The sequence below is a fragment of the Psychrobacter sp. LV10R520-6 genome (assembly GCF_900182925.1).
Taxonomy (GTDB): Bacteria; Pseudomonadota; Gammaproteobacteria; order Pseudomonadales; family Moraxellaceae; genus Psychrobacter.
The window spans coordinates 1,209,932-1,325,274 of the sequence record NZ_LT900024.1; the positions used below are offsets into that span (position 1 = coordinate 1,209,932).

101 protein-coding genes and 2 pseudogenes (2 of these 103 running past the window's edge) are annotated in these 115,343 nt (G+C 42.7%); 58 read left to right on the forward strand and 45 right to left on the reverse strand.

The window, feature by feature from the left end:
• The 5 genes in view from U1P77_RS05035 to U1P77_RS05055 are tightly spaced (at most 38 nt apart) and all read left to right on the forward strand, a layout consistent with a single transcriptional unit that may run on beyond the window.
• A protein-coding gene (locus U1P77_RS05035; protein WP_321156282.1) for an ABC transporter substrate-binding protein crosses the window boundary here: on the forward strand, positions 1-773 show its 3' portion. Its footprint begins 532 nt before the window's first position; the window shows 773 of its 1,305 coding nt (coding positions 533-1,305); its start codon lies beyond the left edge, outside the window; its stop codon occupies positions 771-773.
• On the forward strand, positions 770-2,524 hold the full coding sequence (locus U1P77_RS05040; RefSeq protein ID WP_321156283.1) for an ABC transporter permease: 1,755 nt from the start codon (positions 770-772) through the stop codon (positions 2,522-2,524). The genes U1P77_RS05035 and U1P77_RS05040 overlap by 4 nt, the downstream gene beginning before the upstream one ends.
• Before the next feature lie 26 nt (positions 2,525-2,550).
• A complete protein-coding gene (locus tag U1P77_RS05045; protein WP_321156284.1) occupies positions 2,551-3,213 on the forward strand; it encodes an ABC transporter ATP-binding protein in 663 nt (220 codons plus the stop codon).
• Between the two features lie 38 nt (positions 3,214-3,251).
• Entirely contained in the window at positions 3,252-3,896 is a 645-nt protein-coding gene (locus U1P77_RS05050) for a CDP-alcohol phosphatidyltransferase family protein (protein ID WP_321156285.1), read from the forward strand.
• Entirely contained in the window at positions 3,889-4,680 is a 792-nt protein-coding gene (locus U1P77_RS05055) for a sterol desaturase family protein (protein WP_321156286.1), read from the forward strand. Before U1P77_RS05050 ends, U1P77_RS05055 begins: the two co-directional genes overlap by 8 nt.
• A 68-nt stretch (positions 4,681-4,748) precedes the next feature.
• Here U1P77_RS05055 and U1P77_RS05060 read toward each other — a convergent pair whose 3' ends face one another.
• Entirely contained in the window at positions 4,749-5,363 is a 615-nt protein-coding gene (locus tag U1P77_RS05060) for a TetR/AcrR family transcriptional regulator (RefSeq protein WP_321156287.1), read from the reverse strand.
• 183 nt (positions 5,364-5,546) lie between these two features.
• Here U1P77_RS05060 and U1P77_RS05065 point away from each other — a divergent pair, with 183 nt between their 5' ends.
• Positions 5,547-6,242: a haloacid dehalogenase type II gene (locus U1P77_RS05065; protein ID WP_321156288.1), complete on the forward strand. Its 696-nt coding sequence runs from the start codon at positions 5,547-5,549 to the stop codon at positions 6,240-6,242.
• Between the two features lie 136 nt (positions 6,243-6,378).
• Here the strand turns inward: U1P77_RS05065 and U1P77_RS05070 are convergent, their stop codons facing one another.
• The gene (locus tag U1P77_RS05070; RefSeq protein WP_321156289.1) at positions 6,379-7,686 is read right to left on the reverse strand and encodes an RNA-guided endonuclease InsQ/TnpB family protein; all 1,308 of its coding nucleotides are present in this window, start codon (positions 7,684-7,686) and stop codon (positions 6,379-6,381) included.
• A 74-nt stretch (positions 7,687-7,760) separates the two neighbouring features.
• On the opposite strand from U1P77_RS05070, the gene tnpA reads away from it, so the two are divergent.
• From tnpA to cysE, 10 genes are all read left to right on the forward strand, one after another.
• Positions 7,761-8,159, forward strand: a complete 399-nt coding sequence (tnpA, locus tag U1P77_RS05075) for an IS200/IS605 family transposase (RefSeq protein WP_321154541.1) — start codon at positions 7,761-7,763, stop codon at positions 8,157-8,159.
• Between the two features lie 277 nt (positions 8,160-8,436).
• Positions 8,437-10,392, forward strand: a complete 1,956-nt coding sequence (gene ggt / locus U1P77_RS05080; protein WP_321156290.1) for a gamma-glutamyltransferase — start codon at positions 8,437-8,439, stop codon at positions 10,390-10,392.
• A gap of 102 nt (positions 10,393-10,494) precedes the next feature.
• Positions 10,495-11,979 carry an FAD-linked oxidase C-terminal domain-containing protein gene (locus U1P77_RS05085; RefSeq protein ID WP_321156291.1) on the forward strand — a complete coding sequence of 495 codons (1,485 nt, stop codon included), beginning with the start codon at positions 10,495-10,497 and terminating at the stop codon, positions 11,977-11,979.
• Positions 11,976-13,037, forward strand: coding sequence for a glycolate oxidase subunit GlcE (glcE, locus tag U1P77_RS05090; RefSeq protein WP_321156292.1), 1,062 nt, complete (start codon positions 11,976-11,978; stop codon positions 13,035-13,037). The genes U1P77_RS05085 and glcE overlap by 4 nt, the downstream gene beginning before the upstream one ends.
• Positions 13,038-13,104: 67 nt before the next feature.
• Positions 13,105-14,316, forward strand: a complete 1,212-nt coding sequence (gene glcF / locus U1P77_RS05095) for a glycolate oxidase subunit GlcF (protein ID WP_321156293.1) — start codon at positions 13,105-13,107, stop codon at positions 14,314-14,316.
• 727 nt (positions 14,317-15,043) lie between these two features.
• Positions 15,044-15,763, forward strand: coding sequence for a cysteine hydrolase family protein (locus U1P77_RS05100; protein ID WP_321156294.1), 720 nt, complete (start codon positions 15,044-15,046; stop codon positions 15,761-15,763).
• 750 nt (positions 15,764-16,513) lie between these two features.
• Positions 16,514-20,218: a DNA polymerase III subunit alpha gene (gene dnaE / locus U1P77_RS05105; RefSeq protein ID WP_321156295.1), complete on the forward strand. Its 3,705-nt coding sequence runs from the start codon at positions 16,514-16,516 to the stop codon at positions 20,216-20,218.
• 77 nt (positions 20,219-20,295) lie between these two features.
• Positions 20,296-20,700, forward strand: a complete 405-nt coding sequence (locus U1P77_RS05110; RefSeq protein WP_321156296.1) for an Hpt domain-containing protein — start codon at positions 20,296-20,298, stop codon at positions 20,698-20,700.
• Positions 20,700-21,626: an RNA methyltransferase gene (locus tag U1P77_RS05115; RefSeq protein ID WP_321156297.1), complete on the forward strand. Its 927-nt coding sequence runs from the start codon at positions 20,700-20,702 to the stop codon at positions 21,624-21,626. Before U1P77_RS05110 ends, U1P77_RS05115 begins: the two co-directional genes overlap by 1 nt.
• Positions 21,627-21,995: 369 nt before the next feature.
• Positions 21,996-22,880: a serine O-acetyltransferase gene (gene cysE, locus U1P77_RS05120; RefSeq protein WP_414479067.1), complete on the forward strand. Its 885-nt coding sequence runs from the start codon at positions 21,996-21,998 to the stop codon at positions 22,878-22,880.
• Positions 22,881-22,947: 67 nt separating this feature from the next.
• On the opposite strand, the gene U1P77_RS05125 is transcribed toward cysE, so the two are convergent.
• The 6 genes from U1P77_RS05125 to pheA all read right to left on the reverse strand — a co-directional run bounded on the left by U1P77_RS05125 (position 22,948) and on the right by pheA (position 30,008).
• Positions 22,948-23,427, reverse strand: a complete 480-nt coding sequence (locus U1P77_RS05125) for a 2-amino-4-hydroxy-6-hydroxymethyldihydropteridine diphosphokinase (protein ID WP_321156299.1) — start codon at positions 23,425-23,427, stop codon at positions 22,948-22,950.
• A 24-nt stretch (positions 23,428-23,451) separates the two neighbouring features.
• Positions 23,452-23,877, reverse strand: coding sequence for a dihydroneopterin aldolase (folB, locus tag U1P77_RS05130; protein WP_321156300.1), 426 nt, complete (start codon positions 23,875-23,877; stop codon positions 23,452-23,454).
• Between the two features lie 53 nt (positions 23,878-23,930).
• Positions 23,931-24,887, reverse strand: coding sequence for an EamA family transporter RarD (gene rarD, locus U1P77_RS05135; RefSeq protein WP_321156301.1), 957 nt, complete (start codon positions 24,885-24,887; stop codon positions 23,931-23,933).
• A 242-nt stretch (positions 24,888-25,129) separates the two neighbouring features.
• Positions 25,130-27,499, reverse strand: coding sequence for a bifunctional prephenate dehydrogenase/3-phosphoshikimate 1-carboxyvinyltransferase (locus tag U1P77_RS05140; protein WP_321156302.1), 2,370 nt, complete (start codon positions 27,497-27,499; stop codon positions 25,130-25,132).
• Positions 27,500-27,587: 88 nt separating this feature from the next.
• On the reverse strand, positions 27,588-28,733 hold the full coding sequence (hisC, locus tag U1P77_RS05145) for a histidinol-phosphate transaminase (RefSeq protein WP_321156303.1): 1,146 nt from the start codon (positions 28,731-28,733) through the stop codon (positions 27,588-27,590).
• Between the two features lie 84 nt (positions 28,734-28,817).
• Positions 28,818-30,008, reverse strand: a complete 1,191-nt coding sequence (gene pheA / locus U1P77_RS05150; RefSeq protein WP_321156304.1) for a prephenate dehydratase — start codon at positions 30,006-30,008, stop codon at positions 28,818-28,820.
• Positions 30,009-30,416: 408 nt separating this feature from the next.
• On the opposite strand from pheA, the gene U1P77_RS05155 reads away from it, so the two are divergent.
• Together U1P77_RS05155 and U1P77_RS05160 are read left to right on the forward strand one after the other, a co-directional pair.
• Entirely contained in the window at positions 30,417-31,358 is a 942-nt protein-coding gene (locus tag U1P77_RS05155; RefSeq protein WP_321156305.1) for a transaldolase, read from the forward strand.
• Positions 31,359-31,497: 139 nt separating this feature from the next.
• Complete coding sequence (locus U1P77_RS05160; protein WP_321156306.1) at positions 31,498-31,941, forward strand: hypothetical protein; 444 nt, start codon at positions 31,498-31,500, stop codon at positions 31,939-31,941.
• Positions 31,942-32,020: 79 nt separating this feature from the next.
• Here U1P77_RS05160 and U1P77_RS05165 read toward each other — a convergent pair whose 3' ends face one another.
• Positions 32,021-32,605, reverse strand: coding sequence for an adenine phosphoribosyltransferase (locus U1P77_RS05165; protein ID WP_321156307.1), 585 nt, complete (start codon positions 32,603-32,605; stop codon positions 32,021-32,023).
• 327 nt (positions 32,606-32,932) lie between these two features.
• Between U1P77_RS05165 and U1P77_RS05170 the strand changes: the two genes are divergently transcribed.
• Entirely contained in the window at positions 32,933-33,097 is a 165-nt protein-coding gene (locus U1P77_RS05170) for a rubredoxin (RefSeq protein WP_321156308.1), read from the forward strand.
• Positions 33,098-33,173: 76 nt separating this feature from the next.
• The gene (locus U1P77_RS05175) at positions 33,174-34,151 is read left to right on the forward strand and encodes an alpha/beta fold hydrolase (protein WP_414479068.1); all 978 of its coding nucleotides are present in this window, start codon (positions 33,174-33,176) and stop codon (positions 34,149-34,151) included.
• Between the two features lie 119 nt (positions 34,152-34,270).
• Here U1P77_RS05175 and U1P77_RS05180 read toward each other — a convergent pair whose 3' ends face one another.
• A complete protein-coding gene (locus U1P77_RS05180; protein ID WP_321156310.1) occupies positions 34,271-35,332 on the reverse strand; it encodes a WG repeat-containing protein in 1,062 nt (353 codons plus the stop codon).
• Positions 35,333-35,747: 415 nt separating this feature from the next.
• On the opposite strand from U1P77_RS05180, the gene U1P77_RS05185 reads away from it, so the two are divergent.
• Positions 35,748-36,680 carry a DMT family transporter gene (locus U1P77_RS05185; RefSeq protein WP_321156311.1) on the forward strand — a complete coding sequence of 311 codons (933 nt, stop codon included), beginning with the start codon at positions 35,748-35,750 and terminating at the stop codon, positions 36,678-36,680.
• A gap of 105 nt (positions 36,681-36,785) precedes the next feature.
• On the opposite strand, the gene U1P77_RS05190 is transcribed toward U1P77_RS05185, so the two are convergent.
• Positions 36,786-38,207 carry a solute carrier family 23 protein gene (locus U1P77_RS05190; RefSeq protein WP_321156312.1) on the reverse strand — a complete coding sequence of 474 codons (1,422 nt, stop codon included), beginning with the start codon at positions 38,205-38,207 and terminating at the stop codon, positions 36,786-36,788.
• 565 nt (positions 38,208-38,772) lie between these two features.
• Here U1P77_RS05190 and U1P77_RS05195 point away from each other — a divergent pair.
• Positions 38,773-40,206 carry an L-serine ammonia-lyase gene (locus U1P77_RS05195; protein ID WP_321156313.1) on the forward strand — a complete coding sequence of 478 codons (1,434 nt, stop codon included), beginning with the start codon at positions 38,773-38,775 and terminating at the stop codon, positions 40,204-40,206.
• Positions 40,207-40,357: 151 nt separating this feature from the next.
• On the opposite strand, the gene U1P77_RS05200 is transcribed toward U1P77_RS05195, so the two are convergent.
• From U1P77_RS05200 to xthA, 3 genes are all read right to left on the reverse strand, one after another.
• Complete coding sequence (locus tag U1P77_RS05200; RefSeq protein ID WP_321156314.1) at positions 40,358-40,756, reverse strand: DUF4377 domain-containing protein; 399 nt, start codon at positions 40,754-40,756, stop codon at positions 40,358-40,360.
• Positions 40,757-41,073: 317 nt separating this feature from the next.
• Positions 41,074-42,297 (reverse strand): bifunctional glutamate N-acetyltransferase/amino-acid acetyltransferase ArgJ, encoded by a 1,224-nt coding sequence (gene argJ / locus U1P77_RS05205; protein ID WP_321156315.1) that lies wholly within the window; start codon positions 42,295-42,297, stop codon positions 41,074-41,076.
• A 63-nt stretch (positions 42,298-42,360) separates the two neighbouring features.
• Entirely contained in the window at positions 42,361-43,179 is an 819-nt protein-coding gene (gene xthA, locus U1P77_RS05210) for an exodeoxyribonuclease III (protein ID WP_321156316.1), read from the reverse strand.
• A gap of 230 nt (positions 43,180-43,409) precedes the next feature.
• Here xthA and U1P77_RS05215 point away from each other — a divergent pair, with 230 nt between their 5' ends.
• Both U1P77_RS05215 and U1P77_RS05220 read left to right on the forward strand, forming a co-directional pair.
• Positions 43,410-44,033, forward strand: coding sequence for a thioesterase family protein (locus tag U1P77_RS05215; RefSeq protein WP_321156317.1), 624 nt, complete (start codon positions 43,410-43,412; stop codon positions 44,031-44,033).
• Between the two features lie 200 nt (positions 44,034-44,233).
• Positions 44,234-45,048, forward strand: a protein-coding gene (locus U1P77_RS05220) for an IS5 family transposase (RefSeq protein ID WP_321156318.1) whose coding sequence is annotated in 2 segments (ribosomal slippage) — positions 44,234-44,618 and positions 44,618-45,048 — 816 coding nt in all. Because the reading frame shifts where the segments join, the coding sequence is not laid out codon by codon here.
• A 13-nt stretch (positions 45,049-45,061) separates the two neighbouring features.
• On the opposite strand, the gene U1P77_RS05225 is transcribed toward U1P77_RS05220, so the two are convergent.
• Positions 45,062-45,757 carry an SEL1-like repeat protein gene (locus U1P77_RS05225; protein WP_321156319.1) on the reverse strand — a complete coding sequence of 232 codons (696 nt, stop codon included), beginning with the start codon at positions 45,755-45,757 and terminating at the stop codon, positions 45,062-45,064.
• A 715-nt stretch (positions 45,758-46,472) separates the two neighbouring features.
• On the opposite strand from U1P77_RS05225, the pseudogene U1P77_RS05230 reads away from it, so the two are divergent.
• A pseudogene (locus tag U1P77_RS05230) lies at positions 46,473-46,610 on the forward strand (type I restriction-modification system subunit M); the annotation flags it as partial.
• Between the two features lie 227 nt (positions 46,611-46,837).
• On the opposite strand, the gene U1P77_RS05235 reads toward U1P77_RS05230, so the two are convergent.
• Together U1P77_RS05235 and U1P77_RS05240 are read right to left on the reverse strand one after the other, a co-directional pair.
• Complete coding sequence (locus U1P77_RS05235; RefSeq protein ID WP_321156320.1) at positions 46,838-47,140, reverse strand: type II toxin-antitoxin system RelB family anti-toxin; 303 nt, start codon at positions 47,138-47,140, stop codon at positions 46,838-46,840.
• Positions 47,133-47,489 (reverse strand): type II toxin-antitoxin system RelE/ParE family toxin, encoded by a 357-nt coding sequence (locus tag U1P77_RS05240; protein WP_321156321.1) that lies wholly within the window; start codon positions 47,487-47,489, stop codon positions 47,133-47,135. Before U1P77_RS05240 ends, U1P77_RS05235 begins: the two co-directional genes overlap by 8 nt.
• A gap of 425 nt (positions 47,490-47,914) precedes the next feature.
• Here U1P77_RS05240 and U1P77_RS05245 point away from each other — a divergent pair, with 425 nt between their 5' ends.
• From U1P77_RS05245 to U1P77_RS05265, 5 genes are all read left to right on the forward strand, one after another.
• Entirely contained in the window at positions 47,915-48,328 is a 414-nt protein-coding gene (locus U1P77_RS05245) for a hypothetical protein (protein WP_321156322.1), read from the forward strand.
• A gap of 230 nt (positions 48,329-48,558) precedes the next feature.
• On the forward strand, positions 48,559-48,891 hold the full coding sequence (locus U1P77_RS05250) for a hypothetical protein (protein WP_321156323.1): 333 nt from the start codon (positions 48,559-48,561) through the stop codon (positions 48,889-48,891).
• Between the two features lie 138 nt (positions 48,892-49,029).
• Positions 49,030-49,818, forward strand: a complete 789-nt coding sequence (locus U1P77_RS05255) for an ABC transporter ATP-binding protein (RefSeq protein WP_321156324.1) — start codon at positions 49,030-49,032, stop codon at positions 49,816-49,818.
• Between the two features lie 100 nt (positions 49,819-49,918).
• Positions 49,919-50,710, forward strand: coding sequence for an ABC transporter permease (locus U1P77_RS05260; RefSeq protein WP_321156325.1), 792 nt, complete (start codon positions 49,919-49,921; stop codon positions 50,708-50,710).
• A 456-nt stretch (positions 50,711-51,166) separates the two neighbouring features.
• Positions 51,167-52,858, forward strand: a complete 1,692-nt coding sequence (locus U1P77_RS05265; RefSeq protein WP_321156326.1) for an AMP-binding protein — start codon at positions 51,167-51,169, stop codon at positions 52,856-52,858.
• A gap of 140 nt (positions 52,859-52,998) precedes the next feature.
• Here the strand turns inward: U1P77_RS05265 and U1P77_RS05270 are convergent, their stop codons facing one another.
• The 6 genes from U1P77_RS05270 to sohB form a co-directional block, all read right to left on the reverse strand.
• Positions 52,999-53,868: an SDR family oxidoreductase gene (locus U1P77_RS05270; protein WP_321156327.1), complete on the reverse strand. Its 870-nt coding sequence runs from the start codon at positions 53,866-53,868 to the stop codon at positions 52,999-53,001.
• 195 nt (positions 53,869-54,063) lie between these two features.
• A complete protein-coding gene (locus U1P77_RS05275; protein ID WP_321156328.1) occupies positions 54,064-54,816 on the reverse strand; it encodes a histidine phosphatase family protein in 753 nt (250 codons plus the stop codon).
• A gap of 153 nt (positions 54,817-54,969) precedes the next feature.
• Entirely contained in the window at positions 54,970-56,283 is a 1,314-nt protein-coding gene (locus tag U1P77_RS05280; protein ID WP_321156329.1) for a phosphotransferase family protein, read from the reverse strand.
• 184 nt (positions 56,284-56,467) lie between these two features.
• Complete coding sequence (locus U1P77_RS05285; protein ID WP_321156620.1) at positions 56,468-57,709, reverse strand: acyl-CoA dehydrogenase family protein; 1,242 nt, start codon at positions 57,707-57,709, stop codon at positions 56,468-56,470.
• A gap of 49 nt (positions 57,710-57,758) precedes the next feature.
• Positions 57,759-58,178 (reverse strand): DUF1543 domain-containing protein, encoded by a 420-nt coding sequence (locus tag U1P77_RS05290; RefSeq protein WP_321156330.1) that lies wholly within the window; start codon positions 58,176-58,178, stop codon positions 57,759-57,761.
• A 201-nt stretch (positions 58,179-58,379) separates the two neighbouring features.
• Positions 58,380-59,366 (reverse strand): protease SohB, encoded by a 987-nt coding sequence (gene sohB, locus U1P77_RS05295; protein ID WP_321156621.1) that lies wholly within the window; start codon positions 59,364-59,366, stop codon positions 58,380-58,382.
• Between the two features lie 407 nt (positions 59,367-59,773).
• Between sohB and aspS the strand changes: the two genes are divergently transcribed.
• From aspS to U1P77_RS05315, 4 genes are all read left to right on the forward strand, one after another.
• Positions 59,774-61,612, forward strand: coding sequence for an aspartate--tRNA ligase (gene aspS, locus U1P77_RS05300; protein WP_321156622.1), 1,839 nt, complete (start codon positions 59,774-59,776; stop codon positions 61,610-61,612).
• Between the two features lie 103 nt (positions 61,613-61,715).
• The gene (locus U1P77_RS05305; RefSeq protein ID WP_321156331.1) at positions 61,716-62,705 is read left to right on the forward strand and encodes a lysophospholipid acyltransferase family protein; all 990 of its coding nucleotides are present in this window, start codon (positions 61,716-61,718) and stop codon (positions 62,703-62,705) included.
• Positions 62,706-62,822: 117 nt separating this feature from the next.
• The gene (locus tag U1P77_RS05310) at positions 62,823-63,617 is read left to right on the forward strand and encodes a glycosyltransferase (RefSeq protein ID WP_321156332.1); all 795 of its coding nucleotides are present in this window, start codon (positions 62,823-62,825) and stop codon (positions 63,615-63,617) included.
• 96 nt (positions 63,618-63,713) lie between these two features.
• A complete protein-coding gene (locus tag U1P77_RS05315) occupies positions 63,714-64,652 on the forward strand; it encodes a WaaZ-like lipopolysaccharide core biosynthesis protein (protein WP_321156333.1) in 939 nt (312 codons plus the stop codon).
• On the opposite strand, the gene U1P77_RS05320 is transcribed toward U1P77_RS05315, so the two are convergent.
• Positions 64,636-65,799 (reverse strand): glycosyltransferase, encoded by a 1,164-nt coding sequence (locus U1P77_RS05320; protein WP_321156334.1) that lies wholly within the window; start codon positions 65,797-65,799, stop codon positions 64,636-64,638. The two genes, U1P77_RS05315 and U1P77_RS05320, sit on opposite strands and share 17 nt — an antisense overlap.
• 342 nt (positions 65,800-66,141) lie before the next feature.
• On the opposite strand from U1P77_RS05320, the gene U1P77_RS05325 reads away from it, so the two are divergent.
• The 4 genes and pseudogenes from U1P77_RS05325 to U1P77_RS05340 all read left to right on the forward strand — a co-directional run bounded on the left by U1P77_RS05325 (position 66,142) and on the right by U1P77_RS05340 (position 70,268).
• Positions 66,142-67,716: a glycosyltransferase family 2 protein gene (locus U1P77_RS05325; RefSeq protein WP_321156623.1), complete on the forward strand. Its 1,575-nt coding sequence runs from the start codon at positions 66,142-66,144 to the stop codon at positions 67,714-67,716.
• A gap of 77 nt (positions 67,717-67,793) precedes the next feature.
• The gene (locus U1P77_RS05330; protein WP_321156335.1) at positions 67,794-68,573 is read left to right on the forward strand and encodes a glycosyltransferase family 25 protein; all 780 of its coding nucleotides are present in this window, start codon (positions 67,794-67,796) and stop codon (positions 68,571-68,573) included.
• A gap of 48 nt (positions 68,574-68,621) precedes the next feature.
• Positions 68,622-69,254, forward strand: a pseudogene (locus U1P77_RS05335) (YrbL family protein).
• 63 nt (positions 69,255-69,317) lie between these two features.
• The gene (locus U1P77_RS05340; RefSeq protein ID WP_321156336.1) at positions 69,318-70,268 is read left to right on the forward strand and encodes a glycosyltransferase family 2 protein; all 951 of its coding nucleotides are present in this window, start codon (positions 69,318-69,320) and stop codon (positions 70,266-70,268) included.
• 80 nt (positions 70,269-70,348) lie between these two features.
• Here the strand turns inward: U1P77_RS05340 and rffA are convergent, their stop codons facing one another.
• The 7 genes from rffA to glnE form a co-directional block, all read right to left on the reverse strand.
• Positions 70,349-71,485 carry a dTDP-4-amino-4,6-dideoxygalactose transaminase gene (rffA, locus tag U1P77_RS05345; protein ID WP_321156337.1) on the reverse strand — a complete coding sequence of 379 codons (1,137 nt, stop codon included), beginning with the start codon at positions 71,483-71,485 and terminating at the stop codon, positions 70,349-70,351.
• Positions 71,482-72,369 (reverse strand): formyltransferase family protein, encoded by an 888-nt coding sequence (locus tag U1P77_RS05350; protein ID WP_321156338.1) that lies wholly within the window; start codon positions 72,367-72,369, stop codon positions 71,482-71,484. Before U1P77_RS05350 ends, rffA begins: the two co-directional genes overlap by 4 nt.
• A 20-nt stretch (positions 72,370-72,389) precedes the next feature.
• Entirely contained in the window at positions 72,390-73,427 is a 1,038-nt protein-coding gene (locus tag U1P77_RS05355) for a TDP-N-acetylfucosamine:lipid II N-acetylfucosaminyltransferase (protein ID WP_321156339.1), read from the reverse strand.
• 103 nt (positions 73,428-73,530) lie between these two features.
• On the reverse strand, positions 73,531-74,400 hold the full coding sequence (gene rfbA / locus U1P77_RS05360; protein WP_321156340.1) for a glucose-1-phosphate thymidylyltransferase RfbA: 870 nt from the start codon (positions 74,398-74,400) through the stop codon (positions 73,531-73,533).
• On the reverse strand, positions 74,400-75,458 hold the full coding sequence (rfbB, locus tag U1P77_RS05365; RefSeq protein WP_321156341.1) for a dTDP-glucose 4,6-dehydratase: 1,059 nt from the start codon (positions 75,456-75,458) through the stop codon (positions 74,400-74,402). Before rfbB ends, rfbA begins: the two co-directional genes overlap by 1 nt.
• A gap of 331 nt (positions 75,459-75,789) precedes the next feature.
• Positions 75,790-76,719, reverse strand: coding sequence for a branched-chain amino acid transaminase (locus U1P77_RS05370; RefSeq protein WP_321156342.1), 930 nt, complete (start codon positions 76,717-76,719; stop codon positions 75,790-75,792).
• A 162-nt stretch (positions 76,720-76,881) separates the two neighbouring features.
• Positions 76,882-79,737, reverse strand: coding sequence for a bifunctional [glutamate--ammonia ligase]-adenylyl-L-tyrosine phosphorylase/[glutamate--ammonia-ligase] adenylyltransferase (glnE, locus tag U1P77_RS05375; protein WP_321156343.1), 2,856 nt, complete (start codon positions 79,735-79,737; stop codon positions 76,882-76,884).
• A gap of 480 nt (positions 79,738-80,217) precedes the next feature.
• On the opposite strand from glnE, the gene tusD reads away from it, so the two are divergent.
• The 4 genes from tusD (at position 80,218) to U1P77_RS05395 (ending at position 81,805) form a co-directional block, all read left to right on the forward strand.
• Positions 80,218-80,685 carry a sulfurtransferase complex subunit TusD gene (gene tusD, locus U1P77_RS05380; protein ID WP_321156344.1) on the forward strand — a complete coding sequence of 156 codons (468 nt, stop codon included), beginning with the start codon at positions 80,218-80,220 and terminating at the stop codon, positions 80,683-80,685.
• Between the two features lie 23 nt (positions 80,686-80,708).
• Entirely contained in the window at positions 80,709-81,032 is a 324-nt protein-coding gene (locus U1P77_RS05385) for a hypothetical protein (protein ID WP_321156345.1), read from the forward strand.
• Positions 81,033-81,071: 39 nt separating this feature from the next.
• On the forward strand, positions 81,072-81,431 hold the full coding sequence (locus U1P77_RS05390; protein ID WP_321156346.1) for a hypothetical protein: 360 nt from the start codon (positions 81,072-81,074) through the stop codon (positions 81,429-81,431).
• A 65-nt stretch (positions 81,432-81,496) separates the two neighbouring features.
• Positions 81,497-81,805 carry a TusE/DsrC/DsvC family sulfur relay protein gene (locus U1P77_RS05395; protein ID WP_321156624.1) on the forward strand — a complete coding sequence of 103 codons (309 nt, stop codon included), beginning with the start codon at positions 81,497-81,499 and terminating at the stop codon, positions 81,803-81,805.
• A 60-nt stretch (positions 81,806-81,865) separates the two neighbouring features.
• On the opposite strand, the gene U1P77_RS05400 is transcribed toward U1P77_RS05395, so the two are convergent.
• Positions 81,866-82,429: a tRNA (cytidine(34)-2'-O)-methyltransferase gene (locus U1P77_RS05400; RefSeq protein ID WP_321156347.1), complete on the reverse strand. Its 564-nt coding sequence runs from the start codon at positions 82,427-82,429 to the stop codon at positions 81,866-81,868.
• Positions 82,430-82,813: 384 nt separating this feature from the next.
• Between U1P77_RS05400 and U1P77_RS05405 the strand changes: the two genes are divergently transcribed.
• Entirely contained in the window at positions 82,814-82,954 is a 141-nt protein-coding gene (locus U1P77_RS05405) for an entericidin A/B family lipoprotein (RefSeq protein ID WP_321156348.1), read from the forward strand.
• A gap of 96 nt (positions 82,955-83,050) precedes the next feature.
• A complete protein-coding gene (locus tag U1P77_RS05410; protein WP_321156349.1) occupies positions 83,051-83,191 on the forward strand; it encodes an entericidin A/B family lipoprotein in 141 nt (46 codons plus the stop codon).
• Between the two features lie 127 nt (positions 83,192-83,318).
• Here the strand turns inward: U1P77_RS05410 and hemW are convergent, their stop codons facing one another.
• Positions 83,319-84,632, reverse strand: a complete 1,314-nt coding sequence (hemW, locus tag U1P77_RS05415; RefSeq protein WP_321156350.1) for a radical SAM family heme chaperone HemW — start codon at positions 84,630-84,632, stop codon at positions 83,319-83,321.
• Positions 84,633-84,939: 307 nt separating this feature from the next.
• Here hemW and U1P77_RS05420 point away from each other — a divergent pair, with 307 nt between their 5' ends.
• On the forward strand, positions 84,940-85,197 hold the full coding sequence (locus tag U1P77_RS05420) for an EVE domain-containing protein (RefSeq protein ID WP_321156351.1): 258 nt from the start codon (positions 84,940-84,942) through the stop codon (positions 85,195-85,197).
• A gap of 122 nt (positions 85,198-85,319) precedes the next feature.
• On the opposite strand, the gene U1P77_RS05425 is transcribed toward U1P77_RS05420, so the two are convergent.
• Entirely contained in the window at positions 85,320-86,474 is a 1,155-nt protein-coding gene (locus U1P77_RS05425) for an RNA-guided endonuclease InsQ/TnpB family protein (RefSeq protein WP_321156352.1), read from the reverse strand.
• On the reverse strand, positions 86,471-87,082 hold the full coding sequence (locus U1P77_RS05430) for an IS607 family transposase (protein WP_321154409.1): 612 nt from the start codon (positions 87,080-87,082) through the stop codon (positions 86,471-86,473). Before U1P77_RS05430 ends, U1P77_RS05425 begins: the two co-directional genes overlap by 4 nt.
• A gap of 92 nt (positions 87,083-87,174) precedes the next feature.
• Between U1P77_RS05430 and U1P77_RS05435 the strand changes: the two genes are divergently transcribed.
• The 4 genes from U1P77_RS05435 to accC all read left to right on the forward strand — a co-directional run bounded on the left by U1P77_RS05435 (position 87,175) and on the right by accC (position 91,558).
• Positions 87,175-87,462, forward strand: a complete 288-nt coding sequence (locus tag U1P77_RS05435) for an EVE domain-containing protein (protein WP_321156625.1) — start codon at positions 87,175-87,177, stop codon at positions 87,460-87,462.
• 492 nt (positions 87,463-87,954) lie between these two features.
• Positions 87,955-89,322: an MATE family efflux transporter gene (locus U1P77_RS05440; RefSeq protein WP_321156353.1), complete on the forward strand. Its 1,368-nt coding sequence runs from the start codon at positions 87,955-87,957 to the stop codon at positions 89,320-89,322.
• 365 nt (positions 89,323-89,687) lie between these two features.
• Positions 89,688-90,116: an acetyl-CoA carboxylase biotin carboxyl carrier protein gene (accB, locus tag U1P77_RS05445; RefSeq protein WP_321156354.1), complete on the forward strand. Its 429-nt coding sequence runs from the start codon at positions 89,688-89,690 to the stop codon at positions 90,114-90,116.
• An 80-nt stretch (positions 90,117-90,196) separates the two neighbouring features.
• Positions 90,197-91,558, forward strand: coding sequence for an acetyl-CoA carboxylase biotin carboxylase subunit (accC, locus tag U1P77_RS05450; protein WP_321156355.1), 1,362 nt, complete (start codon positions 90,197-90,199; stop codon positions 91,556-91,558).
• 110 nt (positions 91,559-91,668) lie between these two features.
• Here accC and U1P77_RS05455 read toward each other — a convergent pair whose 3' ends face one another.
• Positions 91,669-92,313, reverse strand: coding sequence for a hypothetical protein (locus U1P77_RS05455; protein WP_321156356.1), 645 nt, complete (start codon positions 92,311-92,313; stop codon positions 91,669-91,671).
• A 388-nt stretch (positions 92,314-92,701) separates the two neighbouring features.
• Positions 92,702-94,498: a 2-isopropylmalate synthase gene (gene leuA / locus U1P77_RS05460; RefSeq protein ID WP_321156357.1), complete on the reverse strand. Its 1,797-nt coding sequence runs from the start codon at positions 94,496-94,498 to the stop codon at positions 92,702-92,704.
• Between the two features lie 230 nt (positions 94,499-94,728).
• Between leuA and U1P77_RS05465 the strand changes: the two genes are divergently transcribed.
• Positions 94,729-95,217 (forward strand): Lrp/AsnC family transcriptional regulator, encoded by a 489-nt coding sequence (locus U1P77_RS05465; protein WP_321156358.1) that lies wholly within the window; start codon positions 94,729-94,731, stop codon positions 95,215-95,217.
• 96 nt (positions 95,218-95,313) lie between these two features.
• Here U1P77_RS05465 and U1P77_RS05470 read toward each other — a convergent pair whose 3' ends face one another.
• From U1P77_RS05470 to U1P77_RS05490, 5 genes are all read right to left on the reverse strand, one after another.
• Complete coding sequence (locus U1P77_RS05470; protein ID WP_321156359.1) at positions 95,314-96,588, reverse strand: YbfB/YjiJ family MFS transporter; 1,275 nt, start codon at positions 96,586-96,588, stop codon at positions 95,314-95,316.
• Positions 96,589-96,703: 115 nt separating this feature from the next.
• Entirely contained in the window at positions 96,704-98,035 is a 1,332-nt protein-coding gene (locus U1P77_RS05475; protein ID WP_321156360.1) for an ABC1 kinase family protein, read from the reverse strand.
• Positions 98,036-98,086: 51 nt separating this feature from the next.
• Positions 98,087-98,878 (reverse strand): HesA/MoeB/ThiF family protein, encoded by a 792-nt coding sequence (locus tag U1P77_RS05480; RefSeq protein ID WP_321156361.1) that lies wholly within the window; start codon positions 98,876-98,878, stop codon positions 98,087-98,089.
• A 76-nt stretch (positions 98,879-98,954) separates the two neighbouring features.
• Positions 98,955-99,896, reverse strand: coding sequence for a peptide chain release factor N(5)-glutamine methyltransferase (prmC, locus tag U1P77_RS05485; protein WP_321156362.1), 942 nt, complete (start codon positions 99,894-99,896; stop codon positions 98,955-98,957).
• Between the two features lie 48 nt (positions 99,897-99,944).
• The gene (locus U1P77_RS05490) at positions 99,945-101,627 is read right to left on the reverse strand and encodes an AmpG family muropeptide MFS transporter (RefSeq protein ID WP_321156363.1); all 1,683 of its coding nucleotides are present in this window, start codon (positions 101,625-101,627) and stop codon (positions 99,945-99,947) included.
• Positions 101,628-102,499: 872 nt separating this feature from the next.
• Here U1P77_RS05490 and katG point away from each other — a divergent pair.
• The 4 genes from katG (at position 102,500) to U1P77_RS05510 (ending at position 107,561) form a co-directional block, all read left to right on the forward strand.
• Positions 102,500-104,731, forward strand: a complete 2,232-nt coding sequence (katG, locus tag U1P77_RS05495) for a catalase/peroxidase HPI (RefSeq protein WP_414479069.1) — start codon at positions 102,500-102,502, stop codon at positions 104,729-104,731.
• A 281-nt stretch (positions 104,732-105,012) separates the two neighbouring features.
• Entirely contained in the window at positions 105,013-105,942 is a 930-nt protein-coding gene (locus U1P77_RS05500) for a LysR substrate-binding domain-containing protein (protein WP_321156364.1), read from the forward strand.
• A gap of 425 nt (positions 105,943-106,367) precedes the next feature.
• Positions 106,368-107,387, forward strand: a complete 1,020-nt coding sequence (locus U1P77_RS05505) for an LLM class flavin-dependent oxidoreductase (protein WP_321156365.1) — start codon at positions 106,368-106,370, stop codon at positions 107,385-107,387.
• 30 nt (positions 107,388-107,417) lie between these two features.
• Positions 107,418-107,561, forward strand: a complete 144-nt coding sequence (locus U1P77_RS05510) for a hypothetical protein (protein WP_201556201.1) — start codon at positions 107,418-107,420, stop codon at positions 107,559-107,561.
• A gap of 145 nt (positions 107,562-107,706) precedes the next feature.
• Here the strand turns inward: U1P77_RS05510 and U1P77_RS05515 are convergent, their stop codons facing one another.
• Positions 107,707-108,759: an ornithine cyclodeaminase family protein gene (locus tag U1P77_RS05515; RefSeq protein WP_321156366.1), complete on the reverse strand. Its 1,053-nt coding sequence runs from the start codon at positions 108,757-108,759 to the stop codon at positions 107,707-107,709.
• Positions 108,760-109,270: 511 nt separating this feature from the next.
• Between U1P77_RS05515 and U1P77_RS05520 the strand changes: the two genes are divergently transcribed.
• Complete coding sequence (locus tag U1P77_RS05520) at positions 109,271-109,396, forward strand: hypothetical protein (RefSeq protein ID WP_321156367.1); 126 nt, start codon at positions 109,271-109,273, stop codon at positions 109,394-109,396.
• A 558-nt stretch (positions 109,397-109,954) separates the two neighbouring features.
• Here the strand turns inward: U1P77_RS05520 and arfB are convergent.
• Positions 109,955-110,368 carry an alternative ribosome rescue aminoacyl-tRNA hydrolase ArfB gene (arfB, locus tag U1P77_RS05525; RefSeq protein WP_321156368.1) on the reverse strand — a complete coding sequence of 138 codons (414 nt, stop codon included), beginning with the start codon at positions 110,366-110,368 and terminating at the stop codon, positions 109,955-109,957.
• Positions 110,369-110,648: 280 nt separating this feature from the next.
• Between arfB and U1P77_RS05530 the strand changes: the two genes are divergently transcribed.
• From U1P77_RS05530 to U1P77_RS05540, 3 genes are all read left to right on the forward strand, one after another.
• Positions 110,649-111,332, forward strand: a complete 684-nt coding sequence (locus U1P77_RS05530) for a cupin domain-containing protein (protein ID WP_321156369.1) — start codon at positions 110,649-110,651, stop codon at positions 111,330-111,332.
• Between the two features lie 70 nt (positions 111,333-111,402).
• Positions 111,403-112,581, forward strand: coding sequence for a flavin monoamine oxidase family protein (locus tag U1P77_RS05535; protein ID WP_321156370.1), 1,179 nt, complete (start codon positions 111,403-111,405; stop codon positions 112,579-112,581).
• Between the two features lie 151 nt (positions 112,582-112,732).
• Positions 112,733-113,221, forward strand: a complete 489-nt coding sequence (locus U1P77_RS05540; protein ID WP_321156371.1) for a M48 metallopeptidase family protein — start codon at positions 112,733-112,735, stop codon at positions 113,219-113,221.
• Between the two features lie 782 nt (positions 113,222-114,003).
• Here U1P77_RS05540 and guaD read toward each other — a convergent pair.
• Positions 114,004-115,343, reverse strand: the 3' portion of a protein-coding gene (guaD, locus tag U1P77_RS05545; protein WP_321156372.1) for a guanine deaminase. Its footprint extends 67 nt past the window's final position; 1,340 of the gene's 1,407 nt are visible here — the last part of the coding sequence; its start codon lies beyond the right edge, outside the window; it ends in the stop codon at positions 114,004-114,006.

Consider the following 115,343-nt stretch of genomic DNA (forward strand, 5'->3'; position numbering starts at 1 on the left):
AAGCGTCGCTTACTTTTTATTATGACAACCTTGCTATTGATGGTTCAGCGACTAACAGACCGCCAACCACGTTAAACGAGATACTAAGCTGGAGCGCCCAACATCCCGGACGCTTTAGCTACCCAAAGCCGCCTGATTTTTTAGGCATGAGCTTTTTAAAGTATGCTTTAGTGACGCTACATCAAAAAAGCCCTGAAAATATAAAATCACAGCTGAACCAGCCAGCGACTGACCAAAATACAGCGCTGGTACTCACTCCTTTATGGGATTTTTTGGACAAACTACACCCAACGCTATGGCGTAAGGGCGAGCATTTTATGCAAAATGGCGCGCAAATGCGGCGCTTAGTTGATGATACTGAGCTGAGCTTAGCATTTACTTTTTCAGCACCTGAAGTACCTGCAGCGGTACAACGTTATGATTTGCCAGAAAGTATTCGCAGTTATGCCATGGATGATGGAAGTTTGAGTAATACCCATTTTGTGGCGATTCCTTACAACGCCAGTCACCCCCAAAGCGCGCAACTGGTCGCTAATTTCTTACTCAGCCCAACAGCGCAGGCGCATAAACAAAAAGCTAGCGTATGGGGAGACAAAACCGTACTTATTCAATCAACGCTAAATAGTGACCAGCAAGCGTTATTCAAAACAAGTAAGCCACACCCGAGTGCACTCCCCTTTAACAGTATTAAACGCACGTTGAGTGAGCCGCATCCCAGCTGGGTCGATGCTATTATGCAAGGTTGGGAGATGCGTTACGGGGTTAGCCAGTGAGTGCACTGCCTAAGGATAAAACAGCAAGCTCTGCATCGGCCGCTCATCACAAAACAGATAGGTTTACCCGCCTTGTAAAATTCAGTCCGCGATTTTTACTTGCCTTACTTATATTACCCGTCCTCGGTGGTTTAGTAAGCGTACTCTTGCCAGCTTTTGGTTGGGCGCCGGCACTTGAACAAACAACGATTGGTTTACAAGGTTTTAAAGCCCTTTGGCAAACGCCCGGCATCACGCAAATGGCCACGTTGAGCGTGGCAACGGGTTTAATAAGTACGCTACTCGCTTTTTTAATGACATTAATGATTTTGGCAGCATTTTTCAATAGCCTTTGGCTCAATCGTATTGAACGTTTGCTCAGCCCTATTTTAGTCATTCCCCATGCGGCGGCCGCCATTGCGGTTGGCTTTTTAATTGCGCCCTCAGGTATGTTTTCTCGATTGATTTCACCCTGGTTAAGTGGCTGGGAGCTGGCACCCCACGGCATATTCCCGCACGATCCATACGGTATTAGTATCATTTTAGGACTAACGTTAAAAGAGCTGCCGTTTTTATTATTGATGGCACTGGGTGGGTTGGCTCAACCTGAACTTGGTAAAAAATTACGCCAGCAGCATAAAGTAGCGCTCAATTTAGGCTACTGCCCAATGACCGCCTTTTTTAAAGTGGTCTTACCAAATCTTTATCCCTTGTTGCGCTTGCCTATTTTTGCCGTACTCGCTTATGCCAGTGCCAGTGTCGAGATGCCGCTTATACTCGGCCCCAATACCCCGCCAACACTAGCCGTTGCTATTATGAACTGGTTCAACGATGTTGATTTAAATCTACGCATAAAAGCCTCTGCTGGTGCGGTATTACAGCTCGCACTTACGGGTAGCTTACTGGCACTATGGCTAGCTGGCGAAAAAACCATAAAAACATTGTGTAGTGATTTACTCACCAATGGTCAGCGCGAATATGGCGGTGATTTTTGGCACAAAATCATTATAGTGCTCACGACCTTAGTTATTGGCTTCATATTACTGGCATTAATGGGTCTAGTGATGTGGTCGGTTGCTGGGTTTTGGCGCTTTCCAGCAGCGCTACCCGAACAGTTGGTGTTATTGCATTTTCAAAGTGCACTAATGCAAATGGGCAGCCCGCTATTTAATACCCTTACTATTGGTCTAGTGACGACTGTCTTTGCGGTTGTCCTCACTTTACTCTGTTTGGAATCCGAGCAGCTAACGGCCAAACCACTGTCTCGCTTTACCAGTTTGATTATTTACTTACCATTACTGGTACCCAGTATTGCCTTTTTGTTTGGCTTAGTATGGTTGCAGCAATTGGTCAATAACCAAACCGCGTTTCTTAATGTGGCCTTTACCCATTTATTGTTTGTATTGCCTTATGTGTTTTTGTCGCTGTCGAGTAGCTATCGACGCTTAGACCCTCGTTTTTCTAATGTTGCAGCAAGCCTTGGCGCCACGCCCTGTAAGGTATTTTTACAAGTTAAGCTACCGCAGTTATTTGCCCCGATTTTGATTGCAGCCGCACTTGGACTCGCTATTAGTTTTGGTCAATATCTACCGACGCTTTTAGCAGGTGGCGGACGTATAGCCACTATCACCACTGAAGCCGTTACTCTAGCTAATGGTGCAAGCAGGCGCACCAGTGCCGTTTATGCCATTATGCAAATAGTGCTCCCCCTTATTGGGTTTATACTGGCGTGGGTATTACCTAAGTGTTTCTTTAAAAGTGCGCGTCGTTAAAAGCGCACATCATTGAAGGTTTTTTGATGCAATCCTCTCTACAGATAAAAGATTTACAGCTTTGTCTTCAAGATCAGCTGTTACTCAGCTTAGACGAGCAGCTCAATGGCGGTGAAATACTCACTATTATGGGCCCGTCAGGCAGTGGTAAATCAAGCTTATTAAATTGGCTGACGGGTACCCTTGCCAGCAGCTTTTCCGCCACTGGTGAAGTCTGGCTTAATGGTCAGAATGTTGGTAACCTGCCAACGCATTTGCGCCATATTGGGGTGTTATATCAAGATGCCTTACTATTTTCACACTTAACAGTGGCCGGTAATATTGCCTTTGCCATGCCTAAAGGTAATAAAAAGCAGCGCCTTGCAAAAGTAGAGGAGTCACTTGAGCAAGTTGGCTTAAAAGGTATGGGCAACCGTCATCCCGATAATCTGTCGGGCGGGCAACAAGCGCGAGTCGCTTTATTACGGACGCTATTAAGCGAACCTAAAGCCATTTTACTTGATGAGCCGTTTAGTAAACTTGACACCCAACTAAGAGTTGCTACGCGCCAATTGGTATTTGATCAAATTCGTAATCGTAAACTACCCACCATTATGGTCACGCACGACCATAGCGATGCTGAGGCGGCAAAGGGTAAAGTTATCCATTTACAAGCCATTAATTTAAAAGCTATCGACTCAGCACGATAGCTGTAGAGTCAAAAGTTCAAACCCATAGGGCCATTAGCATGCTAGACAAATACATTATTCCCATTATAAAACCACTGTTGACCCCAGTGGTAAAGCTACTGCACAAGCGTGCTATAACGGCTGACCAGCTGACTGTGGCGGGATTTTTAATTGGCCTGTTGGCGGTGCCATTACTCGCCTTAGAGTATTGGTATGCGGCACTCACCGCTATTATTTTAAACCGTATTTTCGATGGGCTGGATGGTGCGCTGGCAAGATATGCCAATCAAAGCTCGAGCGCTGGTGGCTATTTAGATATTACCCTCGACTTTCTATTTTATGCCGCAATTCCGTTTGGATTTATTATTGCCAATCCTGAGCAAAATGCTATTGCTGGCTCATTATTGTTAGCAACATTTATTGGTACCGGTTCAAGCTTTTTGGCCTTTGCAATCGCCGCTGAAAAGTTCGATATTGAAAAACCACAGTTTAAATATAAGAGCTTTTACTACTTAAATGGTCTAACCGAAGGCACTGAAACGATTGCGCTGTTTGTAGCGTTTTGCATTTGGCCGCAGCACTTTGCCCTGCTAGCCACCTTATTTTCTATTGCCTGCATGATTACTATTTTTACCCGCATACATGGTGGTTATCATACGCTTAGACAGCAAGAAGCCGAAATGAGTGGAGCAACCAATGACTAACGAGGTATGGTGGCGACTTGGCTTTTTCTTTAGCATTTTAGTGATAATGATGCTGCTTGAATGGCGAAAACCAGCAAGACAATCACCCATTAAAAGTGGAACGCGTTGGTTCGCTAATTTTGGATTGGTCGTTTTGTCTTCAGTCGTTGCTCGCCTAGCGGTACCTATTGGTCTCACTGCAGTGGCGATTTATACCCAGCAGCACGGTATTGGTTTGTTTAATCTAATCGCCCTGCCAAACGTTATAGCGATTGTACTGAGTTTGATTTTGCTCGATATTTTAATATATTGGCAGCACAGATTATTTCATCGCGTGCCTATTTTATGGCGTTTGCACCGCGTCCATCATGCGGATGCCCATGTTGATACCAGTACTGGACTTAGATTTCACCCTATTGAAATTGTACTCAGTATTTTGGTAAAACTGGTCGCTGTTGTTGTCCTAGGCGTTCCTGCTATAGCAGTACTCATATTTGAGATAGCGTTAAATGGCTTGGCACTATTTAATCACGCCAATATTCGCCTGCCATCTGCTATCGAAAAACCATTGCGCCTCATCTTAATGACCCAAATTTTACACCGTATTCACCATAGTCAAGTCGTCTCTGAGACCAACTCAAACTATGGCTTTAGCGTTATTTGGTGGGACAAACTGTTCGGCAGCTATAAAAGTGAAGCAAAAAAAACCGACAATGACCTTGATATCGGTTTGATTGAATACCCTACTGCCAAGCAAAACGCGTCTCTGTGGAGTTTATCGATGATGCCATTTAAGAGTAAATAAGCGACTCCACTTATCATTTTGACTTATCATTTAGGCCTCTGAACATTTAAGCAAAATTGCGTGAATTATTAATTTGTTTCTGCTACGCCCTCTATGTATAGCGCTTCCAAAGATAACGCCATATCTTCCGCAATGTCATGCACAGCGCTACTATCAATATCCCTCTGGGCAAAGGCGCGCAGCCCCATAACTTCGGCTTGCAATCGCCGACCAAGGCGCACAGGATCTAGCTGATTGTCTAATTCTCCAAGCCGCTGGGATTCAGTAAAGCTATTTGTAAAGTGGGTCTCCATACCTGCCAGCATGCCCTCGACTTTATGCAACGCTGACTGCTCGCGTTCGCCCAGCTCCAATAAGCTTTTGACTAACATACAGGCGCGACTTGGCAACTCTTTATCACGTAGTCCGCCAAGCAGACGTAAGTAAGCCGCCAGTCCTAGCAGTGGAGAGCTGTGGGCATTCAAGGTGCATTCTAGCTCAACCATAGCATTACGAGCATAGTAGTCGAGTGCTTCTTGAAACAATCCATCTTTGCTACCAAAAGCGGCGTAGATACTACCAGGGCGCATATCGAGCGCTTTTTCTATATCTTTTAATGAGGTGGCATGAAAACCCTTTTGCCAGAACAGCTGTAAAGCTCGATCCAGAGAGTCTTGCCGATTGTGAAGTGTTGCACGAGCCATAGTTCATTCCAGTTTTTTCAAGCCGTGGACTTATATAATAAATATATAATAAAGAAGCACGACCCTATAATTTGAGTGACTGCTCAATTTTATCTTGAATAGTCTTTACAGTCCAGTTAAAGTTAAATACCAAAGCTATAGTGCGCTCCTTATTTTATCGACTATACAAAAAAAGGCTGCATCATGTCTCAGAATAAATTTCCCTCTATTATTGTATTTGACGTCAATGAAACTCTGCTCGATATCACTACCCTTGAGCCTCTGTTTGAGCGCGTATTCGGTGATCAAGCCATCATGCGAGAATGGTTCGCACAGCTGGTACTTTACTCACAAACCATGACTCTATCCGGTCTTTATGTCTCCTTTGGTGAGCTTGGTGTCGGCGCATTAAAGATGGTTGCCACTATTCATCAAACAGACATTGCAGACAGTGATGTTGCAGAGTTAAAAGAGCGCTTAAGCAATATGCCAGCCCATCCCGACGTTATTCCCGCACTCACCCGCTTGCGAGATGCAGGATTTCGGTTGGTTACTCTGACCAACTCACCTAGCAGCGCTTCTCCCACTCCATTAGAAAAAGCAGGCTTGAGCCAGTTTTTTGAGCATACCTTTAGCATCGAGACCGTCAGTAAGTTCAAACCTGCTCCTGAAACCTATAATATGGTCGCGAAAGCATTGTCAGTCGACACCTCAGACTTGTGCCTTGTTGCCTGTCACCTTTGGGATATTATAGGGGCGCAAGCAGCTGGCTGCCGTGGTGCATTTCTCACACGACCACATAATACTATTATTTCAGCACCTGGCGTACCTTTACCGGATTTGGTCGCATCAGAGCTAACTGCTCTCGCTGATCAAATCATTCTTCACAAGGAAAGATAACTTAATTGTATTAGGGCGTGTTGATCGTTTCTTACTAAAACCAGTATTATGCTATAACCAATTATAAATACTGAACATTGACATACTCCCCCCACTTTCACATGGCTCAAGTGGGGGATTCTAAAAGCCGAAGCTCTTAGGTGACATCCTCACGGTTGTCACAAGTTTTCTGTTTCAACGGGCGACCTTTACTGCATCCTCCCTCCACAGACAAAACGGCATGTCCTGCCGCCAATACATTACGTGCCGCATTAAAATCTGCGTTCGCAACATACATACATTTAACGCACTCAAATTTTGCCTGAGTACGCCTACTTTCTTTCGCCACATGCTTGCATTTAGAGCAGGTTTGGCTGGTGTATCTTGGGTTTACCTTAATGAGTAACCCACCGCGCCATTGCTGCTTATACTCAAGCATTACGGTCATCATATGCCAACCTTGATCCAAAATTGATTTATTCAATCCTGACTTAGCTTTGACATTACGCCCTTTTTGAACGGTTGTACCGCTTGCGGATTTCGACATATTGGCTACTTTTAAATCTTCAACAACGATCATGGCGTGGCTTTTGCTGAGCGTGGTGGTGACTTTATGCAAGTAGTCATGGCGAATATTGGCAATATGATGATGTAACTTTTGAATCTTACGATTTTGCTTTTTCCAGTTTTCGCTAAATTTTACTTTCTTACTTAATCGACGCTGTAATTTGGCAAGTTTGATTTGATTGGCTTTAAAGCTGTTTTTGGGCTTGATGTACTGACCGCTTGAGGTGGTGAGTAGTTTTGTGATCCCCATATCCAAACCTAACGCACTTTTAGAAGGATGGATTGGGTTTTCCAGTAACGCTTTCTCAGTGCCAAATGACACGTACCAGTGACCTGATTTCTTGCTAAGGGTGACATTTTTGATTGTGCCGATAATGGCTTGAGATTTTCTAAACTTCACCAAACCAATGCCATTAGGTAGTTTCACCCGATTGCCCTCGACACGGCAGTATTTATCAAACTGAACCAAGCGAATTGAATCGCAGCCATCTGATTTATGCTTGAATCTTGGCATCAGCGCCCGTAACTGGATTTCTGACCCATCAGCCCGTTTAAAAAACTTGGGTTTTCTAGGTTTCTTTTTATTTTCTTTTAATCGTGCATGTACTTTAGGGTCAAAAAATCGTGACCAAGCAGCCGCAAGATCGCGTACCTTTTGTTGCAAAGACACCGCATTAGAATGGGTTTTTAAAAAGCCAAAATCAGGATTGTTCTTTAAATCCATGATTTTATTAACGAGATTAGTGGCGTTGATAAACTCATTTTTGGCAAACATCTCAAGCGATATTGCCAGCATTTGATTCCAAACAAAACGTGCAGAGCCGACCAGATTATTTAAAATAACCTCTTGCTCCGAATTAGGCTCAAGCCTAAATTTATACGCTTTGTTGATTTTCATAAATGCTTTCTTTATTAATGAGTGTGTATTTGATAATATGTAGATAATACTAGCACTTAAGAGTTTTTATTACAATGAGTGAGATATATAAAAATCGCCATGCGGCCTTTAATCTCCATGTTCACTTGGTTTTTATTACCAAGTATCGAAGAAAGGTATTGGGCGGGGTGCATCACAAGTATTTCAGTGAGTGTGTTGCTGAGGTATGCAAGAGCTTTGATGCTGAGTTAAAAGAATGTAACGGTGGAGCAGATCACATCCACATGCTTATCCAGTACCCGCCAACGGTGCAATTAAGCAAATTGGTCAATAACTTAAAATCAGTCACCAGTAGACGAATGAGGGGTGATTTCATTGACTTGAGAGCTGCTTATGCCAAACCTGTGCTTTGGTCACGATCATATTTTGCAAGCTCTTGTGGTGGCGCTCCATTAGAAATTATTAAGCAATACATTCAGAACCAGCAAGGCTAACAAGCGATGCGAAATTCACCTCCACCCTGATGTCGGGTGGAGTCCTCTTTCGCTTTTTTGATAGGCATTTATTAGAGATAAGCAATGACACAAAAATTCCTTTATCCAATCTAATAAACAATTGTTAATATTGAGGCTAATAACGAAATTTTATTGTAATACAGCTATTAGCCCTTTAATTATTTATCTAATTTTTGATGTAAGCTATTTGTATGTTTAACCAGTACCAACCGCCAAATAGATTTATCCTCTTCTCCCAAGTAAAAAGGATTTTACGATGCAAAACTCAATCTCGAAACTTCAGCAAGATACTAGTAACCACAATTCTCAGAACAAAGCAAAAATCAAAGCCGCTATCTTACTTATCAGTAGCACCTTCCTAATATCTGTATCCGCTCATGCCCTTGAACCAACAGCCAATACTATAAATAACACTTCAATAAATACTAGCGCCATAAACCTAGCTATTATGACTGACGCCCCAACGGTATTGTCGGAGACCCAACGTATTACGATTAATGCGCCTAATAGTATTAAGAAAACACCCAACACAACCATAACCACGACCACAGCTAAGACCGATCAGGCTATTTACTCTGAGGACGCTATTGAACATCCGTTATGGGCAAAAAACGGTATGGTGGCGACCCAAGAAGCCATCGCCTCTGATATTGGATTAAAGATTCTTAAACAAGGCGGTAATGCCGTCGATGCCTCAGTTGCTGTTGGCTTTGCACTCGCTGTCACGCTGCCTCGCGCTGGTAATATCGGTGGTGGTGGTTTTATGATGATCTATGATGCCAAACAAGGCAAAACGGTAGCACTCGATTACCGTGAAAAAGCACCTAGCAGTGCTTCACGTGATATGTATCTCGATGCTGATGGCAATGCCGTCAGTGATTTGTCTCGCTATCACGGCTTAGCCATCGGTGTTCCAGGAACCGTAGCCGGCATGCTAAAAGCGTTAGAAGATCATGGAACTATGAGCCGCGGTCAAGTAATGGCACCCGCGATTGCATTGGCCGAGGATGGTATTGAAGTTACCGCCGGCCTGACTGAATCATTAGAAGCATTGAGTGAGCGCATGCAAAAGTGGCCAAGTACTAAAAAGATCTTCTTTAAACCGGATGGTAGCGCCTATCAACCTGGTGAACGCTTAAAACAGCCAGAGCTTGCCCACTCACTTAAGCTGATTGCTGCTCAAGGGGCAGATGGATTTTATAAAGGCGAAACTGCCCGTAAAATAGTCAAAGCAGTGAATGAGGCTGGCGGTAGTATGAGCTTGCAAGATCTGGCCAATTATCAAGCCATCGCTCGTAAGCCAGTAAAAGGCAATTATCGCGGTTATGAGATTGTCTCTATGCCACCGCCCTCCTCTGGCGGTATTCATATCGTACAGATTTTAAATATTTTAGAAGGCTATCCATTAAAAGACTATGGTCAAAATAGCGCCCAAACCATTCACTTGATGGCTGAAGCAATGCAGCTGGCTTATGCCGATCGGGCAGAGTATTTAGGTGATGCCGACTTCGTTGACGTGCCTGTCAGTGGCTTAACTGCTCGCCCTTATGCGGATAAACTGCGTTCCCTAATTGATCCCAATAAAGCCACGCCTGCCGCAACGGTTAAAGCCAATAACCCACTACCTTATGAGAGCGATCAAACCACCCACTTCTCTATTGTTGATAAAGATGGCAATGCAGTGGCGAATACCTATACATTGAACTTCTCTTATGGCACGGGCATGGTCGCTGAAGGTACGGGTATTTTATTAAATAATGAAATGGATGACTTTTCAGCCAAGCCTGGTGTCCCTAACGGTTATGGCCTACTTGGCGGTGAAGCCAATGCCGTCGAAGGAGACAAACGTCCTTTGTCTTCTATGAGTCCAACGCTAGTATTTAAAGACAGCAAACCTTATATCGTCACCGGCAGCCCAGGTGGTAGCCGTATTATCACTACCGTCACCCAAGTTATCTCTAACGTCATTGACCATGATATGAATATCGCAGAAGCCACTCATGCGCCGCGTATTCATGATCAATGGTTACCTGATGAGATTCGTATCGAAAAAGCGCTGAATGTCGATACTATTAAAAAGCTAGAGTCGATGGGTCATACCGTCAGCCCGCAAGCGTCTATGGGTTCAACACAGTCTATTATGATTACCCCAACGGGCATATATGGATCTTCAGATCCTCGTATCGTGGATGCGGCGGTGGTAGGATACTAAAATGGTGGGCTGTTAGTTTGGTTTATTGTTGAGCTTTTGATAATAGATAGGTTTTACGAAACTGGATGGTCGACAATCCAGTTCGCTAAGGAGAGCAGCAGTATGAACCAGATTCAAAGACCTGATAAAGCCGCATTAGTGCATATGTTTCGGGCATTTATTGAGCCTGAGTATGTGATCAGTGATGAGGAAACCCAAAGGCCTTACGAGTGTGATGGCTTATCTGTATATTGTGATATGCCATTGATAGTGGTGTTACCAGATACGGTCGAGCAAGTGCAGGAAGTGATGCGACTCTGTCACCGCTATCAAATTCCTGTGGTGGCGCGTGGTGCTGGCACCGGTCTTTGTGCAGGTGCTATGCCCAACCCTGATGGCGTATTGCTGGTATTGTCTCGTTTTAAACATATTCTTGAAATCGATCCCCTAGCGCGTAGCGCGCGCTTGCAACCAGGCGTCCGTAACTTAGCCATTAGTGAAGCGGCAAGCATACATGGCTTATACTATGGTCCGGACCCCTCCTCACAGATTGCTTGTACCATAGGTGGTAATGTTGCAGAAAACTCTGGCGGTGTACATTGTCTTAAATATGGATTAACGGTACATAACTTATTAAAAGTAGATATGGTTACTGTTGAAGGAGACCTGATTAGCCTTGGTAGTGAAGGACTGGACAGTAACGGCTTTGATTTAATGGCCTTAATTACCGGTTCTGAAGGCTTGTTGGGCATAGTTACTGAAGTGACGGTCAAACTGTTACCTAGCCCTGAAAAGGCACAGGTGATTATGGCAGCTTTCGATAATGTACAGACAGCAGGTGACGCGGTAGGTGATGTGATTGCCAAAGGGATTATTCCGGCTGGCCTTGAGATGATGGACAGCCTAGCGATTATAGCTGCCGAGGCCTTTGTTCATGCTGGTTATCCTACCGATGCTAAGGCGTTGCTGCTATGTGAATTAGATGGTAGCGAAGCTGAAGTTAAAGAACAAATCGCGGAAGTCGAGCAACTTTTTATTCAGCTGGGTGCCACCTCAACTCGGGTATCTCAGAGCGAGGCGGAACGCGCTTTATTATGGAAAGGCCGTAAGTCAGCGTTTCCGGCCGTAGGTCGGATATCAGCGGATTACTATTGCATGGATGGCACCATTCCTCGTAGCCAACTTGCTCATGTACTGACTGAGATGCAACAACTCTCAGAACACTACGGTTTACGAGTAGCCAATGTGTTTCATGCGGGCGATGGTAATTTACACCCCTTGATTTTATTTGACGCCAATGTGCCTGGTGATTTTGAAAAAACCGAAGAATTTGGTGGTCGCATCTTAGAGCTATGCGTAGAAGTGGGTGGCTGTATCACAGGTGAGCATGGCGTGGGAATAGAAAAGATTCGGCAAATGAGGGTACAGTTTAACGAGCAGGAGTTAATCCAGTTTCACGCTATTAAACACGCCTTTGATCCTGCTGGCACTCTCAATCCGGGTAAAGGAATTCCTGTGCTGAAGAATTGTCAGGAATATCGTGCACTAGATATGGGCAAAGGCGATATGGGTAAAAGTGAGTCATTGCAGCAGGGAGAGCCAGCATGAAGGATATCAGTCATGAGCTGATCGAGCGGGTTAAACAGGCCAGCACCGATGGTACTAAGTTAAAAATAATTGGTGGTGGTAGTAAACATTTCATGGGTCGCCAATCAGAGGGTAAACCCCTTAGTCTTGTCGAGCACAGCGGTATTGTCAGTTATGAGCCTATTGAACTGGTACTTACCGCCCGAGCGGGTACACCGCTAATCGAGATCAGCGCTGCTTTGGCCGAGCACAATCAAAGACTGGCGTTTGAGCCGCCGCTATTTGACGGACGAGCGACCCTAGGCGGTACTTTGGCTTGCCATTTATCGGGACCAGGCCGACCGTGGAATGGCTCGGTAAGAGACCATGTACTAGGTATTCGCTTAATCAACGGGCGCGCAGAAGAACTACGCTTTGGTGGGCAGGTGATGAAAAACGTGGCAGGATATGATGTCTCACGCATGCAGGCTGGCGCGATGGGGACCTTAGGGGTGATTAGCGAGGTCAGTCTAAAAGTGATGCCCAAACCTGCCGCTACCATAACACTTAAGTGGGAAATGAATGCGGCGCAAGCTATTGCAGAGATGAATCGTTTGGCGGGACAATCTAAGCCCCTAACTGCGGCTTGTTGGTTTGATAATCATCTCTACTTGCGTCTGGAAGGCGCTCGTAGTGCGGTAGACAGTACCGTTAGTCAGTGGCAAGGCACAGTGCTAGAGGATGGAAATGATCTGTGGGCACAATTACGCGAGCAGCAATTGGATTACTTTTCTAACCAAGATGCTCCCTTATGGCGATTTTCAGTTAATAGTAATGCCAAGCACTTTTTGCCAGAGGAAGATTGGCTGCTTGACTGGGGCGGTAGCCAACGCTGGCTACGCGGTGATTTTGCAGCTGACGAATTAGAAGCGCTGGCTGAGAGCGCGGGTGGCCAAGTAAGCCTTTATCGTGGTGGCGATCGACTGCAAGACGTTTTCCACACACAGCCTGAGGCGCTGCGTCAACTTCACCAACGGCTTAAGCACGCCTTCGATCCGAGCGGAATTTTTAATCCCAGTCGTCTCTATAGCTGGATGTAATAGCTGAATATAGTAGCTATATCTGATAGCTGAATGGAATAGCTAAAAGTAATAATAAGAGGACGTCATGCGTACAAAAATTAATGTGAAGTATCTGGATCACCCAGAAATTCAGGAAGCCGATTCTATTTTGCGCAGCTGTGTACACTGTGGATTTTGTAATGCGACTTGTCCCACTTATCAAGAGCTAGGCGATGAACGAGATGGTCCACGTGGACGTATTTATATGATTAAGCAGCTACTAGAAACCGGTGATATCAGCGAAAAATCGCAGACTCACTTAGACCGTTGTTTGACCTGTCGTAGTTGTGAGACCACCTGCCCTTCTGGTGTAAAATATGGCCGCTTAGCCGAAATAGGCCGTGGCATCATGGAAAATCAACTGGAACGACCCTTTCAGCAGAAGCTTTTACGCTGGTTGATACGTAAGGTTTTGCCCTACTCACGTCGCTTTGGGGCTTTGTTACATTTAGGACAGTTAGGGCGACCACTATTGCCCAATAGTCTTAAAACTAAAGTACCCGTCAGACAGGTTAAGCGCTCTTTGCCAACACAACAACACACGCGCCAAATGTTAGTACTAGGAGGATGTGCTCAACCTTCAGCTACCCCCAACACTAATATTGTAGCGGCCCGCGTGCTCGACAAATTAGGCATTGGCTTGTTCACCGCGCCTAAAGCCGGATGCTGCGGGGCAGTGAATTATCATCTTTCTGCCCATGAAGAAGGGCTGGCATTTATGCGCCGTAATATCGATGCTTGGTGGCCCCATATTGAGATGGGAGTAGAAGCCATTGTTATTAGTGCCTCTGGCTGCGGCTCGATGGTCAAAGATTATGGTGAAAAACTGAGTCAGGACCCTGCTTATGCGGCTAAAGCACAACGGGTTAGTGAGCTCGCTAAGGATCTTAGCGAAGTATTATTTAAAGAAGATTTGGGTCAGCTAGAGTTACAAGGCATCGGTCGCAAAACAGCTGTGCACTGCCCTTGCTCTTTGCAACATGCTCAGCAGTTGGGTGGTCAAGTTGAACAAATTTTGCAGCAAGCCGGTATCGAGCTGACCCGTACCAAGGACGGACATTTATGCTGCGGTTCTGCGGGAACCTACTCAATCCTTCAACCAGAGATGAGCCAACAATTACTGACCAATAAGTTAGCGGACTTAACGATTGGTAATCCAGAACAAATAGTGACTGCTAACGTTGGTTGCCAGCTGCACTTAAGTACCAAATCATCAGTACCAGTGAAGCACTGGATTGAATTGTTAGATCCGCAGTAGTGCCAATTGTGGATGCGTAATGGTAAATGCATAGTTGTAGATGCATAGTTGTAGATGCTTAGTTGTAGATGCTTACTGCCAAGCAGCGAGTTAGATTGGTAGTGAGACACATCCAGTGCATAAAGTGAGGTTATAATTGTAATTTCTAGCTAAGCCCTCGTTTCCATTAAGAACGTACTGTTCGCATGTCTGTTGAAGCCTCGAGCGGCTACCCACTGCCATAAACGGCTACCCAATAGAGTCTTGCGTAAAGCAGCAGATTTTTTTCGACTAGGACGAGACAGGCCATGCGCAGAGGTAATGGCTAAATCCATAAGCTAAGATGTGGATGTCGGTAGTGATTGCTGTGGCTGAGCAGGTCTATCTCAAGCGATTAGTAACAAAAAGAGCCGTTGAAAATAAGGCGCTCGTACACACTTTTGACATTAGCACTAACCAGCAACAACGATTTGATAACCCTGTCTAACGTCAACCATCTACAGCTGTCCTAGTCAGCTGTAGATGGTTGACGTTACCTATACACAAACCAATAACAGTTGAGATACAAACCAATAACGGCTAAGGCTATATTGGTTTTATCATTGATGTATTATTAAATTTCAATCCTGTCAGGTTTGGCAGCATTACTCCAAAAGAACAGTCTCTAATACAGTCGGGGCAGCTCAGATCTAGACTCAGGTGTGATCTGGAAGATCTCCAGAATTACAGATTAAACCAGGAGAAAATTATGAAAAGTACAGAATGGAAAGTAATTAGTGCCGCAAAGGAAGCTGGTATTCCGGACCCCGGATTTGAGATTGATAAAAATACTGCCATAGTAATAACCGATCCACAGAATGATTTTCTGCGGGAAGATGGTGTGGCTTGGCCTATTGTAAAAGAGAGTGTTAAAGAAAACAATACTATAGAGAACATGTCTACTGTCTTTAGGCTGGCCAGGGAAAAAGGAATGAAGGTCTTCATATCACCCCATTATTTTTTTCCTACAGATAAAGAATGGCAGTTTGGTGGTGCTCTTGAAAAGTTCATGCATTCCAAAGAGATGTATAAACGCAAGGGGCGGTTGGATATGGAAGGCTTTGAGGGCTCCGGGGCCGATTTTCTCGAGGAATTTAAGCAATACCTTGAAGGAGAAAATATTATTCTTTGCAACCCTCATAAATTGTACAGCCCAAAGAATACAGACCTTAGCCTGCAACTTAGAAAGTATAGGATAGAAAAAGTGCTAATGGCCGGAATGTCTACAAATTTATGTGTAGAATCCCACACCCGGAATCTTCTTGAAGAAGGATTTGAAGTAGGAGTAATTGCAGATGCCAGTGGAAGTGCCAAATTACCGGGACTAGATACTTTTCAGGGAGCTTTGATGAACCTAAGGATGATCACCAGCCATGTGTTTACCACGGAAGAATTTGAGGAAGCCTTAAAGTCTGCAAGTCTTTCCTGATTAACCGGCATGACTTCTTTATGAAGGAGGAGACTGCAAAAAAATTATTGCAGCTCGAAATTTGCTTCTTCTTCAGCGATTAAGTCGGAAACTATAAAATCTGCAAGTTTGAAATCAATTCAGTTCCAGAGGGGGTTGTGCAAAAACCTCGTTAAGATGGTAATCCAAACGTTAATTAAATTCTCGTTACTACCCTATAAACTAAAGCCCTCTATATCACTATGGTGTAGAGGGCGTTTTTAACGCTGATGTATATTCAGTTACCCTTATTGCAAAAGTGACTCCATAATATCGAAGTTGGCAAGATAACTCTCTAAAAATCATACTTAAAAATAAAAACATTCTTCTAGATTTTAGTGGACAAGTAAATGTACTACAAATCAGAAAAAACCAGTAGTAGCTATAAAAAATATTAAGGTATGTCTAACAGATTTCTTGTATATGCAATCGCTAACTGGCGTAGCTTCGTACGTAAAGCTTAAAAAAACCATATTTTTGCAACAATTTTATTAACCAGATAAGTTTTGACCATACTAAAGTCATTCTATAAACCACCTCTCTCAGACTGACACCCTTGAATAAGTGGCTGTCATCAGCAAATAATGCTATTATTACCGACTAAGATTAAGACTATTTAACAAGGCTATTAGTGCCTTATTTTTGTTTAAAGAACGCTATAATTTATTGATGATCAAGTCTTTATTTTCTTAGCAGCGTTTCCCCTTTTGATTGTATCAGTAAGAGTCCTCTATGGCATTTGTACACCTTGGCATTCACAGCGAATATTCGATTACTGATTCTATCGTGCGTATCAAGCCGTTAGTTAAGGCTGCCGCGGCAGACAATCAGCGCTCGCTAGCATTAACTGATTTATCCAACCTTTATGCCACGGTGAAGTTTTATCGCGCTTGCCTAGGGGCTGGCATCAAACCCATTATCGGCAGTGAAGTCATCATGAATGATGAGGACTCGCGCTTAGTATTATTGGCGATGAACAATGAGGGTTATCAGAACATTACGCGTATTGTGTCGCTTGGATTTACTGAAGGCCGTGCAGACGTTGCCAATCATGGCGTACCTATCGTTAAGCGTAGCCACATTCTTGAACATGCGGCAGGCGTAATTGTATTATTCACTGAAAAGTCAGATGTCGGTCAAGCATTAGTCAGCTCCATGCCAGAAAAAGCAGATGAGCTGCTTCTCGAGTGGCAAGCACAGTTTGAAGATCGCTTATATTTTGCTATTAAGCGTACCAATCGCGCTGGTGAAGATGCCTTTACCAAAACCGCTATTCACGCCGGTGCCAAACACAACATGCCTATTATTGCCCATAACGACGTACGCTTTTTAGAGCAAGATGACTTCGATGCCCACGAAGCGCGTGTTTGTATTGCTGGCTCTTATGTATTGGCCGATCCTAATCGTCCGCAAACCTATTCAGACGAACAGTATCTAAAGACTCAAGAGCAGATGCAGCAGCTGTTTGCTGATATTCCACAAGTGATTGACAACACTTCACGACTGGCCACCCGTTGTAATGTGACCTTGACCCTAGGTATTAATGTGCTGCCTGAGTTTCCAGTTCCTGAAGGCGAAACCACGGAATCGTTCTTTCGAGCAGAATCGCAGCGCGGTCTTGAACAACGTTTAGAAAAACTCTTTCCCACAGATAAGCGTAGCGATAACTGGGCCGATATTCGGCAGAAATATGATGACCGTTTAGAGTATGAGCTTAATATCATTCTATCAATGGGCTTCCCCGGCTATTTCTTAATCGTCATGGACTTTATTCGCTGGGCAAAAGCCAATGGCGTCCCCGTTGGTCCGGGCCGTGGTTCCGGTGCCGGCTCGCTAGTCGCTTATGCATTAAATATTACGGACCTTGACCCTATTCATTACGATTTATTATTCGAGCGGTTTTTGAACCCTGAGCGGGTATCCATGCCCGACTTTGATATTGATTTTTGTATTGAAGGTCGCGACAAAGTTATCGATTATGTCGCCCAAACCTATGGCCGAGAAGCGGTCTCGCAAATCATTACCTTTGGTACGATGGCCGCAAAAGCCGTGGTACGTGACGTCGCGCGTGCACAAAGTAAATCGTACTTTCTTGCCAGCAAAATGTCTAAACTTATACCCAAGACTCCAGGGATAACGCTCAGTCAAGCGCTAGAGCAAGAGCCACAGCTGAAAGACTTGATCTCCAATCCTGATAATATGGATTATGACGATGCCACTGAGATTTGGGAAATGGCAATTAAGCTTGAAGGCGTTTGTCGAAACGTGGGTAAACATGCCGGCGGAGTACTGATTGCACCGCATAAGATCACTGACTTTAGCGCCATTTATTGTGATGACGACGGTCACCGCGTGAGCCAGTTTGATAAAGATGACGTTGAAGCGGTGGGTCTGGTGAAGTTTGACTTTTTAGGTCTGCGTAACCTAACCGTGATTAGTGCAGCGGTCAAAAATATCAATCAGCGCCGCGCTAAAGAAGGATTAGAAGCACTCATACTTGAAGATTTACCGTTGGATGACAGTAAGGCCTATCGTCTATTACAAGATGCAAAAACCACCGCCGTCTTTCAGCTTGAAAGTATGGGCATGAAAAAATACTTAGCCAAGTTGCAACCAACCAATATTGAAGACGTTATTGCCATGTGTGCGCTTTATCGTCCAGGCCCGCTTGATGCCGGCATGGTAGAGATGTATATCGACCGGAAACATGGCCGTGAAGAAGTTATCTATGACCACCCTAATCTTGAGCCTATTTTAGAAAATACCAACGGCGTTATTGTTTACCAAGAACAGGTCATGAAAATTTCACAGGTCATGGCCGGTTATAGCTTAGGCGGTGCGGACATGTTACGCCGTGCTATGGGTAAGAAAAAACCTGAAGAGATGGCCAAACAGCGTGATATTTTCATCAATGGTGCAACCGCGCAAGGAATTGATGAAGTGACTTCGGGCGGCGTGTTTGATTTGATGGAGAAGTTTGCTGGTTATGGCTTTAACAGATCGCATTCTGCTGCTTATGGGGTTCTAGCCTATCAGACGGCCTACCTTAAACAATACTACCCTGCTGAATTTATGGCCGCGGTACTCACCTCTGATATGAACAATACTGATAACGTAGTGTTTTTCATCAATGACTGCCGTGAAAACTTCGGCTTAACCGTGGTGAATCCATCCGTTAACCGTAGTGAATGGCATTTTGTCGCTGATACCCCAACCAATATTATTTATGGATTGGGCGCGATTAAAGGGGTGGGTGAAGGTGCCGTTGAGTCTATTGTTGAGGCGCGCCGCCGCGATGGACCTTTCATAGATTTATATGACTTTTGTCGCCGTGTTGATATCAAAAAGGTCAATAAGCGTACCTTAGAGGCGCTAGTCAGCGCCGGCTGTTTTGATGACTTTGCCGCGACCTTGCGTCCTGACTTGCCAGCCGATGAAGCTTACGAGATTCGTGGGGCCCTGATGAGTCAGCTGCCAAGCGCGGTACAAGCGGCCGAGCAAGATCGCCAGAATAAAGAAATCGGTATGATGGATTTGTTCGGTGAGATGGATGGCGTGGTCGCCGCGCCGCCATTAGTCATGACCGCAGAGTTGATATGGGGTGATAAGCATCGCCTAAAAGCTGAAAAAAACACCTTAGGGCTGTATTTAACCGGACATCCTATTGACGAGTATCGTGAAGAGCTTAAACGCTATACCTCAGGCGCACGGCTCGATAAACTTACCGATACGGGCTATAACGGCAGCTGTTATTTTGCCGGCTTAATCATCGATATGGCCAACTTTGGTAATCGCAACGTGATAACCTTAGATGATGGTACTTCGCGATTAGAAGTCAGCTGCTATGCTGAGCGCTTTAACCGCGTTAAAGATCAGCTAAAAGTTGATGAAGTGGTGGTCATTAAAGGCAGTATCCGAGAGCGTGATGGTCGTCTGTTTGCTCGCCTTGATAATGTGTTAACTATGGTCGATGCGCGCTTGCGTTGGTTGAAGAAAATCAGCATTAAAGTTCACGGTAGCGATATCAATCTACTAACGCGCTTGCAACCGCTTCTCAAGTCAGCACAAGCTGACTTAATACCAGCGCCGCGTCTCTCTTACGACAATGATCAAGACGAGCAAAGTAATGGCTCAGCTAATGACTATTATAATAGTGTAGAAGGCGGTAGCTTGTATGATGAAGAAGGTAATGATGTATTGGCGCAAGATCAAAATATGAGCCAATACATCAATCAAGGCGATTCTAATCAATCCCTTAGTAATACAGATGCCTCAATTAATGATAACTGTACTCCGCTTGGGCTTAGCATTTATGAAGATTTTGGCATTGCTAATGTGGCGTTGTCCGAGCACTGGCGTGTCTATCCCAATGATGATAATCTACAACAACTAAAAAGTATGATTAGCGAAGATAACTTACATTTTCATTATAGCTAGCATTTTCATTACAACTGGCATTTCCATTACAACTTATTGATTAAAACAACACCTTTTACCTTATTGGATATTTAATCATGGCCAACACTCATCATAGTAACGATAGTACGAATAACACAAATAATAGTAGTAGTAGTGCTGATGATGAAGTTATCAATCACGAACAGTTTGAAGACATGCGTGACTTGCTAGAAGAAGATTTTGCAGACTTAATTCAGACCTATATTATCGACAGTCAGCAGCGGATTAAGTTGCTACGTACCACCCAAGCATCCGATGATAATGCCAACGGTTTTGAAGCCGCTCACGCCTTAAAAGGCGCAAGTGCCAATGTAGGTGCAACACATTTAGTCACTCTTAGCGAACAGTTACAAGAAGCCTGTCGTAAGCGTAATATCGGTCAGCAAGCAAAGCTTATTGACCAAACAGCGATAGCGTTACAGCAAGTAGAGCTAGAGATCCATAAACGGCTAGGACAATAATGAATAGAAATTCTTTATCAACCACTTTATTAAAACCTACCGTCAGTGACTATTTATCTTGCCTGCAAGTGGTTATGGTCAATACCACCTTGCCCGCCAATATTGGCTCAGCGGCACGGGCGATGCATACCATGGGCTTATCGCGTCTGACAGTCGTTGATCCTAAGCATCCGATTGATGAGACCAGCGTCTCTCATGCCGCAGGCGGTAGTGATGTCTTAGCAGATGCCAAAATCACACCCACGTTGGAAGTAGCTATTAGCGATTGTCAGCTGGTGTTTGCTGCCAGTAGTCGCAGCCGTCACTTGCCGCGTCCAGTGGTTACCCCTACCCAAGCCGCAAAAATCATGCTGGATTTTATTGATAAACAATCAGCTATCGATCAAAAAACCGCTACTGATTCACAAGCAAACCGTGACAGCAACAAGCCTAACATTGCTATTTTATTTGGTCGAGAGGATCGCGGTCTGACCAATGAAGAATTGGCTTATGCCGATTATCATATCCAAATCGATGCCAATCCTGATTATCCAGTGCTCAATGTCGCCTCAGCGGTGCAAGTTATTGCCAGCTTTATTTTTGCTTACGCTCAGACACACGTTAATACTGTTGATAAAGACATCAATATAGCGACCAATAATGACAGTCATCACGATAGAAAAGATATTAATAATCTAAATACAGTAGTACCGCCAACATTAAATTTGCATACCCGTCAGCAATGGGATGAGCCTGCTATTACCCAGCAGCAATTACAACAGCTAACGGGGCGCACCACCGAATTAATGGTTCAGCGCGGTCTTGCAGATGCTGATCATTTAAAATCGCTGCCTGCGCGTCTGTCTCGGCTCGGTTCGCGGGTCCAGCTCGACCAAAAAGAATATCAGCTGTTAAGCGCCTTGATTGCTAAGCTGTTAAAAGGCTAAAGCTTCTTTTCATAGTTATAGGGAAACATAGACGTTGACGATAAACTGACACTAATTTGTTAGTTTGTTTGTATTTTATAGGGCCATGCTATATTTTACGGCGTAAAGCTGTTATAACTTTAAAGGACGTGATTAGAGAAACACTTAAAGACTTATCCCTAAAAGTGCCTCTTCATGTATTCACACTCAAAGCCTTATTATAGAAAACTTACCATATTATAAGAAACTTACAATCAAAGCTTATGCTCAAAATTAGGGATAGCATTATCCTTATATTATTGACGACATTTTACTGATTAATAGATTACTGACTAACAGATAGGATGCTTTATGTCATTGCCAACCGCCTTGTTCAAAACGCTTGCCAGCATCAAAAAAGACTTAAAAGAAGATATCGACGCGGTCTTTACCCGTGACCCCGCTGCGCGTAACAGTATTGAAGTGCTACTCACCTACCCTGGCATTCATGCGCTTATTTTACATCGTGGCGCGCATTGTCTATGGCAGCATGAACAGAAATTTGCGGCGCGTGCTATCTCTTATGGCTCACGTATCATTACTGGCATCGAAATTCACCCTGCCGCCAAAATTGGTAGACGCTTCTTTATTGATCATGGCGTTGGCGTAGTTATCGGTGAGACCGCTGAGATTGGCAATGACGTTACTTTATATCATGGCGTGACTCTCGGCGGTGTCTCACAGAATAACGGCAAGCGTCACCCCACATTAGAAGATGGCGTAACTGTCGGTGCGGGCGCAAAAGTCTTGGGACCATTTACTGTTGGTAAAAATGCTAAGATTGGCTCGAATGCTGTGGTCGTCAAGCCTGTACCAGCAGGCGCGACTATGGTCGGCAGTGCAGCTCGTATGATATCCGATCATCATGATGAAAAAGGCAATCCGATCGCGACTAAAGTCAATGATACCAAACAACAAGAAAAAGCTGCGAAAGCAATCATCACAGATGCCAACAATAAACCTTTAGACAACCAAAATAGCAATCACAGCTCAGCACGAGATACAGCATTTCAGGCTTATGGCATCGACCCCTCCTCTAACGATCCCGTTGCTGAGGCTTTTGCCAAAATGCTCGAGCATATTCAGCAATCAGAGAATCGTCTTGATCAGTTGCAAGCAGCCATGTGCAAGATGGACCCTGAATTCTGCAAAAAAGAGTATGATAAACTGTGCTTAAAGGATTTGGATGTGATTGGTAAAGGTGATATGAAAGAGGTAGGCGCTGAGCAGAAGTAGGTTTGTAATTCAAGGGCTGGGCTAAAAGCGCAGCCTATTTTTTATAGCGAAATTATGGTGAGAAAGTCTAAAGACTAAAACCACTTCCCGCCGCCAATTCCACAATTCCTGCACTCTCATGCGCTTTAAACGGATAACGATCTGCCATAACTGTCCATTCCTCAATATCGATTAACTTTATTAATAAAATGTCAATATCCATCGTGACTTGCCGTATGGTTGTCAGATCCGCTTGACGATGCCTATCGCAATCACCTTCAAATTGTTTAAAGGTATGTTGTAACTTCTGTAAGGTCATTGGTGAGTTTAGTAATAGATATACACCTTGATTGGTATAGTCAGGTTTTGGCTGCTCTAAAGTGGCGGTAAAGTCAGGGTTTTGAAAACCAGTAGACAGCTGAACCACACCAAGCGCCGTAAGCTGTTTACGGATATGCGGCAGATAGTGCTCAGCTTTATAATTACTGCCCAAAGCTAATATTACTGCTGCCACAGTTTGATCTTGCAGCCGTTTGGGCTCACATTTTTCTAGTTTTGAGACATCCAAAATCAGTGTCCTTTATGCATCGTCTTATGAATCATCAGATTTACTATCTGCAGGCTCTTTTTCAGTACTTTTAGTTTCAGCTGCTTTGGCATAACGAGTAATTTGTACCCCAACTGCCTCTGCTGATTTAATGGCAGTAGGCTTAGCAACGCTCAAAGTGACTTTATGACAAGGATAATTCACTAATAGCTTATCAGCAATGTGCTCAGCTAAATGCTCAAGTAGCTGGGCTTTAAGCTCTTGGCACCACATACTGACATCATCACAGACTTCTTTATAACTTAGTGCATGATTAACGTCATCTGACGCTGCCGCTTGACTAATATCGGTCTCAAGCGCGATATCAATCAATAGTGGCTGAGTAATAGCTCGCTCCCAATCATAAACCCCAATGACCGCCTCGATTTTTAAACCTTTTACAAATACCACATCAGACTCAGTATGTAACATGTTCTCATCCTTGTTAACGGCATTTCTTAATTAGAATCTTTAATTTAACCTTTTTATACATTCTCATCGCGGAGGCGCTCTGCTTCTGCTTTAAGCTGTTTACTGGGGCGATGATGCCACAAGTCAATGCTGAATAATAACAGACCAAACCAAATCAAGCCAAACACGGCCAAGCGGTGCAAATCAAAGGGTTCGTTATAATAAAATACCGCTAAGAAGAAAATAAAGGTCGGAGTCAGGTAGTTCATAAAACTTAAAATACTAAAAGCGACCAGCTTAGTAGATTTATTAAATAGTAGTAACGGTATCAAAGTGATAGGCCCTGCTATCATTAACAGCCAAATATTTGGGGTAAACCAAAAGCTCAGCTGACTACTCACCACATCAGACTGCCAAAACCACCATATACAAATAGGTACCAACATCGTGGTTTCAACAAACATCGCGTCAACGGCAGTCAATGGCGTTTGGCGCTGAATCGTGCCATAAGTGCTAAAGCTAAACGCTAATATCAACGATATCCACGGCAAACTACCCAGCATTACCACTTGAATGACCACAGACAATAGCGCGAAGCCAATAGCCACCCATTGTAGTGTGCGCAAACGCTCTTTGAATAATATCATCGATAGCGCCACACCCACCAGTGGCCCGATAAAGTAACCCAGACTGGCCTCTAATATCTGATCATGATTGACAGCCCAGACATAGGTCAACCAGTTGGTAGCGATAATCAAGCCTGATATAAAGCTCAACGCTATCCATCTTGGATTTTGCTTAAGCGTTTCAATCCATTGCCAGCGCTTGGTGACTACCAGCACGACTAATAAACATAAGAACGTCCATATAATTCGATGACCAATAATTTCGGTAGCATCATAGGCCGCTAATTGTTTGAAATATAATGGAAAAGTACCCCAGATAGAAAAAGCAATAAGCGCAGTGATGATGCCGCGTCTGGTGGTTTTGATAGGGGTTACTGATTTTTTGACGACATTTTGGGTAGTCATGAGAAAATACAACTTTTTAGAGCAAAGCGGGCCCTCGCCTACTTGTCATAAATGATAAGCAGTCAGTGGCAAGGACGCTGGGTTCACTACATATAGAACAGAAAGTAAAAAGCAATGCGCTAGTGCCAATGTTAGCACTAACGCATTGCTGACGATAATAACAATTTTAAAAGAGGCAGTTTATCACCATAACTGCCCATTATTTGTTGTAAATAGTCAGTCGTTACGAACCACTAGGATTTTTAAGAAGTCTTATCAGTACCGCTGTCGACCTCAATTGCCATACCAACTTGGTTAGCCAGCTCAGCAAAGCCTGGGAAGCTGGTATTTACCGTTTCAACCCCTTCGATCATAATCTGCTCGGAGGCGCGTAAACTGGCAACGGCAAAGCTCATGGCAATACGGTGGTCGTGATGCGAGACGATATGACCGCCACCAAACACGGGCTGGCTATTATTTACTTCCCCAGATTGAGTAATGTTGCTTTGACTTTCAATACCCTTGCCTTCAATAATAAGCCCATCATCGGTAACGGTACAATCAACACCAAGGGTTTGTAGTCCTTCTGCCATTACAGCAATACGGTCAGATTCTTTGACCCGTAGCTCTTTGGCACCCGTTAATACGGTACGACCTTGCGCACAGCTAGCAGCAATAAATAGTACGGGAAACTCATCAATCGCTAATGGTACCAGTGATTCCGGTATTTCTATACCGACTAAGTTAGAGCTACGAATGGTTATATCGGCAACGGGCTCACCGCCGACATAGGTTTTATTACTTAAGGTGATGTCTGCTTGCATTAATTTTAGGATATCAATAATGCCCGTACGGGTAGGATTAATGCCCACTTGGGTTAAAGTCAGCACGCTATCTTGGCTAATGGCAGCGGCCACCATAAAGAACGCAGCGGATGAGATATCAGCAGGTACAGCAATATCGCCACCTGTTAATTTACCGCCACCTTCCACACTGATGCGATTGCCATCAACCGTCACTTCATAACCAAAGGCCGATAGCATGCGTTCGGTATGATCGCGGCTAATTTCAGGTTGGGTGACCGTGGTTGTGCCCTCTGCCCATAGTCCTGCTAATAGCAAGCAAGACTTGACCTGAGCGGATGCCACTGGCATATCATAATCAATACCTTGTAGCGGCTTGCCAACATTAGCGCGGCCAGTGATGCTTAGCGGTGCGGTACCACTATGACCGGTGCTTTGAATGACAGCGCCCATGGCGCGAAGTGGGGCAGCAACACGTTCCATCGGCCGTTTATTCAAACTGGTATCGCCCATCAATACGCTATCAAACGCTTGCGCGGCCAAGATACCGGACAGCAGACGCATACTGGTGCCAGAGTTGCCCATATATAAGGGTGTTTTACTGGGTTTTAGACCCTTTATACCCACACCATGTATGATCAATTTACCGTTATCAGGCCCTTCAATCGTCACACCCATATCGCGAAAAGCTTGTAGAGTGGCTAAAGCATCTTCACCTTCCAAGAAGCCAGTGACCTGCGTCACGCCCTCAGCCAGGCTACCAAGCATAATACTGCGATGGGAGATAGACTTATCACCAGGAATGGAGATAGTGCCAGAGACAGTATTGCTAGGCGAAATAATATAAGAAGCTGACATGGCTGAGGTATCCGTATAAGGGGTGCTGGCTAACATATGGCCAAAATGCCGCCGTGCGGCTTGCGCGCGGCCCAAAAGTCCCATTAGGGCAGTAGAGTCTTTATCAATAATGAGCTGGCGCATATTCTGTAGATAGACGCCATACTCATCAAGGGCGCTAACAATTGCGCTTTGATTGGCAAAAAATATATCATGCCACATTTTAGGATCACTGGCAGCGATACGGGTAAAATCTCGAAACCCGCCAGCGGCATAACGAAACATATCTAAATTATCATCGTGACTGGCCAATTGCTCAACGAGGTTGAACGCCAGCAGATGTGGCAAATGACTGGTATGTGCCAATATTGAATCATGATGACCCGCCTCCATCGCCATCACTGTTGCACCTACCGCTTTCCATAACTGCCGTAACTTGGCAATGGCCACATAACTGGTGGTTGGCAGCTCACAAATAATGACGCTGTGATTGACAAATAAATCGCTGCGGCGAGCATGATAGCCTGAATTTTCTGCACCGGCAATCGGATGCGCAGGCACTAGCCCGACAGGCAGCGCTGTAAATACGTTTTTGGCCGCTTCAATGATATTGACCTTAGTGCTACAGACATCGGTAATGATGCAATCAGCGGCAAGCTGACCACTATCCATAACAGCTTTAATATCAGTAAGTACCGCTTGTACAGCCTGCACAGGAACGGCAATGACGATCAAATCACTACCGAATACGACATCACTGAGCGCAGAACTACCCGCATCAAGTAAGCCTTGTTGCCTAGCTTCTGCTAAGCTTGGCTCGTGCCTATCCACGGCTACCAATCGCGTACTTAAGCCATTGTCTTTGATAGCTTGCGCTAAGCTTGCGCCGATTAATCCCAAACCAATAACACAGACCTGCTTAAATAGCGGTTTTCTTGGTAAGATTTGATTGACTCGCGTTTGACTGAGTGAAGCTTGATTTACTTTTTGCATAATATTCTGAGCATAGACTTTTAATTATCATTTAACTGAACAAGCTTACTACTTACTATGCAATAAATTGCATTGAATAAATTGCGGCTTAGTCATCCGTTAGTATAGAGCGCAACGTATCAATGAGGCGCATATTGTCTTCAGCTACCCCAACAGTAACCCGTAACCAGTTTGACAGGCCATATCCAGCGAGTGGACGCACGATAACGCCTTGCTCAAGTAGCGCCTGATAAACATCAATGGCATCATCAATTTCTACCATAATGAAATTGGCATGCGAGCTGATAAAACCCAATCCCAGCGCGTCAAACTGATTCTCTAACCAGTACATTTGTTCTTGGTTAGTGAGGCGAACTTGCTCAATAAAATCTTGATCAGCAAGTGCTGCTGCTGCCGCTGCAAGGCCAATTCGGCTAACATTAAACGGTTGACGAATACGGTTGAGTAATTTGGCTACTGGCGCGGAGCTAAGCGCATAACCAATCCGAAGACCTGCCAGCCCATACGCTTTAGAGAACGTACGTACGATGATCACATTATCAAACTCGTCTAATAGCGCTCGATTGTTGCTCTCAGGGCTATATTCAATATAAGCTTCATCTAATACCACTAATACTGAGCTTGGCAGACTGCCAACAAACTCACGCAAGGCTTCACGCTCAAGCTGCGTTCCGGTTGGATTATTGGGATTAGCAATGAATACCATCTTAGTATTGGCATTGTCTTCAACTGCTTGGCGCATCGCTGCAAGATTATGACCAAATCTTTGTGCAGGTACTTCAATACCCGTCGCACCTTGCATCTTCGCCACCATTGAATAGACTATAAACGCATATTGGCTATAAACCACCGCATCATCAGCACTCACAAAAGTGCGTGCTAGGATATCAAGCAAATCGTTGGAGCCATTACCAAGAGTAATGCACTCTAGATTAACGCCCGTAAAATCAGCAAGGCTTTGCTTCAGATAATAGCCGTTGCCATCGGGATAACGCGCCAATTGTCCTAGCTGCTCAGTAACAGCCAAAGTCACATAAGGAGAGCAGCCCATCGGGTTTTCATTACTTGCCAGCTTGACTACATCAGAGACGCCGTACTCGCGGGTTAGTTCTTCAACTGGCTTACCTGTCTGATACGGTGCCAGCTCTAAAATGCTGTCATAAGCAGGAACTGGTTGTGATAGCGCTTGGTCTTTGGTTTTAAGGGCGGTTTGAGATGATTTAGTAGACTGCATGATTTATCCTTAGATGTGGAAATCCATCCATTGCGAGTATTTACTGTTAATAAACATTGTCATCAAACTTTGTATATCAATGATCTATAGTACCGCTTTTGGATAAGACCCTAATATACGGACATCTTTAACCAATGGCCGGATATCGGCAATAGCAGCGCTGACGTTTGGATCTTGGATATGACCGTCCATATCAATAAAGAACACATATGCCCACTTGTTCGGACGCTCAGGACGAGTTTCAATACTGGTCATAGAGACGCCATGAGCAGACAGTGGCTTTAAGATTTCAATAAGCGCGCCTGCTTTGTCAGAAGCAGAGACTATGATGGAGGTCTTATCTTGCCCTGATGGCGCAATCGACTCATGGCCAATAATTAAGAAGCGCGTGGTATTACTAGGATTGTCTTCAATATTTGAATAGAGCTTATGTAGGTTATATTCTGCAGCTGCCACGTCTCCAGCAATAGCGGCTGAATGCCATTCGTTTTTGAGACGACGTGCGGCTTCACCGTTGCTTGATACGGCAACGCGTTCGATATTAGGGTAGTTCACATCCAGCCAATGACGGCATTGGGCAAGCGACTGTTGGTGTGAGTAAATCCGGCTGAGGCCATCAAGCTTAGTATGCTCAGCGACTAAGAAATTTTGATGAATGGGCAGCTCAACTTCGCCAATAATTTTTAATGTTGAGGACAAAAATCCATCTAAAGTATGATTCACCACACCTTCAGATGAGTTTTCGACCGGTACCACACCATACATAGCCGTCCCCGCCTCTACTTCACGGAACACATCAGTAATAGTGGTTAACGGCATAGTATCAGCCGCTTTACCGAAATGCTTTAGCGCAGCGGCATGGGTAAAGGTACCCACAGGGCCCAAGAAGGCAATACGCTGCGGCGCTTCTAGATCTAAGCATACTGACATAATTTCACGGAATAGGCGCGCCATTTTTTCATCAGCAATAGGCCCTGTATTACGTGCCATAACCGCTTTTAAGACTTGAGCTTCACGTTCAGGACGATAAAAAATAGGGTTGCGCTCGGCGGCATTAGAAGAAGCATCGCTATTGGCGGCATGATCCTTCTTCACAATCGCTACTTGCTGAGCCAACTTGGCACGGTTATTGATCAGGTTCTGAATTTCACAGTCTACTTTATCAATATTTTGGCGAATACGATTTAAAAACGCTTGGTCGGTTGAGGTGTCACTGACGTCGGGGGTGGTTTGATTTAAATTGTCCATTTTTTGCTCTGATGACTGCTCACTCATTACCGTCTATCCTTTTTTTAGATCTGTTATTTATTACTCTGATGAAATTAAATGCCAATCGATTTAGCACATTATTAGTATATTTAAGAATTCATTTATCCCAAGTCATGACCCACTATCAGCTCATTATTCTTTGTTTTTATCAGCTCGCTTAGTGGTATGTGAGGTAGCCGCCTCTACTATAACAAAAACTACGCACAGTGCCCATTCGTAAATGGGTGTAAATGCACAAAACGGCATAAATCTTAGCACAGTTAGTGAGTATGACCGCTATACGCCATAAAACTATCGGCAAACCCACACTCAAAACTATGTTACAGTTTAGTGCTATTTACTGGCAGTAGCTTTAATAAGCCAGCAACCATAATAAGTAAGCAACCCCTCTAATTGATCATACAAGGATATCTGATGAGCGCATTACAACAGCTTCGCACCATGACTACTATTGTCGCCGATACTGGCGATCTTGCCGCTATTGCGCGCCTAAAACCTATTGATGCGACCACCAACCCTAGCCTAATTACCAAGGCGCTCATCCATCCTGACAACCAAGCCATGCTCGCAGACACTATGAATCACCATCAAGGTGACGTAGATGCGGTCATCGATGCCCTCACTATCCAAATCGGTTGCGATATTTTAGAGTTAATTGAGGGTCGGGTATCTACCGAAGTCGATGCGCGGTTGTCTTATGATACGCAAGCCACGATAGACAAAGCTTTAGAGTTTATGGCGGCCTATGAGAATGCTGGTGTCGATCCAAAGCGTGTATTAATTAAAATGGCAGCCACATGGCAAGGTATTGAAGCCGCACGTTATCTTGAAACCCAAGGTATCCACTGTAATCTAACGCTACTGTTTGGTCAGCATCAAGCCATTGCCTGTGCCGATGCAGGCGTTACTCTGATTTCTCCGTTTGTTGGGCGGATTTTAGACTGGCAAAAACGCCAACAAAACCGCCAAAACGTGCCAGCCTCTGATGATATGGGTGTGCAATCGGTCAAGCTGATTTATCAATATTATAAACAACATGGCTATAAAACACAGGTGATGGGTGCAAGCTTTCGCTCAGCAGAGCAAATATTAGCGCTGGCAGGCTGTGACTTACTGACCATCGCTCCAAACCTCATTGATGAGCTAGCAGCAATGGATATCACAATTACTCGCCAGCTGTCTCCAAGTATGTCAATGGAGATGGATGACATGAAACGCGTAAGCTTAACGCATGAAGAGTTTAGCCAAGCCTATCAACAGGATAAAGTAACCCAAGACTTATTACCAAAAGGTATCGATGGCTTTATTAACGCTCGTGATGAGCTTGCTCATACGTTGGCAGCCATACGTAATTAATATTGGCTATAAAGTATTAACTTCAACAGTATTGAATAAAAGGAATGTGCCTATTATTTACCTACTGCCTAGTATTTGCCTACTAACAGCAAGTTAGCTATTATGATTGACTTCAAACAACAAAAAGCAAGGCTGGAATATGAAACGGCTATCAATGTTATTAGCAGGCAGTGCTTTGGCTATGAGTGCAAGTGCAGTGGACTGGTTAGATGCATCAGAAAGTGAGTCTGGATCGAGCTTCAGCTTAGATTTAGACTCTATTGAAGGCTCTGATATTAAAGTATTAGATGACTATAAAGGTAAATATATTTCTGTTTTTATTAATGGAACCTATCCGGCGGATAATAAATATAGGAAAGAACATGGTGCTTATTATGACAACCAGCAATTATTAATATCTTGTAAGAACGCCAGTTATTATAGAAGAGCCTATGTGAATTATGGTCCTAATAATAAGGCTATAAAATCTTGGCAATCTAAAAAACCCATACTAACGTCCACAGACTTTAAGCTTACCTCCCCTAAAACGGTAGGTCGAACTATAATAGAACAGACTTGTAGTTATTATAAACAAGCCAAATAACTCACAGTTATACATATCACAAAAAAGCGCGCTGACTCCACATCAGCGCGCTTTTTTTGCATTCTTTGTCACTAGTTTTTTAAGCTTTTAACACTGTATAAACGGGCACTGGAAACTCACCATGTAAATCAACCAAATCTAGCAACACCAGCGCGCCCACTACCGTATGTGATGCTGATTCACACAGCTCATAAGCGGTGGTCAGTGTACCGCCAGTCGCTAAGATATCATCGACCAATAGCACGCGCTCAGGTGGCAGGTTGTTTTGCATCTCAAGCGTATCTTTACCATACTCTAAAGCATAGGCCTTATTGGCAACAGGTGGTGGCAGCTTACCTGGTTTCCGCAGCAAGATCATACCTTTACCCAATCGACCTGCTATCAAGCTTGCAAATACAAACCCACGCGCCTCAACCGCACCCAAACAATCCACTTCATCCATTAGCCCATCTGGCAATGCCGCTAGCATCGCATCTATGACCTCATTAATATGACTGCGCAGTAACGGGGTAATGTCATAAAAATCAATACCCGCTTTGGGAAAGTCTGGTACTGTGCGGATAACCTGCCAAAACGCATGATCAGTATTGAGTATATTAGACGAGTTAGTGTCGGATTTCTTAGTATCTGACTTTGCTTGTGTAGTAGCGGTGGTAGCGCTCATAATAACCCTTAACTTAGATAACTGAAATAATAATACAACGGCAGTAAGTGACTTATAAAGTCTAAAATTAAAGCAGGTAAAGCATAAAATTAACGCCGGCTATCATAGCATAACCTGCCTTATTATTGCGGCTAGGAACACGAAAAGCGCGTAAGATTATGAGTGCTTAAAAACAATGAAATAGGATCGGTGACTTGATAAAAACTCACTAATCTCAATATACAAGTGTAAACTTAACCTTGCAGAGTACGGTTATATGCTACACTACGTGCGTTTTTGTGGCCCGCTAACGGGGCATAGAATTAGCAACGATCAAAAGGATTATGTATGAAACGTTATGAATGTATCGTCTGCGGCTGGATCTATGATGAAGCGCTTGGCTGCCCCGAAGAAGGTATCGCTCCTGGTACGAAATGGGATGATATTCCTGATGACTGGACGTGCCCTGAGTGCGGTGTTGGCAAGCTAGACTTTGAGATGATGGAGCTATAAGAACTAGATGATACTTTAAATAGGAGAGCTCATGACGAACTCAAATTATCCTGATGGTGCTGACTTGCCTAAAGAGATGTTTAATTACCCTACTCCCGCATGGCAAGCATTCGGTGAACATAATTGGCGCACCTCAGACCTGAGCGATCATCTCTATCAGGCGATGATCGATATTGGTGACGGTATTAATTTATGCGTTGAAGCGGGTGGTAATCCAGATAACCCACCATTACTGATGGTCATGGGATTAGGCTCACAAATGATATTTTGGCCAGACGATTTTATCAAGCGTCTGATTAATGCTGGATTTTTTGTGATTCGTTTTGACAATCGTGATATTGGGCTGTCCTCAAAAGTACAGATTGAAGGTCTACCGCGTATTAGCCAGTTCAAAATGATGCTGCGTATGCAAACCGGTCTGTCTAACAAAAGCCAACAGGTTGCTTATAACCTGACTGATATGGCTGAAGATACTGTGCGGCTGATCAAGGCGTTACAGCTTGGTCGTACTCATCTGCTTGGCGCATCTATGGGCGGTATGATCGCTCAAATCGTCGCGGCGCGTTATCCAAGCTTGGTACAGCGTATGGCGCTGATGTTTACCACAAACAATCGCGCGTTTTTAAGACCACCAAAAGCTAAGCAGTTGTATACGCTAATTAATCGTCCTGAGAGCCACTCTGAGCGCGATATCGTACGCCATAGCGTCTGGTTTATGAAAACCGTAGGTACGCCAGGACATGTCAACGTACGAACGGTTCGTGAGATTGCTAAATTACGTTATCAGCGTAACTTTCACCCGCTTGGCACCGTACAACAGCTCAATGCTATCTTAGCGTCAGGCTCTATCAGCCGCTTTAGCAAGCAGATCAAAGCACCAACCATTGTTATTCATGGTAGTGTCGATGGACTACTGCCCACCTCACAAGGGCGCGTGGTTGCTAAAGCTATTCCGAATGCTAAGTTTCATCTTATAGAAGGAATGGCCCACGATATTCCAGCCTATTATCAACCTTATTTAGTTGATTTAATCCGCAATCATTTGTTAGATTAATTGGCTCTTAAAATTCTAATTTATTACAAGCTCAAAAAAAAATAGGATAAAACGTATAGGTTATTCATACGTTTTATCCTCTTTTTTTTGCGCAGCCGCCTAAACCCATAACAGACATCTTAATCACAGCCGATGCTCTGTCCGTCTTTATCAATACACATTTTGTCGCCATTCTGAAGGCTGCCAATCCAAGCCTTGCCGTCTTTAAATATAAAAGCAGACACGCCTTTATAGATATCACCAGTATCTACACTACTCTCATCAAAGCGAAAGGGAATAGTCAGCTCACCGCCTAAATTAACAAAGCCCCATTTGTTATCAACGTGCACGCCAGCCAAACCTTCAGAGAACGGCCGTACATCATCAAATGAGTAGGTAATCATCGTAACGTCTTTATCATCCACAAATCCCCATTTACCATCTTGTTGATGTGGCTGTAAGGTCGTAAAAGAAGGTGTTTTTGATGGTCTCGTTTGTGGAGACGGTATCGCTTGTGAGGACGATGAAGAAGCATTGTTTGATGCTGATGAGGAGTGATCGTTATTACTAGTACTATCACTTTTCGCATTGGGATTACCAATCGCTTTGCCATTTTTATCCACCCAACTGCTGGCTTTGCTTTTACGCACAAGCGCCGTACCACTACGATAGTTATTAATATCACTAATCGCTGCTGAGAATGGCACGACAATATCATTAGACGTGCTAATAACCCCATAGTTACCGCCTTTTTTTACCACAATACGCCCTTCAGATACGGGTCGTGCCCAGCCTTTACCGCCTGCTTCATTAAGCAGGTTGTAAATGGTTGGGATAACCTCGCGACCTTGCATATTAATATAACCGACATGGCTATTACGCAGAACAGGTAATAGACCTCCCGATAAATTATCTGCGTCGGCCTGTTGGTAACGTGATAAATCAACCACTTTTTTGCCGCTACTATTGAGTAACGCGACCGGTGCACCAAAATCTTTGATGGCTAAAAAATAGCTACTATTAGCGGTGCAAGAAACGTTTTTATAATAACTTTTAGGCAGTTTACAACTGGCTGCTTGCGCTACTGGCATGAAGACAACAACACTTAATAAAACACCAAGCGCAAAATGTAACCGCGTGGTCTTCGGCGATAAATAAGATGCTAACGGTAGCTGTGGTGTTAATAGAGAATCTTGCAGCATAAGTAGCCCTAAGCTAGAAATATTTAGAAGTATGTAAAAGTACTGGGAGCATATTGAATGTTAAAAGTTACGGAGAACAAAATATAAAAATAGGAATAATCGGTGAGCCAACTTTATCCGCTATTATTTGTTATTGGTCGCCATTATAAACTGCTAAACTAACAAATGGCTAGGGTGACGCCAATATCAATCCTGTAAGGATGTGAGTGTATTATTTAACCAGCGCCAGCAATTCGTCAGGATCAAATATTTGTTAGAGTTATGACGGGCTGCTCAATATACTTTGATTCTGATATCGTCCATTTCATTCAAAAACACTTTGTCATTAAATATGTTTGCCCTATTAGCTTTTGGGTCAAAACGTTTACAATGACTCGTTTTTTAAGTTGCTCATTAATCAACCTAAGGATACCTTATGGCTGTTGCCTCTTCACGTTCTGCATCCATAGGGTTACTCATTGGTTGTATTATTTTCGGTTTAGGCAGTCTGATTGTTGCTCATGTCGATATTGGCGGTTGGGCGATGGCGTTTTGGCGACTTGCTATTTCGGGAGTAATATTTGCCGTACTGGCCAAACTAACGGGTCAGCGACTCCCTCGCTCAAGACGTGCTATATTTTATGGCTTATTGTCAGGGGCATTTTTAGGTTTGGATTTAGCATTATGGCACGAAAGTATTTATGCGGTCGGCCCTGGCATCTCGACCTTACTCAACAGTTTGCAGATTTTCTTTTTAGCAGCTATTGGCTTCTTATACTTCAATGAACGTCAATCGATTTTACAGCTGCTCAGCTTGTGTCTGGCCATGCTGGGAGTCGCGATGATTGGCAGCCCTGAGTTTGCGCAGAATGCTAACGCCACTTGGGGTTTTGTAACTGGTATTGTTTCAGGTGCGATGCTAGCGGCGTCAATGACTTTTATCCGTAAGACTCACGATACCGAACCGACACCGATATTTGTATTGATGCAGCTGATCAGTATTGGGGGTGTATTAGCGATGATTTTACCGATGTTGGTCTTTGATATGGGTCATATCCTGCCCAATACCTGGTCTGATATTGGCTGGATATTGGTATATGGTGCGGTCATGCAATGCTTGGCGTGGGGGTTAATTGCTTATTCTATCCCGAAGATGTCATTAGCGCTGACGGGTTTGCTATTATTGACCGAGCCAGTTGCCGCTTTAGTCATTGACTATAGCTGGCTGGATAAGCCTATTAACACCTTACAATGGAGCGGCGCGCTGCTGACTATGTTTGCCATTTATTTAGGCTCTCTCAAGCCTAAGCCGCGCACGCTGCGTCGCTATCGGTTTTTTGCGCGATTCTACAAGCGTAAGTACAAGTAAAATACGGATTATTCGTTTTTCACTATTGGCTGAACATGGCCACCAATAGCGAATAAAAGAATCGTTGCAACGTTATATACCTGTTTATTTACCGAGACCAACAACTCAGTCTTTTTGCAGATTAAACAATGCATTGAGCACAATCGCGGTTAAGGTAGCGGTACCAATACCGCCTAAGTCAAAGCCGCCTAAATGCAAACTAAAATTACCGGTACCCATAATTACAGTGACGGCGGCAATAATTAAATTGCTGTTTTTACTAAAGTCGATATGACTGTCTATCCATATTTTTGCACCTGCGATAGCAATCAGACCAAATACTACGATTGATGCACCACCTAACAATGCCGGTGGAATAGTCTGAATAATCGCGCCAAACTTCGGTGACAATCCTAGCAATATAGCGACCACGCCTGCAATCACAAAGATAGTGGTGCTATAAACCTTAGTCACTGCCATTACGCCAATATTCTCAGCATAAGTGGTCACGCCTGTCCCACCAAAACCGGCTGAAAAAGTCGTTGCCAAGCCATCAGCGAAGAAGGCTCGACCCATATAAGGGGTGACGCGGGCTTTGGTCATGCCTTCAACGGCTTTAAAATGCCCTAAGTTTTCGGCAATCAAAATAAAAGCCACCGGCGCAATTAATATAATCGCACTCAACTCAAAACGTGGCGCATGAATACTGGGCAGGCCGAACCACGATGCCGCTTGGATACCACTAAAGTCAATTGGCGCGCCAAAGCCCAATACATTAGTCATTACAAAGTAGGCCACATACGACAATATCAGGCCGGCCAGTAACAATAAGCGCCGCAGCATGCCGCGCGTAAATACCGCCACACCACTGATAAGCAATACCGTCAACGCCGCCATCCAAGCATCAAACTGATTGGATGATACCCCTTGAATAGTTACTGGTGCTAAATTAAGACCAATAATCATTACAATTGCGCCGGTTACAATAGGTGGCATTAAGCGCTCAATCCAACCCGTGCCTGTCTTTATAACCAATAAACCAACCAAAGCATAAATGATACCGCAGACCATAATGCCGCCTAAAGCGACATTTAGGTTACTGTTAAAGCCTACCCCAGCATAGGCAGTAACCGCGATAACCGGACCGATAAACGCGAAGCTTGACCCTAAATAACTGGGCATGCGACCACCAGTGATGATGAAGAACATCACTGTACAAATACCGGACATTAAAATAGCCAGATTGGGATCAAACCCCATTAATAGGGGTGCAAGTACCGTCGAGCCAAACATTGCAAAGGTATGTTGAACCCCCAGCAGGATACTTTTTGATGGCGGTAGATACTCATTGATACCGACAGGATGACGATCCAAGTCGCCTTTGAATGGTCGCCATGTTGGGAACCAACGGCCATTTTCGAAGTCTGGATTGTGCGGTAAAGTCATAGTAGCCGAATCAATACCCGCAGCTTCTAGCGCTGTGGGAGTATGATATTCTGCTTGCGAAGTTTTCTCTGATGAAGAGGAGTGCTCTGAAGGAGATGCCATGCGCGCTTGTCCTATGTGGCCTAAGCTAATAATAACAGGCTAATAATAGCTAAGGAAAATTAAAAAGATAAATAGGGACGATTTTAATTAATGGTGATCATAAACGGGAACGATCATATATAGAAACAATAAAAACTAATGCGAATCCATAACACCTTATTAGGCATATCGTGCCAAATAAACCTACTTATTTAACAAAAAAGCAGCCAAGATATAGTTTTTTTATAAAATATCTATATTTCGCTAGATGTATCCGGTTAGATATGTTCTACTAAATTCATCACTTCGGCTGCTCGCACCCCATACATTCTACAGCGACAACCACTTACAGGATGTTACATAAGCGTCGATGCTGAGCATCATAACGGAATTTAATAATAAACAACAGCTATTATTCTCCTGTCATCTGTACTATCACGTTTACACACTTCCATAGACGATGCTCCAAACTCACCCATTAGCGGTGCCTATTTTCTATCGCTGCCTGTCACATTTGTGATACAGGTACTTAGTCTGGGCTGTGTGATAACGCTGACTCTATTTTCACTTTTTTTGGTAATTTATTATGATTAGTGTATTTGACTTATTCAAAATTGGGATTGGCCCATCAAGCTCACATACTGTAGGCCCGATGGTAGCGGCTAACTTATTTCTAGCCTCACTACTTAAGCAAGCTGAGCTGAGCGATGTAAAAGGTATCGAGATTGAATTATATGGCTCATTAGCCGCAACCGGTAAAGGTCACGCCACCGATACCGCCATATTACTGGGCTTGATTGGGCACGCACCAAGCACCATTGACACGCGTTTGACCAGTCAATATTTGGCACCCATTTTTTCGGACAAACAATTAAATATCTCAGGCAGCCACTCCATTGATTTTGATACCGAGCGCGATATCCATTGGTATGGGGATACCGTGCTACCCTACCACCCTAACGCCTTGACCATCCGCGCGCGGTTGGCAGACGATACCCACTATCAAAAAACCTATTACTCAGTCGGTGGCGGCTTTGTCATCAGTGAAGAAAATGCCAACAATCCGGATGAGGATCACGCTGCGCCAACTATTGACGTCATTCCTTACCCTTTTAATAGTGCCGCAGAATTGCTTGAACAGTGTCGTGAGCATGGTTTAAGTATCAGCGATTTGGTATTGGCGAACGAGCTTCATTACCGTGATCAAGAAGAAGTCTTTGCCTACTTAGATGCTATTTGGGAGTCGATGCAAGATTGTGTGACACGTGGCTGTCAAAACAGTGGCATATTGCCGGGCGGTTTGGATGTCAAACGTCGGGCGCAAGCACTACACTTACAACTGTGCGCTGAAAGAAATCAGCCCATTGCAAAATCCGATAAGCTCGCGGCAATAGACTGGATAGACTTATACGCGCTAGCGGTCAACGAAGAAAATGCTAATGGCGGTAATGTCGTAACCGCTCCAACCAATGGCGCTGCAGGTATTATTCCTGCGGTCATGCATTATTACCGCGACTTTTTATCAAGCTACAACCAAGATGGCGCGCGCAAATTTTTGTTGAATGCCACTGCTATCGGTAGCTTAATCAAACAAAATGCTTCAATTTCTGGTGCAGAAGTAGGCTGTCAAGGAGAAGTCGGTTCTGCCTGTGCAATGGCGGCCTCTGCATTGGCAGAAATCTTAGGCGGCGATCCTGCCAAATGTCTCAATGCTGCTGAGATAGGCATTGAGCACAACTTAGGTCTGACTTGTGATCCGGTTGGCGGCTTGGTACAAGTGCCTTGTATCGAACGCAATGCTATGGGCGCGGTAAAAGCCGTCAATGCGGCACGTCTTGCCTGCCGTGGTAACGGACAACACTTTGTGTCTTTTGATAAAGTCGTTGAGACCATGAAACAAACGGGCGCTGATATGTTAGACAGCTATAAAGAAACATCGCGTGGCGGCCTTGCCATTTACGCTGATAACCGCATACCCACTGCAACTCAAGGCGTTAGCGTAAAATACAGCCAGTGCTAATTATTGACATACAACAGTAACCCAAATAAATCGACCGGCATAAAAAAGCCTCTAACAAACGAGAGGCTTTTCTTATTTTAGGACAGGAAATGATAGTTTAGGATTTGCTCATTAAACAAAATAGCAATCATAACCATTAATAGACTTATAACTACTCAGCAGTTTTTGAAACCATTTCGTTTAGTAGCCATACTGGTTTTACCATACCTGAAGTAGTGTCAGCAATGGCTTCTTGACGCACATCTAAAACATAACGATAGTTTGGCTCATAAGTAAAGCCTTGGATATTACCGTTTAGAGTATTGTAGTTTTTCTGATAAGTCTGGCGATACTGTAAGCATTGAGCTTCAACTTTGTTGCCACTAGTATCCATCATTTCACACAACGCTTTACGCGGAGCAATTTCTACTTCAAAACTTGGAATGTTAACCACTTTGACACTGACCGCTTGACCTTCAACGACCATGGCACGTTCGTCGTCTAGACCCATAGTTGAACAACCTGCTAATGCAAAAGTTGATGCCAATGCTGCAATTGCTAATTTTTTCATTATCCTATCCTCAGTTAATTACCGTTAAATCACTACCGCCTGTACTCATTTATTAAAGTCGTTTATGAGCTATTTCTTAAAATAACTACAAACACTCAAATTCAATCAGGCATTTATGATAGTACTGTTGAGCTTTTGCTAAAAAAAAGCCAAGTATCATCAGCACCGTTTATTGTTGTACTACAGCCAGTATAAGACTTATAAAACCTTAGCCTCTATGACTGCTTTGTAACTTAACGTCAGGTTTTGCAACTGAAGTTAGTCAGCTGTAAAGCCAACTACAAGTATTAACACTACAAAAACTAGCATCAAAAGTATTAGCTACGGTAGTCAGCATTAATTTTGACATAATCGTAGGACAAATCGCAGGTATAGACAGTATCGCTTGCCGCGCCGCGTGCCAAATCAATATGAATGGTAATCTCAGGCCGACTCATGACCGCATTACCGGCGGCTTCAGTATAATCAGTGGCAACACCGCCATTTTGACAAATCAGTACCTCATCTAACGAGACATCGATTTGCTCAGTGTCGAGGTCTTCAACACCCGCATAACCAACGGCCGCTAATATACGACCCCAATTGGCATCACTAGCAAAAAATGCCGTTTTAACCAAAGGTGAGTGTGCCACTGCATAAGCCACATCGCAGCATTCTTGAGTGGTCTTCCCGCCAGTAACTTTCACGGTGATAAACTTCGTTGCGCCTTCCCCATCACGGACAATCAATTGGGCTAAGCGCACAAACACCTCTCTCAAAGCGTCAAATAAGGACTGATAATGCGGATGCTCAGTACTATCAATCACGTTAGAACTGGCTTTGCCCGTTGCTATTAGCACACAGCAATCATTGGTCGAGGTATCACCATCAACAGTAATACGATTAAAGGATTGCTCATTGATAGCACTGAGCATCTCTTGCAATAAATCGGCAGCAACATTGGCGTCAGTAGCCACATAACCAAGCATGGTTGCCATGTTGGGTCGTATCATCCCTGAGCCTTTAGAGATCCCTGTAATATGGTAGTCAGTATTGCCAATATGTAATTGCTGGCTAGCAACTTTGGGCACGGTATCAGTAGTACGAATACCATTCGCGGCCGCCAACCAATTGTCTGGAGCGAGATGACTCAACGCTGAGTCTAACCCCGCTATCACCGCCTCGCTATTTAGTGGCTCACCAATAACGCCAGTAGAAAACGGCAATACTGTATTTGTCTCCACGTCAGCCTTATCTGCCAAGGCAGCACAAATATCTATTGCACGGCGTTTGCCATCAGCACCTGTACCCGCATTGGCATTACCAGTATTGGTCACCAAATAGCGCGGTGTGGTTAGCGCAAAGTGCTCGCGCAATACCCGCACAGGGGCAGCACAAAAGGCATTTTTAGTAGTGACAACAGCGGTAGTGGCGCTATCATTGATTTCGATGACAACCAAATCATCACGGTCTTTATAGCGTACGCCAGCTGCAGTGGCACTGAGTTTGATACCGTCAATGGCATAAATGGTATTAGGTACTGCGACATCTCCGACAGCCATATTAAAATCCTTATTAATCCGTGTTTAGTTTTTTTATTGGAAATAAAATCGTTAATATTATGCTTAACTTAAGTCAAACGCTGACCAGATCGGCGCATGATCAGAAGGCTTTTCCATCGCGCGCAACTCATAGCTGATACCGGCATCAATACACTGCTCTTTTAAGTCTGGCGTACACAAGATATGATCAATACGCATGCCACGTTTGGGATCGTCATTGAAGCCGCGACTGCGATAATCAAACCAGCTATATAGCTCGGTACTCTCTGGATAATGCAGACGGTAGGTATCCGTCAACTCACGTGACATGAGTGCGTCATACCACTCGCGTTCCTCAGGTAAAAAAGAGGTTTTTCTGTTCTTAAGCCAGCGCTTGGCATTGATCTCCCCGATGCCGATATCGATATCTTCTGGTGCAATATTCATATCACCCATAATGATCAGCGAGCGCCCTTCAGCTTTTAGCGTATCAATGTAAGCCATCAAATCAGCATAGTAAGCACGCTTCATGGGGAATTTGGTTGGGTGGTCTTGGCTCTCCCCTTGCGGAAAATAGCCATTGAGCACATCAATTTCACGTCCTTGCAGCTCATAGCGGGCATGAATAAAGCGCTTTTGCGCCTCTTCATCTTCACCAGGAAAGCCTTTTTGTACGAAGATGGGCGCGACTTTCGATACCAGCGCTACTCCATAATGCGCCTTTTGACCAAAGTACTCTATGTGATAACCTAAACTTTCAACATTTTCAAGGGGAAACTGGTCATCGTGAACCTTAGTTTCCTGTAAGCCCATCACATCAGGATCGATGATGTCACGTACCGCCTCAAGCTGATGTTGACGAGCGCGGATACCATTGATATTAAAACTGACAAAACGGGTCATACACTATCCTATAATAGTTGGTTTAATTTTGATTGTTTTTGACTAAATATTTTAAATCTAGTGTCGCTTAAGTCATTATGATAACAGACCTGCATGGGTCTATCTGTTGCGTGTTTTTAACGCTTAGGCTACAGTAGAATGCCTATTTACTATTCATAATTATTATTATCATCACAACTTATAATTTATTATTATCACGACAACGTACATTATTTCTATCGAGTAATTTTATGACAACCGCTATGAACAAAACCACCACTGCTGCATCGACCGTTAATACGGCGTCCACGCCGCTGTTTGCTACCAATTATCATGTCTATATTAACCATACGGACGCCGGCGGCATAGTCTATCATGCCAATCATTTGGTATTTTTTGAAAACTGCCGCCGAGATTGGTTTAGCAAAATTGGACTAAATAGTTATTTTTTACAGACTGATGATGGTCAGATTCAACATTTTGTAGTCAGTCAAGCGCAGCTACACTACCGTCAGGCTATATTTTTAGATGAGGTAATCTCGGTGCGTATTGATAAGGTTGAGCTAAAACCTGCTAGTATTGTATTTTATCAAAGCATTCATCGCAGCTTACCAGAAAATGAGCCAGCAGATAAATCTAAGTCTATTAACACTTTATTAAGCAGCACTAAAATCGTTATTGCCTGCGTCCAAAATCAAATAAAGCCTGACCCCTCACCACAATCATCGCCACAACCATTAGACCAGCCAGCCAATCAAGAATCGGTGGCCCCTATGGCTGTTGATAGTAACCCACTAATACGACCGATCCGCGTGCCACAAAAGTTATACGATATGATTCAAAAGGCTATCAAGCATCACGCTGATGAGCAATAACCGCTGCTGATGAACAGTCTCACTTATAATAAGAGTACCAATTCTATGCTCACGTTTGAGAATATCTGGGTACATATCGCGCGCGCCAAATAGTAAGCAGCAGTTTGTCGCTCCTTAGTTGCTATGGGCTGTCTTTGTTGCCCATTAGACCTCTTTCCAAACCAGAAAACATGTTAAATTAACCAACAGACGCCCTCATCATGACATACAACGAACTTATCAAACTACCAGCGCACCACTTCAAACGGTACATAGGCGTCAACAAAGACACCTTCGATAAAATGACCCAAATATGTCATCAGAGCTATCAAGTTAAGCATAAAAAAGGCGGGCGTCACAGTAGTATCAGCGTAGAAAACAAACTACTCATAACGCTCACCTATTACCGAGAATACCGAACCCAGTTTCATATTGCTCAAGACTTTGGTATATCAGAAAGTGCGGTATGTAAAAGTATTCACTGGGTAGAGCACGCGCTTATAAAACATCCAGACTTTGCATTACCGAGTAAAAAAGCCCTATGGCAAGACCCTCACATGGATACCGTACTCATTGATGCCACAGAAGTGGCCATAGAGCGTCCCAAAAAAAGCAAAAACAAGGCTACTCCGGTAAAAAGAAACGACATACCCTAAAGGCTCAGATAGTGGTCAACAAAGCGGATAAAAGTATTATCTGCACTCATTTCAGTACCGGTAGATGTCATGATTTCACACTCTTTCGTCACTCAAAACTAACCATAAACGAAGACATAACGATTAAAGTAGACTCAGGCTATCAAGGCATCCAAAAACAGCATAGCAACAGCGTATCACCTATAAAAAACAGTAAGAAGCATCCATTAACGCAAGAGCAGAAGAGAGAAAATAGGAAGCTTGCGGCTGAACGCATTACTAATGAGCATGTTATCGGTGTCTTAAAACGTTTTAGAATCTTATCTTGTCGCAATCGAAGAAAGCGTTTCGGGCTGCGGTTTAATTTGATTGCTGCTATTTATAACTTAGAGTTAGCCTAGTTTGGAAAGAGGTCTATTGAAGATACTCATAAGCCTTGCTAGTGTCTTTCTTTACGATATAACCATTTTCATAATAGAACGCTAACTCAGTATATGCTTCTGGGTAACCCATTTTTTCAGCTCTTTGGACTGCCTTAAACGCACTTTCGTCAAGATTATCAACTAAAGACCTTTGAAGCTTTGCATATCTAATATTGCACTCTGCATCTTTTAATTTATTAATACATTGAATCAAATACTTCAGTGCTTGCTCTTTTCGTGCTTTCTCTTCTCGTTCTTCTTTTCTTTGCTGTTGGAGTTTATAGCTATCGCTATAATTAGGACTGTATCCCGTCGATTCACGGTATTGTTTAACATTCTCTTTAGTATAGTAATCTGACATAAATATTAAAGAGGTTCTGTCATTTAGTTCAGCCCCTTTTCTGTACCAAGACCAAGCTTCGTGACGATCTTTATTCAACCCCATTATTCCATCATAATAGGCCTCTCCAATCTTACCAGCAGCATAACCAGAGCCATTTTCGAAAGCCGTATACAACCAAGATAAGGAGTCACCTTCCTGTCCAGAGAACTCATAGAATTTGGCTACTTCTTCTTGAGAAACTCGATCGCCTGATTTAGCTTTATTTAATAAATTCTGATTAATAGAAGCTGCATAACTAGAGCTGCTAAACGTAAACAACAAAACCAAGAGGATTGCTTTTTTCATATTATCTCTATCTTTATTGGGAACAACTGTTTGGTAGAGTATCAGAATATCTAATAATTTTCACGATGTATCAAACTATCAATGCCTTCAATTAATTATTTCATCAATTTCTTATCAGCATTTCTAGTAAAAAATTCAGGTAAGTTATCTACGGTATACTGTCTTAGAGATTGAACACTGTCCTTTTCCAAAGCATCAATAAAGAAAGCCCCAAGCAAAATTTTCTACCGTGTCAGCTTCTTACCTAACTTCTGCTGCTCTTTCGAATCAGTACCACCAAGCAAGCTCATAATACCTCCTTAAATTATCAAAATTTTTATGCCTTCAACTATAGCAAGTTCGCCAATATCTAACAATGTACTATGATATGGTTATTCAACGGATGTTTGCGTCCCACTGACTAAGTGCGCGTTTTTGAGAACTGTGATATTTTTCCCCTATCGGCTCATTTATTCCAGTTCTCAAAACACGTTGGGGACACCCCAAACCCCAAAAAATCAAGCTCGAAATAGGCAGTCGTTATGGAGATATTCATGGCAAGAACCAAGTCAGTATCAAGAGCAAAAGAAAAAATGCTATTGCTGCCGCTTATCGTGTTGGTGACAAATTGCTTGATGGAAGCAAAGAGAATGGCAAAGTACATGATTGTAAAAAACGCAGTGGCGTATTAAGTGCCGATATTATTTTACCGTCTGCCTTAGCTGAGGGCGACATTAGCAGAGCCGATGGTTACCCATTTGAACCTGATATCAAAGGCTTGTTTGCTGATTTTGATACGACCAGTAACCGCTTAGGTAATACGGTTGCCGATAAGAACACACGCTTAACAGCAGTACTGAAAGATGTAGCTGGAAAGGTTTAATTAAAAAATATCAGAGAGTAGTTAATCCCTGCCTTTAATTCCTGTTATTTGGTTGGAGCGGGATTAACATCCAATAATTAAGGTTTACGAGGAGTCACATGGTATAGATTTGGCTTGGCAGACGGTTTTGCTAGGCAGTAATATAACCTAAGATATTGCCCGTAACCCCATATCAACGCTGTAGAGATCTTTGATGCTCTCGACAATCTCGGGACAGTTCAAACATTGAAGCCTATATGTTTTCCTGTCGGAAGCTCCACATCGATACGGAGTTTGCCACCCATCGCTTCAACATATTTTTTCATGGTTGAAATCTTAAGATCATAACCACGATTTTCTATTGCTGAAAGAGATGGCTGTTTAATTCCAAGTGTTTCAGCCAGTTCTTTTTGTGAGAGTTTTAATTCTTCACGGATACAGTAAAGCTGACTTTCTAATAGCAGGCTGTCCGCCATTTCTTGAATACGAGCTTGGCTCTCTGGAGAGCGCTTAGCTAATAGTTCTTGTAGAGTCTTAGTCATTATATTTTTCTCCTAATGTTGAGAGATGAAGCTCATATTGTTTGTCTGCAATCGCCAGCATCTCTGTATAGAATCGCTTTTTACCACTTTTATCACCAATACAGAGCACAATGGCCTGGCGTAATGGATCAAATGCAAAAAAAGCTCGGAGTGGTTTACCTCGGTACTGAACACGTAGTTCTTTCATATTGGTAAATTTAGAGCCATATACGGTGTCAACTAAAGGACGGCCTAAACTCGGTCCTTTTTGCTCCAGAATAACCAAAGCAGCTAGCACTTTCTCTTGTATAGATTCTTCTTGTTGTTCAAGCCATTCATTAAACAGCTCTGTTGTGATGACTACCCACATATTAGAACCATGATATAGATTATAGTCTATATTTTATAGTTAACTGAGATACTTTTCAAATAATAATAGTAAACTTTAGTATTTTTCCGGAATTTTTGTTCGAGTTCACTCGGCTATGTTCCAGCGAGACCAACTATCCAAACCAACAATCAAGCTAACAGCCTAAAATTACCTTGGTTAAACTATAGTGCAATGATAGTCTGTTTCAGTTAGACTAAGCCTATTTTAAAAACAGCCAACTATACTGTAATAGGTTAATGATAGTGAGAAATTGGCAAGTAATAGCGTTGTGTTTTTCAATAATAGCTTCAATAGTAGCAGCTACTTTTTATCTCAAATATGAACCAAAGATGTTACTAACGTCTAACTAGGGACCAGTTGATCTAGGTAGAGTTTTTTCTGAAAAAGTAATGGTTGATGTCACTATGATAGACAACATAGGTGACGCTGGCGGTGATACAGAACTTATTACTGGATCTAGTTTTTATGACAAATCCGAGCCAGTAGACAAGGCATTAGTAAAGTTGGCTGATAGTTATAATAGAAATAAAGAGGAAAAGAAAAGATTAAAGTATAACGAAATAAGCCCTATTAGTGATGACGCATTCAAGCTGGAGATTCGTACTTATATTACTTATTTAAGTTCAAACTTCACGAATATGCCTTATACATTAACAATCTCAAAAGAAACATATCGTTTACCAACGGATGCAACTTTAAAAGAGAGTGTTGATAAAATAATTGAAACTAACTTCAAAAAGAAAAAAGAAAAAATATCAAACCACTTATTTATTACTGATAAAGTAGCATATGGCTTGGAAGAAAGTGTTAGCAAATAAGAGAGGAACATTATGGAGACCATCCCGAATTCTGTGTAACTGCCATTTAGATTAAATGCTTACTGATACGCTCATCAAACATAATCATAAAGCGATTTAAGGCAGACGTCCAGTTACGGATTGGCATAGACCACTTTTTACAGACTGATGATGGTCAGATTCAACACTTTGTAGTCAGTCAAGCGCAGCTACACTACCGTCAGGCTATATTTTTAGATGAGGTAATCTCGGTGCGTATTGATAAGGTTGAGCTAAAACCTGCTAGTATTGTATTTTATCAAAGCATTCATCGCAGCTTACCAGAAAATGAGCCAGCAGATAAATCTAAGTCTATTAACACTTTATTAAGCAGCACTAAAATCGTTATTGCCTGCGTCCAAAATCAAATAAAGCCTGACCCCTCACCACAATCATCGCCACAACCATTAGACCAGCCAGTCAAACAAGAATCGGTGGCCCCTATGGCTGTTGATAGTAACCCACTAATACGACCGATCCGCGTGCCACAAAAGTTATACGATATGATTCAAAAGGCTATCAAGCATCACGCTGATGAGCAATAACCGCTGCTGATGAACAGTCTTACTTATAATAAGAGTACCAATTCTATGCTCACGTTTGAGAATATCTGGGTACATAGCGCACGCCCTACGGTAGTAAGCTCTAGTAGTAACGTCGCTGTGAGTAAGGATAGTCAGGGTATGAGTAGGAAAAATTCGACTCATTCTGCGGTATCTAATGTACTTGCTCAGTATCAAAAACAGCATCAAAAGTGGCTAGCGCAAATAAAGCGTAGAATTTTGCCTAATGAGTCAGTAGCTAATAAATCAATCCCTGCTCATAAACGCGCACTGATAGTCGGTGCTAGTGGCACACTATTACCAGGGCAGGTGACCGTATTAACTGGCCCTTCTGGTAGTGGAAAATCGATATTGTTGCGCGTGCTAGCAGGTCTATCTTCTATGGACACAGGTGATGTTTGGCAGTACGACGACCCTGTTCAACGTAGCAGTAGCGACTGTTGCATTCATACCACGCCGCCTACCCAATGGCGCGCGCAGGTTGCACTACTTGCCCAGCACCCACAACTAATAGAAGGTAGTGTCCTTGATAATTTGCAGATGCCGTATCGTCTGCAGGCTTACCAGCAAAGCTATTTTGATAAGGACTGGCATATTGAACAACTGGCTTATTTAGAGCGCACAGCAGACTTTTTACAGCAATCCGCCAACCACCTATCAGGTGGTGAACGGCAACTAGTCAATACCTTGCGTCTGCTACAATTGGCCCCGCAAGTGCTGTTATTAGATGAGCCCACTGCCGCTTTAGATCCCGGTACATCGGCGAAACTTGTCCAACTAATAATCAACTGGTTACGCGCTGAGCCACAGCGCACTTTGCTATGGGTGACTCACGACACTCAAGATATTATGCCATTAGCAAATAATCATTGGCACATGCAGGCAGGCGTATTAACTGAAATATTCTAAGACTATAATTAAACTATGTACCTATTACCCGTTTTCCCCCTTCTATTTTTTGGGTTCTATTTCCCTATCTTACGTTGAATATTTTTTATAATGAGCTCCTATGACTGGTACAGACGATTTGCAAATTTTACTGACTGTCAGTGATGTTGCGCTCGCCAGCAGCATGATCATACTGGTTCTAATAGTGTCGTGGCGGCTACAGCTAAAGTTGACTGCGACACTTTTGACAGCTGCCATTCGTACGGTAGTACAGCTTAGCTTTATTGGCTTAATACTGGCATGGATCTTTGCACGTGAACAGTGGTATGAAGTGCTACTGATTTTGACCATTATGACTTTGATTGCAGGAGGCGCTGCCAAAAATCGAGTCAAACGCAGCTATAAAGGGTTATTTACCGATACCCTTATTGCAGTGAGTACATCGGCCGTGTTAGTCACAATCATTGCTATTGGTCTTATCTTACAGGTACGACCGTGGTATACACCTCAGTTTATTATCCCCATATTAGGTCTGATACTAGGCAATTCTTTAACAGCAATCTCATTGACCAGTAACCAGCTTATTGAAGCCTTTCATGAGCAACAGACGCGTATTGAGATGATGCTAACCCTATCCGCCCGTCCATTTGAAGCTGTACACGAGCAGATACGTGCCGCTATTATCAGCGGTATGACACCCACGCTCAACTCTATGCTGGTGGTTGGTATTGTCAGCTTACCTGGGATGATGACAGGTCAGATACTCGCCGGTGCGGATCCTACTCAAGCAGTACGTTATCAGATTGTGACGATGTTTCTAATTTGTGTGAGTAGCACACTTGGCTGCACAGTAAGTGCCCTGCTCATTTATCGACGTTTCTTTAATAACAAACAGCAGTTTGTCGCTCCTTAGTTGCTATGGGCTGTCTTTGTTGCCCATTATATATAAAGATATCTGTCAGCTTTATATATATGTACTGCTCAGTTCTTGTATGCTCATATGCAGTTCAGTTATAGTTATGCTAATGTATTGCTGAAATATGTCGTTATGTTTTCTTAACTTTCAATTTATAAGTTAATAGGAATCGATAAAAAGTATCAGAACTTAAATATTTTTTTAACGGTTAAGTTTGTTTTGACGGTTAAATTCGGTTAGGCGCTGAACCTGCTAAATGGTTCTTTTTCTGTAACTAAGCGAAAATAATATAATGACAACAATATCTGAATAGTCTGTCAATAAACAAGGACGTTATCGCACTTAGCGGCATTTTGCTCGCATCAGCGCTGATTCGTATTATTGATACGGACAGAACTGTTTTCTCATAACGCCTTTCCCGGTATTAATTATTAAACTTTGAGGACGCTGACAATGACAGTGAATAAACCTTGGCTTGCTCAATATCCTGCAAGTGTGCCTAAAACGATTGATCCTGATAAGTATGGCAACTTGATAGAGCTGTATGAGGAATGCTTTAACCGCTTTCGCCTGCATCCTATGAGTGTTTGTATGGGTATTACTCATACTTATGACGACGTTGACAAAGCGTCGCTCGCGATTGCAGCTTGGCTACAAGCACAAGGGATCCCCAAAGGTAGTATCGTGGCACTCATGATGCCAAACGTACCGCAGTATTTGCCGACTATGATTGGTATATTGCGCGCAGGCTATGTTTGCACCCCGATCAATCCCTTGTATACAGGCCGTGAGCTGCGTCATCAACTGAATGACTCAGGGGCTAAAGTTATCTTTATTATTGATAATTTTGCTCAAGCGCTTGAGCAAGTGGTTGATGAGACTTCTATTGAGCGTATTGTCCTATCAAAAATGGGCGATATGATGGGCTTAAAAGGTATTTTAGTTAATACTATTATCCGTCAAGTCAAACGCTTGGTACCTAAATATAATCTCAATGACCCTAAGCACGAAGTAACCAAATTCCCTGACGTGCTTAAACAAGGTAAGAACTTACCCTTTCAAGCGCCAAAAATGGCCTTAAAACAAACCGCTATTTTACAATATACCGGTGGTACGACAGGGCTTTCGAAAGGAACTATTTTAACTCAGCGTAATATTGCAGCCGCCGCTATGCAGTCTGAAGCTTGGTTCCGGCCTATCACTTCAGAGATTAATGAGGTGTATATCAATATGGTAATGGCTCTGCCGTTGTATCATATTTTTGCCTTTATGCTCAGCCTGTTAGGCATGCGCTCAGGCCATACTTTTATATTGGTACCAAACCCGCGAGATATACCAGGGTTTGTCAAAACTCTATCAAGACAACCCTTTCATATCTTCCCTGCCGTCAATACCTTGTTTAGAGGATTGCTTGATAATCCGAACTTTAAACATCTAAACTTCAGTTCGCTACGCCTCTCGCAGGCGGGCGGTATGGCAGCGACTGAACAGACAGCCGCACGCTGGTTGGAAGTCACTGGTTGTCCCATGATTGAAGGTTGGGGTATGACCGAAAGTGTGGCTGCTGGTACTGCCAACATCGTAACTGATCGAAAATTTAACGGTACGATTGGCTTGCCATTACCTAGCGTCGATATTACCGTTATTGATGATGAGGGTAATCGTGTCGGCGTAAATCAGTCCGGCGAGATGTGCATCAAAGGGCCAAATGTGACTTCAGGTTACTATAATAAAGACCGTACTGATGAGTTTACCAAAGAGGGTTACTTTCGTACTGGCGATATTATTAGTATGGATGAGAAAGGCTACATTACCTTATTAGACCGCAAAAAAGATATGGTTTTGGTCTCGGGCTTTAACGTCTTCCCGAATGAGATTGAATCGGTAATGCTAGAGTGTGACGGCATTATTGACTGTGCAGTGATTGGCGTTCTCGACGAGCGTCAAGGTGAAGCGGTCAAAATCTACATTGTGCCCGCAGACAACAATGTCACCAAAGACATCATTAAGGAATTTGCACTGGATAACCTAACTGGATATAAATGTCCTCGTCATATCGAATTCGTTAGTGAGCTACCAAAGAGCAACGTCGGCAAAGTACTGCGTAATAAACTGCGTGAAAAACACCTAGCAGACCAGGGTTAATGTTGTTTGATAGAATATGGTCTTTTATTGAAAAAATAAATCGTTAAAAAAGCCCTTTATATTAAATGTAGAGGGCTTTTTATGGTTCTAATTTTGAAAATATAAGTTTGGAAACATAATTTAATCAGGAATAAATCTGCTTAGCTGATTTTGTTAACTACACTTAAAGGTAAATGCTTCATCGCTTGACCGACTATGGACCATGGAAGGCTAGGCACGCAAGCCTCTTCAACGCCAAACTCAATCGCCGCAACCATAGCTTTAGTACCGGTTTGCGCATCAACCTCAAACGGTAGTTTTTTGGCATTTTCGTTGATTTCGGTACGAATATAACCCGGATAAATAGTAGACACCTTAATTGGTAATTTAGTAATTAGCATATCAGCGCGAATACCTTCTGCTAAATGCGCCAAGCCCGCTTTACTCGCCCCATAAGTGGTCATATGCCCTGCCAGACCGCGCATCGCTGACATGCTTGATATCACTACTAGATGACCACTATTTTGCTCACGGAATATCTTCATTGCCGCTTCGCACTGCGCTAATGCTGAGATAAAGTTAATCTCAGCGGTACGGCGATTGGTCTCAAAGCGCCCTTTACCAATACGTCGACTCTCACCAACACCAGCGTTTACTACTACCCGATCGATATGACCAAAGTCAGCTTTGAACGCGTCAAAGACTTCAAATATATCATCATAGTTACTGACGTCCAAAACGCGATACTCAATACGAATCTCAGGATAACGATCCATTAGTTCGGCTTTGAGCTGCTCTAAGCGTTCGGTACGGCGCGCACAAATAGCTAAGTTATATCCTAACTTGGCAAATAGCCGTGCCATACCTTCCCCTAGACCTGAGCTGGCACCCGTAATCAAAACTGTTTTATCACGTCCGACCTGCTGTTTATTCAAGCCTTTTAAATAACGCGCGGGCTGAATAGCACTAAATACTTGTTCTTTACTTTGCTTGGCGGCTTGTGTCATTGAACTCATTATTTTACTTGGCATAGGCAGTCCCTTGTATATCTATATTAAAGCAGAGCCAAAACGCTATAAACTTTGTTTATAGTGTTTTGAAAGTGTTTATAGCGTCTTTTTAAAGCGTCTTGCTAAAAGCAGTCTATTATAATGACTATATCTCAATGCATAAGTGGCGGTTATGTATTCAAGGCGGTTATTTGATTATTCAATCTATTTAACAGCTTATCGCCACGTCACAAACCGCTTGCCATCAGCAAATAAATGACTGTATTCGTTTACAGATAACAAGCGCGTACTCTGCTCTTGTAAGGTAATAGCAGTAACCCCCGTATTAACCAAACTCTTATTAAGCTGATAAGCAACTTGACTGCCTTGTTGTAATAATTGCGCGGTAATAGCCGCTATAACGCCACCTGAAGTAAAAACTAGCACGGTACTATCACGCTCTAAGTGGCTTAGATTTGCCACTTGTGACCGCACTTGCTCAAGTGCTTGTTGCGCGCGGCTACTAAACTGCGGCCAACTCTCAACATAGTCAGCATCATTGTCACCGTGATGCCAGCGCTGCATAGCACGGTCAAACAGCTCAGCTAAGCGTGTTTGTGGGGCGTCCGTTTTAGCAAGCTCAGCAGCAATCGCTGCTTGACTGGTAAAAGCAGGGTCAGACTTGATAAACACATCTTTGTGATTAAACTCATCAAATATCGGCAGCACATAACTATCGGGAGTTTCCATATTTATGATGGATGACTCGCTACTAGTAGCTAACGATGGCTGATAAGTTTCCCAGAAATGGCGCGCAGAGTCCTGTTGCCGGACCAAGCTACCAGTAAAAATAGCATCGATTCGGCGCTGAGTAGTCGCATAGTGCTGACCTAACATGCGTGCTTGCGTACCGCCCAACTCTGAAAGTTGATCGTAGTTTTCTTGTCCAAAGGATGCTTGGCCGTGGCGTGCCAAGAGTATGGTTGTCATAGTGGTACTGCCTTTTTTAAGGTTGGCTATTTTTTATCACTTAATCCATGTAGTGCCTGCTTATAGCCAGAAGTTTTTTACAGTCCAAAGATATATTATTATCTAAGTACTAAAACCCTAAGCACTCGAATCTTAAATATTAGGATACTCAAGCTACTTGGGCGCCGCGTCAAAATAGCCTTTGGGTAAAATACCTTTGACTACTGACTGTACAGGGCTTGGTAGCTTCTCAATAGTGGCAGCATCGACACCCATATCTTGCAAGTGCGGCTGCACATGACTGGTAAACAGTACTTCCCCTTCATACTTAGCAATGAGTTTGAGGCATTTAGCATGTAAGACCTGGACGATAATCCAAAAGTTATTAAAGGCGGGATTGGTGGTTTGCTTATGATAGTAGCGATAATAAATCTGCTGCACGATACCGGCTAAGCGGAACAAACCAAACACTTCATAAAAAGTCCAATTGTCTATTTCTAAGCCAGTCTTACCAAGGTAGTATTCAACTACTTCATCGCGGGTCATCATACCCTCTAGATGGGTCGGCTGGCGTCGCGACTGTTGCATGATGATATTATCATCCACCTCAATCCAATAAGCCAGCGCACTGCCTAAGTCCATCAGAGGATCACCTAAAGTCGCCATCTCCCAGTCGAGCACACCAATTACCTTAGTAGGGTTCTGGGCATCTAGAATGACATTATCAAAGCGCCAATCATTATGAATGACGCAGGTTTTGCTATCTGCAGGCGTGTGCTTGCTGAGCCATTGTCGTACCAGAGCAAAGCTGGGTACGTTCGGTGTTTTTGCTTTGACATAGCGCTTGTTCCAACCACTTACCTGCCGCTCGCAATAGCCATCACCACGACCTAGCTCTACCAAGTCCGGATGGTCCTTATAATCGACCTGATGTAACTCAACTAAGGCATCGATGACATTGGTACATAACTCGCGTGTTTGCGTGGGATCAAGCTCAATTCCTTTGGGCAAATTGGCACGTGGAATAATACCTTCCATGCGTTCCATAATATAAAAGTCTGCACCAATGATCGCTTCATCGGTGCACAGCGCGACCATTTTTGGTACATACGGATAGACATCAGTAAGGGATTTTTGCACCGTATATTCGCGAACCATATCATGGGCAGATTTGGCCTTTGTACCTTTTGGTGGGCGACGCAATATTAGATCTTGGTTTTCATGTTGAGAGCTATATTGTAAGCGATAGGTCCAGTTTGATGCGCCACCTGAGAACTGGGTAACGGTTGGTTCGCCTACAACCTCAATCCCTTGGTCGCGCAACCAATTGCTGACAGCTTGAGCATCAAGTTCCTCGCCATCACGAATGGCGCCACCTTTGTCTAGTACTTTCGTATTTACTTCGCCTTGATTGTCAACCTTGTTATTATCCGTGTCTGTACGACTTTCAGCACTGATATCGTCAGTATTATCTTGATTATCTGCCATGTGACATTCCTTATCATTTGGTTGCAGGGTTGTTTATTTTCTTTCTAGTCAATTTTTGCTTAGGCTATTTAAATAGCCCCTTATGGTAAGTCCGATTTTAAAATATACAATGCAGCGAATAAAATACTACCCGCTGCACATAACTATCTTCTAACGCCATTATTTTACAGGTTACGAATTATAATCAAGATTTAGACGGACGACGAAAGCCCTGACGCTTTAGCTCTAGTTTAGCAATCATAGTTTTATGAACCTCATCAGGGCCATCGGCTAAGCGTAACGCCCGTGCCTGTGCAAAGAAGCTTGGCAACATTGTATCTTGACAAACGCCCATGCCGCCATAAATCTGAATCGCCATATCGACCACTTCTTGTAATACCGTAGGCGCGACTACTTTAATCGCTGAGATTTCAGTTAAGGCCGCTTTAGTGCCTTGGCTGTCCATTTTTTGGGCGGCATATAGCGTTAATAACCGCGCCTGATCAATTTTAATACGTGCTTCAGCAATACGTTCTAAATTACCACCTAATTGTAGTAAGGGTTTGCCAAAAGCAGTACGATTCATACCGCGATGAATGGCAAGCTCAAGTGATTTCTCGGCCGCGCCGACACAGCGCATACAGTGATGAATCCGGCCTGGCCCTAGACGGCCTTGGGCAATCTCAAAGCCCATTCCTGCGCCACCAATAAAGCTAGTAACCGGCACGCGTACATCGGTAAAGCTGACCTCGCCATGACCGTGCGGCGCATCATAGTCACCAAATACTTTTAGCATACGTTCGATATTAACGCCTGCTGTTTTCGCAGGCACGAGCACCATAGAATGCTGATGATGGCGATCTTTACTGTCATCAGGCGTATAAGCCATCACAATCAGCAAGTTAACTGCCGGATCACCCAGACCGGATGACCACCATTTGCTGCCATTAATAACAATCTCATCGCCTTCAACCACAGCAGTTGCCTGCATATTGGTTGCATCACTTGACGCCACATCAGGCTCAGTCATACAAAATACCGAGCGGGTCTTGCCAGCAAGTAAGGGGGTTAGCCACTGGTCTTGCTGCTCAGAACTGCCATAACGCCATAACAGCTCCATATTGCCACTATCAGGGGCATTACAGTTGAAGACATAAGGCGCAAGCAAACTGCGTCCGGTCAGCTCAGCAATAGGCGCGTAATCCGTAACTGATAGCCCTGCCCCTAATTCATCATCCGGCAAGAATAAATTCCAAAGCCCAGCCTCACGTGCTTGTTTGCGCAAGGTCTCATACGCTTCTGGCCACTGCCAATTAAGCCAATTACCATCGGGGTTTTGCTCATGGCAGTCTTGCCAGAACTGTACTTCTATCGGTTCAATTTGAGTCGCAATAAAGTCTTTGACTCGTTCATGCATGGCTTGACCATGTGGGGATGCTGTAAACATTACTGTAGACGCTGTAGACATAGTTATATTCCTCTTCCTTGTTGGATGTTTATGGTTGCTGATTTTTAAATGGCATGTCTTGATCATTAAAGCTATATTGCTGATAAAAATCTGACTTTTTTGCTTGCTTGATAGCATGCGCTTGGGTTGGCGCGACAATCAATAGCTTATGATGGAACTCTTCAAACTCACCGGCAAGATAACCGCCTAAATTAATAAAAAACAATTTTAACTTGTCCGTATTTTCTTCTGTGCTATCAGCAGCCTGCCACTGGATACAATAATTGTCTATTTTAGTCACTTGACGGTAAGCATCCAAATGCCATGCATTCTTTACTTCTGGCCAATAATTATTAATGGCATCAATAAAATCACCGATACGCTCGCCGACGCCAAAATACATATCATGTTGCTCAATCAGACGTCCTTTTGGTCGACCGCCAATTTTAATCATAAACAATTCTGGCATCACGATTCCTTCTGTGCATGCATCGCTTTACTGGTATAAAATCAACGCTCACTCTTTATAGCATATCCACTATAATGAAACAGCAAAAAGGCGCGACCGGCTAGGCCACGCCTTTAGAAAATCTAAACAGATTACTTACGATTGTCAAATAAATCGATACATGCAACCGTGCTATACGAATAGCTCTTAATGGCTTAACTACTATTTTAAAATATTCAAACGACTATTGAAGTCAAAACGCATTAAAGCGTCTGGTAGTTTATCGACCGCCATACTGAGTGTTGCTTCAGCCGCTTGCGACAGTCCTAATTTCTCTGCCAAGGTTGGCTTTTGGCGTGAATGCAGCGCATACACTTCGTTGTTGTCCATCCGCTCTAAAAGATAGCTGTCTGAGGTTTGCAAACTATCAACCAAGTTGAGATGCACGGCATCTTCACCATACCAATGCTCACCGGTCGCGACCTTATCCAAATCAAGCATTGAGCGATAACGGTTGACGAAGTGCTTAAACAGCTGATGCGTCTGTTCCAGCTCTTCTTGATATTTGGCACGGTCTTCAGCATCATTTTCGCCAAATACGGTTACTGTGCGTTTATAGTCGCCAGCGGTAAACATCTCATAATCAACGTCGTGATTTTTTAACCATTTATGGAAGTTAGGCAATTGTGATACCACCCCGATGGAACCAATAATCGCAAATGGCGCAGCAACGATATTATCCGCCACACAAGCCATCATGTAGCCGCCACTGGCAGCGACTTTATCCACACAGACAGTTAGTTTTAGACCCGCGTCTTTAAGACGTACCAATTGTGCTGCTGCTAGACCATAGCTGTGTACTAGACCGCCGCCTGATTCGAGGCGTACAACCACTTCATCGCCTTTATTGGCCGTGCTTATTAGCGTGCTAATCTCTTCGCGTAAATGCTTTACGGCAGTGGCTTTAATGTCACCATCAAAGTCGAGTACGAAAACCTGCTGGCCTTTATCTTTATTTTTGGCTTTATCTTTTGAGGCTTGTTTGTCTTTTTTTGCCATGCTTTTTTTAAGTTTTTTCAGTGCCGCTTTACCTTGGGTAGCTTCCATCAAGTCTTGGCGGCGTTGCGCTTGGCTCTTATTAAGGTGCATAACTTTAAGTTCAACGGGATTTTTGGGCGGATGAAATAACATAACTAGAATTCCTTTAATTATTAAAATGATATCAGTATTTTGCCAATAGTTTTTGTAGATAGGGTCATAAACGTCATCTTGATATGCGCGCGATAGCAATAATTTTCAAGCGTGAAGTTAATATTTAACCAATTGCCAACATTGCTAAATAAATAGCTTACTTACACCGTACTCCTGATTTTTGAATGTGTTGGTATAGTTGTATAACAAAGCCATTTTAGGCATAATATGCGTTTATACCAAATTTTCTGCAGCTAACGTGATGAGCATTTGTCTTAATCGCGTTGTTTGCGCTATTTTTGCTAGTGGCTTGAATATCGCAGCGATGGCAGCATTATTGTACTTTGAATTGGGCTGATAACTGGATAATAAATATTATGACGAACAGCATTACGACGCAAAGCGAAATGACAACAAAAAGTAGTATGACCACGCATAGCCAGCACAGCCAATATCGAGATGAATATTGTGGAGCCGTAACTGAAAGCTTGCTGGAGCAAACCATTAGTATCGTTGGCTGGGTACATCGTCGCCGCGATCATGGTGGGGTTATTTTCTTAGATATGCGTGACCGCGCTGGTATCCTACAGGTGGTCGTCGATCCCGATACGCCAGAAGCCTTTGCTATTGCTGATGCCGTACGTCCTGAATACGTGCTAAAAATTACGGGCCGCGTCCGTAAGCGCTATGAAGGTACTGAAAACAACAATATGACTAGTGGTCAGATTGAATTACTAGGTAAAGAAATTGAAGTATTGGCCAAATCTGAGACCCCGCCATTCCCATTGAATGATGAGAATACAACGGTTTCAGAAGAACTGCGTTTAAAGTATCGTTATCTTGATATGCGCCGTCCGCAGATGCAAGATCGCATGGTCTTTCGTGCTAAAGCCACATCAGCGATTCGCCGTTATTTAGACGATCATGGTTTCTTGGACGTTGAAACCCCTATTTTGACCAAAGCCACTCCTGAAGGTGCGCGTGATTATCTCGTGCCTTCGCGTACACGTCCAGGTAGCTTTTTTGCCTTACCGCAGTCGCCACAGTTATTTAAACAGCTGTTGATGGTGGCAGGTTTTGATCGTTATTATCAAATCGCTAAATGCTTCCGTGACGAAGACTTACGTGCCGATCGTCAGCCAGAGTTTACCCAAGTAGATATTGAGACTTCTTTTCTTAACGAAGAAGAAATCATGAACATCAACGAAGGTCTTATTAAGCACGTCTTTAAGACCATGTTGGACGTTGAATTTGAGCAGTTTCCGCGTATGACTTACGCAGAAGCAATGCGTGACTATGCTTCAGACAAGCCTGACTTGCGTATTCCATTGAAGTTAGTTGATGTTGCAGACCTTATGCAAAGCGTTGATTTCAAAGTATTCGCAGGCCCTGCTAATGATCCTAAAGGCCGCGTTGCAGCATTACGTGTACCGAACGGCAGCACGATTAGCCGTAAGCAAATCGATGAATATACTAAATTCGTCGGTATCTATGGCGCGCGGGGCTTGGCTTATATCAAAGTTAATAATGCCAGTAACATCAATAATGGCGTGGATAAAGAGTCTGGTCTACAATCACCAATCATCAAAAACATGACTGATGATGTACTTGCTAGCCTAATTGAACGCACTGGCGCCCAAGATGGCGATATTATCTTCTTTGGTGCGGATAAAGCCAGTGTCGTGAATGACGCAATGGGCGCGCTACGTCAAAAAATCGGCCTTGATCTGAAGATGACTACCTGTCAGTGGGCACCACTGTGGGTGACTGACTTCCCAATGTTTGAAGAAACAGGCGATGGTAAATGGACCTCAATGCATCACCCCTTCACTAAACCAAAAGGTTCAGTTGAAGAGTTGAAAACCAATCCAGAAACGGCACTATCTGTCGCTTATGATATAGTCTTAAACGGTACTGAGATTGGTGGCGGTAGCTTACGTATCAATACGCTTGAGATGCAAAAAGCGGTATTTGAAGCCTTAGGTATCGATGCGGTCGAGGCCGAAGACAAATTTGGCTTCTTACTTGATGCCCTAAAATTCGGTGCGCCGCCGCATGGTGGTTTGGCGTTTGGTTTGGATCGTCTGATTATGCTCATGGTGGGCGCAAGCTCTATTCGTGATGTCATCGCCTTCCCAAAAACCAAGACTGCTGAAGACCCGCTGACTAAAGCGCCTGCTGAAGTGGATAACAAACAGCTGCGTGAGCTTGGTATTCGTCTGCGTGAAAAATCTCAACCTGATGCTAGCAAACCTGCGCAGTAAATGGTCTAATCATGTGCCGATACTTTGTACAGTCTGACTCCTTAGCATGTAACTTATTGGCATGTAACTTATTAACATGTAATCTACTAACATGTGAGCGGTCATGAACCCGTATCATATTTTCAAATATGTGCCATTGTCTGTATTACAGATGCTGGCACGTGTTGTTGCCTGGATAATCATGTGGCTGCCAAACTTAAGTATTGTGCGCACCATTAAGATTAATATGGCACTTATTGAGCCGTCACTATCTGGCCGGCAAAAACAAACTTTGATTAAAGATATTGTCCGTCATCAGTGTCTTAGCAGTGTCGAGTCCATTAAAAGCTGGGCAATGTCGCCTGAATGGAGCATTGCCCAAATTTGCGACGTCCATAACAAAGAAATTTTTTTAGAAGGCATATCTAATTCTAACGGTATGCTCGCCATTGTGCCACACTTAGGCACATGGGAGATGATGAATGCGTGGCTCAACCAGTTTGGTTCACCGACTATCATGTATAAACCTGTTAAAAGTAAGATGACTAATGACTTTATATTGCAAGGTCGCGCGCGTCTCAATGCGACCTTGGTACCGACGGATAGTAGTGGGGTCAAAGCAGTCTTCAAAACTCTCAAACAAGGCGGCTTTAGCATTGTCCTACCCGACCATGTCCCTGATCCTTCAGGTGGGGTGGTCGTCCCCTTCTTTGGTGTTGAGACCTTAACCAGCACTCTTGCCTCTAAACTCGCTAGCAAAACCAAATGTGCCTTAGTCGGGTTATCCTGTATCCGTCGTAGAGACGGGCGCGGCTTTGATATCTATTGCTATAAGCTCGATGACCCAGAATTATATGATCGTGACGCCTCTACTGCTGCCCATACCCTAAACCAAGCTATGGAACAAATGATTAAAGAAAAATGCAATCATTACATGTGGGGTTATCGGCGTTTTAAAAACATACCTATTTTAGGCAACCCTTACAATGCTGATAAAATGGCATTGTCAGATTTCGTGCGTGCGAATCGCTCTGCACATGATGGAGAGGATACATTTAACCGCAATAATACCGATCAGCAGAATAGTTCTTGCGATGACAAGCTTAAACCCTAGTAGTCGATCATAGTGGAATAATATAGGTACTTAAGCGTTCAGACATACAGATAATAGTATCTGTGCTAAGATTAACGGGTATTTTTAGCATTTTATTCACATCAATACGAGTGCACTATGGCAATTGAAACCTCTTTGACTACTCAAATTCAAACAGACACTACTGCAGCTGAACAGCGTTATATTATCTGTATGAAATGGGGTGACAAATACGGTCCTGAATACGTCAATCGCTTGTATAATATGGTCAGTCGCCATTTAACGCTAGACTTCCAGATGATCTGCTTGACTGATGACAGTACCGGTATCGACCCTGCGGTACATTGCTATCCAATTCCTGAGCTGGATTTACCATCAAGTTTACCAGAGCGTGGCTGGAAAAAGCTCACTACTTTTCGCCCTGAGTTATACGATCTCAAAGGCGTAGCCCTATTTCTAGATATTGATATTGTTATCGTTGATAATATTGATGCATTCTTTACTTATGAAGCCGAGCATGAAGATAGCGTGATCATTATTCGTGACTGGAAAAAACCCTGGCGCATGGTTGGTAACAGCTCTGTTTATCGCTTTAAAGTGGGTATGCATACCTACCCTAATCTACTATCGAACTTTGAGCGTAATTTTAAGACTATCAGCCAGCAAGTTCGTCATGAGCAAGCCTACCTATCCAACTACTTACGTGAACACCATCATTTAGAGTATTGGGATAAAACCTGGTGCGTCAGCTTCAAGTATCAATGCATTGCACCCATTCCCTTTAATTTAGTACGGGCCCCGCATCTGCCTGAGAATGCAAAAGTCGTTATTTTTCATGGTGAAATTAACCCGCCAGAAGCTATCAGTGGTGGCGGCGGTAAATGGTATCGCCACGTCAAACCAAGTCCGTGGCTCATGCCGTATTGGCAGTAAATATTTCTATAGAGTTACAGCTCTAAGCGCTCATTATTTTTTAGGCTATTTAACGAGTCAATATTTGACAAGTCACAATCTATTAGCCTCCTTGCCATGCAAAAAAATCATCAAACGAAGCAATCAAAAATAACGGTTAAAGTTAAAGGTCAAAAGCAACTAACGGAAAACCATATGGTGCTAAATTTGCGACTACCTTCTACCGTTGAGTTTAATATTGAAAACCAGCGGATCAGTATCCAGGCTTTCGACGCTACTGAGGCCAAGCAAAACCTACATAAGCAAGCTGTAAACATTGTCGCCTCCGGCCCTTCTGTTGCTAACGTAACTTTCTCAGAGCTGCGCGACACCCCCACTATTTTTGTCAACGGTAGCATCAGTCTCACTAAGCAGCACAACTTTACCAATGTCGTCGGTTATGTCATTAGCGACGCCCACTTTATCAACCATCAGCCTGAGATTTTACGACAGCATTATGCTGGTCAGCCTCTATATGCGACCTTGGCCGTATTTGAAGCGATGGCGGTAACACATCCTGACATCATGCGCACTTATCATCATGCCATGCGTGTATTATATCCCGTAGATAGACTCTGGGGGGTCAAATCGAATAAGCTGTTGTTTAGTAAGTTAACCTTTAAAAAGAAACTGCTCAATAAAAAGAGGCCATTATCCCACTTTATGAATCATCCAAATTTTATTATTGATGGTAGCCATAGGTCTGCTAATATTGGCGTCTCTCTTAACATTACTTATGGATTTGTAGAGGCAGGAACCGTGGCTTATGTGGCAACGCAATTGGCCTTCTCACGTCATGCTTCTGTCATTCATCTGTATGGTATGGATTTACTCAACAGCAACCAGCCCCGGTTTTATGAAAACGAGGACAATAGCGCCCCAAGCAAACTCGATAAAGCAACCAGCGAACGCATTGTACCGTCATTTAACTTATTGGGTAGAGTCTATAAAGAACATGGCGTCTCTATTATTAATCATTCCCCTATCTCCAAAGCATTGTTCAATAGTCTTTGTTGATATTACTCCCTAAATCTAACACTTGACCAAACTCTAAATATTGCCGAGCAATGCAATTTGGCAACAGCTGTTGATTCAATGGCACTTTATAATGATTCAGATTCTCTATTGCCTGACTCATGAGCATTGCCAGTCCATCGATATCGCCTACAGGTATTAAGTTGCTCTCCGGCAATAGCTCTCTTGGGCCAAACGGACAATCGGTACTAATCACTGGAACATCTAATGCTTGCGCCTCAACAATCACATAACCAAACCCTTCAAATTTGGAGGTAAGTACTAATAATGCTGCAGCGGCAATTAATGGATAAGGATTGGCCTGAAACCCTAGAAAATGAACACAGTCGCCAATATTAAGTTGAATAGCCAATTGCTTCATCTCATCTTCAAGTTTGCCTTTACCCACCAATACCAAAGGTAACTTTCGTTCTGTTTTAGCATACGCTTGCAACAAGTCTCGATGGCCTTTCATGGTATCAAACGATGCCACATGAACTATATATCCCTTATTAATCAAACCAAACTGCTCGATGGATAAAAGCTGTGTAGCGGCTTTTCTGATTTCATCAGCATCACATGGATTATAGATCGTCGTCGTTCTATTGAGATTAGTGCTATTAACACTATTGCCTATAAGTGCTAACAAGTCCTGACGCGCACCCTCACTGACACAGCTACAAGGATGGGCGCCATAAACCCTTTTTAAATGTGCAATAGTTTGCGCAGGCATGGTTGCCAATTGGTCTTGGAATTGTCTGGACAACGCGGTATGTAGTACGTTGACGATATTTGGCAGTTGGCTGTAAGCCATGATCCAATTGAGTTTGTAAATATTAACCAGTATCAAATCTGGCACGCCTATATTTGCAAGCACATGATCATCTATCTGCTTGGCAAGCCTCCTATAGGCTACTGCTTGTCCAGACTCTGGCTCAAATTCTGAGCTGTCATTATTATGCGGCTGACTATATGCCACTACGTGATGCTGCACGCGAGGATCTAACGACATATCCTGCGTATCTTCCAGACACAGCACATGAATACGATAGTCCATTGCTAAGTAAGCATGCGCCAACGTGGTTACCATACGTTCAGCACCACGGCCTTCTAGCGCTTTTAATATGAGTAGAATGATAGGTTTAGTCATAGCAATCTCAATAAGTATCTTTAATCTACTAATTTTACGCTTATAGGCTATGTAGGTTCGTCGATAACCAATCAACCCTTGAATTGTTGCAGTGATCTTACTTTATATGCTAATCTCACTTGCCTTGATGTTGGTAGCAGCAATTAGCTTAGATATAGGTATATCTCATTGACTAGCCAATAAAAAGTAGTTATCTTCCATGGTAAAATCAGCCCGCAAGATGTTCTCGCTAGTAGTAATTGGTGATAAATAGCATCGTTATGTTAAACCAAATCATTAACTAAGGGAGTATTCGGTGTGAATCATCCGCAAACTATTCGGTCATATCGCCTATCCATAGTAATGATCGTCAAGAACGAAGCTAAAAATCTCGCTATAACTTTACCTTCCTTACAAGGGCTAGCTGATGAAATCATCGTACTCGATTCTGGTAGTACTGATCATAGCCGTAAACTCGTAGAGCAATATGGTGGCAAATGGTACGTCAATACTGATTGGCAAGGCTTTGGTAAACAACGCCAGTTAGCGCAATCTTATGCCACAGGCGATTGGATTTTAGCCTTAGATGCTGATGAAGAAGTAACACCACAGCTTAAAGAAAGTATATTACATACCATCTCAAAAAAACCTAATGACATAGTGTACGGCATTAAGCGCATTGACTGTATTTTTGGCCATGCTATTGACCCTACCTACTGGGCAATCAAAGCGCATTGGCGATTATACCCTAGCCATTTTTTTTACAATGAAAATTTAGTACATGAATCTGTGGTGTTAAATGATGCGAAAGTTAAAACCTTAGAAGGTTTCTTACGTCACCATACCGCAGAAACCCCTCTATTTTGGCTACAAAAGCGACTAGATTATGCCAAAGCCTGGGCAGATGATCGTCACACCCGCGGTAAAACTGTATCAATACCATCGATAATACTCCATACCTTTTGGGCATTTATTAAACAATATATGATTGATGGTCGCTTTTTAAAAGGTAAATACGGGTTAATATATTCGTTACTATTTACCCAATATACTTTTAATAAATATGCCATTTTATATGACCTAACTCATAATCAAGCAGAGCGGACATTTATAGAATCTATAGAAATGACCCAACAATTACGACCAATAAATTTATCAAAAAAACAAAACACAGTATCTTTGGTGATGATTGTAAAAAATGAAGCCAAGCATTTAAAAGCGTGTTTAGACACGGTACAAGATATTGTCGATGAGATTATTATTTTGGATTCAGGCAGCACGGACAATACCGAAGATATCGCTCAACAATACGGTGCAAAATGGCATGTTAATATAGATTGGCAAGGATTTGGCAAGCAACGTCAATTAGCTCAATCCTATGCTACCGATGATTATGTCTTAGTATTAGATGCAGACGAGCGCTTAGACCAAGCACTGCGGCAATCAATTGTCGACGTTTTAAATCAACCCTTACAAACTAACAAAGTATTTAGTGTGGCACGAGTAAATACATTTTGCGGTGTCGAAGTACAAAAACGCAAGTGGTATACCGATAAGCACGTTAGACTTTATGCCAATCAACAGTTTAAATATTCAAGTTTAGAAGTTCATGAGTCTCTGGACCACCAAGGTGTGCCCAGAGTAGTGCTGGAAGGTTATTTACCCCATATTACCAATGATACGTTACATCACTTTTTGGTAAAAAACATTCGCTATAGCCATGACTGGGCAAATGAGAAGTATCAAAAGGGTAATAAAGTAAGTCTAATCGGATTATTATCACGGTCTTGGTTTTCTTTCATTCGAGAATATATAATTCGTGGCGAAATTTTGGGAGGGGCGTATGGTTTTATACTCGCTTTTGCATCCCTTGGTTATACTATGGATAAATATATTATATTATGGCAGATTCATCAAAATAAATATCGTGGAAAATAGAAAACCTTCATATTATAAGAATAATATAACAAGATGAAACCGCTACTATCAAACACTTATATTTGGATAAATAACGCATGCCCATGCAAAATATAGTCATTAGCTTAAAATCAGCCCAAGATAGAAGACGACATATAAAAAGTGAGTTCCAGAAGCATAATGTTGCTTTTAGCTTTTTTGATGCTTTAACCCCAGATTTGGCTAAAGCTCGCGCACTAGATATAAAAATCAATAACAATGAGCAAGTTTTATCTGGGGGTGAGTTTGCCTGCATGATGAGTCATGTAAGTATATGGCAAAAAATGATTGATGAAAATATACCTTATTTAACCATTTTTGAAGATGATATTTATTTAGGAGAAGATGCCGAATACTTACTCAATACTTTTGATTGGATAGAGCCCGAATGGAATATTATAAAAATTGAAGCATTTAGTAAAAAAGCTTTTTTATCGGCTGATACTCACGAGATTATAGCTAATAAACGTTATATCTCTGAGTTGAAAAGGAAAAATCTAGGTGCAGCAGGTTATATTCTGTCGTTACATGGTGCCAAAGTATATCTAGATTATATTTTAAATAGTAACTTACTACCAGTTGACGAATTGATGTTTAACACATTTATTAGCGAGAAGACTGAACCCGTGTATCAGATGACACCGGCGCTTTGTATCCAGGAAATGGTCCTAAATAAAACTAAATCAGGTTTATTATTGCCTAGCTCGTTAGAAGTAAATCGTAGAAATCGTATGAAATTAGAAAAAAAAGGCGGCTTAATGAAAGTACGTAAAGAAGCCATTAGATTAGTCAGTCAAGCAAAAGATGCTTTATTTGCTAAGGAAACACCTTTTAAGTAACTGTTAACAATAATCTGTATGAAAGTACTATCGTACAACCGAGGTGATATGAGAACAATTGCAATAAAAGATCTACAGTTATTGGGGCAAGGAACTCAAAAACGAGTGTATGCACATCCTGATCATACCGATAAAGTTATTAAACTAATGAAGCTAGAGAACGCTACATTTGACGGTGGTAGAGCTACACAACATCATTTGCGTTCACATCGCTCGCAAGGTATATATAGACAGTTTCGTAGAGAAATACTGCAATATTTGCAGCTGTGCAAAAATAATTATAGTCAGCACAAATTTACTTTTCCGATAGAGACTACCTATGGGTTTATTGCTACTGATTAGGGATTAGGATTAGTCACTGAAAAAGTTATCAGTCCTAACGGTTTACCGCTAACATTACATGAAATCTCTGCCAACAACTTCTTTAGCGACAAACATAAAAAAGCACTCGATCAATTCTTTGGTGAATGCTGTGAGCTACATGTAGTGTTTGGCGAAGTTAATATCGCAGGTATTATGTATACTGAAAAAAGACAGGGCTTTCCTGAGTTTGTGTTAGTCGATGGCATCGGTGAGAAGCTTCTCATTCCTTTTAGAGCTATGAGTAAAACAATTAACAGTCGTAATGTTAAAAAAGTAGAGAGAGAAATTAAGAGTAAACTATTAGAGTTATCTGGTTAGAATACTGACTAAACAATATACGTAGCTAAGATTTACGATTTAATAATAGCGAGATTCCATCTAATGAAAAAAACTGAAAGCTTTATCACTTTTCCCCTTGTAACAATAATAATACCTTGTTTTAATAGTGAGGACTTTATCTTGGAATGCATTGATAGTGTCTTAAAGCAAAACTACTCAAGTATAGAAATAATAGTAATTGACGACGGATCAACAGATAATACTGTAGAAAAATTAAGAAAATATGAAGCTACTGAGCATATCTATATTTTACAACAAGATAATCAAGGTGCTTGCGTAGCAAGAAACAAAGGGTTGTTCAGAAGCAAAGGTAAATATATCAAATTTTTGGACTCTGATGATCTTCTAGAGCCTTTTATTATTGATCAGCAGGTTCAACTTTCTGAGACTCTAGATAGTAATGCCATTGTATATGGTGATTACTATTTGTTAGAAGGTAATAGAAAGAAATATATAGACACCTCTCTACCTGATGGAGGTCAAACTGAACTATTAGTCTTACATGATATATTAACGTCAACACCTTTACACCGAAAGTGGATGCTTGATAAGATCAGCGGTTTTGATGAACGTTTTCGAAATGGGCAAGAGTGGAATCTGCATATTAGATTATCTTCAGAAGGGTATCTATTCTATCATCAGTCTATTCCAATATTTTGCTATAGAATTCATAAGTCGCCTAATCGTATCACTAATATGAAAAAAGCTGAAGGAAACAACTTATTATATGAGGCTAAAAAAGTAGAGATGACTATCGAAAAACTTTCTGATAACTTTTCTGGCGATCCAAATGCAGCTTTTTCTTATAAGTACTGGGTTATAGCCAGAAAGCTATATAGAATCGGCGATAACAGATACAAAGATTTCATTTTTAAAGCTAAAAACGTATCTAATAACTATCAAAAACATTGGAAAACCAAAAATAAATTTTTATTCAAGCTTTTTGGGTTTAATGCTGTTGAAAGCTATTATCGGTTATTTAAGAAGCACTAGACTTCTTATAAAAGTACTATTTTACTAACTCCTACAAAAATCGACGACTTATGCAAAAGGTCTTTTTAATCTAAATCGTATTACTCATAGAACTTATAGATATAACTAACAACTCTCTTAATATCTTCTTTGGAAATTTCGTACCACATTGGTAACCTTACTAACCTTTCACTTTCTTTAGTAGTGTAAATATCTTTATTTGAAAAACTACCATATTTTTCACCAGCTACTGCACTATGCAAAGGTACATAATGAAAGACAGCTAAAACGTCTTTCATTTTTAAATGCTCCAGTAGTTTACTACGCTCTGCTAAATCCTTCGTCTTGATATAAAACATATGAGCATTTTGTATACAGTTATATGGTATTGAGGGTAGCTCTATCAAACCTTTCTCTCTTAGAGGTAGCAATGCTTCGTAATATAATTTCCATGCAAGCAAACGGTTTTGGTTAATTTCATCAGCTTTTTCTAACTGTCCCCAAAGATAAGCCGCTTGTAACTCACTAGGTAAGTAACTGCTTCCAATATCTACCCAACTATATTTATCAACCATTCCGCGGAAGAACTGACTGCGGTTAGTTCCTTTTTCACAAATTATTTCTGCACGTTCTTTAAATTGTAGATCGTTAATAATTAGCAAACCACCTTCACCACCGCTGGTATAGTTCTTAGTTTCATGAAAACTAAAGGTTCCTAAATGCCCTATAGTGCCTAATGCCTTGCCTTTATAACTACTCATCATTCCTTGTGCAGCGTCCTCTATAACATAAAGGTTGTAGCGCTGAGAAATCTCCATAATTGTATCCATCTCACAGCTAACACCTGCATAATGCACGGGAACAATAGCTTTAGTTTTGCTAGTTATGGCTGCCTCTATTTTAGTTTCATCAATGTTCATGGTATCAGGTCGAATATCAACGAATACTATTTTTGCGCCACGTAGTACGAAGGCATTTGCAGTACTAACAAAAGTATAGCTAGGCATGATTATTTCATCACCTAGCTGAGTATCAATAAGTATTGCTGCCATCTCTAAGGCAGCGGTGCAAGAAGGGGTTAATAAGGATTTTTTGCAAGGCAAATTTGCTTCAAACCATTGATGACACTTCTGCGTAAAAGGACCGTCGCCAGCTATTTTAGTGCTACGCATAGCATCTAAAACGTATTGGTCTTCATTGCCAGTATAAGGTGGTTTATTAAAGGGAATAAAAATCATAGGAACCTACTTCTAAAGTTAATTTTTATGGGATTACTATTTTCACTCGTAAATTCTTTTAGCAGTAATAATCCACTATCACAAACTATGACAGGATATTCATTCCTATAAAAAACAATCTTACCAATGTGCCTTTCACGATGTTCTATATTAACGTCTTCGAAAACATCAGCCTCTTTAAACAGTATAACCTCACCATTCAAATAAGCTCTTGCATTACCATAAGGATAACTTACAGAATCTATGAATCTTTTTATTTTATATGCAGGCCAAGACCAGTCTATGAAATAATCTTGTTCGTCTAACCACAAACTAAATGTTGCCTCATTTTCTATCTGTTTACTGGATTCTATTTTTATTTTATTTTTTATTTTATAAAATATATTATCTACTAGGCTAAAATATAAAGGCTGAATATACTCAATTGCTTCTTTTATCTTAATCGGATACTGAATTTCTATACTTTTTTGGTCAATGATATCTCCTGCATCGTAATCTTTAGTAGCATGTAATGCAGTAACCCCTACTTTCATTTCTTCGTTTATTAATGCATTAACTAAAGGAGCAAACCCACGATATTTAGGTAACAGAGAGTCATGAAAAACGATTAGATTATCTTGATTTTCTATTAGCCAGCGCCACCCTATAGCGAACTTGTAGCCTTTGAAACCACGCTCTACTATAACGCTTATTTCTTTTCTATTATAAAAGACCAAGTTATTTTCTAAAGCAATATTTTTTATTTCGTTATAGCAATCATCTTCTATCTTTAAATTTCGTTCTGATACAACAAACTCTATATCGCTGACACCATATTTTTTTATAAAGCTGCTTAGAACAAAAAGTCCTTTACTATTCATAATATAAAAAGAGATATTACTCAAAATTAGCACCACTCAATTATTTATTTAAAAATCTCAATATACTGCGATTTTAAGTTTTCTTTTGAAAAGTAACTTTTAACTTTATTTAGATTTTCTTTTATTGATCTTTTTTCCAAAATATTCAAGTTATCAATATCAAAAACCACTATTTCTCTATCTTTAAAAAACTGCCATTGGCTTACATCAGAACGCATGTACACCGTTTTTCCTAACCCAAGTAGTGTAATTGTATTACCCATTGCTTGCTGACGTTTGTGATTGAAAACTGCTATGTCAATTTTTCCTAAAAATTTTAAATACTCATCAGTGGGCATAAACGCTGCTAGAGGTATAAATTTCTCACCAAACCATAGCTTGCCCTGTTCTATTACTTTTTTAGCATGCTTGCTGTCCCCGTAGGATAGTGGGACATAAATACATATATTCTCATCCTTATATGCTAATAGCTTTTCTAATGCTTCAAGATGATTGTTGCTTGGATCAGCTGAATTACCTACCTGAATATTTAATGCATTATCCTTTTCTTCTACAATATTGGGAGCATTGTAGACATTACTAAGGTACATGATACATTCATGGTATTGACCTTTAGCGCCATACCATTCTCTGGCTAACTCCACATCACCTTCAATGTAAGTGATCAAATGTCCCATATGCTTAATTACTGGACGACGAAAAAACTCGCGTCTTTTCCATCCCCTATTACGTTCCCCAAACTGATAAACATATAAGTCACCACCCCACATCACCCAATAGCATTTTTTAAGTAGCCAAGGCATAAAAAATAGAATCTTAACTATTCTATGATCAAATAAACTATGTAATACCACCTTATCTGCTTGATGCATTTTGATTACTACTTGACAGTAGTGCTTAATTTTTCCTAATTTAGAGGGTTTTGCTAGGCGCACTTTAGGTGTGAAGTTTAGTTTTTTTTCAGCCATACCTGAAGTAAGTAAAAACTCATGCTCACTACAATCAAAATTCTCTTTTACGAAATCAATAAAAGGTGGAATAAACTTATCACAGCCAGCGATATGTAGAATTTTTTTACTCATAACTATAACCAGTCTTTTTCTTAATATTAATTACTTTGAAATCCTAATCACAATTACTGTGTCCCTGCTCACTTAAATTGTAAATTCCAATATTGTTTTGCGGCTATTTAATTAAATCTAATAGATACTGCCCATAACTATTCTTACTGAGCTGACTACCAATACGCTGTAAGTCATCTTTAGTTAACCAATTATTATAATAGGCAATCTCTTCTAAACAAGCAATTTTAAAGCCCTGGCGCTTTTCAATAGTTTCTACAAACATACCAGCATCTAACAAGCTTTCATGCGTACCCGTATCCAACCACGCAAAGCCGCGTCCAAGTAGCTCTACATTTAAATCACCACGCTCTAAATAAGCTTGGTTGATGCTGGTAATTTCAAGTTCACCACGCTCAGAAGGTTTAACCTGCTTAGCGATTTCAATGACATCATTATCATAAAAGTACAGACCAGTTACCGCAAAGTTAGATTTTGGCTGCTTAGGTTTTTCTTCTAATGAGATGGCGCGTTTGTCTTGATCAAACTCAACCACCCCAAAGCGCTCAGGATCTTTGACTTGATAGCCAAACACAGTCGCGCCATGTTGGCGGCTTACAGCCTGGTTAAGCATCGAGGTGAAACCTTGACCATAGAAAATGTTGTCACCAAGTACCAAACAAACATTACTATCACCGATAAATGCCTCACCGACGATAAATGCCTGCGCTAAGCCATCTGGACTTGGTTGTACCGCATAACTGAGCTCAATGCCAAACTCACTACCGTCACCTAACAAGCGTTTAAAACCGTCAATATCGTCAGGTGTACTAATAATCAGTACTTCACGAATACCTGCCAGCATTAGTACCGATAACGGGTAATAAACCATAGGTTTATCATAGATAGGTAGCAGCTGTTTAGAGACCCCTTTGGTGATTGGATAAAGACGTGTCCCTGAACCGCCCGCTAAGACGATGCCCTTAGTATTCATTATGCGCCTGCCCCTAGTCTTTCACGTTGATAACTGCCATCTTGTACTCGGCGACACCATTCTAAGTTACTTAAGTACCATTCGATAGTTTTCCGAATACCGGTCTCGAACGTCTCTTCGGGTATCCAGCCTAAATCATTTTTTATTTTACTAGCATCAATCGCATAACGTAGGTCATGCCCTGGCCGGTCTTTCACGAAGGCAATCAAAGTCTCATAGGGCTGCGTATTAGCTTGTGGTTTCAATTCATCTAAAATGCTGCAAATAGTTTTGACAACCTCAATATTCTGTTTTTCGTTGTGCCCACCGATGTTATAAGTTTCTCCTACCACACCTTCGGTGACCACTTGATATAACGCGCGCGCATGGTCTTCGACAAATAGCCAATCACGTATCTGATTACCTGTACCGTAAATAGGTAATACTTTTCCATCCAAGGCATTTAGAATGACTAACGGGATAAGCTTTTCTGGAAAATGATAAGGCCCATAATTATTAGAGCAATTGGTAATAATTACTGGAAAACCATAGGTGCGATGCCAAGCCCGCACTAAGTGATCAGAGCTGGCTTTAGACGCAGAATAAGGAGAGCTTGGCGCATACGGTGTAGATTCAGTGAATAAGTCGCTGGTTCCTTCCAAATCACCGTATACCTCATCAGTAGAGATATGATGAAATTTGAATTCAGTCTTATCTTTATCGTTAAGAGCTTGCCAATACTGACGCGCAACTTCTAGCAAAGTATAAGTACCGACAATATTGGTTTGAACAAATTCTGCCGGTCCATCGATTGAGCGATCAACGTGCGACTCGGCAGCTAAATGCATTACTAAGTTAGGCTTGAATTGAGTAAATGCTTGTTCTAACGCGTCTTTATCACAAATATCGATCTGCTTAAAGGTATATCTAGCATCTTGATCGATATCCTTGAGCGACTCTAAATTACCCGCATAAGTCAATTTATCGATATTTAACACATTGTTATTAGTATTCTTTATGATATGGCGTACAACGGCAGAACCAATAAATCCTGCACCGCCAGTAATTAGTATTTTCATAGATACCCTGTTTGATCATAATGCTTATTTTTATACATTTAGCTATGTCTCTAAATGATCTGTCATAAGTATGACTCATAGTTTCTTTAAAAGGTATATTTCGTGATAGGGAAAGTTTTATGTGTACAAGATACATGATAGCAACAATAGTAATATTGTGATAGTTTTCATTGCTGACCTTTGTTGTTGGGTCATAGGTTACAACTAGCTTGGCGTTAATTAAATATATTGAAATTTTTTCTAAATAACTAACTATTATTCATAAAAAAGCCAAGACCCAATCACGGTCTTAGCTTTTTTAAAACACCTCTAACTTTCGGGTAAGCAATCTTTAGTCAATAAAGCTTAACCAATCCATATATTTTTCATTACGGCCATGAATCACATCGAAATATAAGGTTTGTAATTTTTCAGTAATTTCACCGCGGCCGCCATTACCAATTTTACGGTCATCATATTCACGAATGGGCGTGACTTCAGCAGCCGTACCTGTCATAAATATTTCGTCGGCTAGATAAAACTCATCACGAGTAATACGACGTTCAGTGACTTTGATACCCAAATCAGCGGCAAACTGGATAATAGTTCGACGAGTAATACCGTCAAGGGCCCCGCCTGCTAAGTCTGGTGTATGCAGCTCGCCATTCTTAACTAAGAATAAGTTTTCACCTGAGCCTTGGCAGACATAACCTTGTGAATCCATCATGATCGCTTCGTCGTAGCCATTACGAGTCACTTCTCGATTGGCCATAATGGACACCGGATAGTTGCTTGAGGCTTTAGCCTTGCACATAGTGACGTTGGGCAAATGATGGGTGTACGATGAAGTTTTTACTCGGATACCGTTTTGGATACCTTCCTCACCAAGATAAGCACCCCAATGCCAGGCAGCTACCATCGCATTGACACTATTATCATGAGCGGATAGACCAAGCTTTTCTGCGCCGATCCATATCAGCGGACGAATATAAGCTTCAGATAAGTTATTCTGCTTAACGACGTCTTTGTGTGCCTGCTCAAGGGTGGCGGCATCAAAAGGCACCTCCATCTGAAAAATAAAAGCCGAACCCAGCAAACGTTCAACATGATCGGTCAGGCGAAAAATCGCGGTGCGCTTATCATCGGTTTGATAAGCACGTACGCCTTCAAATACCGCCATGCCATAATGTAAGCTGTGCGTCAGTACGTGAACTTTAGCATCTGGCTGATTAATCATCGTGCCATTCATCCAAAGCTTGCCGTCTTGTGTTGCCATGTTCATTCGATATTCCTTATGCTAGCGCTGGCGCCTAACTTTTTTTGTTGAGTAAATTCTGTCGTATTTTTTGACGTGCAAGTGATTATAGCACCAGCAGCCGTAGCAAACGAAATATTTTAGCTCGCTCATAGACAGCTTTTATTCACCGGGGCTTAATTATACAGCTTATTCTTCCTGTGCTGGCTCCACCCCCATAAGACGTTGCCATTGATCTTGTACTAGCGTCCGTGTTTCTTGCCATAAGGTTTCATCAACCAGTAACGACTGCTCGGCCAATGCTAATTGATGAGTTGCCGCACGAATGCGAAGATAAGCATCGGTCAAGTCCTGACACACTTGCGCCTCCCAAATGCCTAACAGTGCCACTTCCTCAAAGATACGGACGTTATCACTCCATTTGGTCAAGCTCAGATAGTCATGTGAATAAGCCAGCACGGCAAACTGAGCCAGAAATTCAATGTCAATAATACCACCCGCATCTTGTTTTAGATGAAACTTGCCAGCTTGTTGTTGCCACTGGCTGGTACCCAGATGTTTTTGCATCTTAATTCGCATGCTGGTCACTTCTGTACGTACTTGCTTTAAGGTGCGCGGCAATGCCAAAACCGTTCGGCGAATATCACAAAAACGCACGGTCACACGCTTGTCGCCACAGATTGCCCGCGCCCGTACTAACGCTTGATGCTCCCATGACCAAGCCTTATCAAGCTGATATGTCTCAAAGGCGTGGCAAGAAACCACCATCATACCCGCATTACCCGAAGGCCGCAGACGCATGTCAACCTCATAAGCACGACCATCACGAGTTTGGGTATTTAGATAAGTCATGAGCTTCTGAGCGAGGCGCGCCGCAAACTTCATACCACTTACCGACTTCTCACCTGTGGTCATGCCCTGCTCTTTTATTTTATGCAAAAATACCAAATCTAAATCAGAAGAATATGACAATTCAAGCCCGCCAAGCTTGCCATAACCGATAATGGCAAAGCCGCAATCAGCCTCAGTCACCGGATCGCCATCTTGACCGATAGGATAGCCATAGCGATTAATTAACTCTGCAAAAGCACGCTCAAGCGCCGCTTCTAACACCACAGCAGCGATATAAGTCAAGGAGTCTGATACCTTCATAATAGGTCGCTCAGCGAGCACATCACTGGCCGCTACTGCCAATACTTGATTCTTTTTGAATAGACGCAGTACACTGAGCAGCTTTTCTTCGTCACTGGGTTCTACCCGTAGTAACTGTTGGCGTAAAATATCACGCAGCTCAGGCTTATCGGGTAGGTGACGATAGCGCTGCTGTAAAAAAGTATCGAGCAATACCGGATAACGAGCCAGCTCTTTGGCAATCCAAGGGCTGGCTGACAGCATCGGAATCAACTCGACCGTCGCGTTAGGGTTTTCTGCAATCATTACCAAATAGATAGAACGGCGACAAATGGCCTCAAGCAGTGCAATCAAGCGCGGCAGTGCCGTATTGGCTAATTGCTGGTGTTCTTGATGCGACAGCAGCGCATGTACAATCAAGGGGTAGGCTTCATCTAAACGAGTTCTGGCCTCATCACTAAGGTTGGCTACCATCTTAGACTGCCAAAACAGCTGTAACTGAGCGCGGTTATCTTTAGTCAATACGGTATCGAGCTGAGCGATTTTTTCATCAAGATCAACCGGCTCAAGGGCAGTATCTTCTTGTGCCGGAGTCTGACGTTCAGTCACCATCCGCTCAAACGGCATATTAACGTTGTCCCGATGTTGATTCAGCGTGATCAGCAGCGCCGTCCAATCCTCAAAACCAAGCGTAATGGCGAGGTTATGCTGCCACTGAGCATCATGCGGCAAACGCTGCGTCTGTTGATCGTTAATCGCTTGAATGCCATGCTCAAGCCGGCGTAAGAATCGATAGGCCGCCTGTAATTGCTCATAGGTTAGCTGCTCTAGGTAGCCCAATTTGCATAAGGCTTGCAAAGCTTGTAGGCAAGACTTGACCTGTAACTGTGGGTGCCTGCCGCCATAAATTAACTGAAAAGCTTGTACGATAAATTCAATATCGCGGATGCCACCTGCCCCAAGCTTGATATTGTCCAAATCCTCACGCTGCGCCACTTGATTTTGAATTAACGACTTCATCTCACGCAGCGCCGAAAACGCACTATAGTCAACATAGTATCGAAAGACGAATGGCTTGATAAGGGCTTGCAGTTGGTCATAAAACGGCGGTGGAATTTGACCAACCACGCGCGCCTTTAGCCAAGCAAAACGCTCCCAGGGACGGCCATGATGGGTAAAGTATTTTTTTAGTGCTGATAGATGAATAGCTAGATCACTACCGTCACCCCATGGGCGCAAGCGCATATCTACCCGAAATACGAAACCATCAGCCGTATTGTTATCAAGTAGCTTGATAATGCCTTGACCCAACCTAGTCATAAAACGCTTATTGTCTATACTTCGCGTACCCTGAGCCTTGTCACCATCAGTCGTACCTCGGCCCTGATGTACAAATATCAGATCAATATCACTGGACAGGTTCAGCTCATGAGCCCCTAGTTTACCCATCGCCATAATCGCCATATCATCAATTTGGCCGTTACCTTTAGCATTGGTAAACATGGGATGCCCATACTGCCTAGCTAAGTGTTGATAGGTGTACTCCTTAGCAAATAAGATACAGCCATCAGCGAATTCAGACAGCTCATCAGTCAGTTGCTCAAGCGTAATTAATGCCAACGCATCTTGCCAAATCCAGCGCATCATTAGTAGCATACGCAGATGTCGTAGACCACTCATTACCTTGGACTCATCAGCCAGCTGGTAATTCTCATCTAGGGTATAATCTTGAATAAGATCATCAATTTGCTGACGCGTTAAGGTGTCCTCTAATGGATAGCTACGTAAAAACGTCTGGCACGAGACCGTCCGGGTCTCCCAAATCTGATACGCAAACTCACTGGCAGTTTGCAGAACTTGTCGCTGTTCTGGTGTGGGTTGGTAACCGGTACCATTGGGCGTGACAGATAGCATATCGATAACAACTCCTTGCAGCATAGAATACTAAGATTACGTGAGTCTAGGGAATAAGTTCAACGTTTTTTCTTACGAGATAGCCACTATAAATATCGAATATGGCCAGCATAAACCCAATCAATAACACTAATTCCGTTCGGCTTGACTTTATGGTAGCATGAAAAACTTTAACGTGAACGATGGCAATAATAAGAAAAAATGGAACGCCGAAGCATACTTTGCGCAGTGAGGCGTTGATGATATTATTGTCAATAATAATACGGCAGGTAGGTTTTAATGTCTCAGACCATTTGAAAGCTTTAGACAAATAACCAAAAAGAAGAGAGCCGATTGATCAATGTTGGAGAAGTGGAAGAAAATCAAAAATAAAATATGAGTGATCTTTAAATTCTCATAACCAATAACTAATAGCCAATAACTATTGACCCTTATTAACAATCCTCGTTAACTCACGATACTACGCTTATGAGCATGCTTATGACCACCGCCCCTACGCCACTCCTACTGATAACCGCCGACCCCAGCCATCCGCTTGCTTATTTAGCGCTGCGCTATGTTCGTGCCTTTCTTCAGCAAGCAGCATCTACTCATGAGAATAAGGTCAATGACCGTACTTATAAGTCTGAAAACCCGGACGGCTCTGAAAACGATAAGCAGCCACTGCACGTCTTTTTTTACGCCGATGCCGCGCATACTGCGAATCGGTTACGCTGGCAGTCTGCTGATCAAACCAACTTAACACAGGAATGGCAAAATCTCGCTGAGCAATATCAGCTATCGCTCCCCGTTTGCGTCAGTACCGCGCTCAGTCGTGGTATCAGTGATACGGATAATAGCGCGCGCCATCAGCTCAATGGCGAAAATCTGGCGGCTGGGTTTCATTTGGTCGGTTTAAGTGAGCTTGCGATGATGATGCAAGGTAACTGCCGCCTGATACAGTTTTGAGACCGCTTAATTAAGGATAAACCATGAAATTACTCATTCAACTGCGCACGCCTACTGAGATGGCAAGTTACGAAGGCTGTGCCCTTGCCTTGACACTGGCAACCTTTGGCCATGAGGTGCAACTGTATTTGGATGCGCCTGTCTTTGGATTATTAATGCAGCCTAAGTCCCGTTTGCACGGTATGATTCAATCGCTTGAATTGTATGACATGCCAGCGGCTTGGCTACCTAGTGATGTGTTTAGCGGTTGGCTCACAGGTATGTTACCAAACGACTTGGCCACGCAATTGATGCTCATACCAGAGAGCATTAACTCACAGGACTTTGAACAGATTCTAAGTTTCTGATCATTGTGTATATCATAGCTACACTAATTGGACACCGTTATGGCAACCTTATATCAATTACACAGCGCAATGGACACACTTAGTCGCAGCACTGAAGAGATGGCGCTAACATGGCGTGCTGGCGACAGTATCCTCTTGCTGGGCACAACGGTCGCTTTTATTGAATGGCTAAACGCTTATTTGGATGAGAATCAGATACAAGGTATCATGGGCATCTACGCGCTTGCCGATGATGTAGCCCAGCTATCGCCCAACACTACTGCTAAGCTAAACCTAAATGCCAAGTTAACCGCCTTGTTAACTGATAGTGAGTGGGTCGAGATGACCCAAAATACCAATATTGATGGAACCGATGTTAATGAAGCCAAGTTCGACAAAGTGGTAACGATTGCCTTATGACTGCTATTACTCCGACTTCTACTATTCCAGCTGCTATCACTACAACGTCCATTGCGACTGCCAACATGGCATTGGACCAAGACGGTCATTTATGTGACCATACCATTTGGACGCCTGATATTGCCCAACAGCTTGCGGATACACTAGACGTTATTTTGAGCGCTGAGCATCTACAGGTTCTGCAACAAGTACGCGCGTTTTTTAATAAATTCAATCACGCCCCTGCCACTCGCCCGCTGATTAAATGGCTACAACAATCCCTACCCGAGCACGACATCAGCAATCAAAAGCTACAGCAACTGTTTAATACCGGTTTGGTCGCCCGCCATGTTAATCGCCTCGCTGGACTGCCAAAACCGCCTAATTGTTTATAAAAGTCTACTTATAAGAATCTAGTTATAAAAAGGTTACTTAAAAAGCTACTTATAAAACAGCTATTTTGGGTCATAAACCGTAAGGGTTTCATAACCAACACTACGACCTTCGTCACCACCAAAGTTTTGCTGCCGCCATACCTCATACAGACATATCGCCACGCTATTCGATAAGTTTAAGCTGCGCGAATCAGGCAGCATAGGCAATCTAAGCCAATGAGCTGCGCCAATATCCTCACGAATATCCTCTGCTAACCCTGCTGTTTCTGAACCAAATACCAATGCTACGTTAGGCGTGGTTTTTGGATTACCCAGTGCGTTGGTATCAGATTGATTGGTGAAATCATAATCATAAAACGGTTTGCTAAGCTTAGTGGTCATTGCGGTAATGATACGACAGTTCGCGGTCATTAGCGCCTGTTTGGCAGCTGTCCAATCGTCATGTACTTGTAGATGTGCGTATTCATGATAATCAAGGCCGGCGCGGCGCAGTTTCTTGTCATCAAGCTCAAACCCTAAAGGTTTTACCAAATGCAGTTGCGCACCACTGTTAGCACACAATCGAATAATGTTTCCAGTATTGCTGGGCATTTTTGGGGCTACCAGCACAATGTGAATGGTCATAATGGTTCCATAAATAGGTCAATAAATAACTTTATAATGATTGGTTTGACTATAATTTGCTTACGGCTTAGCAGTTAATATATCTACATATAAGTATCACTGTTTAACAGTGAAGTAAGTCGTCTTATATTTTAGCGTAATGAAAAGTTACAGTTTACTGTCAATAATTACATTTTGATACTGGGCAACCATTTTAACTTTTATTATTATGGCCCTGACAGATAACGAAGCAATACCACGACATTAAGATGGCATATCTAACATGCCCTTATATAAATCAACAGTGTTGCTTTTTTATTCTACATATAATAGATGGCGTTACAGCAAACCGCTTAACGTGATTTATTCCACTGGTATGAATGTACCTATTTTGAGGACAGTATTATGAAAAAAGTAATTATCGCATCTATGACTGCAATGTTTGTACTAACTGGCTGTAATACTTTTGCAGGTTTAGGCCAAGACGTAGAAAACACTGGCGAAACTATAAGTGACACTGCTGTAGATGTAAAACAAAAAATCTAAGCTTTCTTATTCTACATATAATAGATGGCGTTACAGCAAATCGCTTAACGTGATTTATTCCACTGGTATGAATATACCTATTTTGAGGACAGTATTATGAAAAAAGTAATTATCGCATCTATGACTGCAATGTTTGTACTAACTGGTTGTAATACTTTTGCAGGTTTAGGCCAAGACGTGTCAAGTGCTGGCGATGCTGTAAGTAATACAGCGACAGACGTAAAACAAAAAATCTAAGTTTTAAGTGCTTAGAGTTAATGTTTACAAGGCTTACCCTTTACTTGGTAAGCCTTTTTTCTTTCATCCTACTCTAAACCTTGGGTAGTGGATCACTCATATCTCAAAAAATTTTTATCGGGTAAATTTATAAGAACTCTCGCAATACCTGATTGAGATAACGCCGTCCCAATGCAGTAGGCCGTAGCATATTTTTACTGTCCATTAACAAGCCTTGGCCAACCAGTTTAGCCACTTGTTCAGCAATGTCACTATAGTGCAAATTCGTTCGCGCTTCAAACAGCGCCCAAGTGACACCCTCATGCAGACGTAGTGCATTGAGCATGAATTCGCTGACCAACTCATCATTAGGGATTGCTTGCCAGCCAACCATTTTTGGGGCATCCTGACAGGAAACATAGTCTTTGGGCATACGTGATTTACTAAAGCGATAAATTCCTACTGTTGTTAAAAGCTCATTATCCAGTGAGCTACTTGATCTCTGTTCCCCAATACTGACCTTACCATGAGCGCCAGCACCAATCGCCAGATAGTCACCAAATTGCCAATAATTAACATTATGACGACACGGAATATCTGATGCACCAGCCCATGCCGACACCTCATAATTATCATAACCTAAGCTCTGTAATAAAGCCTGCCCTGCCTGCTCAATATCGGCCAAACTGTCTTCGTCCGGTAAGATTGGCTGATTGCGATAAAATACCGTATTAGGCTCAATGGTCAGCTGATACCAAGATATATGGGTCGCTCCGGCATCATGCGCGATTTGAATATCATATAATGCCTCGATCATGGTCTGCTGCGGCAAACCGTGCATCAAATCAACATTTACCCGATCAAAACCAGCAGCGCGAGCTGAGTTGATCGCTGATAAGGCTTGTTTTGGGTCATGGATACGACCAAGCGTCTTAAGCTTATCGGCATCAAAGCTTTGCACACCAATAGATAAGCGGTTGATACCCACGTCTAAATATTCAGCAAATGGCGCATGCTCTAGCGTACCAGGGTTGGCTTCCATAGTGACTTCAATATCGTCAGCAAAATCAAAACACGCACGCAATCCAACAAATAAGCGCCGATACTGAGCAATGGGCAATAGCGATGGCGTACCGCCACCGATAAATATCGAGCTGATCTCTCGCCCTTGAGTCAAGGGCTGCTGCATACGCGCGTCTAATAACAGCGCGTCCACGTACTCGTCATACATTGATAGTGATATATCAACCCCTAACTCATGCGAGTTAAAATCGCAGTAAGGACATTTTTTTACGCACCACGGAATATGTATGTATAGCGCAAGCGGAATGCTCACCGCATCTATATTAGAGCTATTGATGGCATCATTAGAGCTGTTAATGACATTATTAGAGCTGTTAATGATATTACGGGTATCGTAATCACTGATATTCATAGAATTATCAGACTCAGGTATCGGCATAACGTAAACTTATCGGTAAAAGACGGCGGCAAACCGCAAAATTATTGCTAGGATAACGGCTACGCGCCATAAAGAAAAGCACTGATATCGCTAACTTCATCAAAAATTATTCCTCTTAAACCCATTCCTATTGATAACAAAACCAATAACAAACGCTCATGTTAACTGCGGGGCTATACAGGCAAAACAACCATCAAGTATTATTGTTAGACTTATTTCAAAAAATCCGCCTTTTTTAGCAGTAGTTTTCTGAGTTTGCATAATAATCGACAATAAGCAGCTCACAACAAATGATAGGATAAAGCACATGGCATATTGGCTTATGAAGTCTAATCCCCGTTTTTTTGGGATTGATGACTTACAACGTATGGGCACAGAGAGCTGGGATGGTGTGCGTAATTACCGCGCCCGTAACTTTATGCGTGATGATATGAAAGTCGGCGATAAGGTATTTTTTTATCATTCAAGTGCCAAGCCCTCTGGGGTTGCGGGCATTATGACCATCAGTAAAGCGGGCTACCGTTCCAAAAATATTACTCAAATCTCACTAAATATATCTAACTAGCTAGATTTAAAATTTTCTTTCTGCTTCAATGCCATGCGCTACCTCTCGTTTGAGACTTAGACTGACTACGACTCCACAGACTTTTTTAATTGGCGATGGAACTCACCGACCAATGAGCGGGGTTATGCGACTGTTAAAATAACAGTCGCGTTATTTAAAATATTGATACTGGCGTTGAGATCGCGGTCATGTTTGGACTGACACTCAGGACACGTCCATTCGCGCATCTTTAGTGTTAATTCATCTTTGCCAAGGATGTGATTGCAGTTTGAGCAAGTCTTTGAGCTTGGGTAAAAACGACCGACTGACTTCACAACCTTGCCTTGCTCATTGGCTTTATAGATAAGCTGACGCTTAAATTCAAAGAAACCCAAATCACTAATGGCGCGTGACAGCTTTCTATTTTTAACCATGCCTTTGACATTAAGACTTTCAATCGCAATCACATCAAACTCTCTGACCAAGCTAGAGGTTATTTTGTGCAACGAATCCTGCCTGATACCTCTGATCTTATAATGCAAACGAGAGAGCTTGGTTTTCGCCTTTTCTCTGTTTTTACTGCCTTTTTTAGTGCGACTCAGGTTTTTATTGAGTGTTCTTAATTTGCTTAAATATTTAGCTAAGGGCTTAGGTGCTTTAATTTTGGTGCCGTCTGATAAAACTAATAAATCGGTAATACCAAGGTCGATACCAACGCTTTTACCTGTCTTGATAATCTTTTTAACCCTGTGGTCTAAATCAACTGCAACGCTGACAAACCATTTCCCGCCGCGCTTAGAGATGGTGGCCGCCATTATTTTACCGTCAAACCGTAAAGCCTCTTTCATGCGCACCCAGCCTAAATTAGGGATGCGAATGGATTTACCTTTAATGGCAAATTGGTCGTTAGAGAGACTGAATCTATCGTCTTTACCACGCTTGCGCGTGACGGGGTATTCAGCCAGCCCTTTAAAGAAGTTGTTATAAGCATCGCCCAGTTGCATGATTGCGGCTTGCGGGGCACATTTTGTCACTTCCGTCATCCACGGGAATAGCTCACGTTTAATGGCGTTCAATTCGCGTCTGAGCTTGGCTTGTAAGGGTCTGTTTAGATTTTTGGAATCAATCTCAATACCAGCCAATAAACAGGCGTCACGGTAGGCCTTGTCCTCTCTATATTGACGTTGCCACTCATGCAAGGCCCAGTTGTAAGCTTTCCGCGCCACACCGCAAGCACGGGCAAAATGGTTCGCCTGTACGTTGTTTGGTTTGAGTTCGATGATATGACCACGGATCATAATACTTGTTTAACCGCCTCTATTAGTTTTTGATTTTTCTTGCTGCGAGAACCGTAGAGCCTCGCTGAAAATACAGTGATAATCTCTAATACATCTTGGGCTAATTCTTGCTCAAAACTAAGTTCCTCGCCTTGATTGATAATGACCACCTTAACATCACGCGCCTCACATAGCATAAACACCAATTCAGCACCAAAGCGTAAAAGTCTGTCTTTGTGGGTGATTACCAGTCGCTCGACTTTGTTGTCAAGAATGTCGTCAAGCAGGGTTTTTAAGCCTTTCTTCTTATAGTTCATACCACTACCAAAATCGGTGATTGTCTCGAAACGCCAACCTTGTTTGGCACAATAAAGTTCCAAAACCTGCGCTTGGCGCTGCAAGTCATCTTTTTGGTCACGACTTGAAACACGAGCATAAGCAATGGTTTTTCGGTCTAATTTTGGTGGTGTATTTAAAGGGTGTGGTCTTACTTCATTTAAATCATAACGTCTGTGACCATTTTCGGTTCTTTTGGCGACTAACGTACCATCTTCATCCCAACGTCTTAATGTCGATTGAGCAACCCCAAAATGCTTGGCCGCCTCCCCAATACTAACCAGTTTTCCCATAACCCTATCTCTTTATTGTTTTTTAATTTACTTATTATAGATATAAATGATTAGAATTGGTTATATTTTAGGTAACTGTTCGTAACCCTGACCTGACCCAGTTTCATCCTGAACACCATCATTATGACCCTAAAGCGACAGAAGAAGAGCCACGCTGGTATATGGTGGACGTGACCCTTGAACAAGCTTTTATCGATACACTGCCGCTATCAGAACTCAAATTCTTGCCCGCGCTTGAGGATTCTTTATTACTCAGAAAAGGCTGTGCGCAATTAACCGTCATCCCGCTTGAACCCAAGCATTGGCGAACGATTATGGATATGGCAGAGACCCTAGATCTCTTGCCGGATAGTGAGGACTCCTTATTGCCGTTACTATGACTCAGGTATACTAATTACTGTTCAATTAATGCCTGCAGAAAACATTGACATCACGGCACAGCTTCTTTACCATTCTAGTTACTTTTGACCTGTCCATTCATATCTTGAATTGACGGGTTATTTTTATTTTGGTGTCCGTATTTTGCTGGCTGTCTTTTAATAACTCTCTATTTCTTATTATAGTCAGTACACTTTCAAACAGAGACAGTGTGGCTGGTAGAAATTTTTGCAGCCTCTGTCTGGCGAAGCGCACAGCACGCTAGCAAATTCTTACCAGCTGCACACATTTATCTACTATCTACGTATCGCTTTTATTTAGTATTGATTATAACTAATCAGCCCGTATTTCAGCCCGTATTATTGTGTTTAGCATGATTTACCAGAGTATGATTGCCGGCACTATCCCTCTCTTACTGTCTCGCTATTGATTTGTTGATGGCAGCATTTGTCCGTCAACAATAACCACCGTGAATAATTAACAAGTTGCTAACTATGGTTTTCCCGTTATCCTTTAAAGACTTTAAGAGCTACAGCCTGCGCCTAGGCGTGCTAGCGCTGCCTATCTTGATCACTCAGTTTTGCCAAGCAGCACTTGGTGTGGTCGATGCCATTATGGCCGGCCAAGTTTCAGCACTCGACTTAGCTGCTGTGGCGGTTGGTTCTGGTATCTGGCTACCGCTGTTTTTATTAGCCACGGGTATTTTAATCGCTACCACACCCCTGATTGGGGAAGCGATAGGTCAGAACAAACACGACCAAGTACCACACATTACCCAGCAGTCGCTATGGACCGCAGGGGTTATTGGTATTATTGGTTTTATTATCGTTAATCTAGCGCCAAACGTACTGGGACTGATGGGCGTCCCTGAAAATATTCAGCCTATAGCGACTCAATACTTACATGGGGTGTCTTTTGGTTTCCCTGCTTTAGCAGTATATGCGGTGCTACGTAGTTACTGCGAGGCGCTCGGTCGCCCTGAACCGGTGACGATTATCAGTGTCATTGGATTATTAGCCGATATTCCACTTAACTACATTTTTATTCATGGTTTATACGGTATGCCTGAGATGGGTGGTGCGGGTTGCGGGGTGGCAACGGCGATGGTGTTATGGATAAATGTCTTACTATTGGCTGCTTACACCACCTTTACTAAGCGCCAGCAATTTGCCAGTACGCGATTTTTTTATAGCTTCACTAAACCCGACCGCGAGCAAATCACAAAATTACTTAAGCTGGGAATACCAATTGGTGTTTCTATCTTTTTTGAAGCCAGTTTATTTAGCTTAGGGGCATTAGTGATCAGTCCGTTAGGCGAATTGGCAACAGCGTCGCATCAAGTGGCACTGGCAGTGACTTCGCAGCTGTTTATGATACCCATCTCGGTAGCAATGGCCCTGACCATTATGGTGTCCAATCGTTTTGGCCAAAAGAATCTCCTCGCTGTGCGTCAGGTTCAAGCCACGGGGCTTATCTGGACCGTACTTATTGCTATAGTTTGTATGCTGGGGATTTGGCTGTTCAGACCTCAACTGGCAGCCGCTTTCACTGATAACCTAGAAGTACGCGCACAAGCCATGCACCTATTGATTTTTGCGCTTGCCTATCAATTATTTGATGGCTGGCAGGTCAATATTGCTGGTATATTACGTGGTATGCAAGACACTACCGTGCCAATGTGGGTGACGCTATTTTGCTATTGGATCGTCGCCTTACCGCTTGGTATTTACTTAGTGCGCTTTACGGATACTGGTGCACAAGGGTTTTGGATGGCGTTAATTACCGGCTTATTTTTATCTTCTATTCTACTCACGCTGCGTCTGCGTTATCAACAGAAACGCTTGAGAGCAATGTGGGCTTAGCTCAATTAACCATCCTTTATTACATAAACGGTGTTACTAAGCTATAGTGTGTGGATGTGCTGCCAAAGATTGTCTTCTAAATTTTGCCCTTCAGCATTTTTTAAATAGTTGTCTTATTTTTCTATTGGACTTTTCTATCGTAGCGTCTAGTAACCATTACTAGACGCTACCTAGCGACATAGACTATGATAAATGACTGGGTGTTTCTTACCGATGAATATGTTCACGTCAAAATATGTAAAATTTCCAGTTAACAACTGTACATTGATTGCTCATTGCGCTGAATATAGGTATCATTAGCAACTAATTAGACAATATTTTGTTACACTATTACTTGAATTCTAGTACAAGGCCTCATTAAAATTATGGATATTGAAAAAATACGCACCCTAATCGCCCTCATGGAAGAAAACGAACTGGTCAATCTAGAAGTCAGTTCAGACGATGAGCATATTAGTCTTACTCGTCATTACGATACCCCTGCCCCGACGATGATGGCTGCGCCTACTGCTGGCGGTGTGCCTGTCGCTACTGAAGCCAAAGAAAATGCAAAAGCGGGTAGCGTTGAGACCTCACCCATGGTGGGTGTATTTTATTCCGCGCCTAGCCCTAACGATCCTCCATTTGTAAAAATCGGACAAAAAGTACAAGCTGGTGATACGCTGGGTATCATCGAAGCGATGAAAATCATGAACCCGCTTGAAGCCACTCAAAGTGGTGTCGTTGACGAAATCTTAGTGGACAACTCTGAGGTCGTACAGTTTGGCCAGCCCGTCATACGCTATAAAGCTTAACGGTATCTGCCACACTTTACTTTGTTGTGATTGATTGTAAAAATTTAATCAATCAACGCCGCTTTGACAAGGATGACCCTATGATAAAAAAACTGCTCATCGCCAATCGAGGTGAAATTGCCCTACGCATCGTTCGAGCCTGTAAAGCACTTGGTATCGAAACCGTTGGTGTCTACTCTACCGCAGACGAAAATCTGATGCACTTGCGCTTCGTTGATGAAGCCATCTGTATCGGTAAGCCCAACGCCAATCAGAGCTATCTAAATATCAATACTATCTTAACCGCTGCCGAAATCTCTGGTGCGGATGCCATTCATCCCGGTTATGGCTTTTTAGCCGAAAATGCTGAATTCGCTGAGCGCGTTGAAGAAGCAGGGTTAACGTTCGTCGGTCCTAACGCGGATCATATTCGTTTAATGGGTAATAAAGTCTCCGCTATTAATGCCATGAAAAAAGCAGGCGTCCCCACCGTACCGGGTTCCGTTGGTGCAGTAAACCTACATAACGCTGAAGAACAAGCGCGCAATATCGGCTTTCCGCTGATAATTAAAGCCGCATCTGGTGGTGGTGGCCGCGGTATGCGCGTCGTCGAACGTTTCGAAGAAGTTATCGGCCAAGTACAAGCCGCTAAACAAGAAGCTGAGCTATGGTTTGGTGATGATACCGTTTATATGGAACGCTATTTACAGAACCCACGCCACGTTGAAGTTCAAGTACTGGGTGATGGTAATGGTAATGCTATTCATTTGTACGACCGTGACTGCTCACTACAGCGCCGCCATCAAAAGGTATTAGAGGAAGCGCCTGCCCCTGACATCCCTGATGATGTACGTCAACCGATCTTGGATGCTTGCGTCAAAGCTTGTGAGCTGGTTAAGTATCGCGGTGCAGGTACGTTTGAATTTTTATTTGAAAATAACGAATTTTTCTTTATTGAAATGAATACCCGCGTTCAGGTTGAGCATCCGGTTACCGAGATGATTACGGGTATTGATGTGGTAGTCGAGCAATTAAAAATTGCCGCAGGTTATGGACTGTCCTATCGTCAAAGCGAGATTGAAGTTCAAGGTCACGCTATTGAGTGTCGTATCAATGCGGAAGATGCAGTAACCTTTATGCCCTCACCAGGCACGGTGACACAATTATTTGCACCAAGTGGTTCCGGCGTTCGCTTTGACTCGCATCTCTACCCTGGTTATGAGATTCCCAGTTATTATGATTCCTTGATTGGTAAGCTTATTTGTCATGGTCAAACACGCCAACAAGCCATTGCCAAGACCATACATGCGCTGGATGAGCTAATCATTGAAGGTATAAAAACTAATATCCCACTGCATCGTGATGTGATTTTAGCCGATGAAAGTTTTGCCACTGAGGCACAAAATATTCATTATCTTGAAAAAGAGTTACTGACTGCTAATAAAGAAAAAGCGGCATCATGATCTGTATATTGTAATGATGCTCGGTGATTATCGATATCTATATCAAAAAAACCGCTATTAGCAACGATAGCGGTTTTTTAATGAGATTGGATAAGACAACCTTTGGTAGGCTAAGGTAAAACTCTATGAAAGTTCATATAGCACTTTTTACCATCAGGATCAGCACACCACTGCATTCTATTACCGTCATGATTTAAAAAGGCAATTAAAGCTTCATCGCTCTGATCAACCTGATTACCTGAACAGTCTTTTTCATTATTATCATAAATAGTTTTGATAGCGATGATTGGTAGTCCCTCTTCACGGTGGGTTACCAGATAACGTCCATAAGTCCATTCTTTGCCACTAACTGCCCACATCTCGTTATCTGCACCGAAGTTATATAACTCACGGCATTGGGTAGATTTCGCTGATGCGCTAATATTTTGACTGGCGTTGTTCTTAGTATTAGGTTTAATATTACTAGCTCCAATACTACTGGGTACGACATTAATAGTACGTCGTTCACTTTGATCCAGCACCCCATCCTTCTGGCCTGCAATGACTTTAGGCTCATTACTAGTGGTTGCTCGATCAGCAGATGGCCCTGTTCGCTTACTTATAGTATCAGTACTGTTTAAGTCTATCTCCCATTGTCCAGCGATGGCAGGGCTAATATGGGTAGTAATCGTCGGTTTGCTAATGACTTTACCATTTACTGGCAGTGACGCTAAAATAGCTGCTAATGAAAATGAAGCAATTGAGAGAGGTTCCATAGTTAACCTTTTTATTCATAATAATAAGTAATATGACCATTAGCGTAAGTCTTGGACACCAAAAACACAAGTAACATTATGCTATAAGTAGCTAAAAAAGAGTTAACACGTCAGTCAATGACGCAGCCATTATGTTCAATTGTCTTCCTACTCAAATTGACCTGATAGTCTCAATTAATAAAGACAGTTATTAAAAAAATTACTAAAGAAAAAGCTTCGAAAAACTTATTAAAAGCAGATATTAAAAAATAACGCCATGACTCTGATTTGCTTATAGCAAGAAGACATGGCGTTATGTTGGTTAAGTATGCTCAGTTAACTTTATCGAAATATTTGGACAGTTCATTAACTGGTTTGCTAATTAACGTCCTAATTAACTAGTTTTGTGTTAAGCAGCTGTTGTACTAGGCGCTTGAGCAAAGGCAGATAACGCTCCTTTTAACATCGCCGATACGGTGCTGCTACAGGTACCAATGCCCGAGTAAACCTCACCATCGACATTCAGCTGAATGTAAGCCGCTGCATTAGCATTGGTCTTATTATCGCTGTTAGTACCATCGTCGATACCGTTGCCATCACTATCAATATTGTTATGCTGCGGATTGATAGCATGCTCAGCATAGTTGATAACATGTAGCGACTTGCCGGTATGCTGTGCCAAGCCATCGATGAATGATGACAATGGACCGTTGCCTGTCCCATCGATAGTGATGGTCTCGCCATTCATCTGCACTTGGCCGTTAAAGTAAACCTCACCACCTTTATTATTGACACTATAATCTAACAGCTCAAAACTGCCTTGCTGTAAGTAGATATCTTCAAAAGTCTGCAATACTTCATCGTTTTGCAATTCGCGCGCGGCGGTTTCAGCTTGATGTTGTACGACGCGGCTAAAGTCAATTTGCATCCAACGCGGTAAGTTGAAGCCATAGTTGCGTTGAAGAATATAAGCGACGCCCCCTTTGCCTGACTGACTATTGATACGCACCACATCTTGATAGCTGCGACCAATATGCGCCGGATCGATGGGTAAATAAGCCACATCCCAAACGTTTTCGGTCTGCTCGACATTTTTCTCATTATAATCAAGAGATTTTTTAATAGCGTCTTGATGCGAGCCACTAAAGGCAGTAAAGACCAGCTCACCAACATAAGGATGGCGTGGGTGTAGCGGTAAATTATTACACTCGCTGACCACTTGTACGATTTCACTCATATTACTAAAATCTAGCTCAGGGTCGATACCTTGGCTAAACAAGTTCATCGCCATGACCATAATATCCATATTACCAGTACGCTCACCGTTACCAAGCAGCGTACCCTCAATACGATCTGCGCCAGCAAGCACACCAAGCTCCGCGGCAGCTACGGCACAGCCGCGATCATTATGAGTGTGCAAACTGACCATCACATGCTCTCGTTTGGCTAAGTTACGGCAAAAATACTCAACTTGATCGGCGAAGATATTGGGCATAGAGGCTTCAACCGTTGCGGGCAAGTTAAGAATCACTTCTTGACCATGCTGTGGCTGCCAGATATCACAAACCGCATCACAAACTTCTACCGCATATTCTGGTTCGGTTTGACTAAAGCTTTCAGGCGAATACTGAAATACCCATTCCGTTTCAGGATATTTGGCAGCATATTCAACCAACAACTTTGCACCAGTGATGGCAATTTCTTTAATCTCAGCTTTATCCTTCCCGTATACTTTTTCACGTTGGATGCGACAAGTTGAGTTATAGACGTGAACAATGGCGCGTTTTGCGCCTTTTAGTGATTCAAAGGTACGGGCAATCAAATGCTCACGGGCTTGAACCAATACTTGCAAGGTCACATCTTTAGGCACATGGTTTTCTTCAATTAATTTACGGGCAAAATCAAACTCGACTTGCGCTGCTGATGGAAAGCCAATCTCAATCTCTTTAAAGCCTACATCGACCAAAGTCTCAAAAAAACGCATTTTTTGTTCAATGGTCATCGGATCAATCAGAGCTTGGTTACCATCACGCAGATCCACACTGGCCCATATGGGTGATTTCTCAATCGTTTTGCTTGGCCATGTGCGATCTGGTAACGAGGGAGCAAAAGCAAAGGGACGATATTTACGAAAATCAAAAGCGGCCTGTTTTGGTGCTACTTTAACAGAGGCAGGTTTCGCAGTACGTGTGGCATTGTCAGACATAATCAATCCTTAGATGAAGTGGCAATTTATATTTTTAACAAGTTATATTTCTAACTAGCTGATAAATAAATCAGCGTTTATCATACGAGTTAACAGAAGTTAATATCATTATAATAACAAAGTTCGTAGAGTGAAAAGCAGCTTTATTTCATATATCTTGTTGTTATATTAGTGCTAAATACTCATATAATCGCTATAATTAGGTTAATTCACTAATTAATTGATACGTTATGCCAAATAGCCATTCTTATAGTCTATTACCGATTGATATCGATAAGACCGACAAGCACTTATTGCGTTTATTACAGTTAGAGGCACGCATGAGCATTACTGAGCTTGCTGACCGCGTTAATCTCTCTGCTACGCCCTGCGCGCGCCGGATTAAACGCTTAGAAGATACTGGCATTATCACCGGCTATCATACTCAAACCGACGCGCAAAAATTGGGCTATCCTTTATCGGTATTTATCGCTATCAGCATGGATCGCCATACCGCCGAACGCTTTGAGCAGTTTGAGCATAAAGTTCAAAGCTTCGATGAAGTGATCAGTTGTAGCATTGTTACTGGACGCACTGAAGATTACTTAATTAAAGTACGGGTGCGCGATATGGCACATTATGAGGAATTTTTATTACACAGGCTTAATCGTATCGAAGGGGTTGCTCAAGTACATACCAGCTTTGAGCTGCGAGAAGTATTTAACCGTAGCATAGTTTAGTTTTATTGTTGTTGAGCTTTTGAATAAATACAGATGCTTAAGATTATATAGTTAAAAATCAATGTTAGAACGTTTACTAAATACTGATCGTATATCCTATGCCGTCCGCTGTGGCTGGCGCCGAAAGAATAACAGTAGAACAATACCGATAAGCAGTCCAATACTAGCGACCAGCAATCCGGCATTAAAATTATCATTATCGCCTGCCAAAGCGACGGTCACTAACGGCCCAAGAAACTGCCCTAGCGCATAAGCTAAAGTCGCCAATCCTATTAGTAAATTAGAGTAATCTGGATTGATATTCTTAATAAGCGTAAGCGTCATTGAGACCATACCGACAAAGGTTAATCCCAAAATGACTGCGTTAGCATATAAGCCAATCGCCCCATCGAACCATAAGGGCAAAAACATCCCTAACGCTTGCAACAGTGTCAGGCCTATTAAGGTTTTAATCTCACCGATACGCTTAGCAAGTGCACCCCAAATTGGATTAGATATCATCGCAAAAATACCCACAACCAACCAAATCAGCAGTCCGGCATAGGTTTGCGTGGTTAATCGCTGCGCTGCCATTACCGGCAGAAAAGTCGCTGAGGTAATATAACCAAACCCTGCAAGCACGTAACTTGCTGACAATAATAAAATGGCCTTGGTGTGACCAATCGACGCCTCATATAACGATCTTTTGAAATTAATATAGGTTTGATGCACTGAGAAGCGCTGATCGTTATGGTTCGACTCTAAGCGCTCAGATGCCGTGTTAGGTATAGTAGGCGCAGCCAACGGACGTATAGCATAGAGCAGCCATATAACCGGTAAGCTACTGATACCTGCAACGAGCCAAATAATATCAAAATGATAGCCTAGCGTTAACAGCCACCACGTCAGTATAGCGGAGGCGCTAATACCGACCCCAATACCCGCGTAATGTAACGCTGACAGCACAGAGCGACGCTCGGCACTAAAGCGCTGAATGACCAATGATGAGCTCAAAATCATCGCCACCCCACTGGCTATACCTGACAGCAGACGAATGATATACCACCAGCTCAAAGACAAATTTGGCACAACCAACAGCATAGTAGTGACTATACTAATGCTGGTCCAAACTATCAGCATCTGCCATGTCAAACGATGCGGCACAAACATCGCAATGAGTGCACCAATAAAGTAGCCAATATAATTGACCGAAGCCAGCCATCCGGCAATGGTGGTCGATAGCGTCAGCTGAGTCATAATATCAGGCAGGGTGGCGGTAAATAAAAAGCGCCCATAGCCCATCACCACCGCCATGCAATATAGTCCTATCGCTGCGATGGCGGTTTCGTTGGTAATGCGGGGTATTATACGGTGGCGAGATTCAGTCATCATGACAGAGCCAATTTGCGGCGCTTGGCACACAATCCTTTGTGTTGAAATTCTTTAAAAATAGCAGGCAGTTAGTGAAGAAAATCTACGACGATCCAATAGATAACGTTGCTAAAGATTACGCTATTAGTGTTGTATCTGCTTGTCCTAACATCGCTACTCGTTTATCACTGAACATATCCATATCAGGCGCTAGCGTACGCATAAACCGATCAAAATATAGTAACTGTTTAGTCAATAAAGCAAAATCACGCGGAAAGTGTATACCATGACGCTTACCCACGTCGACAATCTCGAGCATCATCTTATTAAGATCATCCGCTTGCTCTTTAGTGTTGAACGGTATGCCGCTAGTAAACGCTTTATCTTCAGCCATAATAGACTGCATCATGCTTTGCAAATCCTTGGCCAAGGCAACCTCGTCTACTTGATTACGCATGTTGGTCATTTCCATATCAATCATATGGTGTGCCATCATCTGATAATCGTTATCTTGCAAAGCCTGCATCATACCCATACAAGCGCGCCAGCTTTCGGCTTTCAACTTACCCACGATACCAAAATCCAAAAAGCCAATCCGGCCGTCAGTTAATAGCATCAGATTACCCGCATGTAAGTCGGCATGGAAGCTATTGCACAACATCAAACTTGCAAACCACGTGTTTAAAGTATCTGCCATCACTTGTGCGGGGTCGTCACAATACTGGCGCATGGCAGACTCATCGACCATAGAAACCCCGTACAATCGACTCATGGTCAGTACGCGCCTAGTGGTCAGCTCATCATAGACTTCAGGACCAACAACTCGCGTGTTACCTGATACTGTTAAGAATTGCTGAAAATCGCGAATGTTTTGCGCCTCAGCGATAAAGTCTGTTTCTGCCAACATGCGCAGCCGAATCTCATCGATAATCGGCGCAATACTAGCAAATCTCATGGATGGCATCAGCAGCTCTAGCAGTTTAGTCACAGCATGCAATACGCCTAAATCGGTCTGCATGATGGTTTCCACACCGGGCTTTTGAACTTTTAATACCACTTCATCGCCATTATGTAGACGGGCGGTATGGACTTGCGCAATAGAAGCTGATGCTAGTGGTTTTTTCTCAATATGAGCGAATTTATCACTTAGCGTCTGGCCATCCATTGCCAGCTCAGCCATTAATACCCGCTCGATATAATCATATGACAAGGGGGTCGTTTGATCTAAAAAATCTTGAAATGCCTCAACATACTCACGTGGAAATAGCGACGGCGTACTGGCAATAAACTGGCCAATTTTTATATAAGTGGTACCCAGCTGCTCAAATGTTTCTTTTAGCAGCTTAGCATCAGGCTTCTCACCTTTTGCCACTCGTAACGCAGACAGCCCAGCAATACTGGCTGTTTGACGAACACGGTTAACAACATTAAAAGTATGTTTTAATAAATGAGGACGATGGATTTTCATAAAGGACAACTGTTATCAGTAAACAAAAAATAGTTAAAAATAATTAGAAAGCTAGACAGCACATATAGGACATTGCTTATCTTGCCGATAGCCCATTAGCCGCTGCTGCATCAGGCTACCGTCCCATATTAGCAGTTTATTTGTCAGTGGATTTTTGGTTAATCCTAAATATTGCAAAGCGGCGTTGGCTTGCAAGCTGCCCATGATAGCAGTGGTACTCGATAATACGCCTGAATTGGCGCAAGTACGCTCATCAAATTCTGTATCAGCATCAAGAGAACCAAACACACAGTAATAACAGCCTGTGTTTAACTGCGGTTCGAACAATGCCAATTGACCTTGCATCGCAATCGCTGAAGCAGACAGTAACGGGATTTGATAGCGTACACTGATACGATTAATGACATCGCGGGTCGCAAAATTATCGGTACAATCTAACAGTAAATCTGGCTTACCAGACGCCATGTCCAGTAGCTTATAAGCATTATCTTCGCTCAAACGAGCAACTGTACCACGGGCACCAATCAATGGATTAATTTGCTGTAACATATGGGCAGCAGTGAGTGCTTTTGGCTTGCCAATATCATCTGGTAGAAACAGCGTCTGCCGCTGCAAGTTACTGGCCTCAATCACATCATCATCAATCAGATGCACTTGCCCAAGCCCTGCACGTACTAGGGTCTCAGAAGCAGGACAACCCAGTCCGCCAGCACCAATCATCACCACACGGGCAGACTTTAGCCGTAACTGGGCATCAAGATCCCAGCCGTCGAGCAATACCTGCCGAGCGTAACGTAGGAGTTCGTCGTCTGTCAGTACTTCTATATCTGCTGGATGGGTCATATTGTTTACCAAAGCTTATTGAGAGCTTATTACTTTTAAGATTAGGACTTTGAAGATAGATACTTTGAAGCTTGTTTTAAAAGAGCTGCCCAAGGGTCACGCGCTCATTACCCCCAAAATCTTGCATGGTTTGTACAGCGTCAAAACCGTTATCCAAAAACAGCTGGCGTACAGCAGCCCCTTGGTCGAAGCCATGCTCAATCGCTAATAACCCGCCTGCTCGTAAATATGGTAATGACTGCTGAACTATGTGTTCAATATCAGCTAAGCCGTTATTGGCTGCACTTAAAGCGCTGATAGGTTCCGCCTGTAAGCGTTGCAAATGCTCATCCGACTCATCAATATAAGGTGGATTTGAAACGATCACATCAAATAATGACTCAAGATTGGTAGGTAATTCGTTATACCAGCTGCTTTGTACAAATTCAATATTGGTAATATTATTAACAGCTGCATTATGACGTGCGACTTCAAGCGCCTCTGCTGACACATCAACCGCGACAACCTGCCAGCTATTTTTTGCAACATTAGTTTTTGTATTACCAGTGCTACCTTGCGCTAGCTCATGCGCAATACTAATAGCGATACAGCCTGAACCGGTTCCTAAATCAAGTAAGCGTTTATTAGCTTTATTTTTAGGCTTTTCAATAGTAGTTTCAGTATTACCCTGCGCCTTTATCCAAAGCAGCACCTGTTCAACCAATATCTCAGTATCCGGTCTAGGTATTAAAGTATGCTCATTCACATTGAAATTAAGCGACCAGAATTCCTGATGACCGGTTAAATAAGCCAAAGGAATACCCTGCTGCATCTTGGTCACACCAGCATTGAATTGTTCAAACTCGCTATCCGTCAGCTGGTAATTCTCTTCCATAATAAGAAACGCAGATGGCTTAGCTAGCACATAAAGCAACCAATCCGTTATCCAAAACTTCGGAATACCCGCATCTGTAGCCGTGCTTACTACTTGCTGTTTTATTTGTAGTACTGTCATGTCTACTGCTTTGGGCGCTGTCATAAAAAACTCTTAATGGTTATCTGGGTCTTATCCGTTGTAATTCGCACGCTACTCTGTAGCACGTGGCGGCTCTTTAGTATTTGATAAATTAGGATTGGCTTTGGTTAACTCAACACCTTTATTGCCACCACTGTCATTATTGTCGTCATCACCATCACCATCACCATCACCATCACCATAGATATCATCGTTATCACCAATAACAATATGCTTATCAACATAGTAAATCAGCGCTAGAATTGGAATACCAATCAAAAAGGTAAACATAAAGAAGAACGGATAACTGGTACTGTCAACGATAGTACCCGAATATCCACCCACCACTTTTGGCAGTAGCGTCATGAGTGATGAAAATATTGAATACTGTACCGCCGTAAAGCGAATGGAGGTTAGCGCAGATAAAAAAGCAATAAATACCGCACTGGCCAGACCTGCCGCAAGGTTATCAAGAATCACAGCAAAATACATATATGGCAGACTACCTGGATGGTAAGTCAGTAGAATAAAGAGCAGATTAGTCACACAGGCTAGGATTGCCCCAACCATCATAGCCCGCATAATACGCATTTTTTGGGCCAATAACCCACCTAAAAATCCACCACCGATCGCCATGACGACCCCAACCAGTTTAACCGCATTGGCAATATCGACCTTAGTGAAATCCATATCTTGATAAAAGACATTGGAGATAACGCCAGCGACAATATCAGAGATACGGTAGAGGCCAATCAGCGCTAATAACAATAAGGCTTTCTTACCGTAACGACGGAAGAAATCAGCAATAGGCTCAACCCATGTCGTATTAGCAAACTCTTGCTCTACAAGATTGGCTTTTACTAAACCGTAGCCAACAGCTAAAGCCGATGCCAAACTCAATACCATACGTACAATTTCAGTTAAAAAACCCGAAAACACACCTTCTGTCTCAGGCAGTACTAGTCCCGCATTGGCAAACACCAATACAAACCCAATGACTGATATGGCAAATACCAGTACCAGACGGGTGTAGTCTGAAGTCTTACGCTCAACGACTACTTGTTGCCTGACAGGCTCATGAATGACTAAAGTGGTAATAACCCCAACGCCCATGACCCCTGCCATAATCCAGTAAGTATTACGCCACGCTTCATAACTATAAAAGCTCTCGGTAGAACCAAAATAATCGGCTAAATATAATGCGCCGGCACCCGCGACAATCATTCCTAATCGGTAGCCAGTGACATACATGGCAGACAATACTGCCTGTAAGCTAGGCGGTGCCAGCTCAATACGGTACGCATCAATAACAATATCTTGGGTCGCTGATGAAAATCCCAGTAGTACCGCACCGACTGCCATAAGGACCAAACTGCCTTCGTTGGCTGGGTTAACACTGGCCATTATACAAATCGCTGCAATAATCATCAGCTGCGCAACCAATATCCAGCTACGCCTGCGACCTAGTAGTTTGGTTAATATTGGCAATGGCACGGCATCAATAAGTGGTGCCCAAATAAATTTGAAGGCATAACCAAGCGCCGCCCAGCTGAACATCGTTACCACACTACGGTCAATACCTGCTTCACGCAGCCATAATGATAAACTCGAAAAAATCAATAAAATAGGAATGCCCGCGACAAAACCTAAGAACAGCATGATAATCGAACGCCGATCAAGATAAGCTTGTAAGCTCTCGCTCAATGACTTTTTAGCGACTGGAGGATTGGGTGGTACAGGTTGGACAGCAGACATAACGACTCACCAAAATTTTAGACAAAAAGTACCACAGCGAGCTATTTTTTATCCAAAAATTATACCGAACGGTCGTATGATATCGATACCATTTGGTCTAAAAGGGATAAAAAATTGCCTAGCCCTGCACAAAGAAAATGACATTTGCTGCAAAATTGAATTATGGTACTTGAGAACGCTTATCTTGACTAGACATTATGGTGATATTTTTGCACTAACTGGCTTATAGTGCGCTCCAACCCATTTTATATACCGTAGCCGTAACCCAATGTATCATAAACTTACCGAACTGTTAGGCTGTACCTATCTGCGCATTACAAGGCAAATCTATAACGTTTACTGTTATTAACACCTACTACTAGCAATAGACATAAGTCACTGTTTATTTTTATCAGATAAGCGACATTGTAGGACCAGCTAGAAACTAAAAACGCCGGATTAAAAGTATTTTTATAGAAGAATGACCTTATGTAGGAGAAATAATCACATTTATAATGTTGCTTACTCTTAATAAAAACACTTACCATAAAGCAAACCAATCATCATCTATATAGTGATTAATTATTCAAAACGCGTCATCCTTATTTAATAGTTTTTTAAATCACGAATAACACTGTATGCTGAGATCATAAACAGTAAAGTTAGCAACTACAGCACTGGCCCATGTTATCAACCCTTTATTGTCCTTACTTATATCATCAGCACTTAGGAGTTATACAATGTCCAACTCGACCCCCAAAGACTCGACTTTGAATACATCAAACGCTAACCAGCCAGCGTCAGATAGCGGGCGTTGCCCCGTTGATCATGATGGCAATCAATCTAACAACAGCAATACTACCTATAACCAAGGCGATGGTCACGGCCCTACGATGCATAGCGAAAACGTCGATGAGTCGCATACTCCGCAACGTCCTAGTATGGGCGGCTGTCCGGTCATGCATCAAGCACACACTACCACTGCATCTGCCGCAACGGATTGGTGGCCTAACGCCTTAAATCTAGATATTTTGCATCAGCAAGATAATAAGACCAATCCCATGGATCCTGATTTTGACTATGCGGCTGCCTTTAAACAATTAGACTTAGAAGCCGTTAAGCAAGATTTAAAAAATCTGATGACCGATTCGCAGGACTGGTGGCCAGCGGATTGGGGCCATTACGGCGGTCTGATGATTCGCATGGCATGGCATTCTGCTGGTACCTATCGTAGCGCCGATGGGCGTGGCGGTTCTAACACTGGCAATCAACGCTTTGCACCACTAAACAGTTGGCCAGATAACGTCAACTTGGATAAAGCCCGTCGTCTATTATGGCCAATGAAGAAGAAATACGGCAATAAACTGTCTTGGGCAGATTTAATGATTTTGGCTGGTAATATGGCCTACGAGTCAATGGGCTTTAAGACTTTAGGCTTCGCAGGCGGCCGCGCTGATATTTGGCATCCAGAAAAAGATATTTATTGGGGCTCTGAGCGTGAATGGTTAGCGGCAACCAACAACCGTTACTATGACGACCAAGAACGCACCTCGCTTGAGAATCCATTAGCCGCGGTACAAATGGGCTTAGTATATGTCAATCCTGAAGGTGTTGATGGTAATCCTGATCCCATAAAGACGGCACACGATATTCGTACGACCTTTGCACGCATGTCTATGAATGATGAAGAAACCGTAGCTTTAACCGCAGGTGGACACACTGTCGGTAAGTGCCATGGTAACGGTGATGCGAGCTTATTAGGAGATGAGCCTGAAGCCGCCAATGTCACTGAGCAAGGTTTAGGCTGGCGCAACCCTAATGGTAGCGGCAATGCCGGTGATACGGTCTCAAGTGGTATTGAAGGCGCATGGACCACCAACCCTACCCAATGGGATTATGAGTATTTTGAGATGCTGCTTAATCACAACTGGGAACTAACCAAAAGTCCAGCGGGTGCATGGCAATGGGAGCCTACCGATATTCGTGAGGAAGACAAGCCTTTAGATGCGCATGACCCAAGTATACGTCGCAATCCTATGATGACTGATGCCGATATGGCAATGATCAAAGATCCGGCTTATCGCGTGATTTCAGAAAACTTCCATAAAAATCCAGAATACTTTGATGAAGTATTTGCCAAAGCCTGGTTTAAGCTTACCCATCGCGACTTGGGACCCAAAGCACGTTATTTAGGTGCTGATGTACCGGCAGAAACTTTTGTATGGCAAGACCCGGTTGCAGAAGGCAATGCTGACTTAAGTACCGATGATATTGCTACGTTAAAAGCGCAAATCCTGGACAGTGGTCTCAGTCGTCGAGAAATGATTATTACTGCATGGGACAGCGCAAGTACCTTCCGTGCCTCTGACTATCGCGGCGGTGCCAACGGTGCCCGTATTCGCTTAGCCCCACAAAAAGACTGGGTCGGTAATGAGCCTGAGCAATTACAGCGTGTGCTTGAAACTTTGACACGTATTCAGACTGAGTTTGCTAAACCCGTTAGTATTGCTGATTTAATCGTACTGGCTGGTAACACTGCTATTGAGCAAGCTGCTGCTGATGCGGGCGTGGAGGCCAGTGTTCCCTTTAATCCAGGTCGCGGCGATGCAACAGATGAAATGACCGACGCTGAATCGTTTGACGATCTTGAGCCACGTCATGACGGCTATCGCAACTGGGTTAAAGACAGCTATACCGTATCACCTGAAGAGATGCTGCTTGACCGCACCCAATTGATGGGACTCAGCGCTCCTGAAATGGTGGTATTAGTCGGTGGTATGCGTGTTCTTGATACCAATCATAGTCACAGTCAAAATGGGGTCTTTACCGACCGCGCCGGCACACTCAGTAATGATTTCTTTGTTAATTTAACCGATATGGATCTCACTTGGCATCCCATTAAGGAAGAGAATAGCGAAAACGCTGGTCACAACCTATATGAAGTGCGCGAACGTGCAACCGGTAACGTTAAATGGCAGGCCACTCGTGTGGACTTGGTATTTGGTTCTAACTCTATTTTGCGTTCTTATGCAGAGTTATATGCACAAGATGATAACTTGGAAAAATTCGTCCATGACTTTATCAAAGCATGGGACAAAGTAATGAATGCTGATCGCTTTGGCTAATCTTTGGCTTAATTTTTACCCTTGTTGAGCAACAAACAAAACAGTCATCTTACAAAGATGGCTGTTTTTTATGGTTCGATATAAGTTCAAGGGCGTATTATGAACTACCGATACCCTTTGAATAATCGCTTTTATATTCCTAAATCGTATAAACAGATACCTATTTATTATATACAAGAATAATGACTTTGTTTTACACTGATTCCTTGCTTCATCTTTGTAGGCTTTGATTTTCTTACATACAGACAGTGACTATTTTTATATTTACGAGGAATTAGGTTATGGCAATTGACGTAGTGGTCAACCAGCGGCATTTACAAATTCAGCTGAAGCAGTTAGAAACTGTCTGGCATACGGTAGTGAATGGCTATAATCTAAGCCAAGCAGCAACGGTGTTGCATACCAGCCAATCAAGCTTATCGAAGCATATCGCTGCGCTTGAGAACCAGCTCAAGACTGAAGTGTTTATTCGTCAAGGCAAACGGCTAACCGGACTGACGACCATAGGCACCGCGCTCATGCCCCATATTGAATCTATATTCGCCGAAATCCGTACGATTGAGAATTTAAGCCTTGATTTTAATAATCCAAACACTGGTACGCTAACGATTGCCACCACGCATACGCAAGCGCGTTATGTGTTGCCGCAAGTAGTCAAAGAATTCAAAGAACGCTTTCCTAAGGTAAACTTAATTCTTCAGCAAGCTGATCCTGAGACTATCGCGCAGATGGTAATTCGTGGCCAAGCTGATATTGGCATTGCTACCGAGTCATTACTACATAATAATTATCTGCGTTGCCATCGTTATTATGACTGGACGCACCGCGTTATTGTACCGAGTGATCATGAGCTTGCTGGTCAAGAGACTATTGATTTGCCGACGCTTGCCAGCTACCCGCTAATCACTTATCACGGCGGCTTTACCGGACGCGGAACGATTGACAAGGCCTTTAGTGATGCGGGGCTTGAGCCTGATATCGTCTTAGCAGCACTAGATGCTGACGTGATTAGCACCTATGTGGGCTTAGGATTAGGCGTTGGTATTATCGCAGAGATGGCCTTTGAGCCCAGCCATTATCAGAATCTAACGGCTATTCCAGTCGATCATTTTGGCCGCTTTACCAGTTGGATGGCAGTACGGGACGATGCAGAGATTCGTCAATACGGCCGTGCCTTTATAGAACTGTGCCAGCAGCAATTTAATCGATAGCTATTTAATCGGTAGCAATAGTTTTAGCGCTTATCTATCAGTAATTTTTTACTTCTACGGCATCGTTATCTCTTTGTAACGGTGCCGTTTTTTCTTTATTTCTGCATACTCATGGTTTCCTGGTTGTGCACTATTTCCCAATAATTTTTTATTCCTGACTTCAACTATCCAAATCACTAACCATCAAAAACTACTTTTCCATTATTTGCTTATCAGCTCATTATTAAGATTTGTTATTGGCCTCATCATTAACCTTTATATTTAGGGAAAGCACCCCATTATATAGTTTGTTCAGCCATTAATACCTGCATAACTATCCAATATTATTTAAGTTATTGCTCTGTAACCTTATGGCTTTTATATCAAAAAAATCAAACACGAATATAATAATGCCATCGTTGATATGGCAGAAAAATAGGTGACTTATGAGCAACAAAATTCCTTTATCCTTTCTAGACTTAGCGCCCGTTCCTACTGGTAAAACCATCGCTGATGGCATTGCCCAAACCGTTGAGATGGCGAAGCAAGCAGAAAAATTCGGGCTAACACGTTACTGGATGGCTGAGCACCATAACATGGCCGGTATTGCCAGCGCAGCGACCTCGGTATTGTTATCGCATATCGGTAGCCAAACCGATCGTATTCGTATTGGCTCGGGTGGCATCATGTTACCGAACCATGCACCCTTAATGGTTGCTGAACAGTTCGGTACCTTGCAAGCGTTATATGGCGACCGTATTGACTTGGGACTCGGACGCGCACCTGGTACCGATGGCGCCACTTTTCAAGCACTACGTCGGCAAATGAGTGATGCTGAGCGCTTCCCACAAGATGTGCAAGAATTGATGTATTTGTTAGGCGATGAGACTGACAATAGTCCCGTCCAAGCCTTCCCAGGGGCAAAATCAAACGTCCCTATTTGGATTTTGGGCTCTTCATTATTTGGTGCCACGTTAGCCGCCCATTTAGGTCTGCCTTATGTGTTTGCTTCCCATTTTGCCCCGCAAATGCTTAGTAAGGCGATCACTGCTTATCGTGAGGAATTCAAGCCCTCCGCTTATCTTGATAAGCCTTATGTGATGCTAGCGGCGAACCTGTTGCTCGCCGATGACGATGCGACTGCACACTATCACTTTACTTCAGCGCAACAAAGCTTTGTGCGCTTACGTCGTAATGAGCGTGGACAGATGCCAAAACCTACCCATGATATGGACAGTATTTGGAGTCCCGCAGAAAAGACCATGGTCGATAGTGCATTGTCGGTATCGTTTATTGGGTCAGTTGAAACCGTCAAGCCAAAACTTGCTGACTTCCTTGCGAAGTATGAGCCTGATGAGCTGATTGTCACGGCTAACGTCTATGACCAAGCAGCACGTTTACATTCGCTATCGCTAGTACCTCAGTTAAATTTGTTTACTTTACAATCGGCAGCAGCGCTTGCATAATTATTGAATAACTTTAATGAGATAATCAACATGAACCCCTCTACTTTTATTGGCTCTTCAATATTTTTATACATCTTGGCCTTTATTGTGGTCATGGTGGTTGCGGGCTATTTTACCTACCGTATTAGCCCAAGCGGGAAAAAACGCCGCGAAGAGCGCAATGAACGTCGATAGTTGAATTTTAAACTCACATAAAAAAACCTCCCGCTCTATCATGAGCAGGAGGTTTTTTTATGCTTTTTTTGTCGACAATAATCACAGCTTATTATGAGAGCGTGTTGGAAATTTAAAAAATCTCGGCTTTTAAAAGACTGAGTCTTTAGGAGAGTGAAACACCAAGATTTTTTTGTACAGCAAGTTGCGTGATATATAACGCCACTGCGGCATCAAAACTTGCAGCCCCTACGGATTTAAAGAAGGTGATTGCCTGCTCGTGGTCGGTATCATTTTCTCTTAACGCTCCTGTTACCAACCCTTGTAAATCGCCGCTAAGATCATCCCATGTCCACGCACAGTCAGGCGCGTCATTAGCTTGGATTAAATCGCCGGCTTCGTGATGGCTACCGATCAAATCATCAACAATCACTATGCTGCTGGCTTCGATAACATCATTGCTAATCTCTTTCATCGATGGTCGATAAGCTCCTACCGCATTAATATGTGCGTCAGGTTTTATCTGATCTACCGAAAATAAACCACTCTCAGCTCGGGTCGCTACGTTAATAATGTCCGCATCGTGCAGGGCATCAGCAATCTGCTCGCAAACCATTAGTTCAACGTCCCACTGCTCATAATCACGAGTAAATTGCGTTTTAAACTGCTCAGCGCCTTCAAGACTTCTATTCCAAAGGTAAATGGTTTTAATCTCAGGACGAACCGTGAGCACAGCATTTAGCTGTTCATAAGCCATACCACCGCAGCCGACTACTGCCACACTTTGACAATCAGGCTTGGCCATATATTTGGTCGCGATACCTGATAGCGCTGCTGTCCGTACTTGCGTAATATAGATACCATCCATCACTGCCAACACCTCACCAGTGGCATTGTCCGATATGGTAATAATCGCTGTGGTAGTCGGCAAGCCACGACTGGGATTGTCAGGACAAATAGTGACCAGCTTCACTGCTGTATATTCTTGCTTACCATCATAAATGGTCGCTGGCATTGATAAATGCGACCCTGAGCTGTGCTTACTATTATTGCTACTATTGCTAAAAAGCTCATGACTAAAAGTCTCAATGACCAAACGCTCAGGTGATTTCACCCAATTGGGATGCTCAGCCTGTCGATGTAACAACGCCTCAATAGTATCAATAGCGTCCTGCATATTAAGATGTTCGGTAACTGCTTGTTGGTTTAACCACTGCATAGAGCATTCCTTGTTTATGAATTCTTTTATATACTATTTTACTAACCTATTGGGGTAGGTTGAACATTGAGACTTTATCGTGAATAAGTGCCAGCAAAAAGATAATACTCAGTAGAATTTAAATTCTCGCACTAAAAAATACTTTTCGCTGATATTAGGGCTTGTTGAACATTCGACCATAACACTGACAGCGACTATTTTTTAGTCTCAGCTCTTAAAATAGGAGCAAATCAAAAACATCTAGTTTAGTCGTTCTAAGCGGATAGTTTTGACAAAGTAGCGGCAAAAAAGAGTCCTGTCCCTGTTTTGGATTGTTAAGGCTGATGCTAAAACTGCTCCCTGATGTTTATAAGCCGGGTGTAGAAAATCTAGCTAAAGCATCTGCAATATCGTCAATTTTCCTCTTGTCTGGAACACAGCTTTGATTAACTAGTAGCTATCAGCAGTGCTTATTTATGAATGTTCAACACGCCCTATAAATCAATAATCCTACTGCTATCACGCACATAGCATGTTATACACCACTTTTGCGAACTCTCGCGTTCTGGCAGGTTCGGAGAGTGGCTGCATCATCTTACAAGCTTTATTACGTAATGAATATCATGATAAAGGCTATGATGAAGATTATTATAAATAATTGTGATAAAAGTTATGAGCACTACGGATCAAATTTAGCTGCTGGTTTTTATAACTATTTTACACCTATAAAGTTTTCGTACTGAATACCAAAGGTAAACTGGTTATTCCAGCGGTTTACGATATCATGGGTGACCCTGATGATAAATATAGTGAAACAGGGTTAGAGCCAGTGTTAGACGGACGTATATTAGTCCCTAAGAATGGCAAATTTGGTATTATCGATACCAATACAAAAAAGCCGATCTACCCTTACAAAATTAGGATATATCGGCTTTTCTAAGCTCAGTTAGGTATTAGTATTGCACTACCGGAAGACTGGCTAGGGCGTGTCATCAATTAAATAATGAGGATAAAAATGAGATAGATTTTCGTCAATCAAAGTAATTTTTGCAGAGAATATGAACATATTGTCTATAAATTTTCAAAGAGTGGCGGAAATATAGCCATTTTTAGCCCATTAGATTTTAATTGTGTTAAATGATGACACGCCCTAGCGCTTATCAAAACAAATCTATAGCGGTTAACGGCTTATGGTGATTTTCAGGTTATAGCCGACTTAAAAATCGACCTTACCTCGTAATGATTTTTTCCTACCTCGCTGCGTTTTTTGGTCCATGCGCTTGCGCCGAGCATTTTTACTCGGTTTACTGGGTCTTCGGGTCTTGCTAACGTAAGTGGCTTTTATTACAAACTGTTGAAGGCGCTCGAAGGCATCGCTCTTGTTTTTTTCTTGGGTGCGAAATTGCTGCGCTTTAATGATCAGCACGCCTTCTTTGCTAATACGGCTGTCCTTGCTTTCTAATAAAAGCTGTTTGTTAGAGTCGCTAAGACTTGAGGCTTTGATATCAAAACGTAGATGAATCGCAGAAGATACTTTATTTACGTTTTGCCCGCCTGCACCTTGGGCACGGATGGCGTTAATGTCTACCTCGTGGTCATTAAGGCTTATGGTGTTGCTTATAAAAATCATGGTCTACTTTTGTATAAAATAATCAATGTTTATGGTTTATCATAAACTATTATCAAATAGACGGCTACCTGCAGTCTATTTGGCTTCTACAGCACGTAAGGCATTTAGATGAAGGGGCTTCCTCATAGCGACAAGAATTTTCTTTTAGAGTGATTAGGGCGTTGGTCAAAAGAAGTAAATCAGTTGATAATTCAACGCTACTAAGAGAGAACACGGCTAATATAAGGCCAGCTCATATAAACCAGCCAGCTACTTTATAAAATTTTCTGGAAGATACTTTATGTTAATTAATGCAGATTTTTCGCTTGCCGCAGCGCGAGCGCCTGAGGACTATCAATGGGTTAACTCCCCACAAAACGGCGTTGAGCGCGTGATGCTTGACCGCGTAGGCGAAGAAAAGGCCCGTGCCACTAGTATTGTACGCTATGCTCCCGACTCTTATTTTCCACCCCATTTACATCCCGGTGGCGAGGAGATTTTGGTATTGTCTGGCACTTTTTCCGCAGACGATAAGGATTATCCAGCCGGTTGGTATCTGCGTAATCCGCCAAAATCAGGCCATAAACCTTATAGTCGTGAGGGTGCTGTTATCTTCGTCAAGCTCTGGCAAATGTCGGAAGATGAAGACCAACAGGTGGCTATCGATACTCAAAATAAAGCCAATTGGCAACCACAAGGAGAACGTCAAGTCTGTCCTTTATTCTCGAACGATAACGAGCAGGTTAGCTTGCAAAGGCTGAATGCGGATAAAGCGTTATTCACTACTGAAATAATAGGAGGCGCAGAACTGCTAGTAACAGAAGGCGAACTGATAGACGCAGGGCAAATCTATAAGCGCGGCAGCTGGATACGTCTACCAGTAGGTGCATTCCCGAAATTAAACGCTGGTGCAAAAGGTGTTACCTTCTATCTTAAAACTGGACATCTTGCTCAAATAGAGAGCCTTGATTCTAAAAACTTCTAACTTTAACATACAGTAATATTAAAAAAGCTTCCATCTGTTAATTGAGGCTATTAATTAGGAAAAACTTAATATGAAAAATATACCAGTTGCAATTGTGGGTGGCGGTTTAAGTGGTTTATATGCAGCGTTCTTATTAGAACAAAAAGGTATCGACTATATACTTTTGGAAGCTCGTGATACTTTGGGTGGTCGCATTGTCGCTGGTAGGTCTCACGAACACCTGAATTCTGCACCTCCTAATTCTAAAACTATAGAAAGGGAAGTAACCGACAGCTTTGATTTGGGACCCTCTTGGTTTTGGCCTGATTTTCAGCAGCAATTAGGTCGTCTTATTGATGATTTAAAACTAGAAAGCTTTGCACAATTCGAAGAGGGAGATATGATGGTTGAACGCTCTGCTAACGAGTCCCCTGTCCGTACGCAAGGCTATAAAAGCTCACCTCCTTCAATGCGCCTGAAAGGTGGTATGGCAGCATTGATTAATGCCCTGTATTGTCGCTTGGATTCCACATGCGTTCTCACCGGCCAAATAGTACGTCAGCTGACTAACAAGGGTGATTATATTGTGCTTGCCGGCGAAAACTCATCTGGACAAATTATGACTTGGCAAACTCAACACGTGCTACTCGCCTTACCGCCACGTTTGGCAGAAAACAGCATAGAGTTTACGCCCGCTTTACCACCAGAACTGACTAAACAATGGCGTAACACGGCTACTTGGATGGCGCCCCATGCTAAGTATTTCGCAGTTTACGATATGCCTTTTTGGCGAGAGCAAGGTCTGTCAGGAGAAGCTAGAAGTGCGCTAGGGCCGCTTAATGAGATTCATGATGCCTCTGTAATAGGTGGTAGTGGCGCGCTATTTGGTTTCTTAGGAGTTCCCGCGCAAGTACGCCAAAGCGTGTCTGAAGAAGTGCTAAAAGACCATTGCCGCGCACAATTAGTTCGCCTATTCGGCACGCAAGCAGACTCACCAAAGGCAGAGTATCTTAAAGATTGGTCCCAAGATCCATTTACGGCAACGACTGCTGATGCTAATAGCGATGGACAGCACGCGTCAGCCCCTACTGCCAAAGCGGCATCAGGTGTATGGGAAGACTGCCTGACTGGAATCGGTAGCGAATGGTCGCAGCAGTTTCCTGGCTATACAGCTGGCGCTATTGAGGCCGCAAGCTTAGGGGTGCAAAACTTGCCTGAATCTGTTTTACGAGGTAAGATTTCGGCACGTTCTAATTTACCCAGTGTTTAATTATGAGGTTAAAAATTGCACAAATGGGTTGTTTCTATTTAATAATCAATGAGTTAACAATAAATGAGCTTGATACGATTTTGAAAGCTCTCAAGTTAATGTCTATGGATATTGACCATATACATCACTATAAATGTAAAGGATAAAACCGGTGACTACCTTAAGATACATCGCTCATTACCCCGAGCAAATCCAAACCCAAGTAGGAATGCTGATCAGCAACGGTCGGTTGGGGGGTTATATTGAAAAGAGCTATCCTAGCCAGCACCAAATACAAAGTGATAAAGCGCTATATCAGTATATAAACGAGCTAAAAAATCAATACATGCGTAAAAGTGGTTCTCTTACTCAAGTCAGCTACAACAGTAAACTCAAAGTGCTTAAAGATGCGTTGGGCATCCACACCTTCCAATCTCGAGTGCAAGGCAATAAGCTTAAATCACATAACAGCATCACGGTGGCCAGCTTATTCAAAGAGGCGCCGCCTGAGTTTTTGCGTATGATTGTCGTGCATGAGTTAGCACATTTTAAGGAAAAGGAGCATAGCAAAGCGTTCTATCAACTATGCTGCCATATGGAACCTGATTACCATCAATTTGAGCTAGACACCCGATTATGGTTGCAGTGGCGTGAACTGTAATATAATTTGCTTTAATCACCCTTCTCATAATTTTATTGCGTTAATGCAGGGTGCTCAAAACGTGGCTATTGATTTGTCACAAGAATTGCTCGTCAGTGAAGACGCAAAGAAAAGGGTTTGGCTTTCATATAATAGGCCTGAGTATTTTAAATGAGGCACGCTATAGCATTGAAGGCTGCGATAAAGTCATCAGTGCTATATCAGTACTTCTCGGTAAATTAAGCACTGCTACCCCATCAAATTAAGCGCCCACCAAGAATTTTAAAAAGCAGTGTGCTAAAAAATATAACCTAACTTGATAAGTAAGAATTTTGCAATTTCAAATAGTGTCCATCAAACAAGGGTTTTATAGCCACTTATAGTTTTTAAATATAAAAAGCAGCACTCTAGAATAGATTTCTAAGGTGCTGCTTTTTGGATTATTGTTAATAGTATAAGAAGTTACATGCTGTGAATTATATTACGATTCGCTACACTGACAGCATTTCGAACACATATCACATTTTTTACAAGTTGCAGGACAGGTACAGTCACATTTCGGGCAAGGGCAGCTAGAATTATAATGTATTGAAGCTATCAATAAGTTCAGTTTATTTTTAGAAATGGCTTTCATAATAGATCCTTATTCATGATAGATAATTCATTGTGGCAAGAATCAGTAAGGTACTCTGTCATTTTATTGTCAATTTAATAGCTTAGTTAGTTAATTGTTCTCTGACCTAAGAACTAATAAATAGTGAATTATATCCAAGTGGACTACTCCGATTATTTATCACCTTACCTTAAGACGCGACAGCTTTTAGATAGCGACTTACCCCCGCAACTACTGTCTGTTCAATCACTCTATCATCGCCCAACATCATCAGCACAAATAGACGCTTATCAAGCGAGTTGGTCTGCGTCATACGGCGCTCAAGTAATTCAGTAGCTGCCATGTCTATAACCACAAAATCCGCTTCCTTGTTAGGCATAAAGTTACCTATTTTTTTATCTAATAATAACGACTGGGCATTGCCCAAAGTAATCTGATATAGCCCTTGATGAGCGGGTAACGGATTGCTTTGTAATTGCTGGACTTTATACGCCTCTGACAAGGTGGTCAGCATCGATAGACTGGTTCCCGCCCCCACATCAGTAGCAATACTCACACCGGTGTAGCTTAAGGTTTTGGACAAGTCAAACAGCCCACTACCCAAAAATAAATTGGACGTTGGGCAATGCGCTATTTGTGTGCCGGTCTCGCGCAGCCTTTCGTACTCTGAAGTCTCAAGGTAGATGCCATGCGCCAAAGTTGTACGCCGACCAAGTAGCCCCATATCTTCATAGACATCCAAATACCCTTTATGATTGGGATAAAGCTCGCGCACAAAAGCGATCTCATCACGATTTTCTGCCAAATGCGTTTGCAAATAGACGCTGTCGTAACTGGCATATAACTCGCCGGTTAGTCGCAGCTGCTTTGGAGTCGACGTAATGGCAAATCTTGGCGTAATGGCCACATGCTGACGTCCGCGCTCATGCCATTTATCGATGATATCTTGGGTGTCACGAATGCCCTGTTCAGCAGGAACACACAAATGCGCAGGCGCGTTTTGATCCATCAGTACATTTCCCGTAATCATACGGGTATTTAAGCGCTGGCTTTCAGTAAAAAACGACTCCACTGATTGCGGATGACTGGTTGAAAACACCAAGGCGCTGGTCGTACCATTGGCAAGCAACTGATTTAAAAAGAACTTTGCGGTGTCATGCGCAACCTTTGGATCACCAAAATTGGCCTCAGTGACAAAGGTATAATTATTGAGCCAATCAAGCAGCTGCTCACCGAAAGCGGCGATCATATCTATCTGCGGATAGTGTACATGGGTGTCAATAAATCCTGGCATGATAAGCTTATGCTGATAGTCATGAATCTGTACCGGTTCTCGACCCTCTTCGGCAGCTGTACTGGCGTAATCTGCTAGCACTGCCTTACTACTACCATAATCTACAATAAGACCCGTCGTATCATCGACGACCAGTGCGCCATCGGCAATGTATTCAGGATATACTTTCACGCCTGCGATGACAGGCATTAGTGAAATGCTTTTATCAACCGTCGTAGTTTTTGATGAGCGCTCAG

What these genes read in the sequence shown, in the direction of transcription:
- U1P77_RS05045 (WP_321156284.1), top strand. Translation starts at nt 2,551, where the DNA reads ATGCAATCCTCTCTACAGATAAAAGATTTACAGCTTTGTCTTCAAGAT.
- U1P77_RS05505 (WP_321156365.1), top strand. Translation starts at nt 106,368, where the DNA reads ATGAGCAACAAAATTCCTTTATCCTTTCTAGACTTAGCGCCCGTTCCT.
- U1P77_RS05320 (WP_321156334.1), bottom strand. Translation starts at nt 65,799, where the DNA reads ATGACTAAACCTATCATTCTACTCATATTAAAAGCGCTAGAAGGCCGT.
- U1P77_RS05115 (WP_321156297.1), top strand. Translation starts at nt 20,700, where the DNA reads ATGAATAGAAATTCTTTATCAACCACTTTATTAAAACCTACCGTCAGT.
- U1P77_RS05055 (WP_321156286.1), top strand. Translation starts at nt 3,889, where the DNA reads ATGACTAACGAGGTATGGTGGCGACTTGGCTTTTTCTTTAGCATTTTA.
- U1P77_RS05180 (WP_321156310.1), bottom strand. Translation starts at nt 35,332, where the DNA reads ATGCTGCAAGATTCTCTATTAACACCACAGCTACCGTTAGCATCTTAT.
- U1P77_RS05340 (WP_321156336.1), top strand. Translation starts at nt 69,318, where the DNA reads ATGAAAAAAACTGAAAGCTTTATCACTTTTCCCCTTGTAACAATAATA.
- U1P77_RS05285 (WP_321156620.1), bottom strand. Translation starts at nt 57,709, where the DNA reads ATGTTTACAGCATCCCCACATGGTCAAGCCATGCATGAACGAGTCAAA.
- U1P77_RS05425 (WP_321156352.1), bottom strand. Translation starts at nt 86,474, where the DNA reads ATGATCCGTGGTCATATCATCGAACTCAAACCAAACAACGTACAGGCG.
- U1P77_RS05400 (WP_321156347.1), bottom strand. Translation starts at nt 82,429, where the DNA reads ATGACCATTCACATTGTGCTGGTAGCCCCAAAAATGCCCAGCAATACT.
- U1P77_RS05395 (WP_321156624.1), top strand. Translation starts at nt 81,497, where the DNA reads ATGGCATTGGACCAAGACGGTCATTTATGTGACCATACCATTTGGACG.
- U1P77_RS05070 (WP_321156289.1), bottom strand. Translation starts at nt 7,686, where the DNA reads ATGAAAATCAACAAAGCGTATAAATTTAGGCTTGAGCCTAATTCGGAG.
- U1P77_RS05275 (WP_321156328.1), bottom strand. Translation starts at nt 54,816, where the DNA reads ATGACAACCATACTCTTGGCACGCCACGGCCAAGCATCCTTTGGACAA.
- U1P77_RS05355 (WP_321156339.1), bottom strand. Translation starts at nt 73,427, where the DNA reads ATGAGTAAAAAAATTCTACATATCGCTGGCTGTGATAAGTTTATTCCA.
- rffA (WP_321156337.1), bottom strand. Translation starts at nt 71,485, where the DNA reads ATGATTTTTATTCCCTTTAATAAACCACCTTATACTGGCAATGAAGAC.
- U1P77_RS05410 (WP_321156349.1), top strand. Translation starts at nt 83,051, where the DNA reads ATGAAAAAAGTAATTATCGCATCTATGACTGCAATGTTTGTACTAACT.
- aspS (WP_321156622.1), top strand. Translation starts at nt 59,774, where the DNA reads ATGACCACGCATAGCCAGCACAGCCAATATCGAGATGAATATTGTGGA.
- U1P77_RS05500 (WP_321156364.1), top strand. Translation starts at nt 105,013, where the DNA reads ATGGCAATTGACGTAGTGGTCAACCAGCGGCATTTACAAATTCAGCTG.
- leuA (WP_321156357.1), bottom strand. Translation starts at nt 94,498, where the DNA reads ATGTCTGACAATGCCACACGTACTGCGAAACCTGCCTCTGTTAAAGTA.
- U1P77_RS05390 (WP_321156346.1), top strand. Translation starts at nt 81,072, where the DNA reads ATGGCAACCTTATATCAATTACACAGCGCAATGGACACACTTAGTCGC.
- U1P77_RS05255 (WP_321156324.1), top strand. Translation starts at nt 49,030, where the DNA reads ATGAGTAGGAAAAATTCGACTCATTCTGCGGTATCTAATGTACTTGCT.
- pheA (WP_321156304.1), bottom strand. Translation starts at nt 30,008, where the DNA reads ATGAGTGAGCAGTCATCAGAGCAAAAAATGGACAATTTAAATCAAACC.
- hisC (WP_321156303.1), bottom strand. Translation starts at nt 28,733, where the DNA reads ATGCAGTCTACTAAATCATCTCAAACCGCCCTTAAAACCAAAGACCAA.
- U1P77_RS05315 (WP_321156333.1), top strand. Translation starts at nt 63,714, where the DNA reads ATGCAAAAAAATCATCAAACGAAGCAATCAAAAATAACGGTTAAAGTT.
- U1P77_RS05160 (WP_321156306.1), top strand. Translation starts at nt 31,498, where the DNA reads ATGAAACGGCTATCAATGTTATTAGCAGGCAGTGCTTTGGCTATGAGT.
- ggt (WP_321156290.1), top strand. Translation starts at nt 8,437, where the DNA reads ATGCAAAACTCAATCTCGAAACTTCAGCAAGATACTAGTAACCACAAT.
- U1P77_RS05155 (WP_321156305.1), top strand. Translation starts at nt 30,417, where the DNA reads ATGAGCGCATTACAACAGCTTCGCACCATGACTACTATTGTCGCCGAT.
- katG (WP_414479069.1), top strand. Translation starts at nt 102,500, where the DNA reads ATGCATAGCGAAAACGTCGATGAGTCGCATACTCCGCAACGTCCTAGT.
- U1P77_RS05200 (WP_321156314.1), bottom strand. Translation starts at nt 40,756, where the DNA reads ATGAAAAAATTAGCAATTGCAGCATTGGCATCAACTTTTGCATTAGCA.
- hemW (WP_321156350.1), bottom strand. Translation starts at nt 84,632, where the DNA reads ATGCCGATACCTGAGTCTGATAATTCTATGAATATCAGTGATTACGAT.
- glcF (WP_321156293.1), top strand. Translation starts at nt 13,105, where the DNA reads ATGCGTACAAAAATTAATGTGAAGTATCTGGATCACCCAGAAATTCAG.
- U1P77_RS05085 (WP_321156291.1), top strand. Translation starts at nt 10,495, where the DNA reads ATGAACCAGATTCAAAGACCTGATAAAGCCGCATTAGTGCATATGTTT.
- U1P77_RS05370 (WP_321156342.1), bottom strand. Translation starts at nt 76,719, where the DNA reads ATGAACATGGCAACACAAGACGGCAAGCTTTGGATGAATGGCACGATG.
- U1P77_RS05330 (WP_321156335.1), top strand. Translation starts at nt 67,794, where the DNA reads ATGCCCATGCAAAATATAGTCATTAGCTTAAAATCAGCCCAAGATAGA.
- U1P77_RS05175 (WP_414479068.1), top strand. Translation starts at nt 33,174, where the DNA reads ATGTTTAATTACCCTACTCCCGCATGGCAAGCATTCGGTGAACATAAT.
- U1P77_RS05305 (WP_321156331.1), top strand. Translation starts at nt 61,716, where the DNA reads ATGAACCCGTATCATATTTTCAAATATGTGCCATTGTCTGTATTACAG.
- rfbA (WP_321156340.1), bottom strand. Translation starts at nt 74,400, where the DNA reads ATGAATACTAAGGGCATCGTCTTAGCGGGCGGTTCAGGGACACGTCTT.
- U1P77_RS05050 (WP_321156285.1), top strand. Translation starts at nt 3,252, where the DNA reads ATGCTAGACAAATACATTATTCCCATTATAAAACCACTGTTGACCCCA.
- xthA (WP_321156316.1), bottom strand. Translation starts at nt 43,179, where the DNA reads ATGACCCGTTTTGTCAGTTTTAATATCAATGGTATCCGCGCTCGTCAA.
- U1P77_RS05475 (WP_321156360.1), bottom strand. Translation starts at nt 98,035, where the DNA reads ATGAAAATCCATCGTCCTCATTTATTAAAACATACTTTTAATGTTGTT.
- U1P77_RS05190 (WP_321156312.1), bottom strand. Translation starts at nt 38,207, where the DNA reads ATGGCATCTCCTTCAGAGCACTCCTCTTCATCAGAGAAAACTTCGCAA.
- U1P77_RS05535 (WP_321156370.1), top strand. Translation starts at nt 111,403, where the DNA reads ATGAAAAATATACCAGTTGCAATTGTGGGTGGCGGTTTAAGTGGTTTA.
- glnE (WP_321156343.1), bottom strand. Translation starts at nt 79,737, where the DNA reads ATGCTATCTGTCACGCCCAATGGTACCGGTTACCAACCCACACCAGAA.
- U1P77_RS05260 (WP_321156325.1), top strand. Translation starts at nt 49,919, where the DNA reads ATGACTGGTACAGACGATTTGCAAATTTTACTGACTGTCAGTGATGTT.
- U1P77_RS05385 (WP_321156345.1), top strand. Translation starts at nt 80,709, where the DNA reads ATGAAATTACTCATTCAACTGCGCACGCCTACTGAGATGGCAAGTTAC.
- U1P77_RS05170 (WP_321156308.1), top strand. Translation starts at nt 32,933, where the DNA reads ATGAAACGTTATGAATGTATCGTCTGCGGCTGGATCTATGATGAAGCG.
- U1P77_RS05065 (WP_321156288.1), top strand. Translation starts at nt 5,547, where the DNA reads ATGTCTCAGAATAAATTTCCCTCTATTATTGTATTTGACGTCAATGAA.
- U1P77_RS05235 (WP_321156320.1), bottom strand. Translation starts at nt 47,140, where the DNA reads ATGACTAAGACTCTACAAGAACTATTAGCTAAGCGCTCTCCAGAGAGC.
- U1P77_RS05060 (WP_321156287.1), bottom strand. Translation starts at nt 5,363, where the DNA reads ATGGCTCGTGCAACACTTCACAATCGGCAAGACTCTCTGGATCGAGCT.
- arfB (WP_321156368.1), bottom strand. Translation starts at nt 110,368, where the DNA reads ATGATTTTTATAAGCAACACCATAAGCCTTAATGACCACGAGGTAGAC.
- U1P77_RS05265 (WP_321156326.1), top strand. Translation starts at nt 51,167, where the DNA reads ATGACAGTGAATAAACCTTGGCTTGCTCAATATCCTGCAAGTGTGCCT.
- U1P77_RS05245 (WP_321156322.1), top strand. Translation starts at nt 47,915, where the DNA reads ATGATAGACAACATAGGTGACGCTGGCGGTGATACAGAACTTATTACT.
- accC (WP_321156355.1), top strand. Translation starts at nt 90,197, where the DNA reads ATGATAAAAAAACTGCTCATCGCCAATCGAGGTGAAATTGCCCTACGC.
- U1P77_RS05530 (WP_321156369.1), top strand. Translation starts at nt 110,649, where the DNA reads ATGTTAATTAATGCAGATTTTTCGCTTGCCGCAGCGCGAGCGCCTGAG.
- U1P77_RS05100 (WP_321156294.1), top strand. Translation starts at nt 15,044, where the DNA reads ATGAAAAGTACAGAATGGAAAGTAATTAGTGCCGCAAAGGAAGCTGGT.
- U1P77_RS05440 (WP_321156353.1), top strand. Translation starts at nt 87,955, where the DNA reads ATGGTTTTCCCGTTATCCTTTAAAGACTTTAAGAGCTACAGCCTGCGC.
- U1P77_RS05185 (WP_321156311.1), top strand. Translation starts at nt 35,748, where the DNA reads ATGGCTGTTGCCTCTTCACGTTCTGCATCCATAGGGTTACTCATTGGT.
- U1P77_RS05480 (WP_321156361.1), bottom strand. Translation starts at nt 98,878, where the DNA reads ATGACCCATCCAGCAGATATAGAAGTACTGACAGACGACGAACTCCTA.
- U1P77_RS05465 (WP_321156358.1), top strand. Translation starts at nt 94,729, where the DNA reads ATGCCAAATAGCCATTCTTATAGTCTATTACCGATTGATATCGATAAG.
- U1P77_RS05520 (WP_321156367.1), top strand. Translation starts at nt 109,271, where the DNA reads ATGTTATACACCACTTTTGCGAACTCTCGCGTTCTGGCAGGTTCGGAG.
- U1P77_RS05430 (WP_321154409.1), bottom strand. Translation starts at nt 87,082, where the DNA reads ATGGGAAAACTGGTTAGTATTGGGGAGGCGGCCAAGCATTTTGGGGTT.
- U1P77_RS05110 (WP_321156296.1), top strand. Translation starts at nt 20,296, where the DNA reads ATGGCCAACACTCATCATAGTAACGATAGTACGAATAACACAAATAAT.
- U1P77_RS05165 (WP_321156307.1), bottom strand. Translation starts at nt 32,605, where the DNA reads ATGAGCGCTACCACCGCTACTACACAAGCAAAGTCAGATACTAAGAAA.
- U1P77_RS05290 (WP_321156330.1), bottom strand. Translation starts at nt 58,178, where the DNA reads ATGCCAGAATTGTTTATGATTAAAATTGGCGGTCGACCAAAAGGACGT.
- U1P77_RS05405 (WP_321156348.1), top strand. Translation starts at nt 82,814, where the DNA reads ATGAAAAAAGTAATTATCGCATCTATGACTGCAATGTTTGTACTAACT.
- U1P77_RS05240 (WP_321156321.1), bottom strand. Translation starts at nt 47,489, where the DNA reads ATGTGGGTAGTCATCACAACAGAGCTGTTTAATGAATGGCTTGAACAA.
- rfbB (WP_321156341.1), bottom strand. Translation starts at nt 75,458, where the DNA reads ATGAAAATACTAATTACTGGCGGTGCAGGATTTATTGGTTCTGCCGTT.
- argJ (WP_321156315.1), bottom strand. Translation starts at nt 42,297, where the DNA reads ATGGCTGTCGGAGATGTCGCAGTACCTAATACCATTTATGCCATTGAC.
- U1P77_RS05490 (WP_321156363.1), bottom strand. Translation starts at nt 101,627, where the DNA reads ATGTCTGCTGTCCAACCTGTACCACCCAATCCTCCAGTCGCTAAAAAG.
- glcE (WP_321156292.1), top strand. Translation starts at nt 11,976, where the DNA reads ATGAAGGATATCAGTCATGAGCTGATCGAGCGGGTTAAACAGGCCAGC.
- tusD (WP_321156344.1), top strand. Translation starts at nt 80,218, where the DNA reads ATGACCACCGCCCCTACGCCACTCCTACTGATAACCGCCGACCCCAGC.
- U1P77_RS05420 (WP_321156351.1), top strand. Translation starts at nt 84,940, where the DNA reads ATGGCATATTGGCTTATGAAGTCTAATCCCCGTTTTTTTGGGATTGAT.
- U1P77_RS05455 (WP_321156356.1), bottom strand. Translation starts at nt 92,313, where the DNA reads ATGGAACCTCTCTCAATTGCTTCATTTTCATTAGCAGCTATTTTAGCG.
- U1P77_RS05215 (WP_321156317.1), top strand. Translation starts at nt 43,410, where the DNA reads ATGACAACCGCTATGAACAAAACCACCACTGCTGCATCGACCGTTAAT.
- U1P77_RS05195 (WP_321156313.1), top strand. Translation starts at nt 38,773, where the DNA reads ATGATTAGTGTATTTGACTTATTCAAAATTGGGATTGGCCCATCAAGC.
- U1P77_RS05515 (WP_321156366.1), bottom strand. Translation starts at nt 108,759, where the DNA reads ATGCAGTGGTTAAACCAACAAGCAGTTACCGAACATCTTAATATGCAG.
- U1P77_RS05140 (WP_321156302.1), bottom strand. Translation starts at nt 27,499, where the DNA reads ATGCAAAAAGTAAATCAAGCTTCACTCAGTCAAACGCGAGTCAATCAA.
- U1P77_RS05325 (WP_321156623.1), top strand. Translation starts at nt 66,142, where the DNA reads ATGATCGTCAAGAACGAAGCTAAAAATCTCGCTATAACTTTACCTTCC.
- prmC (WP_321156362.1), bottom strand. Translation starts at nt 99,896, where the DNA reads ATGACAGCGCCCAAAGCAGTAGACATGACAGTACTACAAATAAAACAG.
- U1P77_RS05225 (WP_321156319.1), bottom strand. Translation starts at nt 45,757, where the DNA reads ATGAAAAAAGCAATCCTCTTGGTTTTGTTGTTTACGTTTAGCAGCTCT.
- rarD (WP_321156301.1), bottom strand. Translation starts at nt 24,887, where the DNA reads ATGACTACCCAAAATGTCGTCAAAAAATCAGTAACCCCTATCAAAACC.
- dnaE (WP_321156295.1), top strand. Translation starts at nt 16,514, where the DNA reads ATGGCATTTGTACACCTTGGCATTCACAGCGAATATTCGATTACTGAT.
- tnpA (WP_321154541.1), top strand. Translation starts at nt 7,761, where the DNA reads ATGAGTGAGATATATAAAAATCGCCATGCGGCCTTTAATCTCCATGTT.
- U1P77_RS05310 (WP_321156332.1), top strand. Translation starts at nt 62,823, where the DNA reads ATGGCAATTGAAACCTCTTTGACTACTCAAATTCAAACAGACACTACT.
- folB (WP_321156300.1), bottom strand. Translation starts at nt 23,877, where the DNA reads ATGTTACATACTGAGTCTGATGTGGTATTTGTAAAAGGTTTAAAAATC.
- U1P77_RS05470 (WP_321156359.1), bottom strand. Translation starts at nt 96,588, where the DNA reads ATGATGACTGAATCTCGCCACCGTATAATACCCCGCATTACCAACGAA.
- U1P77_RS05270 (WP_321156327.1), bottom strand. Translation starts at nt 53,868, where the DNA reads ATGCCAAGTAAAATAATGAGTTCAATGACACAAGCCGCCAAGCAAAGT.
- accB (WP_321156354.1), top strand. Translation starts at nt 89,688, where the DNA reads ATGGATATTGAAAAAATACGCACCCTAATCGCCCTCATGGAAGAAAAC.
- U1P77_RS05280 (WP_321156329.1), bottom strand. Translation starts at nt 56,283, where the DNA reads ATGGCAGATAATCAAGATAATACTGACGATATCAGTGCTGAAAGTCGT.
- U1P77_RS05510 (WP_201556201.1), top strand. Translation starts at nt 107,418, where the DNA reads ATGAACCCCTCTACTTTTATTGGCTCTTCAATATTTTTATACATCTTG.